The following is a 113059-nucleotide window of genomic DNA, read 5'->3' on the forward strand; positions in this document are numbered from 1 at the left end:
GACGGTGCCCGCCTACCTCTGGCTGCGCCGACGTTCGCTCGCGGCCGGGGCGCTCGCCGTCGCGGTGGTCCTGAGCTCGCCCGTCGTCCATACGGCCTGGGACTCAGACCGATCCGACCGGATGGCCCTCGCCTTCCTGCTCGCGGGGCTCCCGCTGCTCGGGTTCTGGACGACGGGGGTGCGCCGCCTGCTGATGCGCGGCCTCGCCGGGGTGTTCCTCGGGCTGGCCGCGCACGCCGAGCCGACCGCGGCGCCGCTCGTGGTCGGGGCGCTCGTCGCGCTGGCGGCGAGCGCGTACTCGCGGCACACCGGGATACGTCGTGCCCGGGTCCGACGGGTGTCGGTCGAGCTCGTCGCCGTGATCGGCGGACTGGTGCTCACGACGCTGCTGCTCGACGGACGGCCCGACACCCTCGCCCCGGCCTTCGATCAGGTGCGGTACCCGAAGGACGGCCGCCCGTGGTCGCCGTCGGCCACCTCCCTCCTGGTGCCACCCGCCGTCGTGCTCGCGTGGGCGTGGCTCTGCCGTCGGCGCCGGTGGCTGCTGGGGGAGTGGCCGCGACGCGGCGACGCCGTCGTGGTGCTCGGCAGCGGGCTGGGTTACCTCGCGTTCCTCGCGGTCCGGGCCGCCGACGGGTCCACGTCGATGGACGCCTTCGCCCTCTCGCTGCTCTGGGCCGGGACCTGCCTGACGACGGCGCTGCTCCTGTCGACGTTGTCGTCCTCCTGGTGGCCGGTCGCTGCGGTGCTCGGCCTCGGTGCGCTGCAGGTCAGGATCGGCGCACTGCGCTTCGAGCTGCTGCCGGGCGGGCTGGCGCTCGCGCTCGTGGTGGTCGTCGCGGCCGCCGTGATGGGCAGCCCACGCCGACGGTCGATGCCGATGCTGGTCGTGACGATCGGGCTGGCCCTGCTCACGACAGGCTGACCGAGCGGCGTCGTCTCGGGCGGCGGACGCGGTCTACGCGAGCGTCCAGGGACGGTTGTGGCGGAGTGTTCGGGTGGGGTCGAGCCAGTGCGGTGGTCGGAACCAGGGCATGTGGTCGACCATGATCACTTCCCAGCCGCTGTGGTGGACCAGGTCGTGGTGATACCGGCACAGGCACACGAGGTTGTCGGGTTCGGTGTCGCCGTCGTGGGCCCAGTGCTGGATGTGGTGGATCTGGGCGGTGCGGGCGCGGCGGCGGCAGCCGGGGAACGCGCAGTGCCGATCCCGGACGGTGACGGCGCGGCCGGTGGCGGTGGGGATCGATCGGGTCTTGCGGCCGACGTCGAGGACCTCGCCTTTCGAGCCGAGCACGATGGGGATGATGTCGGCGTCGCAGGCCAGGCGCCGGGCGGTGTCGGGGCGGATGAAGGTGGAGTCGCCGAGCAGCGCGAGCGCGGTGCTGGTGTCGGTGAGTTGTTGGCGCAGCGTCTTGTAGTCCAGGGTGACGGTGAGGGTGACCCGTTCCCGCCCGGGCAGGGCCATGCTCGCCGGGTCCGGCGGAGACCACGGCGTGTGTGGGGGTGGTCCGGGCGGCGGAGCGGCTGCCCCGGGGTCTGGTGGTGGCTCCCCGGTGTCGCTGCCGGTGTCGCTGCCGGTGTCGCCGGCCTCGCGGTGGCTGTCGGTCCGGTCGTCGGACTCGTCGGGTGGGCCGGGGCCGAACCGCGGCGGCTCCTCGGTGGCTGAGGCCGTGTCCTCGGCGTCGGCCAGGTCGGCCGTCGGGCCTTCTTCGTCGTGGTCGGCGGGTCCTTCGGGGGTGCCGTTGCCGGGGAGGTCCGCGTCGGTGGCCCAGGGCGCGGCGGTGTCGTCCTCGTTGTCGAGGTCCGGGAGCGGCATGGAGGCGGTAGGGCTACCTGGGGCCTGCTCGTCCTCGGTGTGGTCCAGCCCAGCCCGGTGGGAGGCGGCGAGCAGGTCGAGCAGCCCGCAGGCCTGCCGAGCGGGCTTGGTGTCCCGCGCCTCATCATCCGGGCACTGGCCACGCTCACCGTCCGGGCCGGTCGGGGCCTCACCGGTGTCCGGGTCCGCGACGGCGGCGGAGGCGGGCGGCGGGGTGGCGGCGCGGATCGCGTCGTCGAACAGCGCCACCCCGGCGGGGTCGCGCAGCACCAACTTCGCGTGCAGGTGCCCGTCGCGGCGTTTCGTGTAGTGCAGCTCGTTGCCGGCGGGGTGGTCGTCCTTCGGGGCGGCGCCATCGGGGTCGAGCCGGTCGGCGATCACCTTCGCCGCGGCGTACAGCCGCTTCGGGGAATGCGTCCCCGCCAACCCGGCGAGCTGCTCCTCGGCCACCGCCAGCGTCGACTCATCCAGGACCGGCACACGACGCAACCGGTCCATGACCTTCGCGATGACCTCGACGTGATCAGCATCGACCGTCCCCTCGTCCACCGCGGCTGCGGTCGCAGGCAGCGACGCGGGCGTCGTCGAGCCGGTCGGGGTGACGGTGTCGTGCAACGCCTCGGCGTGTCGGTCGAGTTTGGTCACGGTCGTGCGGTCGAGGCGGACGTGGTCCTCGAGCAGCGGCGACAACTTCCGATAGCCCGACTCGGCCAGCACGTCGCCGGCGCGGACGGCGGTGAACGCCCGGTACACCCGTGCCCCTGCCAGTCGCTGCGCCCGCACGGCGTCGGCCAGCTCGGCGAGCTCGGCCCGCGACCGCGCCGACAAGCCCTCCTCAGGCGGTGCCGCGTCAGACACTCCCGGGACGGCCCAGCCCGGTTCATCGTCCATCGGGCCGTCGGCCGCCGCGTCGAGCTCGGCCCACCACGCCACGGTCTCGTCGTCAGGAAGCTCGAACGCAGGCTCGTCAGGATCCTCGTCCCACGACGGCGGCGCGGGCAGCGGCAACCCCGTGTCGGGGTCCCACCCTGCCTCGATCGCCATGACTCCATGTTCGAACATGTGTTCGACAAGATCAAGCGGCAGATGGAGCAACTTCGAGCCGACCGGACCCGCCGTCGGGAACGGGGGCTACGCCACCCCGAGCCGACGGCGCGTGGCCCGCCGGACGAAGCCCGTCGCCCCGACGACCGCGAGGCCGAGCTCGACACCGCCGAGCACCAGCACGCCCGATCCCGGGCCGCTGATGTTCTCGGAGAGCCGGGGGTGCAGCGCGCCCGCGCCCTGCGCGCCGGCGACGAGGGCGAGCGCGAGCGTCACCTGCATCCCGAGTGCAGCAGGGAAGGCCAGCCACGGCGTGAGGCGTTCGCGGCCGAGGACCAGGTCGACGACGGGGAGCAGCGTGAGGATCCCGAAAGCGATCAGCAGGAGGACGGCGGGTCCCTCGGCCACCGCGAGCGGGGTGATCGCGTCGCCACGGACGTCCCGGGCGATCGGCAGGAACATCCCGACGAGGCCGAGGAGGCACAGTCCGAAAGCGGCCCAGGGTCGGCTGGTCGGACCGCAGGTCACCAGCCACCAGCGGGCGCGCAGCCGGAGCCCGCGGGTGCCGGCGACGACGAACCGGTCGTGCGGGACGCGTTCGAGCGGCACGTGGGGCCGGCGATGGACGTCGTCGTCACTGGCGGACTCGTCGCGGGCGAACTCACCGGCCGGCATGGGACCTCCCGACGTGCACATTCTGGTCGGGCAGCGGCTACCCCGCGTTCTCGAAGATCACGCGGAACACACGCGTGCTCACACACCGAGACGGTCGAGGGCGGCCTGGAGGCGCCGGGCGTAGAGGGCGTGTCCGGCGTCGGTGGGGTGCACCCCGTCGGCGGCGATGAGGGGTCCGCCGTCGTACGCACCCGTGAACCAGTTCTCGGCCATCGGGTCCACGAAGGTCGCCCCCGCGTCGCGCGCGGCACTCGCGAGCGCGTCGCGGACGGCGAACGCCTTCGTCGACGTCCCCGCGTTCCAGAACGGTCCGACGACGACGATCCGGGTCCCGGGCAGCCGGGCGGTCAGTTCGCGGTAGAGCCGGTCGGCGGCGTTCCGGACGTGCTCGGGCGGCAGGCCGATGTCGTTACGCGACCCCTCGACGACGACGAGGCGCGGTCGGGCCGCGACGGCCCGTTCGAGCTGCGCGGCCTGGAACGGAGCGGCCGAGCCGGCGTTCACGTACCCGGTGCCTCCGATGGCCGTGTTCGTCACGAGCCAGTGCTCGGCCGTTTCGACGAGTGCGGTCCAGTTGGTGACACCCCGACCGCCGTACGGCGTGCCGGCGCTGATGCTGTCGCCGATCACCGCCACGGGGATGGAGTCCGTTGCTCCGACCACCTCCGTCGGCGGGGCGGGGAAGGGTGCGACGGCGGGTGCGGGCGCATCGCGGCTCACCGCGACTCCCATGACCGCGGCCACCACGGCGACGGCTGCGGCCACGAGCCACGTCAGGAGGCCCGAGCGCAGGTCAGGGCGAGGCAGGGTTCGACGGGAACGGGAACGACGAGGCACGGCGGGTCTCCCTCCGAATTGATCCGGGCACGGACGACCCGGTCGAGGAGGGGAATCGAGGCGTTCGCAACGGCCGTTACGCCACTCGGACTAGCGTGATGTCTTCGAGATGATCCGGTTCGGCCGCCTCGCACCGAGGGCCGGTGATCGCCCGGGCTCCGGAGGCGTTAGCCCAGGGAAGTGTGATCTGGTCCGGATGGCCTAGCCGTCGGACTTCCGGCCACTCTCCGCTACCTTCTCAGACATGAACGAGCTGGATCGTTCCGCGCGCGTGCTGGTGGCCGGTTCCGGGGGGCTGGTCGGTTCGGCGGTGGTGCGGGCGCTGGGGGCGGCGGGTTTCTCGGATGTGGTCGGGGCGCGGTCGGCGCAGGTGGATCTGCGGGATGCGGACGCCGCGCGGGAATTCGTGACGGCGGCGGCGCCGGCGGTGGTGGTGGACGCGGCCGCCCGGGTGGGCGGGATCGCGGCGAACAACGCGCGGCCGGTGGAGTTCCTGCACGACAACCTGCGGATCCAGGCGAATCTGTTGGACGCGGCGCATGTCGCCGGTGCTGACAGGTTCTTGTTCCTGGGGTCGTCGTGCATCTATCCGAAGTTCGCGGAGCAGCCGATCCGGGAGGATTCGCTGTTGACCGGGGCGTTGGAGCCGACCAACGACGCATATGCGATCGCGAAGATCGCGGGGATCATGGGTGTGCAGTCGTACCGTCGGGAGTACGACCGGCGGTGGATCTCGGCGATGCCGACGAATCTGTACGGGCCGGGCGACAATTTCGATCTCGAGTCGAGTCATGTGCTGCCGGCGTTGATCCGGAAGTTCCACGAGGCCACCGTCGCCGGTGAGCCGACGGTGACGGTCTGGGGGACCGGGACGCCGCGGCGGGAGTTCCTGCACGTCGATGACCTCGCGGCTGCCTGTGTGCACCTGTTGGAGGCCTACGACGATCCGGCGCCGGTGAACGTCGGGACCGGTGAGGACGTGACGATCGCGGAGCTGGCGTCGTTGGTGGCGGCGACCGTGGGGTTCACCGGGGAGATCGTGTACGACACCTCGCGGCCGGACGGGACGCCGCGCAAGGTGCTGGACGTCTCGAAGATCGCGGCGACGGGGTGGAAGCCCCGGATCGGGCTCGCCGAGGGCCTGGCCTCGACCTACCAGTGGTACCTGGACAACTACGTGCACGAGGGAGCTCGATGAAGCGGGCGCTGATCACGGGGATCACCGGTCAGGACGGGTCGTACCTGACCGAGCTGCTGCTGGCCAAGGGCTACGAGGTCCACGGCATCATCCGCCGGTCCAGCACCTTCAACACCGGCCGGATCGAACACCTCTACCAGGACCCGCACGACCCGGACCAGCGACTGGTCCTGCACTACGGCGACCTCACCGACTCCTCGCGTCTGGTGACGCTGATCGAGAAGGTCCGGCCCGACGAGGTGTATCACCTCGCCGCGCAGTCGCACGTGCGTGTGTCGTTCGACGAACCGGAGTACACCGGCAACACCACCGGCGTCGGCACCGCCCGGCTGCTCGAGGCGATCCGGATGGTGGGGATCGAGACCCGCTACTACCAGGCGAGCTCCTCGGAGATGTTCGGGGCGACGCCGCCGCCGCAGTCCGAGGAGACCCCGTTCTACCCGCGCTCCCCTTATGGGGCGGCGAAGGTCTACGGCTATTGGATGGCGCGGAACTACCGTGAGGCGCACGGGATGTTCGCCGTGAACGGGATCCTGTTCAACCACGAGTCCCCGCGGCGCGGGGAGACGTTCGTGACCCGCAAGATCGCCCGCGCCGCCGCCCGCATCGCGCAGGGCAAGGAGCAGTTCGTCTACCTGGGGAACCTGGACGCGGTCCGGGACTGGGGCTACGCCCCCGAGTACGTGGAGGGCATGTGGCGGATGCTGCAGGCCGACTCCGGTGATGACTACGTGCTGGCGACCGGGACGGCGACGACGGTGCGCGAGTGGGTCGAGTACTGCTTCGGGGCGGTGAACCTGGACTGGGAGTCCCATGTCCGGTTCGACGAGACCTACCTGCGCCCGACCGAGGTCGACGCCCTGATCGGTGACGCCACGAAGGCGGAGAAGGAACTGGGCTGGAAGGCGCAGACCATGCCCGACCAGCTCGCCCGCATCATGGTCGAGGCCGAGCTGAAGGACCTCGACGTCGCCCGATGAAGGGCGGACTGGCGCTCTTCCTGGGGCGCGTCGGGGGCGTGGCGGGTGCGCTCGTCCTCGGGCAGGTCGTGCTCGGCCTGACCTTCGTGGTCGGCGCTCGCACGATGACGCCCGCGACGCTCGGGCTCATCGCGACGTGCGCCGCCATCGGTCAGGTCGCGGCGACCGTCGTCGACTTCGGACTGATCAACTACCTCGTCCGGGAGACCGCGTCGGGCCGGGTGACCAGCGCCCACGCCCGGGCCCTGACCGCGGCCAAACGGCCGTGGGCCCTGGCGGCGCTGCTCGTCGTCGGGGGCGCGTCGAGCGTCCTCTTCGCCCCGGACCCGGTCGCCGGGCTGCTGCTGACCTTCGTCGGCGCCGGGGTGTGGGAGGCCCAGAACGCGAACGGCCTGCTGCGGGCGCAGGAGCGGTTCGGGAAGGCCTCGACCGGCCAGATCCTGGGGCGCGTCGGGGGGCTGGTCGCGGTCGTCGTCCTCGCGCTGGTCGGCGCCGGTGACGCGTCGCTCGCGACCGCGATCCCGCTGTCGTTCGTGCTCGAGGCCGTCCTGGACCGGGTGTTCCTCGGCCGCGCCGGCACCCGTCGTCGGGAAGGCCGCGGGGAGATCGTCGCCGCGCACCGGGAGTCCGTCGGCTTCGGACTGGCGACCCTCGCCGTCTCGGCCCAGCAGCTCGACACCCCCTTGGCGACGGCGGGTGGCGGCGCCTACGAGGGTGGCCTCTACGCCGCGGGCGGCCGGTTGATCGGTCCGCTGAACTTCCTCGCGAACTCGGTCGGGCTGGTGGCCGGGCCGTGGCTCGCTCGGGCGGGGACGGACCCCGCGGCGCTGCGGGTCGAGGAGCGGCGGGTCCTGCGGGTGAGCGTGGCGCTGTGCGTCGCGCCGCTGCTCCTCGCCGTCGTCGGGCCGCCGCTGATCCCGCTGCTGCTCGGCGCGGAGTACGAGAGCTCCGGCACGGTGTTCGCCGTCCTGGCCGTCGGCGCGGTCATCGTGACCCTCAACCAACCGTTCGCCGTCATCCTGCAGAACCGGGGGCGGCCGCAGGTGGTCGCGGTGGGGATCGCGATCGGGCTCGGGGTCGGGCTCGTCGCGACCTTCGTCCTGGCGTCGCTGGGCGGCGCGGTGTGGGCGGCCGTGGGGTACGTGATCAGCCAGCTCGTGATCTTCGTGTTCCTCGGGCTCGGCGCGCGGCGGGTCCGCCGTGACGGGGTCATGGCAACGCCGACCGCCGGGGCGGCGAGCGAGGGGCCCGAGCCGAGCTGACCGTTCCCGTCGGCCGGGTCGAGTCGGGTCGGGTCGGGGCGCGAGGGTGACGTGGGGCAGGTCCGGACGGACTGGAACGTGCCTGGCGTGCGTCTCGCGACGGCGGGTGCGGCGGGTCTCGGGGCGAGAGTCACGTCAGGCAGCCTCGGTCGGGCTGGAGCCTGCCTGACGTGCGTCTCGGTGGCGGTGGACCGCTACGCCGACGTCGGGGTCGGGCGCACGGCGCGGCGACGGCGCCGACCGTTGGTGCTGTGGCCGTTGGTGCTGTGGCCGTTGGTGGCGTGCCCGTTGGTGGTGTGCCCGTTCGTGATCGGCTCGGGCTCCGGGGTGGTCTCGGCCATGGGGGTCGGCTCCGACCACGAGGACGTCGCCCGCCGCCGGCCGCGCCGCTTGGGCCCCGAGCCGTTCGTGACGACGGGTGCCTCCGGCTCCGGCTCGGCCGCTCGCGCCGCGGGAACGGACACCGGCTCGGAGCCGGTGCGGGCCGCCGGGACGACGGGGGAGGACGACCCGCGGGCCGGGATGCGCCCGGTGACGACGGTGTCCGCGGGCTCCGGCTCGGCCGCGACGGGCTTCTCGACGACGGGCTTCTCGACGACGGGCTTCTCGACGACGGGCTCGGCCTTCGGCTCAGCTGCCTGCGGCTGCGGCTGCGAATCCGGCTCGGGCTCCGGCGCAATCGGCGCCACGGACCCGGCCCGGGCTGCGGGCTCCGGGGCGGCAGGCTCCGGGGCAGCAGCCTCGGGCTTCGCCGCAGCAGGCTCGGGCTTCGCCGCAGCAGGCTCGGGCTTCGCCGTGGGATCCGGAGCGACGACCGGCGACGGGGCCGCCGACCTCGACCGCCCGGCCGGGAGGGCCCGGCGGGTCTCGACCGGGGAGGCCGGAACGTCGACGGCGAAGGTGAACACCGCGCCGAGGGCCACGGCATCCACCGTCCGGAGTCCGGCGGCCGCGACGTCGAGGTCCTCGGGGCGCGCGGACCCGCGGCGGGCGACCACCACGACGCCGTCGGCCAGGCGGGCCAGGTCCAGCGCGGCGGGGCTGCCGCTCAACGGCGAGGCGTCGAGCAGGACCCACGTGTACGTCGCCCGGAGCGCCGTCAGCACCTTCGCGCCGTCGGCCGACCCCCACACCTCGCCCGGCCGCTCCACGGCCGAGCCGGCGGTGAGGACGTCGAACGAGCCCGGCGCGAACCGCTGCACGCCGACGACCCCGCCCGTGGCCTTCCGCGCCCGCAGCGTGTCCGACAGGCCCGGCTCCTCCGGCAGCCCGAGGACGGTGGCGATCCCGGGGCGCTGCAGGTCGGCGTCCACCAGCACGACCGACTCACCGGCGAGGGCGAGCGCGACGGCGAGGTCGACCGCCACCGTCGTCGTGCCCTGCTCGGTCCGCACCCCGGTGAGCACGAGGCAGCGCCGGTCGCCGGCCCCCGCCACGACCGCGGTCCGCAGCCGCCGCACGGCCGCTGCCCGGTCGCGGGCCTGCGCGGCGGTCCGGCCCCGACGCCCGGCGGCCGGTTCCGCGAGCAGGGCGGGACGTTCCGGACGACGGCCGAGCGCGGGGACCGCGGCCAGCAGCGGGGCGTCGAGCCCTTCGGAGAGCATCTCGGCGGAGTCCACGGCCCGGCGCAGCGCCCGGCGACCGAGCGCGACGCCCGTCCCCAGCACCACCCCGGCGAGCAGACCGGCGGCCAGGAGCATCGTCGTGCCGGGGCCCGCCGGGTAGACCGGCAGCGTGGGCGGGTAGATCAGCTCGGTCGACACCACCGGCCGGTTCACGGCCTGACCGGTCGACTCGATGCTGTTGACCAGGCGGGTGAACGCCGTGGTCACGGCGGTACCGACCAGCTGCGCGTCCTCCGGCGTCGGCCGCGTGATGCCGACGTTGAGCACGACGGTCTCGGCCACGGCGTCCGCGCTCACCGAGTTCTGGATCTCGTCGGCGGTCGGGGTGCCCCCGAGCAGCGCCGAGGCGTCGGCCGCCACGCGCGGGCCGGTGATCAGCTCGGTGTAGGACTTCACGCGCTCGGTGGAGAGCTGCGCGCCCTGGTAGGACTCGGTGGAGCTCGACGCGGTCTGCTGGGCGGCCACGTAGAACACGGCGTTCGAGGTGTAGGTGCGCGGCAGCAGCAGCGCGACGGCCGCCGCGATCGCCACGCACACGACGACGATGCCGCCGATCAGCAGGCGGTCCTCACGCAACACGGTCCAGTACTCGCGGGCGTTCACGATGCGGCTCCACTGGGTTCGCGGATCCCGAGCCGGCGCTGCAGCCGGCGGGGAAGGAGGTGTCCGGGCGCTCGGCGCTCGGCGTCGGTCAGGTCGTCACAGGCCAGCGCCAGCGCGACGAGGATGAACACCCACGTCGAGGCGGCGGCGGGCTGGGAGAGCAGGAGGGTCGCGAACACGACGAACGCGACGGGGGCGGCGCGCCCGCGGGTGCCGGGAGCGGGACGGACGAGCAGCAGGGGCACGAGCAGGGCCGCGGTGACGAGCAGGACGAACGGCAGGCCGTTGACGGCGATGTCGGAGATCAGGTTGATCCCGGCCTGCTTCTCGGTGCCCTGCCCGCCGAAGGGCTTGCTGGTGATCGCCCGGACCCCGGCGGCGGTCGCGTCGGAGCGCTCGTCCAGCGAGGTCTCGTTGGAGGTCTGCTTGGCCTGCAGGCCCAGCACCGGTGCGTAGAGCGCCACCCAGGCCGCCCCGCCGATCGCGCCGAGGCCCCCGATCTGGCGGACGAAGCCGCCGAGCCCTATCCCGCCGCGCGGCATGAGGAACGCCTCGACGGCCAGGACGACGATGAACACGCCGAAGCCCGCCGTGGACAGCGTCCCGACCAGTCCGGCCAGGATCAGGCCCTTGACCAGCCACGACCGGTAGCCCACGGCCTCGGACAGGAACCAGCCGGCGGCGCAGTACATCGCCATCCAGCCGGACTCCCGCCCGATCCCGGTCAGCCGCGGCACGTCGGTGCCGAAGACCGCGGACGTCGAGTAGCTGATGGTGAACGGCAGGTACACCGGCTGCGGGCCGACGGTGCCGACCGGGATCATCCCGAGTTGGCCGGTGCCCACGCCCACCACCGCCCACCACAGCGCCGTGACCAGCCACGACGCCCCGATCAGGCAGAGCACCACCACGAACCCGCGCGCGACGGCGAGCCGGGCGCGCGGGTCGGAGAGCACGAGGACGGCCCCGACCAGCGAGCCGACGGTCAGCACGAAGTCCTGGAACTGGCTGCGGATGCGCAGGAGGTCGTCCACCCACACCGAGTGCAGGACGAGCCACACGTAGGCGGCCACCACCAGCGCGAGGAGCGCCGAGACGGCCCGCGCCGGGCGGGTCGGGGCGTGCTCCCGGCGCAGCATCGCCGCCACGCCCGCGGCGAGCGCCAACCCGCAGCCCGGCAGCGCGGTGTACTCCCCGAAGGTCCCCGGGCGCAGGAACGGGAGCGAGGCGAGCAGCAGCCCGGCGGGTACGGCGGCCGGGACGCGCGGGGTGGTGGCCGTGCCCCGCCGCCCGACGACGGTGGCCCGTGCACCCGAGGAGATGGTCACCCGTCGTCACCTCCCCGCGGCGTTCACGGACCGTCATCTTCCACCGAACAGCCTAACGAACGGGTGAAGGATCGCCTACTGCTGCGGGTGAATGGTCACAACACGTCGCCGAGCAGTCCTCGGATGAAGTCCTCGGTCCCCAGGCGGGCCTGGACGCGCCGAGCGGCGGCGACGCGGCGGGCGTGGGTGGACCGGAGCCGCCGCACCGCCTCCGCGACGCCGGGGGCCGCGTCCGGGCCGCCGACCTCCGCGACCTCCCCGATCCCCGTGCCGGTGACCATGCTCGACGCCCATCCGCGCGCCGGACCGAGCACCGGCACCCCGCGCGCGGCGGCCTCGGCGACGATGCCGCTCGGCGCGTCGTTGTCGTGCAGGACCGCCACCGCGTCGACCCCGGCCACGGCCGCGTCGAACTCCGCCTCGGGCAACAGGCGGTCGTCGACGTGCAGCCGGCCCTGCGCGCCGAGCGGGGACACGGCGAGGGCGGCGGTGACGTCGGCGTCGCACCGACCACCGACGACCAGGTGCACGTCCGGCACCTGCTCGAGGGCGGCCAGGAGCAGCGGCACGTTCTTGCGCGCACTGATCACGCCGAACACCCCGAGCCGGAAGGGTGCGTCGGGGTCGCGGGCCGGCGGCGACCCGGCGTCGGGAACGAGCACGGGGTCGCGCACCGGTTCGATGCCGGGGAAGCCGCGACGACGGACCACCACGCCGAACGCGTCGGTGAGGAAGCGGACCCGCATCCCGGGCAGGCGTGCGAGCACCCACGCCAGCGGGGGCTTGACCGCCATCCCCGGCGTGGTCCGCTCCGACCCGCCGGGCAGCACGGTGCGCATCAGCAGCAGCGACACCGCGGGCGGGGCGCCCACGCGGGCGAGTGCCGCGAGGAGCGGCGCGACGTTCTTGTCCCCGTCGGGCACGACGAGGTGTGCCCCGGCCTGCGCCGCGGCCGCGACGGCGGCCCGCACGGCCGCGAACCGGCCGGTCGGCACCTCGAGCACCTCGGCCGCCACGTCGGCGAGGTGTTCGGCGAACTCCGGCGAGGACCGCACGGCGGGCGGCACGAGCAGCAGCGGCGCCGGTCCGGAGGCACCCGCGGCGACGAGCAGGAGCCGGACGTAGCGGAGGCGGTGGCCGAGCGGGTCGAGCTCGAGCACGGCCACGCGTCGTCGAGACACCGATGACGCTCCGTCCGTTCGGCGCGCTGTCACAGCCACGTGAGCCACATCCTGCTGTCTGCGTCCCTCGGTTGAACCATACTCACCCGTGTGGCGCACACCGTAGGTCACGACGACGGGGACTCGGGCATGAAGATCGCGTGGCTCACGGACGCGCAGGCGCCCTACCGCGAACCGCTGTTCTGCGAGCTCGCGGACCGCTGTGAGTTCCGCGTCCACTTCCTGTTCGCCGAGGAACCCGAGCGCCACTTCCGCTTCCGGCCGCACCCCGGGTACCGCTCGGGGGTGCTCGCGTCGGTGCCGATCCCGCTGCCGCGCCCGGTCGCGCAGCGGCTCGACTCGTACCAGGCCGCGCTGCGGCCCGGCGTGACGCGGCGGGTGCTCGACGCCGCCGACGTCGTGGTGATCCCGACGTGGGCGCAGGTGGCGAGCGCCTGGACGATGCTGCGGGCGCACCGCCGCGGCGTGCCCTACGTGATCTTCTCGGAGTCGACCCTGGACTCCCGGCAGTTCGACCGCGGCCCGGTCGCGTGGCTGCGCCGGCGGCTGTTCACCCGCGCGGGCGCCGTCGTGGTCCCGGGCCCCTCCGCCCGCGACGCCGCGCTGCACACCGGCGTGGCGCGCGACCGCATCGTCGAGTCGGTCAACTCGATCGACCTCGAGGCGTTCGGCTCCCGGCCGCGGGACCTGCGTCGTCAGGCGGGGGAGACGACCGGGCCCGACGCCACGGCGCACCGCTTCGCCGTGGTCGGCCAGCTCATCCCGCGCAAGAACGTCCACACCCTGCTGGACGCCTTCTCCCGGCTCGACGGCGCGCCCACGCTCGACGTCGCCGGAGACGGCGTCGAGCGCGCGGCCCTGGAGGACCAGGCGCGGGCGCTCGGGGTGCTCGACCGGGTGCGCTTCCTCGGGTTCCTCGACGAGCCCGGCGTGGTCGAGGTGCTCGCCCGGGCGCAGACGCTCGTGCTGCCCTCCACCGAGGAGGTCTACGGCTTCACCGCGCTCGAGGCCCAGGTCGCCGGGCTGCAGGTGGTCGTGTCGGCCCGCGCGGGCATCGCGGAGAACCTCGCGGGCGTCGCGGGTGCCTGGGTGGTGGAGCCCGACGCCGAGCACCTGCTCGGTGGCCTGGAGGAGGCCCGACGGGCGTGGACCGGGTGGACCGAGGAGGTCCCGGCGGACGCGGCCTCGCCGAAGCGCAGCGCGGACGACGTGCTCGCCGCCGCGCAACGCGCCCTGCGCTGACCTCCCGGCCGCCCTCGTCCCCGATCTCACACGGTCGAGTTCGACCCCACCGCGACCCGGGTCACGTCGTCGAGGAGCAGGGCGTCGTCCAGGGACGGCCCGGACACGCGGTTGCCGGTGATCGACCCGCCGTCGACGCCGTGGAAGGCGACCGCCTGCACGTCGTCCGAGCAGCGGAACACGTTGCCGGTGACGGTCACGGCCGTCGGCGGCACCACGGGACGACCGCCGGCGGTGCTCCCACGTCCGCCCGCGAGGGCGTTGACCACGGCGATGTCGGAGGTGTTCGGGGTCGCGTCGAAGTCGTTCCCGCGCACCACCACCCGCGTGCAGCCCTGGATGATCTGCACGAAGGCGAACTCGGAGAGCCCGCAGGCGGTCATCCGGTTGCCGGTGACGACGACGTCGGAGGACCAGTCCTCGACGTGCACGGCCTCCATCCGGTAGTTCGTCATCGTGCACCGGCTGACCGTGACGTCGGCGCAGTAGGCGACGCCGACCGCGAAGCCGGGGGAGTCGTTGTCGCGGAACGTGCAGTCCTGCACCCGCACCCCGCGGAACGAGCCGCCCGGGCTGTTGAACTCCAGGTCGGTGTTGGCGTCGAACGCGAATGTGCAGCCCGTGACGTCGACGCCCGTGGTCACCGCGGACGAGTCGTTGGCCTGGTAGAGCCCGTAGGTGAGGCGGTGGAACAGCGAGTCGCGCAGCACCAGGGCGGTCGAGGTGTCCCCGTCGACGCCGAGCTGCACGCCGTGGCAGAACGACTCCCACACGTCCACCGCCCCGGAGAACACCAGCCGGGACAGCGTCAGCCGGTCGAACCGACCCACGCGGAGCAGCACCGTCTCGACGTCGCCCGCGCGGGCCAGCTCGAGGCCGTCGAGCGCGCAGTCGGCGCCCGCCACGTCGATCGCCGCGGTCGCCCGCGGGGTCATGCGCAGCACCGACCGGCCGGGCTCCCCGGCGAACAGCACCCCGGCGGGCAGCGTCAGGGGCTGCGGGAGGACCAGGTGGTAGGTCCCGGCGGGGACGAACACGGTGTCGCCGGCGGCCGCGCCCGCGAGGGCCCGCGCGAACGCGGCCGCGTCGTCGGTGACGCCGTCCCCGGTCGCCCCCGCGGCACGCACGTCGTGCACGGTCCCGCGCTGCAGCGGGGGACCGGACGGGCGGGGCAGGTCGGCGTCGGCCGCGGGTGGGCCGGCCGGCCGGGAGCCGACGAGCGAGGCGCAGGCGGCGGTACCGACGACGGCCGCGCCCGCCGCCGCCGTCGTCGCCAGCACCCGTCGTCGGGACAGCGCCGCGGGAGGACTCACCGCCCCTTGGCGAACAGCACCTCGGAGACGGTCCGCAGCAGCACCTTCGCGTCGAGCCACAGTGACCAGTTCTCGATGTAGTAGTTGTCGAAGCGCGCCCGGTCGGAGATCGGGGTGTCGCCGCGCAGACCCGAGACCTGCGCGAGACCCGTCAGCCCGGCGGGCACCCGGTGGCGCTGACCGTAGCGCGGGTGCTCGGCGGAGAACCGTTCCACGAAGTGCGGACGCTCCGGGCGCGGCCCGACGATCGTCATCTCGCCCCGCAGGATGTTGACCAGTTGGGGGAGCTCGTCGAGCGAGGTCGCCCGCAGGACGCGCCCGACGGGACCGACGCGGTCGTCGTGGGCGATCGACCACTGGGTGTCGCCCTCGGCGGAGGTCGCGGGCCGCATCGACCGGAACTTGAGGCACTCGAAGCGCCGCCCGTCCCGCCCGACGCGTACCTGCCGGAACAGGATCCCCGGCCCGCCCTCGAGCCGGACCGCGAGGGCGCAGGCCAGGAGCACGGGGGAGAGGACGAGCAGGGCGAGGCTCGACGCGATGACGTCGGTGGCGCGCTTGAGCGCCCGTGCCGGCCCGTCGAGGGCGGGGGTGCGGATGCGCATCACGGGCAGCGACCCGATGTGGTCGCTGTTCCCGGTGGCGGTGGCGAACGCGTGCAGCCGGGGGACCACGAGCAGGTCGCACCGGTGGGTGGCGGGGGTCCGCACGCGCTCGAGCAGGTCCTCCTCGCGGAAGACGCCGTCCCCGACCAGCAGCACGTCGACGCCGTGCGCGGCGACCAGGGCGTCGAGGTCGTCCAGGGTGCCCAGCCACGGGACCTGCGCCGAGGCCGGGCCCGGTGCGGTGTCGACGTACCCGGCGACGGCGAGGCCGTAGCGGGCGTAGCGGTCGAGCAGCGTGGCGACCTCACCGGTCAGCTCGCCGCCCCCCACCAGCAGCGTGCGGTGGGCGACGATCCGCCGCCGTCGGGCCGTGAGCACCACGGCGGTCGACACCGCACGCCCGGCCACGACCAGCCCCACCGACGCGAGGGAGCTGAGGACGAACTCCGTGACCCCGACGTTGTCGTGCCGGACGGCGAAGACGGCGGCGACGAGTGCGATGGCGACCAGCAGCCGGCCGAGCAGGCCGGGCAGCTCGTCCAGCACCGACAGGTGCAGCCGCGCCCGGTAGCGCCCGCCGCCGCACACGAGGGCGACGGTGATCACCGAGAGGGCCGCGAAGGCCTTCCAGTAGTGGGCGTTCCAGGCCATCGGCAGCGCGGTCAGCACCGCGTCGAGGGGCAGGACGAGCATCCAGGCCTGCACCGATCCGGACCGGTGGACGCCGAGCAGGGGGCGGACCCGGGGCGCTTCGAGCGGGCGCTCCGGCCCGGCGGCCCGCGGGCCGGGCAGGTCACGCAGCACGACGTCCCGCGAGGTGCTGCTCACGTTGCTCCGTCCGGGTGTGGACCGGAGCAACCTGACGGGCCCCCGGACACCGGCCATGCGCACCGTGCCTCCCCTGCACTGATCACTCACGGCAACTGGCAGCCCCGATCGTGCTCGATTCAATCGACACAGACCCTGGGAACAGTTCCCAGGTCTGCGCCGTCCAGCTCACTCGACTGAGAGGACACTCCTGCGCTGTTCGTCCGTTAGAGTGATGCACGGCTACGCGGTGCGGTCGCTGGATCTTCCTTTCCCGGTCTGATCCAATCGGAGCATCGTTCGATCGGGTGGACGGCAGTACACACAGTGCTGGGAGGGTCCGGGTGTCGACGACGGCGGGCGGGTACGCGGCGTCACCACCCCGGACCGCGGACCGCGCCCCGGTCGGACGAGGGGCGGAGATCGCCCGGCTGCACGAGGTCCTCGACCGGGTGCGCCGCGGGCGCGGGGCGCGGATCCTGCTGACCGGGGAGTCCGGGGTCGGGACGACGACGCTCGCGGACGCGTTCTGCGACCAGGTCGCCTCGGGGCCCGACGGGGCGGTGGTGGTCCGGGTCGTCGCCCCCGAGCCCGTCGGCGCCCCCGTCGCCCACGCCACCGCCGAGCTCCTCGCGCGGGCCCTCGACGACGTGGCCGCGCCCGAGCGGCCCACCTCCGCGCGCTCCGCGCTGGCCCTGCACGACACCCTCGCCGTCGTCCGCGTCGCCCTGGGACCCCGGCGCCCGCTGGTCCTCGCCCTGCACGACCTGCACCTCGTCGACCCCGCCTCGGCGACCGTCCTGGCCGACCTGCTCCGCCGGCTCCACGGGGGCGGCCTGCTGGTCCTCGCCTCCGCGACCGACCCGTCGCGGCTCGCGGTGCGGGGTCGCGCCTGGTGGCCGCGGTTGTTCGCCGACGGCGGACCCGGGACCGGACCGGACGGCACCGCGCTCGCGGGCGTGCCCACCGAGGTGCGCACCGTCGTCGTCGGGGGGCTGGACACGGCCTCGGTCGCCGCCTTCGTCGCGACCCGCCGTCCCGCGGCGCCCACGCCCGGCCCGGCCGTCGCCGCCCAGCTCGCGGCGGCCACCGGCGGGCACCCGGTCCACCTCGCGCTGCTGCTGCGCACGCTGCCCGACGACGTGCTCTCCGGCGCCGACCGGTTCACCGGCCGGCGGAGCCTCGCCGCCCACGTCGGCGACGCGGTCGCGGCGCTGGCCCCCGCCACCCGCGGCCTGGTGACCGCGCTCGCCGTGCTCGGCGGGCCGGCCCCGGTGGCACTGCTCGAGCAGGTGGCGGCGGTCGCCCCGGGCAGCACCCCGCCGGCCGCGGCGGCCGAGGCGGCGGTCGCGGGCCTCGTCACCGTGGACGCGCGGGGGCCGCGGGTGGAGCTGCGCTTCACCCACCGGCTCGTGCGCGACGCCGTGTACCGGGGGCTGTCCCCGGAGACGGCCGCCGCCCTGCACTGCACCGCGGCCGCCGCCACCGGCGGGCGGACCGGGTTCGCGCACGCGGTGGCCAGCGCCGCGGGCTCGCCGGCCCCCGAGATCGCCGACGCCCTGGTGACGGCGGCGCGCGCTGAGAGCGACCACGACGAGGCCGCCACCCTCCTGCTCTGGGCCTCCGAGCTCGCCCCCTCGGGGGTGGAACGCGAGGGGCTCCTGCTCGACGCGGCCGTCCACCTCACCCTCGCCGGCAGCATCGCCCGGCTCCGGGGGATCGAGTCGGCGCTGCGCGACGCCCGGGCCTGCGGCGCGCGCGACCTCGTGCTCGGCACCCTCGCCTTCGAGAGCGGCGACCCCGACGCGCACCTCCCGCTCGCGGCCGCGGTCGCCGACGGGGAGGCGGCCGCGGAGGTGCGCGCCCTCGCGGCCCTGAAGCTCGGGGCGCACCACGTGCTGCACGGCCGGGGCGCCCGCGCGCTCGAGGTGGCGGCACAGGTCGACGACCTGACCGACGATCCCGGCCTGCGGGAGGGCGCCCGCACCCTCGAGGTCGTCGGCAGCGCCCTGCGCTGGGGCCCGGACACCGCGCTGGACGTGCTCGGCGACCGCCTCGACGGCGTCTACGGCCCCGACCTGCTCGTGATCTGCGGACGGCTGCACCTCGCGGCCGGCGACCCGGTGGCCGCGTACACCCGGCTGCACCAGGGCCTGGACCGCATCCGGGCCGGCTCCGGCACCACCATGGGCCGGCTCGTCCACCTCTTCCTCGCCGAGGCCGCGTTCCGCACGGGCCGGTGGGACGAAGCGGAGGCCGAGGCGCGGGTCGGCGCCACCGCGGCCCGGGAGGCGGGCAGCGCGTGGATCGCCCCGGTCTCGCGGGGCATGTGGTCGATGGTCCGGGCGGCCCGGGGTGGGCTCGGGGACGCCGAGGCCGACCTGGACGCGCTCCGCCGCGACCTCCACCGGACGCCGAACGCCCTCGGGGCCTTCACCCGCGATCTCTGCGAGGCCTTCGTCGCCCAGGTCCGTGGGGACGCCGACCGGGCCTACCGGGTGCTGAGCGACCTCGCCGACGGTCCCGTGCCCGCCCTGGAGGCAGCACCCCTGGCCCTGTGGCGGGTCCTGCTCGCCGAGGCCGCGATCGACGCGGACCGGCTCGCGACGGCGGGCGCGGTGCTGCAGGGCTTCCCCGCGGCCGGGACCCCGCTGTGGTTCCAGCTCTCCCGGCACCGGCTGCTCGGGCGACTCGCCGAGCGCAGCGGCAACGTCGCGGCCGCGCGCTCGAGCTTCCGGGACGGTCTCGAGCTCGCCGCGGCCCGCGAGGCGGAGGCCGCCGAGTGCCCGATCGAGGTCGCGGCCCTGCACGCGGCGGCCGGGCGGCTCGCCCGGCGGCAGGGCTGGGCGAACGCGGCCGAGGACCTCGTCGCCGCCCGGCGCGCCTTCGCCGCGCTCGGGGGGTCCCCCTGGGTCACGCGGGTCGACGCCGAGATCGACCTCGGCGTCCCGGGCGTGACCTCGTCGGCGCCTCCTGCCCCGACCGTGCCCGAGCCCACCCCGTCGGGCCCGCAGACACCGACCGGGCCGATCGGGCCGATCGGGACCGGCGTGGCGACCCGGACCCCGCCGGACACGCTGCCGGCCGCGTCGGCGACGGCACCGACCGCGGAGGCGCTGGACGCCGCGTCCGCGGCGTCGCTCACGCCCCGCGAGCGCGAGGTCGTCCGGCTCGTGGCGCAGGGACTGACGAGCCGCGAGGTGGCGGCCGCCCTGTACGTCACGCCGAAGGCGATCAGCTACCACCTGGGCAACGTCTTCGCGAAGCTCGGCGTGACCTCCCGGCGGCAACTGTGGGGACGCACCTTCGACTAAGGCCGTATGGGTGTCGCCCGACCGGGGTAAGGAGATCGTCATGGCAGAGCGTTCCCGACGGCGGCTGTGGTGGCTCGTGGGCGGCGCGGCGGCGCTGGTGGTCGCCGTCGGAGCGGTCGGGGTCGTCGGCGTGCGGGAGGCCACGGCCGACCCCGGCACCGGCATGCTGCGCCTCGCGCACCTGTCCCCGAACACCCCCGCGGTGGACATGTACGCGACCGGACCGGATCTCCCGCTGACCAAGGTCGCGGCCGGCGTCGCCTACCGCGCCGTGAGCCCGTACCTCACCGAGCCCGCGGGCACCTACCGCATCCAGGGGCGCCCGGCCGGCGCCCCCGAGAGCGCACCGCCGCTGTTCGACGTGGCCGTCGACGTCCCGGCGGGGTCGGCGCAGACCGCGACGTTCGTCGACATCGGTCCGAACGGCGCCACCCAGGCCCAGGTGCTCGACGACGAGACCGCCCCGGCGGCCACCGGGACCGGCGCCCTCCGGATCGTGCAGGCCGCCGCCGAGGTCGGCCCCGTCGACGTCACGGGCACCGACCCGACCGGGGACAGCCCGCCGGTGCCGCTGGCGCGCACCCTGTTCTACGGCTCCGCCACCCCCTACGCGACGGTCCCGGCGAAGCCGTGGGAGCTGCGGGTCACCAGCCGTAGCGGGAAGTCCTCGTCGGTCGAGGTCCCCGTGACCAGCACCTCCGTGGCCACCCTCGTCGTCACGCGCGGTGCCGACGGCGGGCTCGCCACCCAGCTCGTCGCCGACGCCGCCTCGGCCGCACCCACCCCCGCCCCGGCGCCGGGCGCCCCCGCCCCCACGCCCAGCACGGCGCCGCGGACCGCCGAGTCGTCGGTGCCGCCGGTCGCCCCCGGGACGCAGGCCCCGCCCCAGCCCTCCACCGCGGAGACCACCACGTCGGCGCCGCCGGCCCCGAAGGCCCCCACCCCGCCCGCGGGCGGGATCGGCGCCGGCCTCGGCGGCCTGAGCCACGCGGGGCTGGCCAGCGGCGGGATCTGGGACACGATCTCCGGCTGGTTCTCCGACGACCCCACCGACGGCGTGCCGGACGCGGTGAAGATGCCGCTGGCCATCGCGACCGCCCCGCCGCCCGGCGGGCCGCACCCGACGTCGTTGTCGATCCCGGCCATCAACCTCGACGTGGACGACCCGGTCGACCTGCGTGTCGACTACCGCGGCGCGCTGCAGGTCCCCACCGACTTCTCGAAGGTCGGCTGGTTCAGCTCCTCGGCCGTGCCCGGCGACCCGGGCTCGTCGGTGATGGTCGGGCACGTCGACACCCGCCGCGGGCCCGCCGTGTTCGGTGCGCTGGACGACCTCAAGCCCGGCGACCTCATCGAGGTGGGGCGCTCCGACGGCGGCACCGCGCGCTTCGGGGTCGACTCGGTGGAGACGTTCGCGAAGGACGGGCTGCCGACCGAGCGCGTGTACGGGCCGACCACCACGCCCACCCTGCGGCTGATGACCTGCGGCGGGCCCTTCGACGACGCGACGCTGAACTACCGCGACAACATCGTCGTCTTCGCGACCCCGCGCTGACCCGGCTGCCGACCCAGCGCCACCGAGGCGACCCGGTGGCGCCGGGACGCGGGGTCGGTCGACGCGGCGGCGATGAGCCGGGACCGCAGCCAGGTCACCGGTTCGCGCACCAGACCCGCCGCGACGTCACGGCGGCGCACCACCCCGCGGTGCTCGCGCCGCAGGGCCCGCAGGAAGGCGTGCTGCGTGGCCGTGTTGGCCCGACGGTGCGAGGAGGTCAGCGAACCGGTGGCCAGGCGGAACCCCGACAGGCTCTCGGGCATCCCGTAGAAGCCGCCCTGCGTGACCAGACGCGCGGCGAGCCCGACGTCGAGCACGTAGGTCTCGGCGGGGAACCCGCCGCAGGCGTCGTAGGCGTCGCGGCGGAAGAGCATGTTCCCCGGGGCGCCGATCGGGTTGCCGCGGTGGCGCACGATCCGGCGCAGCACGGTGGTGGCGTCGCGCGGGCCGATGAGGTCCGGCGAGCCGAGCGCCCGGCCCGTCACGATGACCCGGTCGTCGTCGTCGACGAGGTCGTGCCGGCAGGACACCAGGGCGAGCGCCGGGTCGGCGTCCATGAGGGCGACCTGCTCGGCGAGCAGCGTCGGGGCGAGCAGGTCGTCGGCCATGAGGACCTTGACCAGCGGGGCCCGGGCCAGCCGGACGGCGCGGTCGAAGTTCTCCGGCGCGGGCACGGTCGCGATGTTGCGCTCCAGGCGCACCCGGGGGTCGCGGAAGGAACGGACGACGTCGGCCGAGGCGTCGGTGCAGGCGTTGTCCAGCACGACGAGCTCGAAGTCGGCGAACGTCTGGTCCAGCACGCTCGCGACGGTGCGGCCGATGTAGCGCTCCTTCTGGTAGAGCGGCACCACGACCGACACGCGGGGTGTGTCACCCACCGTCATCCGCAGCGGCGCATTCGTTCGTTCGGGGGACACGTCGTCATCCTCCGTGTCGCGAGTTGCGGGCGTCAACGGGCGAATCGGACACAGCTGCGCCGTTCGGCGGCCTCGTGTGGTCCACCCGGCTAAAACCTGGGATCTGTTCCCAGGGCGGCCGCGGACCGTCCTGTCGACCATCGGGACACGGAGGAGTCCGCCGCGAGAACAGGAGCCGATCCGATGGTGCTGGCCCCGGGCCGACCCGCAGGCGGTGGCGCGGCGGACGGGTGGAATCCGTCCCGCGGGACGCTCGACGTCCGCGTGATCGGGATGCACTACGCCCCGGAGCACACGGGCAACGCGCCCTACACCACCGGCATGGTGGCGGCGCTGCACGCGGCCGGACACCGGGTGCAGGTCGTCACGGGCTATCCCCACTACCCGGCGTGGGAGGTCACCGCGGGCTACACGGGACTGTGGCGCCGCGAGGTCCTCGACGGCGTGCCGGTCACCCGCGTGCGCCACCCGGTCCCCGCCGTGCCCGACGCGCGCCGGCGCATCGTCATGGACGCCGCCTTCACCGCCCACGCGGCCAGCGTCGGCGGGCGCCGCCCCGACGTCGTGATCGCCGTCAGCCCCGTCCTGCTCACCGTGCTCGCCGGCCTGCGCTGGCGCCGGCCGGGCCGGACCGCGCTCGGCGTCGTCACCCAGGACCTCTACTCCCGGGCCCTCACCGAGACCCGGATGACCTCCTCGCGGGTGGCCTCGCTCGGCGCCCGGCTCGAGGGGGCGCTCCTCGGGCGGGCCGACGGCGTCGCGGTGGTCCACCCGTCGTTCACGCCGACCCTCACCGGCCTCGGCGTCGACCCGGCACGGCTCACCACGATCCCGAACTGGTCGCACATCGCCCCGCCGACGCGCGACCGCGCGACCGTCCGTCGCGAGCTGGGCTGGCGCGAGGACGAGGTCATCGCGCTGCACGCCGGGAACATGGGCGTCAAGCAGGGCCTGGAGAACGTCGTCGAGGCCGCCCGCCGGGCCGACCTGGCCGGCTCCAAGGTCCGCTTCGTCCTGCTCGGTGACGGCAACCAGCGCGCGCGGCTGGCCGAGCTCGGCGCGGACGTCGAGCGGCTCACGATCCTCGACCCGCTGCCCGGCGACCGGTTCCCCGACGCCCTCGCCGCGGCCGACGTGCTCGTGGTCAACGAGGCCGAGACGGTCGCCGAGATGAGTGCGCCGTCGAAGCTGACGTCCTACTTCGCGGCCGGCCGGCCCGTGGTCGCCGCCTCGTGGGCCCGCTCGGCGGCGTCCGCGGAGCTCGCCCGCGCCGACGCGGGCCTGCGGCTGGACCCGGGCGACCCGGAGGCGCTGCACGCCGCCGTCCTCGCGACGGCGGGTGACGACGCGGCCGGCGCGCGCGGGCGGGCCTACGCCGCCGACGCGCTCGGCGCGGGCCGGGCGCACGCGGCGTACGTGGCGTGGGTCGAGGGGCTCGCGGCGTCACGTGGTGCAGCGCGGTAGCCCCCGCCCGCCCCGGTCGCCCCGCACGACGTAGACCTCCGAGAGGTAGCCGGTGCGGCCGTCGGGGAAGGACGCGCGGTACCAGAGGTCGGACTGGGCGCGGTCGGGGTTGCGTCCCTGGTCGGGGTCGGCGAGGTCGACGTTCCACATCATCTGGCCGGTCGTCCAGCAGTTCGCCACGATCGCCGCGCCCGACCACATCTCGGTGCCCGGCACCTTGCACGACCGGCTCGGCGAGGCGCAGTAGGCCAGCGCCTCCGTCGAGAGGTAGGCCGGCGTGCGGTCCTCGACGAGCCGGTCGGCGCCCAGGGCGACCTTGTTCTGCACCTCGATCGCCTCCACGGTCTGCGGGACGACGGGCGGTCCGGGCTCGGTCACGCGGCCGAGGAGGAACCCGAGGGCGAGGCCCACGACGGCGACCGTGGCGGCGACGAGCAGGAGGCGCTTCCGGACGGCGGGTCGGGTGGGCTCGGGCGTCAGCGGTGGCACACGGCTGACGTCCGACGTCAGGAGGTCGCCACGCTCGTCGGGCGGCGCGACCGCGGCGGGCGCCGGCTCGGGCGGCTCCTCCTCGGGCGGGGGAGTGCCGGGCATCGTGCGCAGGGCGTCCCAGCGGGCCCGCCAGGGGTCGGGGTCGGCGTCACAGGCGCGGACGTAGTCCTCGACGGTCTCCCAGCGCGGCAGGTGCCGCCCGGCCGAGGCGTCGGCGAGGGCGGTCTTGGAACGGCCGGTGCGCCGGGCCATCGTCGTGAACTTCGGACTCCCGGCCCGTTCGCGCAGCGCGCGCAGGTCGCGGGCGAACTCGACGAGCGGACCGCCGGCGGGGTCGAGCTCGCGCTGCGGTCGGGGCACGTCGTCGCTCCGGTGTCGGCGGTGGTCGTCCCAGGTTCAATCGTCGGGGGACCGGCCTGCCGTTACCCGATCGGGTGACCACTCCCGCCCCGGCCGAACGCTCCGGGGTGCCCCTCGAGACCCCGGACAGGCAGTCCCGACACGAGCGCGGGAGTGGTCACCGCGGCAGCTTCGCGGGCCGGATGATCTCGCCGGAAGGGAAGCGGACAACCCCGGATTCCGCCGGACAACCCCCGGACGACGGCGGACAACTCGCCGCCCGACCGGGAGTGACCTGCACGGACACCTCCCGGCCCCTAGCATCCGGCCCCATGCCGACACCCCCGCTGCCCACCGAGGTCCAGGACCTGCTCGCCCGGCCGAACCCGAGCGTGATCACCTCGCTGCGTCCCGACGGATCTCCGGTCTCGGTGGCCACCTGGTACCTGTGGGACGACGGCCGCGTCCTCGTGAACATGGACAAGGCCCGAACCCGGGTGCGCTACCTCGAGAACGACCCGCGCACGACGATCACCGTGCTCGCCGAGGACGACTGGTACACCCACGTCTCGATGCAGGGCCGCGTCGTCGAGTGGGCCGACGACGAGGGGCTCACCCGGATCGACGAGCTCTCCCGGCACTACACCGGCAAGCCCTACCCGGTGCGCGACCGCGAGCGGGTCACGGCGTGGATCGAGGTCGACCGCTGGCACGGGTGGGGCTCCGCCAAGGCCAGTGACAATCCGGAGAACTGACCGCCGGCCGGCGTCACCGGGAGTATCCCGCCCGCCCGGATGTGTTCTACTCGCCTGACCGTGCCGGATGTATCGACGGCGCGCGAGGTGACGGACGGTCACGTCTGGGGGAGCGGTGGCGGCGATCCGTCTGCTCGGTGAGGTGGCGGTGGCGGGCACGCCCCCGCAACGGAGTTCCGTCCTGCGATCGTTGCTGGCCCAGCTCGCCCTGGAGCCGGGGCGGTCGGTCGCGACAACGACGCTCATCGACGAGCTCTACGGGTCCGCGCTGCCGAAGAACCCGGCGGCGGCCCTGCACATCCAGATCACGCGGCTGCGCAAGTGGGTCGCCCCGGTGACGGTGAGCAGCACCGGCGGGGGCTACGCACTCGAGGTCTCCCGGGCGGACGTGGACCTCACCCGTTTCCTCGACGCCGCCCTCGACGACACCACCACCGCCCTCGGCGCCTACGGCGGCGAACCGTTCCCGGGCTGCCGGATGGGGTCCCGCCTCGACGCCGAGCGGCGGCGGGTGCTGCGCCGCCACCACGAGGTGGTGGAGGTGCACGCCCGGGCGTTGCTCGCGGCGGGCGCGGCGCGGGAGGTCGTCGCGCTCACCGCGGACGTGCTCGAGGTCGCCCCCGACCACGAGGGCATCGTCGCCGTCGCCGGGCTCGCGCTGCACGCCGACGGCCGCACGTCCGAGGCGTTGCGCCTCTTCGCCGCCACCCGTCGTCGGCTCCGCACCGAGCACGGCGTCGACCCCGGGGACGTCCTGCGCGCGGCCGAGCGCTCGGTCCTCGACAGCGGAGCGCAGCAGCGTCGCGACGTGGTCGGCCGCGCCGCGCCGCTCGCCACCATCCGGGAGGCGCTCGACGACACCCGGGCCGGCCGCATCGTCATCGTGGCGGGGGAGGCGGGCATCGGGAAGTCCACGCTGCTCCGGGCGGCCGTCGAGGAGGCCGGGCGCCGCGGGGCGACGGTCGGGGGCGGGCTCTGGGAGCACGACCAGGCGCCGTTCGCGGCCTGGGTGCAGGCGCTGCACGAGGTCGGCGTCGCCCCGCCGTCGCTGCGCGACCCGGCGCCCGGCCGGACGCTGCGCCGCCGGCTGTCCGCCGCGGGCGCCGACGAACTCGTCCTCGTCGTCCTCGACGACGCGCACCGGGCCGACCCCGCGTCGCTCCACGTCCTGCGCGGGCTCGGGGCCGTGGGTCTGCCGGCCGGCGTGGTGGTGCTCGTGGCGGCCCGGGAGCCGGACGCGATCGCCCACCCCGCCTGGAGCGACACCGCGGCCGACCTGACCCTGCTCGACGGCGTCCTCCGGCTCCCGCTGACCGAGCTCGACGAGGCCGGCGCGCGGTCGATGGTCGAGGACACGATGGGCGGCGGGGGCGACCGGCTCGTCGCCACGCTCTGGGCGCGGACGGCGGGCCATCCGCTGCACCTCTCCGCCCTGCTCGCCGAACTGCGCGACCTCCCCGACGACGAGGCCCGCGAGGCCGCGACCCACCGCGTCCCGGCCCGGCTGCGCCCACTGCTCGCCCACCAGCTCGACGGCCTGCCCGACGCGTGCCGGACCGCCCTCGAGGCCATGGCGGTGCTGGGGCCGACGCCCCTGGCCGACCTCGCCGACGCCGTGGGCGCCGACGAGCGCGTCCTGGCGCGCGAGCTCCGACCCGCCGTCGGGATGACCCTCGTGGTGCCGACCGCGGACGGGTTCGTCTTCCGCCACGACCTCACCGCGGCGGCGGTGCTCGACACCGTGCCCGCCGTCGTGCGGGCGCAGCTGCACCGCGCGCGCCTCGCCGGGCTGGGCACGGCCGCCGAGCCGTTCACCGTGCTGCGTCACACCGTCGGGGCGGCGGCGCTGCTGCCCGCGGCGGTCGTCGCCGACGCGCACCTGCCCGCGGCACACGCCGCCTACCAGGACGGGGCGCTCTCCGCGGCCCTGCTGCTGCTCGACACCGCCGAGGCCGCCACCTCGCGCCCGGTGCACGCCCGGATGCTGCGCGGGCTCGTGCTGGAGGGCCTGGGCCGCGTGGACGAGGCCGCGGACGTGTTCGACGCCGTCGTCACCGACCCCGCCGCCGACGTGGCCGACGCCGTCGTCGCCGCCCTCGGCGACGACGCGCAGGGACCCTCGATCGCCGGCCGTCCGCGCCGCCTGGAACGGCTGCGGCGGGTGCACGCGCTGGCCCTGACCGACGTCCAGCGGGCCCGGGTGCTGCGCGGCCTCGTCGTCGAGGAGCAGCAGCTCGACATCGAGGGGTCGGCCGCGCTGCTGGCCGAGCTGATCGCGCTGGGGGAGTCCGCCGCCGAGCCGGTGCTCGCCGCCGAGGTGGCGGTCACGGAGGCCTACCTGCAGCTCGGCCTGTCGGTCCCGTCGGCGGAGCGCGTCGCCACCGCCCGTCGCGCGGCCCGGCTCGCTCGCGCGGCCGACGTCACCGCGTTGCGGTTCGAGGCCGACGAACTGCTGGTCGCGGCCCTGGTCGGCAGCGGGGACCTCGACGAGGCCCTGGAGCTGCACGCGGTCCTGGCGCCCGAGGCCGAGCGCCGGCACCGCCCGCGCACGATGTGGGCGGCGCGCCTGATCGAGGCCTCGGTGATGCTGGCATCGGGCAAGGTCGAGGAGTCCGACCAGGCGGCGCAGGAGGCGTTCCAGCGCGGCGCCGAACTGGGCATCGCCGACGCCCTCGGCGCCTTCGGGTCGCACCTGGCGATCCGCCACCTGCTGACCGGGAGCCTGCCCGTGCTCGGCGGCCTGCCCGCGCGGACCGCGCAGGACTACCCGCACGTGCCCGCGTGGGCGGCCTGCGCGGCGGTCGACGCGGTGCAGGGCGGCGACCCTCCGACGGCCGCCGCCCACCTCGCCGAGTTCCACCGGCGCCGGGAGGGCCGGGAGTCGGGACTGTTCGATCGCGTCGGGCTCTGCCTGGCCGCCTGCGTCGCGTTCGCCCTCGACGACCGCCCCACCGCCGACCTCGTCCTGGCGGCGCTCCCGGACGACCCGGGCGGCACCGTCGTCGTGGGCATCGGTGCGACGTTCCTCGGGCCCGTCGATCTCTACCGTGGCCTCGCGTTCGCGGCCCGCGGCGACCTCGCGGCGGCCCTCCGGCACTTCCGGGCGGCCACCGCCACGGCGACCGCGCTCGGCTGGACGCCCTGGGCGGACGCGGCCGAGGACCTCGCGGAGATGACGGGGAGGACGGCCCCGGGGCAGCCCTCCGACACCCCGGGACCCCCGTTCCCCCTCGGACTCCGCCGGGCGCCCTGAGAGCGTCCCCTCCCGGCATGCATCCACCGTCAGATCGAACCGGGCCGACCTTTCCGGAACCTTTCCGCGACGACGGGTGGGTCCCGACGGCGGGTGCGGTGCGGTCGCGGAGGTCGATCATGGAATGGTCGCCGCAGACGCGCATACAACCGGTCGTGTTCGGGTAATTCGTTCGGCTCCGTCTCCGGTGACAATTCGTCGGGGTCCGGAGAACGTGTGCGTCAATGGTGTTCGTCCTGCTCAGGGCCCTGTCCGACCGATTTCGTGCTTTTCGGCAGAGATCGGCGTCACCCGTCCGTGATCGCTTCGTTATCTGCATCAGGCGACGGTCCGTGACCGTCGTTTCCCGGTTCGGGGGACACCGGGTCCTCCTGCCGTGCGATGTCCAGGGACGAACGAGGAGGACCTCATGGGTGCACACAGCACTCCCCGCCGTCGCGACGGCCGGCTCGCCACCATCGCCGGACGCGGTGCCTTCGCCGCCGTCGCGGCGCTGACGGTCGCCGGTGGCGGCACCGGCGTCGCGCTCGCCGGCGAGCTGCCCGAGCAGTCGACGACCACCACCGAGCACGACGGGCAGCACGACGGCCACGAGTGCGGCTGCGGGCACGGGCACGGCAAGCACAGCGGCAAGCACGGGCACGGCGGGAAGCACCACGGCCACGACGAGCCCGGGCACCACGCTCCCGAGCACCCGGAGCCGCAGGGGCCGGGCAGCATGCTGCCGGGGCTTCCCGACCTGCCGGGGCTGCCCGACCTGCCGGGCACGCCGGGCGACGCGACCGACCCGGGCCCGACGCCCGGCGCGGGTGACACCGACCCGGGGGCTGGCGACACCGATCCGGGGGCTGGCGACACCGACCCGGGGGCTGGCGACACCGACCCGGGGGCTGGCGACACCGACCCGGGGGCTGGCGACACCGACCCGGGGGCTGGCGACACCGACCCGGGGGCCGGTGACACCGATCCGGGGGCTGGAGACACGGACCCGGCTGCTGGCGACACCGACCCGGGGGCCGGCGACACCGACCCTGCGTCCGACGGCCTCCCGTCGCTGCCCGGGGACGAGGACGCCACCCCCGACGGCGGTCAGTCGAGCGACGAGGACCCGGGCGACGCCGGCGGCACGTCGTCCGACCAGGTCCCCGGTGCCGACTCCGGCGCCGGCACCGAGACGATCCTGTCCAGCATCATGTGACCCCCCCGGAGGACCGGGCGGGCCGGCGCGAGGGGGGCGGCCCGCCCCGACGGGTCCGGATTTCAGTGGCATGCGGTGCCCGTACGGGCGCTCCGTGCCACTGAGATCGACGGGCCCGTCCGGGGCCGGACCCGTGTGGCGTCACCGCCCGGGGCAGGGCGACGCCGTACGGGTCCGGTTCCCACCCGCGGGACGGGGCTCAGCCGATCCGCTGCCACACCCCGGGCGTCCGCTCGGTCCAGACGGACGCGGACGTGTCGGTGACGGCATCGGGCACCGGGCTGGAGAGCAGCGTCCCGCGCGCCTCCTCGTCCGGTGCGAGCATCGCGGCTCCGCCCGCCCCCGAGGTCCGCGCCTCGAGGACGCACGCGTCGGCCGGCAGGCCCGGGTACGACGCCGGGCCCGAGCCGAGCGGGGACACCGCCGGGCGGTTCTGGCACAGCACGGCCGAGGGGCCGGTCGTGACCGACGCCGGCAGCGCGGCCAGCGCCACCTGCACCCGCAGGGAGGTGAGCGGGTTCGGCGCCGGGGCGCCCGAGGTGTTCCGCACGACCAGGGGCGCCAGGAGCAGGTGCGAGCCCGCCGTCGAGCCGCGCGCGCTCGCCGCGAACGGGCCGACCCCGAGCGTGTAGGAGTAGCCACCGAGCTGCACCGGCGTCCCGGGGGTCACCCCCTCGCTCGCGAGCACCGGCGGGGGCGGCCCGCCGACCGCCGCCGTGCCCGACCCGGCGTCCGAGTCCGACAGGAACGTCAGCGCCAGCACCACGACCAGCACCGCCGCGAGCACGCCCAGCACCACGAACACCGGGACCCGCCCGCGCCCGCCCCAGGTCGTGCGCTCTCCGGGCCAGTACCCGTCGTCGGGTAGGTCGGACTCCGGGAGCTCACCGAACGGCGACCGAGCCACGTGCTCTCCCTCCCGACGACGGGTCCGGCCGGACAGCCTGCCAGTAACACCACCGTCAGACCCCGTCGCTACTCTCCCGCGCCACAAGGATCACGGCGGCGAGCTGGGGGAATGCGGTGGAATCGGTCGACTGGGGCACGGAGTGGCTCACGAGCCTGGGCTGGATCGCGGGCGTGTGGGTCGCGACGGTCATCGGGTTCGCGATCGTCGCGACGATCATCATGCGGTCCCTGACGTGGGGCCGGCAGTTCTGGCGCCTCGCCGGCCCCTGGATCGATCCCCGGACCAGCCCCGACCGCTACCGCCCGGTGCTCTACGTGCTCGCCCTGCTCGCCCTCGTGGTGCTGCAGGTGCGGCTGACGATCCTCTACACCTACCAGACGAACGACCTGTACACGGCGCTGCAGAACCTCGACGCGGGTGCGTTCTGGCGGTCGCTGGGCATCTTCGCGGTGATCGCGGCTTTGTCGGTCGCCGAGGCCCTGGTGACGTACTACGTCGGGCAGCGCTTCCTCATCCGACTGTGGGAGTACCTCACCGACCGGTTCCTGGGCGACTGGCTCGGCGACCGGGTGTACCACCGGTCGCGGTTCTCCCCGACGCAGGTCGACAACCCCGACCAGCGCATCCAGGAGGACATCGCGTCCTTCGCCCAGACCTCGTACTCGCTGTCGATCGGACCGAGCGGGGCGGTGCAGGCGCTGGTCACGCTGCCCTCGTTCACGATCATCCTGTGGCAGCTCTCCGGGCCGTTCACGCTGCTGGGCGTCGAGATCCCGCGCGCGATGACGTTCATCGCGTTCCTGTACGTCATCGTCGCGACGGTGTTCGCCTTCCGGATCGGCAAGCCGCTGATCCGGCTGAACTTCCTCAACGAGGGCCTCGGCGCCTACTACCGGTACGCGCTCGTGCGGGTCCGTGACAACGCCGAGAACATCGCCTTCTACCGCGGCGAGCCGGTCGAGCGGCGCACCCTCGACGGCCGGTTCTCCGACGTGATCGCCAACTACTGGCAGATCGTGATCCGGACCCTCAAGTTCAACGGCTTCAACCTCGTCGTCACCCAGATCTCGCAGGTGTTCCCGATCATCCTGCAGGCGCCGCGCTTCTTCGCCCAGCAGATCAGCCTCGGGGACATCCAGCAGACCGCGCAGGCGTTCGGCCAGGTCCACGACTCCCTCAGCTTCTTCCGCAACGCCTACGACACGTTCGCGAGCTACCGCGCCGTGCTCGACCGCCTCACCGGGCTGCTCGACGCGGACCAGCAGGCGCGCGACCTCCCGACCGTCACCGCGGGGGACCGGACCGACGGCGTCTCCGTCAGCGACCTCACGGTGCGGACGCCCGACGGCACCGTCCTCGTCGAGGACCTCGACCTCACGCTGGCGCAGGCGGACACCCTGCTCATCACCGGCCGCTCCGGCTACGGGAAGACCACGCTGCTCCGCAGCCTCGCCGACCTCTGGCCCTACGCCGAGGGCACGGTCGAGCGCCCCGGGGGGCCGCGCTCGATGTTCCTGTCGCAGCAGCCCTACCTCCCGCTCGGGTCCCTGCGCACGGCGCTGGCCTACCCCAACCCGCCCGAGACGGTCCCCGACGACGAGGCGTGGCGTGTCCTGCGGGCCGTCGCCCTCGGCCACCTCGCGGACCGGCTCGACGACGACGAGGTCTGGTGGCGCACGCTCTCGCCCGGTGAGCAGCAGCGTCTCGGCTTCGCCCGGCTCGTGCTCGCGCGGCCCGACGTGGTGTTCCTCGACGAGGCGACCGCGGCGCTCGACGAGGGGCTCGAGCACGAGCTCTACACGCTCGTCCGGGCGGAGCTCCCCGCCCTGGTCCTCGTCAGCGTGGGGCACCGGTCGAGCCTGGAGGCCTTCCACGAGCGGCGGCTGGCGCTGCAGGGCGAGGGGCGCTGGGAGGTCGAGGCCATCGCGTCCTCCTGACCGGAGCGACGTCGGGAACTGGCCAACGCGGCGGGATGCCACGATCCTGTCCGGGACCACCGACGACGGGGGAGGGGCATGGGCACGCTGTACCGCGCGATCTGGGGCTCCGACGATCCCGCCGCGGTCGAGCTCGCCGACGACGCCTTCACGCGGTGGGCCGAGCGTGCCGCCGAGCGGGACCACCGCCCGCTCACCGAGTCCGGCCGCATCCGCACCAGCAAGCAGGACCGCTACACGCTGCGTCGCGACGTCCACCGCGACCCGACCGACACGAAGATCACCGCCATCGTCCGCGCGGTGTTCATCGCGAACCGCCGCGACGGCATCCGGTGGACCACGACGCTGCGCACCTGGTCGGGCGGGACCGTCGAGCACGAGGGTGCCCGCGCGTGGGTGTGGGTCGACGTCGACGCCTCCACCCACCATCCCAACGAGCCGATCGTCCCGCGTCCGCCGATCTTCGTCGGCGATCTGCTGACCGCGACCAAGGCCGCGCGACGGGGGGTCCCGCTGCGGGCCGGCCCCATGCGTTTCCGCGGCCGCGACGGCGCCGAGGAGCTCGCGGACCTCGTGACTCTCGCCGACCGGGACGTCCCCGTCGTCGTCCTGGCCGACCTCGGGGACGACGTCGCGGTCGACGACGGGCGGGTCCTCGACGCGGTGGTGCGCCGCACCGTGCGTGACGTCGCGGGGCTCGCGCCGGTGGCGGTGATCGATCCCGACGGCGGGTCGGCACTCGCCGACGCCCTCGGGGAGGCCTCCGCGATCGGCCCGGGCGGGTTGCGCGTGTACCTGCCGGGCTTCGACCCGGCCGAGAGCGACGACGGCGGCGGCACCGACGACCACCGCCTCGACGTCCGCGCCGAGCGCTTCTGGACCAAGCCCGGCCTGGCCGGACGGATCGTCGCGGGTCTCGTCGCGCCGCTGTCCACGGGTCGCCGGCCCCCCGACTCCTACGACCGGGCCCGCGCCCACCTCGACGCGCAGGCCCCCGCCGAGGTCGGCGCGACCCTGGAGAGGGCGACCGCCCGCATCGCCGACCTCGAGCAGGACCTGGCCGCCGAACGCTCGCTGTCCGAGGGCGTGATGGAGGAGTACGGCGACCTGGAGCACGAGGTCGCGAGCCTGCGCGACCAGCTGCGCGCGCTCACCGCCGACCTTGCCCGCCTGCGCGGCGAGCAGGCCGAGGCCGGGGTCGAGGAACTCGACGTCGCACCCGTGCACGCCCGCGACTGCACCGACGCCGCCGCTCTCGCCCGCAAGCACCTCGGCCGCTACCTCGTGTTCCCGACGACGGCCGGGGTCGACCTGGAGCTGCTCGACCGCCAGTCCGCAGGGGCGGCGTGGGGTGAGCAGGCGTGGCGGGCGCTGCGGGCCCTGGCCTGGTACTCCCGCGCCCGGTCCCGCGACGGGGTCGAGGCCGACTTCTTCCAGTGGTGCTGGAACTCCGGGCACCCGATGGCCTGGCCGGCGAGCCCCCGCAAGCTCGCGATGCGGGAGTCGAAGTCGGTGATGGACCGCTGGCCCGACACGCGGACCTTCGACGTCGACGGCGAGCGCCGGGTCGTGGAGTCCCACATCAAGATCTCCTCGGCGGGTCTGGCGCCGCGCATCTACTTCACCTGGGTCGAACGCACCCGCTCGGTGCACGTCGTCTACTTCGGCAGGCACCTGCGCAATACCATGACCTAACGTCGACCCCGACACCGGGATCCCCGGTAACGGGAGGCGACGTGACCCAGCTCGACCGGACCACCCCCGCCGTCGGCAGCATCCCGGAGCCGCGGCGCCCGTCGGAGCCGCTCGCCCCCTGGACCCCGACGCCACCGAGCGGGATCCGCTGGCTCGACGCCGAGCCGCCCGCCGCGCCCGCCCCGGCACGGCGCGGGCGCGGGGTCCGGTGGGTCCGGTGGGTCGTGGCCGCGGTGGTGGCCGTGGTCGCCGTCGTCGGGACGACCGCCGCACTGCTGGACAAGGCGGGCCGGACGATGACGGTGCAGGGGACGGTGGTGGTCGCCGTGTCCGGAGCGACCCTGCCCGGGGCGCCCTGCACGGCACAGCCGGTGTCGGGGTGGACGATGTCGATCTTCGACGCCGACGGGACCGTGGTGGGGTCCGCGGCCGTGCCGCAGACGGGCTACGCGGTGGACCGGTGGGGGTCGAGCACCCCGTTCGCCGACGGCTGCCGGTTCGACGTGCTGTTCACCGCCGTGCCCGCGAACGACTCCGTCTACCGGGTCGGGGTGGGCCGCAGCATCGCCGACAGCACGCCCTTCTCGCGCGACCAGCTCGAGACGACGGGTGCGTCGATCACCTACGGACGGTAGAACCTCGGGGTGTGCGGCGCGAGTGCGGTGATGACCCGGGGCGTCGTCACCGTCTCGCCGGGCACGCCGCTCGGGGACGCCCGCGCGCTGCTGACCGGCAACCGCTTCTCCGCGCTCCCCGTGACCGACGGAGGCGGCCGGCTGCTCGGGATCGTGACGACGCTGGACCTGCTGCGCGCCGAGGTCGAGGGCCGCGCCGGGGCGCGGGTCGCCGAGTTCATGACCCGCGAGCCCATGACGGTCGGCCCGGACACGCTCGTCGGGATCGTCGCGCACCGCATGCGCCGCTACGGCGAGGTGCGGGTGCTGCCGGTGGTGGAGCGGGGCCTGCTGGTCGGGATCGTCACCCGCGGCGACCTGCTGCGCACCCCGGAACGCCGCTCCCTGCTCGACCGGTTGCTCGGCACCCCCGACGTCGACCTGGACGTGCCGCCGCCCGACCGGCCCCGGATCGGCACGGTGGCGGGCGACGTCATGACCCCGATCGACGACTGCTGGGTGGCGGCCGGGTCGACCCCGGTCGCCGACGCGGCCGCGTGGCTCTCCGCGCAGCGGTTGTCGGCGCTGCCGGTGCTCGACGACGACGACCGCCTGCTCGGCGTCGTCAGCGAGGCCGACCTGCTGCCCGACCGGCTCTCCGGTCGCGGCCCCGCGCCGCGCACGTGCGGCGAGGCCATGACGACCGGCGCGACGGCCGTGCGGCACGACGTGCCGCTGCCCAAGGTCGCGAAGGCGATGGTGCGCCGCCGGTTCCGGTCGCTGCCGGTGCTGGGTGCCGACGACCGCGTGGTGGGGATGGTCAGCCGTGGCGACCTGCTCCGCGCGCAGGCGCCGGGCTGAGCCGTGCGCCGGGGTCAGCGGTGGCCCACCGCTGACGTCGGACGACAGGAGGGCGCCACGCTCGCGGAATCGGCCTCCCCGGGGTGCTCGACCGTGCGACCGGACGAACGGCATACTCCGCCGCACGTTCGACCGGGTGCGTCGACCGGAAGGACCGGAAGGACCGGGAGGAGGCGGAGTGGCCGATCCACGTGGCGACACGCCACCGACCGGTGAGCCGCTCACGGTCCGGATGCCGCCGACCGGCCCCGTGGCCGCCGCCGACCCGGCCGGACCCGTGACCACGGCCGGCCCCACGGCCGAACCCACGCCCCCCCTCGTGACCCGCCCACACCCGCCGTCGGGAGGTCCCGGTGGCCGGCCCTCGCGCTGGCCGGCCTGCTCCTGCTGGCGCTCGGGGCGGCGGGCGGCTGGCTGGCCCGGGGGGCCCTGACCCCGGCCGCCACGACCGCCACCGCACCCACCGTGACGACGACGGCCGCGGCGACGACCACGACGAGCACCGCGGCGCCGCTGCCGGTCGCGGGCCCGCCGATCGTCCCGACGACGAGCACGCGCAGCCAGGACGGTCCGCCGCTCGGCCGCTCCCGGGGATCGCAGCGCGGCTACGGCGCGGTGCAGCCCGCCGAGATCGACGGCGGCAGCGACCGCGGGCTCGTCACCGGCATCACCTGGGAGGACTGGGGCGAGGACCGCGCCACGGGCCGCGGCACCGCGCTCTACCGGCCGGGCGACGAGCCGGACGCCCCGGGCGTGCAGGACCGCGCCACCGTCGTCGCGTTCGACCTCGGGGACTGCGACGGCGACGAGGCCTACCGCCGCGTGACCTGGTACTTCCCGCAGCACGGTGAGTCGTTCCGGGAGTCACGGGCGCAGGAGTTGTGCGACTGAGCGTGACCGGCTGACCCGCGTCCGGGCTGATTCGTTGCGTTCCGTCACACCGTGGACTGGCTCCTCGGCCCGCAGGGAATCTCCTGGGACATGGGGACGGTGCACGCGCTCGGTCGGGTCCGGACGGCGCTGTTCCCGCGCCCGAGTGCGCTGCGACGGCGGTCGGACCGGATCGAGACGGCGGTGCTGCGGTTCGCCGTCGTCCTCGTGCTCCTCGTGCTCCCGTGCACGTTCGTGCTCGGCCAGCGCGGGGCGGAGGACGCCCGGGAGGCGGCCGCCGTCACCCGCTCGACCGCCCACCCCGTCGACGCCGTCGTGCTCGAGGCGCCCACCGCGACCAGCCCCGCCGTCGGCTACACGGGCGGGCTCTCCGACGTCGACGTCGCGTGGGTCGACCCCGACCTCGCCCGCCACGTCGCGGCCGTCCCCGCCGCGCCGTCACTCGAGCCGGGGGACCACCTGCAGCTGTGGGTCGGCGCCGACGACCGGCCCGTGATCCCACCCGCCAGCGCCACCGACGCGACCGTCGAGGGAGTCGTCGACGGGGTCGGGGCGCTGGTCGGGGCGATCCTGGTGCTCGGCTCGGTGGTGCTCGCGGTGCGGTTGACCCTCGACCGCGGCCGCATGCGGGCCTGGGACGCGGACTGGTGGGCCCTCGTCCACCGCCGCGACCGCGGCACCACCGGGTAGCACGCCGCTAGAGCAGACCCGACGTCAGGAAGTCGTCGCAGGTGATCGGCAACGACCGCACCCGCACGCCCGTCGCGTGGTACGCGGCGTTGGCGATCGCGGCGGACACCCCGACGATCCCGATCTCCCCGATGCCCTTCGCGCCCATCGGGTTGATGTAGGGGTCGTCCTCGTCGATCCACTCGGCCTCGACGACGCGCACGTCCGCGTTCGACGCGACGTGGTAGCCGGCGAAGTCGTGGTTGATCACCTCGCCGAAGCGGGGGTCGACCACGCTCTCCTCGTGCAGGGCCATCGACAGCCCCCACACCATCCCGCCCTGCAGCTGCGACCGGCCGAGGGTCGGGTTGAGGATGCGACCGACGCCGAACATGCCGAGCAGGCGCGGGACGCGGATCTCGCCGGTGTCGGCGTGCACCGCCACCTCGGCGAACTGCGCGCAGTAGGCCGCCATCGCGTACTCCCCGGCCCAGGGGTTGTCCGGGGTGGCGGCGTCGGCGTGGTCGCCGTCGTCCGGGTTCTCCCCGTACTTGTCGCGGAACCGGTCGGCCGCCTCGACCACCGTCGAGCCCCACGACGCCGTGCCCGCCGACCCACCGGCGATCGACCCGACCGGCACCTGCGTCGACCCGATCTCCACCGTGATCGACCCGACGTCGACGCCCAGTGCGTCCGCGGCGATCTGGGTGAGCACGGTGCGCGCACCCTGCCCGATGTCGGCCGCCCCGATCGCCACGACGTAGCGGCCGCCCGTGAAGGTGATCTCGGCCGCGGATCCCGGGAAGCGGAGGGTCGGGAAGGTCCCGCAGCCGACGCCGACGCCGTGCCACCAGCCGTCGACCAGCCGGCGCCGTGGCGTGCGGTCCCAGCTCGACCAGCCGAACCGCTCGGCCCCGGCGTGCAGGCACTCGACCAGACCGCGCGAGGAGAACGGCAGCCCGTTCTCCGGGTGCACCTCGGGCTCGTTGCGCACCCGCAGGTCGATCGGGTCGAGGTCGAGCGCGACCGCCAGCTCGTCCATCGCGCACTCCAGCCCGAAGCTGCCCGGGGCCTCGCCCGGACCGCGCATGTACGTGGGCCCGTCGAGGTCGAGCGGGACCGCCCGGTGCGAGGTCCGGCGGTGCGGGGCCGCGTACATCGACCGGGTCGACCCGCCGGCCGGCTCCACGAACTCCTTGTAGCGCGCGGTCGCGCCGACGACGTCGTGGGTGACGACCTCCAGCCGCCCGTCCCGCGAGGCACCCAGCGCCATGTGCTGGACGGTCGCCGGGCGGTAGCCGACGGTCTCGAACATCTGCCGGCGGCCCAGTGCGAACCGCACCGGCCGGCCCGGCACCGTCCGCGCGGCGAGCACCGCGAGCACCGTGCCGGCGTGCAGGCCCTTCGACCCGAACCCGCCGCCGACGTGCGAGGCGTGCACCACGACCTCGGCGTCGAACAACGTCGCCAGCGTCTGCCGGGAGGACTCCACGCCCTGGGTCGCCTCGAACACCTCGATCCGCCCGTCGACCCACGTCGCCGTGGTCGTGTGCGGCTCCATCGGGTTGTGGTGCTCCATCGGCGTCGCGTACGAGGCCCGCACGACGACGGGTGCCGCGGCCAGGGCCGCGTCCGGATCGCCCACGCCGGAGTCGGGCGGCTGCCCGTTGGCCAGCGCCGACGGGGTGTAGGCCTGGGCGTCCGGGTCGAAGCCGGTCGTCGACGGGTTCTCGTCCACGGTCACGACGACGAGCCGCGCCGCCTCGGCCGCGACCTCCGCGTGCTCGGCGAGGACCGCGGCGACGTACTGGCCGCGGTGGTGGATCGTCGTGCCCTGCAGGACCCGGTGCTCGGGGTCGCCGGTGTCGCCGAGCGTCGGCGCGTCGCGGTGGGTGAGCACCGCGACGACCCCGGGCAGGGCCTGCGCCGCCGCGGTGTCGATCGCCGTGATCTCGCCGCGCGCCACGCCCGCCTGCACCGGGTGGAGCACGAGCGTCCCGTCGGCCACGGAGTCACCCGCGTACGTCGCGGTGCCGGTGACCTTGTCCGGGCCCTCGATCCGACGGACCGAGGTGCCCATGCTGCGGGCGTCCATCGTCGTCATGCCGTACCTCCGGCCAGGCCTCGCAGGGTGCTGACGACCGTGCCGGTCACCAGCGGGAGCTTGAACGTGTTGCCGCCGAGCGGGCTCCGGACCGGCTCCGCCGCGTCGAGCTCCGCCGCGATCGCAGCGCGGAACTCGTCGTCGGTGGCCGGGCGCCCGCGCAGGGCCGCCTCGGCGACGGTGGCCCGCCACGGCTTGTGGGCGACCCCGCCGAGAGCGATCCGCACGTCGGCGACCGTGCCGTCGCGCACCTCCAGCGCCACCGCGGCGCTCACGAGGGCGAACGCGTACGACGCCCGGTCGCGCACCTTCCGGTAGGTCGAGTTCCGGACGGCGGGTGTGGGGGCGGGGAGGTCGACCGCGGTGATCAGGTCACCGTGGGCGAGGACGGTGTCGCGCGTCGGGTCGTCACCGGGCAGCCGGTGGAGCTCGCCGATCGGGATCGTGCGCGCTCCGTCGGGACCGAGCACCTGCACCTGCGCGTCGACGGCGACGAGGGCGACCGCCAGGTCGGACGGGTGGGTCGCGATGCAGCCGTCGGCCGCGGTGCCCAGGATCGCGTGGTAGCGGGCCCAGCCCTCGCGGGCCGAGCAGCCCTGGGAGAGGTCGCGCTTGGTGCACGGCGTCGTCGGGTCGGCGAAGTAGACGCACCGGGTGCGCTGCAGCAGGTTCCCGCCGGTCGAGGCCATGTTGCGCAGCTGCCCCGACGCACCCGCGAGGATCGCCGCGGCGACCGCCGGGTAGCGCTCCCGGACCCGCGGGTCGGCCGCGAGGTCGGAGTTGGGGACGCCCGCACCGATGCGCAGGCCCCCGTCGGGGAGGTCCTCGATCGCCGTGCTCGTGACGCGGTTGACGTCGACGAGCTGCGACGGCTCGACGACGCCGAGCTTGAGGTGGTCGAGCAGGTTGGTGCCGCCGGCGAGGAAGCGGGCGTCGGGGTCGGCCGCGAGCGCGGCGACGGCCTCGGACGCCTCGGACGGCCGGGCGTAGGTGAACGGCTTCATGCGCGGGACGCCTCCTCGACCGCCGACACGATGTTCACGTAGGCCGCGCACCGGCAGAGGTTGCCGCTCATGCGCTCGGCGATCTCCGTGCGGTCCAGCGTGACCTCGCCGGTGAGGTCGGAGGTCACCGCGCTCGGCATGCCCTGCCGGGCCTCGTCGATCGCCCCGACCGCCGAGCAGATCTGGCCCGGGGTGCAGTAGCCGCACTGGTAGGCGTCGTTCGCGAGGAACGCCTCGGTCACGGGGTGCAGCTCGCCGTCGGTGGCGAGGCCGTTGGCCGTGACGACGTCCGCGCCGTCCTTCGCGACGGCGAGCGTCAGGCACGCCAGCACGCGCCGGCCGTCGAGCAGCACGGTGCACGCGCCGCACTGGCCGTGGTCGCAGCCCTTCTTCGTGCTCGTGACGCCGAGCCGGTCACGCAGGGCGTCCAGGAGGGTCGTACGGGGGTCGACGTCGAGGTCTCGTGGCTCGCCGTCGACCGTGATGGTCAGGGGAATGGTGGTGGACATACCCGCCTCTGGTTCACGGGACCGATCCGGTCCGTCACCCACCGTCGCACGTCCCCGCCCGCTCAGCCTGGCCGTGACAGTCCCAGGCTGAGCGGAAACACGATCTTCTCCGGGCCGCGACGCGCGCGTCCGGTCGCGGGGAATCGCCCGTCCCTCCGCGCCTTGTCGCGCTGAATCACTGCGACGAGGCCGGCACGGGCTGTCGGAAGGCCGCGACAGGACGGCGGAGCGGCCGTGCCCTACTGCTCCCGCGTGATGTCGATCGACGCCTCGGCGCCGTTCACCGCCGTCACGGTCGCGCGGAAGCGGGCGGCCTGCCCGTCGAGCGTGCCGTCGCACGTGGAGGTGCCGGCGACCTGGGCGGGCAGGTACCCGGGGCAGATGACGTCGGAGGCGCCGGTGCGCGTGCCCACCTCGGCGGCGAGCGCGTCGGACGGCAGCTCGGGGCCGTAGTCGCCGTCGGCGACCGCCACGGTGCCCGGCCCGACCGGTCCGGTGACCGCGGGTGTCGGGCCGGCGGGGGAGGGATCGGCGGGGGAGGGATCGGCGGGGGACGGATCGGCGGGGGCCGAGGCGGCGGGCAGGTCCGGCGCCGTCGTCGGGACGGAGCGCAGGACCTGCCCGGCGAGGACGGTGACGTACACCGTCGCCGCGATCCCGAGCAGGAGGAAGACGACCGAGAGCACGAGCCCCGTCGTCGCCAACCCGCGGCCCGGCTGCCCGGTGCGCGCGGTCTGCCGTCGCCCGACGACGCCGAACACGATGCCGAGCGGCGCGAACAGGAACGCGAAGACGATCGCGAGGACCGCCATGACGTTCGTGCCGCGCGAGGGCGGGGGAGACCTGGGGGGCGGCCCGGGAGGCCCGGGTGGCATCGGCGCGCCGTAGCCGACCGGCGCCCCGGTGCGCGGCGGCACCGGGGGTCCGTAGCCGCCGGGCTGCGGCGCGGAGTACGGGTACTGCGGCTGGCTCATCGCGGCGTCCTCACCGGGGCAGGAGCGGGTGTGGCCGGACGCTAGTGCGGGGCGGATCCCCCGGGGCAGCGCTTCCGGCGAGGTGCCGTAGTGCCGCCCGGCGAATGCCGTAGTCCCGGGACGGACGAGCGCTCAGCGCACCGCACCCGCCGCGCGTAGCGCCGCGATGCGGTCGTCGGCGTACCCGAGCGCGCGCAGCACCTCCCCGGTGTGTTCGCCGACCGCCGCCGCCGGCGCTCCCGCCGTCGTCGGCGTCCGGGAGAAGCGCGGGGCCGGCGCCGGCTGCACGACCCCGCCCACGGCGGCGAACGTCCCGCGGGCGGCGAGGTGTGGGTGCGAGGGGGCCTCGCTCATCTCCAGCACCGGCGCGACACACGCGTCGGTGCCCTCGAACAGGGCCGCCCACTCGTCCCGGGTCCGGGTGGCGAACACCTCGGCGAGACGGGCGCTCGAGGCGGGCCAGGTCGACGGGTCCCACTGGTCGGGGAGGTCGTCCAGCCCGAGCCGCTCGGTCAGGGCCGCGTAGAACCGCGGTTCCATCGCCGCGACGGAGACGAACCGACCGTCGGCGCACGCGTAGACGTCGTAGAAGTGCGCCCCGCCGTCGTTCGCGTTCGACTGCCGCGCCTCGGTCCAGGCACCCCGCCCGAGCAGCTCGTACATCATCGTCATGAGGTACGCGGCGCCGTCGACCATCGCCGCGTCGACCACCTGGCCGACCCCGCTGCGCCGCGCGTCCACGAGCGCCGCCGCGATGCCGAGGGCCAGCACGAGCCCGCCGCCGGCGAAGTCGCCGAGCACGTTGAGGGGCGGTGCCGGCGGGGCGCCCGCTCGTCCGAGCGGAGCCAGGGCGCCCGCCACGGCGATGTAGTTGAGGTCGTGCCCCACGGCCTGCGCGAGCGGCCCGTCCTGCCCCCACCCGGTGAGCCGGCCGTACACCAGGGCCGGGTTCCGGCCGAGGACGACGTCGGGGCCGAGCCCCAGCCGTTCCATGACGCCGGGCCGGAAGCCCTCGACGAGCGCGTCGGCGGAGTCGAGCAGGGCGAGCGCGACGGCGAGCCCGTCCGGGTGCTTGAGGTCCACGGCGACCGATCGGCGGCCGCGGCCCATGATGCCGTCGGTCAGGGCGTCGACCCCACCGCCGGACGGCCCCGCGCTCGCGCGGTCGAGGCGCACGACCTCGGCCCCGAGGTCGGCGAGCACCATCGCGCAGAAGGGCGCGGGGCCGATGCCCGCGACCTCCACGACACGCACCCCGGCCAGCGGCCCTTTCGAGTTCCCGAAGCTCGACCCCGACATGTCGAAGGACCCTAGACCGCGCCGGGACCCGCGGCCTACAGTCCGGGGGCGAGCTTCGAGATATCGAAGACGACGACGGGATTCCGAAGGCGGCGGCCAATGGCGGGCACCACAGCGGCACGGGGCGAGCAGCGACGGGTCGCCGCCGCCTGCATCATCGGCAACGTCCTCGAGTACTTCGACTTCGCGCTCTACGGCTTCTTCGCCGTCGTCGTCGGGAAGCAGTTCTTCCCCGAGGCGAGCCCGAGCTCGCAGCTGCTGTCCTCGCTCGCCGTCTTCGGGGTCGCGTTCCTCATGCGCCCGCTCGGCGGACTGGTCTTCGGCATCATCGGCGACCGCGCCGGGCGCCGGCTCTCGCTGTCGATCAGCGTCGCCGTGATGGGAGTGGCCACCGCGCTGATCGGCGTGCTGCCCACGTACGCGACGATCGGGGTCGCGGCGCCGGTGCTCCTCGTGCTGCTGCGCTGCGTCCAGGGTGTGTCGGTCGGCGGCGAGTGGGGCGCGAGCTCGGCCTACCTGATCGAGACCGCCCCGCCGGGCCGGCGCGGCATCCGGGGCAGCTTCCCCTCGATGGCGGCGGCGTTCGGCCTGGTCGGTGGCAGCCTGCTCGCGCTCGTGCTCAGCCTGCTCCTGTCCACCGAGCAGCTCGGCAGCTGGGGCTGGCGCATCCCGTTCCTCGTCGCCGCGCCGCTCGGCCTGTTCGGCGTGTGGATCCGGCGCCGGCTCGAGGACACCCCGGTCTTCCAGGAGCTGGAGCGGCGCGCCGACCTGCCGCGGGCCCGGGTGCGCGACGCGTTCCGGCGCGACCAGGCCCGGGCGATCCTCGTGACGTTCTGCTTCTCCTGGATCTGCGGCGTCGGCCTCTACTTCCTCGGCTCCTACGTCATCAACTTCCTGACGGCGACGGTGAAGGTCCCGCAGCTCACCGCGGTCCTGCTGACCGGTGCCGGCCTGCTCGTCTACGCGGCCCTGTGCCCGATCGCCGGCCGGCTCTCCGACCGCTTCGGTCGTCGCCGCACCGTGCTGTTCGGCTGTCTCGGGCACACTGTCCTCGGGATCCCGATGTTCCTGCTCATGAGCACCGGTGACCCGGTCGCGATCATCGTCGCCCTGCTCGTGTTCGGCGTGATCCAGGCGCCGATCAACGCGAACACCTCGCTGATCCTCATCGAGCTGTTCCCGGCCGCGACCCGGCTGACCAGCGGCTCGGTCGGCTTCAACCTCGGCGTCGGCGCCCCGTCGGGCTTCGGGCCACTCGTGGCCGCGGCCCTCGTCGTCGGGACCGGGCTGACCTGGGCGCCCGGCATCTTCCTGGCCGCCGTCGCCGCGATCTGCGGGCTGGTGCTCGTCGCGCTGCTGCCCGAGACGGCAGGACGGGACCTGATGGCCGAGCACGACGCGACGAAGACCGCCGCCGTCGTCGGGGAGTCCCGCGGATGACCGCCGCCACGCTCCCGTCCCTGGTGGCCGAGCTCGCCGCCCGCACCCCGGATGCGCCGGCCCTGGTCGCGGGGGAGCGGCGGCTCAGCTTCGGTGAGCTCGACGAGGCGGCCCGCCGCGCGGCGACGGTGCTGGCGGACGCGGGGGAGAGCGTCGGCCTCCTGGCACCCAACCGGGCCGACTGGCTCGTCGTCGCCCTCGGGGCGATGCGCGCGGGCGCCCGGGTCGACGCGTTCAACACCTGGTCCAAGGCCTGGGACCTCGAGCACCTGCTCGCCGCCTCCGCGTGCCGCGTGCTCGTGACGGTCGAGCGCGCCCGCTCCACCGACACCCTCGGCGAACTGCGCCGCCTGGTGCCGGAGGTGCTCGACGGCGGTCGCTCGGAGCGGTTCCCGGCGCTCGAGCGCGTCATCGTGCTCGGCGAGCAGTGGGACGGCCTGCTGGCGACCGCCGGGCCGACCGACGCCGATCACAGCACGCCCGACGACGTCGCCTTCGTCCTCTACACGTCCGGCTCCACCAGCCGCCCGAAGGCCGTACCGCTGTGTCAGGGCGACATGCTGGCCAACGGCGCCTCGATCGGCGACCGCATGGGGCTCTCGGCCGCGGACCGGGTGTGGCTGGGCTCCCCGCTGTTCTGGAGCTTCGGGTCGGCGAACGCCCTGCCCGCCACGTGGACGCACGGGGCGTGCCTCGTGGTGCAGGAGCACTTCGCCCCCGCGGAGGCGGCCGACCTGCTCGCCGCCGAGCGCTGCACCGCGGCCTACCTGCTGCCGACCATGGTCGACGCCCTGATCCCGCAGGCCGGGCGCGTGCGCGCGGTGACGAGCCTGCGCACGGGGCTGACGATCGGACGGCCCGAGGAGGTCGAGCGCGCGGTCCGCGAGCTCGACGTCCCGGAGCTGTGCAACGTCTACGGCTCCACCGAGGTCTACGGCAACTGCTGCGTCACCCCGCACGACGCACCGCTGGAGCTGCGCCTGGTCAGCCAGGGCCCGCCGCTCGACGGGGTCGAGGTGCGGGCCGTCGATCCCGACGGCCGGGTGCTCCCGACCGGTGAGGCCGGCGAGCTGCAGGTCCGCGGGCACGTGATGCCCGGCTACCTCGGCGCCCCCGAGGCGACGGCGGCGGTGATGACGGCCGACGGCTGGTTCCGCACCGGGGACCGCCTGCTCGTGCGCGACGACGGGTACGTCGAGTTCGGCGCCCGCCTCACCGACATGATCAAGACGTCGGGCATCAACGTCGCCCCGGCCGAGGTGGAGAGCTACCTCGCGGGCCACCCGGCGGTCGCCGAGGTCGCGGTCGTCGGCGCCCCGCACCCGAGCCGGGGAGAGGTCGTGATCGCGTTCGTCACCGTGACCGAGGGGGTCGACGGGGAGACGCTGCAGGCGTGGTGCCGGGAGGGCATCGCCGGTTACAAGGTGCCGTTCCGGGTCGTGGTGCTGCCCGAGCTGCCGCGCACCGTGACCGGGAAGCTCACCCGGTCGACGCTCGTCGAGCTCGCCGTCGAGGAGGCCCGATGACCAACTGGGGACGCTGGGGTGCCGACGACCAGGCGGGCGCCCTGAACCTCGTCGACGCGCGGGCGACGCTGGCCGCCGCCGGCCTGGTGACCGAGGGCCGCACCATCTCGTTGGCCCAGCCCGTCGGACCCGGCGCCGGGGTGCCGCCGCACCGGCGCTCGCCGCAGCGGTTCATGGACCGCGACGCCGGCGACTACGCGGCCGGGGCGCGCTCGCCCGACGGCTTCCGGTTCGCCGAGGACACCGTCCAGTTCGGCACCCACTCCGGGACCCACCTCGACGCCCTGGCCCACACGTGGAGCGGCGACGAGCTCTACAACGGCCACCCCGCGGCCTCGACGCGCTCGACGAAGGGCGCGAGCCGCTGCGGCGCCGAGCACCTGCGTCCGGTCGCGGCCCGCGGCGTCCTCGTCGACCTCGGGGTGCTGCCCGCCCGGCACGCCGTGGGCCGCGCGGAGCTCGAGGCGGCCTACCCGGGCGGCGTGCCGCAGCCGGGCGACGTGGTGCTGATCCGCACCGGGTGGTGGGAGTCGCGCGGCGGACGGGCCGACTACTTCGACGACGAGCCCGGCCCCGACGACGAGGCGGCGCGCTGGCTCGCCGCGCACGACGTCGCGACGGTCGGCGCCGACAACTACGCCGTCGAGGTGCAGCCGTCGGCCGCGGGCACGTTCCCGGTGCACCTGGAGCTGATGCACCGCCACGGGGTGCCGCTGCTGGAGAACCTCGACCTGTCCGTGCTCGCCACCACCGGCCGCACCACGTTCCTCGTCGTGGTCGCGCCGATCCCGCTCGCCGGCTCGACGGCGGGCCCGGTCGCCCCGGTGGCGATCCTGTGAGGCTCTCGTCCGGTCTCCAGGCGGGTGACCTCGTCGTCGCCGGGCAGGGCGTGGGGGAGCCGACCCCGCTGCTGCGGGCCCTGCTCGACGACCCGGCACCGGTGGATCTGTTCGTCGGGCTGTCCCACTCCGACGTGCTGCGCGGACCGGTCCCGGCCCCGGTGCGGCTCGTGTCGTTCGGGGCACTCGGACCGCTGCGCGACCACGACGTCGAGGTCCTGCCGGTGCACTTCCTCGACCTCCCGCGCCAGCTGCGCCACCGCCCGCGGAACCGGCTCGTCCTGCTCGTGCAGGTCTCGCCCCCCGACGCCGACGGGCGGCACCGCTTCTCGGCCGCCGTCGACCACACCGCGGAGCTCGTCGACGACGCCGACGTGATCGTCGCCGAGGTCAACGACGCCCTCCCCACCACGATCGGCCCGACCCTGGACCCCGCGCGGATCGACGAGGCGGTCGCGACGTCGCGGCCCCTGCCGACCGTGCCGCGCGCCGAGCCGACCGACGTCGCCCGGGCGATCGCCGCGCACGCGGCGGCGCTGGTCGGCGACGGCGCCGCGCTGCAGCTCGGGCTCGGCGCCGTCCCGCAGCTGATGGGGGAGGCGCTCGCCGACCGGACGGGGCTGCGGGTGCGCTCCACGCTCGTCGGCGACTGGCTGCTCGCCCTCGACCCGGCGGAGACGGTGCTCAGCGAGGCCGCCGGCTCCCCGGAGCTCTACGCCCACGTCGCCGCGCACGCCCGCATGGTCGGCGTGCCCGAGGTCAACACCCCGGTCGACGGCCTGGTCGCCGTGAACTCCGCCCTCGAGGTCGACCTGAGCGGCGCGGTCAACGCCGAGGCCACCGCGCGCGGGTACGTCGGCGGGATCGGCGGCCAGGCCGACTTCCTGCGCGCCGCACAACGCAGCCCCGGCGGGCTCGCCGTCGTCATCCTCCCCGCGACCGCCGAGCGTGGCCGCCGCTCCCGCATCGTCCCGACCCTGCACGCGGGCACCGTGACCACCCCGCGCTCGTGCGTCGACGTCGTCGTCACCGAGCACGGCGTCGCCGACCTGCGCGGGCGCGGGCTGCGCGAGCGGGCCCGGGCGCTCGCCGCGATCGCCGCGCCCCACCACCGCGACACCCTCGGACAGGAGGCCGCGTGACCCCGCTCGCCGCGCTCGAGGCGTTCCTGCACGCCCCGGGCCGGGTGGTCGACGTCCGGCGCACCGGCGTCGGGCGCTCCCGCCAGAACTGGCTGTTCGACCTCCGGCACGACGACGGGTCGCGCGAGCCGCTGATCCTGCGCTCCGATCCCGACGGCGGGTTGGTCGAGACCGACCGTGCGCTCGAGTTCGCGCTGCTGGGCGCGCTCGTCGACGCCGACCTGCCGACCCCGCCCCCGCACTCCCTCGACGCCGACGGGACGGCGTTCGGCAGCCCGTCGCTGATGATGGGCCGGCTGCCCGGGACCTGCGACTACCGGGTGCTCACCGGGGACCGGCCCGAGGCGGAGCGGGTGGCGATCGCGGTGGCCCTGTGCGAGCTGCTCGCCCGTGTGCACGCCACGGACTGGAAGGCCCTCGGCCTCGGCGAGCTGTTCACCGACCCCGGCGAGCAGGCGGCGCGCCACGAGCTGGACCGGTGGGAGGGCATCCTGCGCCGCGACCGGCTCGCCGCCCACCCGGAGCTCGAGCTCGCCCTCGTCGCCCTGCGCGAGCGCGCCCCGCGCTCCCGGCGCACCGTGCTCGTGCACGCCGACTTCAAGCCCGGCAACGTGCTGCTCCGTGGCGTCGAGATCACCGCCCTGCTCGACTGGGAGCTCGCGCACCTCGGGGATCCGCTCGAGGATCTCGGGTGGGTCACGCAACCGCTGCGCGCCGGCGAGCACGCCATCCCCGGGCGCTGGGAGGCCGCCGACCTGATCGGCCACTACGAGGAGGTCACCGGCGAGCCGGTCGACCGCGAGGCGCTGCGCTGGTGGGTCACGTTCTCGACGTTCAAGACCGCCGTGATGCAGGTCAGCGGGCTGCGCGCGTTCCTCGAGGGCCGCAGCGACGAGCCCTACCGCCCGCACCGTCGCGTGCTCGGGTCCCTGCTCGACGACGTGAACCGGGGGTTCTGATGCGCCCGACCATCGACGACCAGCTCGGCGGCGCCGACCGGCTGCTGGACCTCGTCGCCGCCGACCCCGGTCTCGGCGACGGCTCGCGGGAGCTCCTCGTCAACGCCCGTCGGCTGCTGCGCACGGTGCGCCGCTCGTGGGACCGGGTCGTGCCGTTCGCGGTGGCCGACAACGCCCGGATGGCGGAGCTGTTGGGCGAGGCCGCCCCACCCGACGTCGGGAAGGGGCCGCTGGAGCGGCAGGAGGAACTGCGCGCGGCGCTCGCCGCCGCGATCCCGGATCTCGACGACGGGGCCCGGGCCGAGATCGGCCGCTACCTGCGCGAGCGCGTGGAGGAGGACCCGGCATGACCCAGGCAGGACCCGACGCGTGGTTCGACGAGCAGTTCCCGCTCTCGCCCGCCGACGACCACATGATCCACCAGACCCCGGACCCGGTCCGGGTGGTGTGGACCGGCGACCCGCGGGCCTACGAGCGGTACTGGGTGATCTGCCACGACCCGGCCGGCGAGGTGCTCGTCGCGACCGGCGGCAGCTTCTACCCGAACCTCGACCGCGCCGAGGCGTACGCCGTCGTCAACCACGGCGGGCGGCACACCGCGGTCCGCAGCTTCCGGCGGATCGGGGCGGACCGCACCGACCTGCGGGTGGGCCCGATCGCCCCGCGCATCGTGCGCGGGCTGCGGGAGTGGCGCTTCGTGCTGGAGCCCAACGCGTGGGGGATCAGCTGGGACCTCCGCTTCGTCGACACCACCCGGCAGGTGTTCCGGGAGCCGCTCTCGAACTCCGCGCACGGCACCCCGCCGGGGCGACGGGGCGACGTGACGGCGGGCTTCGAGGGGTTCGGCGCCGTGACCGGCTGGGTGGAGGTCGACGGCCGGCGCCTCGAGATGCCCGAGGGGTCGGTCGGGACGCGCGACCGGCACTGGGGGACCGGGCGCGGGGTCGGCGGGCCCACGATGTCGCTGGGCGGGCGCCTGCACGTGGGCACCAACGGCAACGCCTTCGTCTCCTTCGGCGACTGGACGCTGTGGGGCGACCGCGTCTTCTACCCCTTCGGCTCGTCGACCCCGGGCGCGACGAAGGTGCTCAAGCCGTCGCGGCGACTGCGCTTCGAGCCGGACACCCAGGTGTTCGCCGAGGGGATCGTCGACTACCGCTTCGCCGACGGCTCCACCCGGCAGCTGCACTACGAACGGATCGGGCAGCAGACCGCGTACCTGCGGTGCGGGATGTACGGCGGCACCCCCGACGGGGACATCCACCAGGGCTCCTACGACGGGCCGGACCACACCGAGGGCGAGACCTACGACGTGAACGACCCGGCGACCCGGGTGTTCGTCCGCGGGCTCGACGAGCACCTGTGCCGGGTGACCACCGACGACGGACGGTCCGCGATCGGCGTCTACCAGGCGATCGACCCGGCGGCGTTCGAGCAGTGCACGGCCGGGCGGCCCGGCTGGGCCTTCCTGTGATGATGTCGCACCGTGGCGGGTGTTGAGCAGAACCGGGATCGCTACGCGCGGACGTTCGACGTCCTCGAGCTGCTCGCCGGCCACCCCGAGGGCCTGACCGTCACGGAGATCGCGACGCGCCTCGAGCTCCCGGTGTCGTCGAGCCACAACCTCCTGGGGCGGATGGCGGCCAGCGAGGTCGTCTCGGTCTCCGACGGGCCGCGCTACTCGCTCGGCCCACGGGCGGTGCGGCTCGGCATCCGCATCGCCGACGGCCTCGAGGTGCGCGCCCTCGCCCGGCGGCACCTGCAGGACCTCGCCCGGACGACGGGTGAGGACGTCTACCTCGCGATGCGCCTGGGGCGCCGGATCACCTACGTCGAGCGGGTCGCCGGGTCGCGGCCGGTCACCGTCGAGATCCGGTTGGGCCAGGACCTCTACCTGCACGCGACGGCGGTCGGGAAGCTCTTCGCCGCAGCCGACGACGGGTTGCGCCGCCGGCTCTGGTCCCGGGAACGCCCGCGGCTCACCGAGCACACCCTGGTCGGCACGGAGGAGCTCACCGCGGAGCTCGACGCCATCCGCGAGGCCGGGGTGGCCGTCAGCCGCGAGGAGGCGATCATCGGCGTCGTCGGCATCGCGGTCGGGGTGCACGACGCGCACGGCGAGCTCGTCGCCGCCGTGCACGTGTCCGCCCTGCGACCCGCGCTGCCGCCGGACGCCGAGACGTCGCTGACCACCGCCGCGCGCGGCTGCGCCGTGGCGATCGAGCGGGACCTCGGCCGGAGCCATCCCGTCACCCGATAGCACTACTGTTCGTAACACCGGAGCAACGGGCTCCGACATCCGCGGCATCAGGCGTCGGAGTCGGGGAGCGGGCAGCGTGGGCACGGTGGAGAAGGTCTGGTCGGGGATCGGCGCGGCGGTGTTCGGTCTCGTCGCCGTCAGCGCGTTGACCCCCACGTCGAGCGCCACCGCCGCCCTCGCCGCGGACGCCTCCACCGAGAGCCCCAGCCTGAGCACCGTCACCGTGACCGACGTGCTCGACGGCGACACCGTCATGGCCGGTCCCCAGGTGATCCACGTGCTCGGCATCGACTCCTGCCCGGTGTCGACCCCCGGCGGGGCGGCGGCGAAGCAGATGGCCGAGTCGATGCTGGGCAGGCGGCAGATCACGCTGCGCACCGAGCCGGGCGTCGACCGGGACGCCTCCGGGCGCCTGCTGCGCCGCATCGACCTGGCCGACGGCGGCGACTACGGCTCGTTCATGGTGCCGTTCGCGCACACCGGGGCGGACGCCTCCAACGGGGTGAGCCGGCAGTACCTGGCGAGCCTGCGCGAGAACGACGGCAACGGCCGCTCCTGCGGCTGAGCCGGTTCCATCGGGATCGCCGAAGGTTGCATTCGGGAGACGTCGTCGGTGGTGCCGGTCCGGCGCTGGAAAGCGCCCGCATCGCGTGACACGCTCGTATGCATGGATATCGGACGCGTCCAGCGTCGCTTCACCGCAGAACCCGTCGAGAGCCCCGTCCCCGCCGCCCCCGAGGCGCCCGTGGAACACGTGGAGCACCTCGAGGCCGAGACCGTCACGGCCGACGCACGCCCGTGACCGCCCCGCACCGCGTGACGGCGGTGCCGGACGTCCCGGCCGCCGTCCTCGGCTGGCGCACGTGGCGCGTCGGCCGGCGGGCGCAGCAGCGTCACGCGCTCTTCTCTCCCCTCACCGGGACCCCGTGGCCGGCCGCCCGCCCGATGGTCGCCGCCTGCGCGAGCCCGCGACACACCCCGCCCGGGGACACCTGCCCGTGCGGGCTGTACGCGGTCGCCGACACGACCACGCTCGGGTGGAGCCCGTCCGACCACGAGGTCCTCGGCGTCGTCGCGCTGTGGGGCGACGTCGTCGAGGGGCAGTACGGCTGGCGGGCCTCCCACGCCTACCCCCGCTTCCTCGTGGCGGGACCGGGCATCTCGACCGAGCAGCGGGCCGCCCTGTCCCGCCGCTACGGCGTTCCGGTGCACCTCGTCGGGTCGGGGCCACGCGAACTCGCGCGCCGGCTCGAGCGGTCCGACGCCGACGCCCTGCGCCACGCCGACCCGGCCGACGTGACCGACCTGCTGGCGGCGGCCTGCCGTCGTCCGGACGTCCCGGCCCCGCGCCGGCGGACCTGGCGGTCCTGGCTCACGTCGTGAGGCGCAGCAGCGTCCCCACGACGTGGGCCCCGAGGTGGCGCCCGAGCTGGCGGTAGACCTCGACCTGGTCGTCGTCGAGCGTGGTCGTCTCGTCCGGGAAGCGCGGGTGCCCCGCCGCGTAGGAGATGACCGCGTCCGGGGCGTCGGCGGTCAGCCGTGGCATCGCGAGCACGAGCCGGCCGCGCCGCCCGGACGGGTAGGTGATCCGCCCGGCGACGACGGCGGTGCCCGCCAGCCGGGTGCGGAACGGGCCCGCCGCCTCGCCCGCGAACCCGGTGCCGGGCTCGAGGTCGGACACGTCCTCGATCTCGATCCCGCGGGGGAGGGCGGGCGGGCCGCCGTCGGCGTCGATCACCACGGTCGTCCCGCACTCCTGGCGCAGCGCCGCCGCGACGCCCACGTGCTCGTCGACGTAGCAGAGGTAGCCGTCGGGCCGGACCCAGCCGGTCGCCCGCAACACCTGCAACGCCCCGAGGCTGACCGCGGCCGCCCGGGCGCCGCCGGCCGCGGCACAGATGCCGACGGTGCCCGCGCCCTGCTCGTCCCGACGCCGGGTGGGGCGGCGTCCGAGGGTGCGTACCGCCATGGCGTCCTCCGGTGCTCGAGGGAGTGGTCCGAGGATCGCGCGCCGGGCTTTCCGGCACCTTTCCCCGCGCCGCGCGGGTGTGACCCCGCCGCCGACGGGCCACCCTGCGGCCCATGAGCACGCCCGCCACACCCGCCCCGTCCTTCGCCGTCACCGGTGCCACCGGCCACCTGGGCCGGCTCGCCGTCGACGCCCTGCTCCGCCGCGGGATCCCCGCCGGGAACGTCTTCGCGCTGGTCCGCGACCCGGACCGCGCGGGGGAGCTGGCCGACCTCGGGGTCGGCGTCCGCGTCGCCGACTACGACCGGCCCGAGACCCTCGGCCCGGCCCTCGAGGGCATCGAACGGCTCCTGCTCGTGTCCAGCCCCGACCCGGGCGACCGGGTGCGGCAGCACTCCGCGGTGATCGATGCCGCGAAGGCCGCCGACGTCGAGTTCGTCGTCTACACGAGCGTGCTGCGCGCCGACGAGACCGAGCTGATCCTGGCGCCCGAGCACGCCGCCACCGAGGACGTGCTGCAGGGCTCGGGGCTGCTGTTCGCCGTGGCCCGGAACGGCTGGTACATCGAGAACTACACCGCCCGGCTGCCGGAGTACCTCGGCAGCGGCGAGTTCATCGGGGCCGCGGGGGAGGGTCGGGTGTCCGCCGCGACCCGGGCGGACTACGCGGAGGCCGCGGTGAGCCTGCTGACCGGCGACGTCGTCGACCAGCAGGGCTACTGGGAGCTCGGCGGGCCCGCCTTCTCCATGTCCGACCTCGCCGCCACGATCACCGAGGTCACGGGGACCACGGTCGTCTACCGCGACCTCAGCCCCGAGGCGTTCGTCGAGTCGATGGTCGACGTCGGGGTCGACCGGGGCACCGCCGAGTTCGTCGCGGCGCTCGAGACGTCGATCGCGCGCGGCGAGCTGGAGACCGACAGCCCGGCGCTGGAGAACCTCCTCGGGCGGGCCCCGACCTCGCTGGCCGACGCCGTGCGGGCCGCGCAGCTCTGAGTCCCCGGCCGCCGCCGGACGCCGCTGACCGCCGCCGCCGCACCGTTCGCCGGGTGGCGGCGGTCCGTACGGCTCGCGACCACCCGTCCGAGGTAGTACCCCCGTGTCGCCGCACCCCAGGGGGTCTCATGGAGGGTCCGCTCGCCCACGCCACCCGGACCCGGGTGGAACGGGCGTTCATCGACAACCTCTCCGACCACGCCCGGGTGGCCCGGGACCGGGCGAGCGGCTCGCGCCCGGAGCGGATGTCGAAGCGCCTGCTCGTCGACGTCTCGCACGCCGTGGAGAAGGCGGTGATGGCGGGGACCGTGGAGCCCCCGACCGTCGTGGTCGCCCTGTTCCAGCAGCTGTCCTACTTCGACCGGGAGCGGGCGGTCTACGAGGCGATGGCGGCGGCGGGCGTGACCGCCGTCGTCGGGTTCGTGGCCGGGCAGGCCCACGAGGCGCCGGTCGGGGTCCCCGTCGTCGAGCTCGACCCGGCGGAGGCGCTCGCCGACGAGTGGACGGTGGTGGCCCTCGGGCCACGGGCCGGCGCCTTCCTGGTGGCGACCGACCAGCACGCCTTCGACCCGGCGGAGTCGGCCGTCGAGCCGAGCCGGGTCTTCGACGGCCGGTGGGGCTTCTCGCGCGCCCAGGCGGCCAACGAGCTGGCCCGCCTGCGCTTCGCCCTCGGCACCCGGCTCGATCCGGAGGTCCTGCGCACGATCGACGACCTGCTGGCGCGCACCATGCCCGCGGGCGGCGACGCGGCCGGGTCCGCCGGCAGCCCCGGCGAGATGTGGGCGACCACGTCGCTCTACCACATGATCGACCGCATGCGGGACGCGCACGCGGGCACCCGCGAGCTGCGCGAGCAGATCGCCGACGCGCACGCCGCGGCCGGGGCGCGCGCCGCGGCCGGCACGGACGCCGCGAGCGGCCTGCCCGACGCGGGTTTCCTCGAGCGCTGGACCCCGCGCGGTGGCCCGGGCGCGCTGCAGGTGGGCGTGGCGCTGTTCGACATCCCGGCGTTCGAGGACGAGGCGCTCACCGCGGGCCGGGCCGCCTACCACGCGGCGCACCGGGTCGCGGCCGCGCTGACCGAGCCGCTCGGGCCGGTCGACGTGGCGGTACGGCTCGACGCCCGCACGTTCGTCGTCCTCGTGCCCGGGGCGTCGGCGGTGCACCTGAACGACCTCGCCGACCGCATCGGCGAGGGCCTCGCGCTGGCGTCCGAGGGGCATCCCGGCGTCTCGTTGACGGCGCGGGTGGCGACGACGACCACCCGCGGGCGCCCGCTGCCGATCGACGACCTGCGGGCCGCGCTGGCCCACGCGGACACCACCGGCGAGCCGGTCGACGCCGGCCGCACGCCGTCGGGCGGGCGCATCATGGTGGTCGCGACGACGGGGGAGGAGCCGGTCCCGGACGACCCCCTCGAGTCCGAGGCCGCCTTCGAGGCCGCCTTCGAGGCCGCCTCCGAGCCCGCCCCGGAGCCGGAGCCCGACCACGCCGGTCGGCACGTGCGGCTCGTGGCGGACGTGCCCGACGACGACGCGCGGACGCCGCGGCCCAGCCCGCTCGGGTCGGCGTTCGCGCGCCCGCCCCGGCCGTCGCCCCCGACCTTCGACGGCCTCGACGCCCCGACCGGCTGGTTCGGCGAGGGGCGCTGAGGCCCTACGCCCCGGCGAAGGGCGGGCCGGGGTGCAGCGGGACGACCGCGACCAGGACGTCGTCCAGGTCCTCGCGGCCGAGCTCCTCCCGCCGGCGGCAGGCCTCGGCGAGCGCGTGGCCGTAGGTGTACGGCCCATAGGAGTCGATCTCGCCCGTGACCGGGTCGAGCACGAGCACGATGAAGAGCGACGCCTCCTCGCCGGGGCGTCGGGTCTGCTCCGACCCGGGCACGATCGGGAACCTACAGACCGGTCGGTTCCGGATCTCGGTCGGGCGCGCCCACCTCACCCGTCCGCGTGAACGCACACGCGGTGTGTTCGGGGCGGGTGCGCCGCGGATACGGCGTCAGGTCACGTCGGCGACGAACACGTCGACCGGGTGGCCCGGTGCACGCACCGCGACCGCCGAGCGGACCTGCTCGACGAGCCGGCCGACCGGGGCGCCGTCGCACATCGAGACGGACACGGCGATGCGTGCCGACCCGGGCCCGTCGTCGGACACCCGGATGCCCGCTACCCGGCGCCCGGTCAGCGGCGTCCCGGAGGGGTCGGGATCACCGGCCACGAGGTCCGCGACGAGCGGGCAGGCCCGGACCGCGGCGGCGACCCGGTCGACGTCCACCCCGGCCACCCCGGCCGGGGCGGCGTCACCGGGACGCACCGGGTGGGTCACCGGACGCGGGCGGGAGCCGGGGCCGGAGCCGGGGCGTCGTCCTCCTCGTCGGGGAGGTGCAGGTCGACGACGTCGACGTTGACCTCGGTGACCTCGAGGCCGGTCATCTGCTCGACGGCGCCGATGACGTTGCGGCGGATCGCCCGCGACAGCTCGGCGATCGCGACGCCGTACTCGACGACGATGGTGAGGTCGACCGCGGCCTGGCGCTCGCCGACCTCGACGGCGACGCCCTGGGTGGCCGAGGAGCGGCTGCCGGGGATGCGCTCGGTGATCGCCCCGAAGGCGCGGGCGGCCGAGCCGCCGAACCCGTGCACGCCGCGCACCTCGCGGGCGGCGAGGCCCGCGATCTTGGCCACGACACCGTCGGCGACGGTGGTCTTGCCCTGCGTGCTCTCCAGCGCCGACCCGGTCGGGGTGACGGGGCTCGGCGTCGTCGTCCTCGGCGCGGTGGGAGTGGGGGTGCTCATGGGTGAACCTCCTTCGTCGGTGGTTCGCGAGCTCCGCCCCCGGTGGGCGGAACGTGCCGTCGAACTCGTCCCGTAGGACGCGATCGGGTCGCGGATCCTCACGGGCGGGTCCCGGTGGCACCCGTCACACGGCCGCGGTCAGCGCGGCTCGAGGAGTCGGACCGCCAGCCGTTGCAACCGGGCGACCGTCCGCTCGCGGTCGGTGTCCGGAGCCGTGAGGTGGCTCAGGGCGGCGCGGACGATGAGGTCCGCGGTGTCGTCGAGGATCGGCCGGGGGAGCCGCGGGTGGTGACCGCGCAGCCAGGTGGACAGCATGAGCCGGGCGCGGGCGATGATCCTGGCGCTGCCGGTGACGAACTGCGGGAGCAGGCTCGTGTCGTCGTGCGCCGTGGTCAGCACGGTGTCGAGGAGCGGGTGGGTGTCCCGCGCCGACACGGTGGTCCGCAGCCCGGCCGTGAGGCCCGACCGCCAGTCGGGGGCGTCGATGAGGGCCTGGCCGACCTCGGCGATCACCCGGTCCGACTCGTGGGCGACCAGCGCGTCCGCGACGGCCTCCTTGTCACCGAACTCGCGGTGGATCGCCGATCGGGACACGCCCGAGCGTCGGGCCAGGTCGCTCATGCGGACCTGGTTCCAGCCCTGCTCGGTCGCGGCGGCGGACGCGGTCTCCAGGACGCGCTCGCGCAGGGTCTCGCGGAACTGTTCCCGCAGGCCCCGCGGTGCCGGGTGCGGCCGGGCGGGGGCGGCGGGACGGGTGTCGGACCGGGTCACGACGCGTTCGCCCGCCCCTCGTGCTGCGCCCCGTGCAGGGGGCACAGCGGGTTGACGAACGCGCTGCCGTCGTCCGTCGGGTCGTTGAGCAGGAACGAGCAGTGGCAGCCCTGGGCCTGGGCCTCGGGGCTCCCCGGGGGTAGTGGTGTCCGGGCCGTCGTCTCGGCCGGTACGTCGGTCATTCGGGCCTCCCGTCGGGGTCGACGTCGGGCAGGGGCACTCCGGGACTATCGACCCGGACCCCGCGGGCGTTACCCCGGCGTGACAAAGAGGTGTGGACCACCGGTCCCCGTGCTGGTCAGAGGCGTCGACGGGTCCACTCGAGAGCGGCGTCACAGCGGCGCAGGATCGAGATGTGCCCGTCGACGGGCGAGACCCACTTCTCCGCCTGCGGCATCGCGGTCCCGAGGGCTCGGGCGTGCGTGGCGGGCACGAAGGTGTCGGCCTCGCCGTGGAGCAGGACGGTCGGGCACCGGGCGTCGGCGGGATCGAAGCGCCAGGGCGTCACGAGCGCGATGTGGTCGTCGGTGCGGGCCTCGACGGCGGCGGGGCCGACGGTGCCCTGGTCGGGGAACCAGCCGTGGTCGAGCGCCTCGAGGTCGACCGGGGGGAAGAGCCAGCGCAGATCCGGGTGGGCCCGCTCGAAGTCCAGCTTGTGCTCCCGGCCCTGCGTGGCCGCGCGCAGCGACAGGGTGGCGGCCGGGTCGAGGTGGGCGTACCAGTCCAGGTCCGCCGTGTCGCAGGGCGCGAAGGTACCGATCGCGACCGCGGCGAGGACCCGTTCGGGGAGCAGCGCCGCGCACGCCAGTGCGTGCGGCGCGCCGGCCGAGTGGCCGACGACGGCGAACCGGTCGATGCCGAGGTGGTCGGCGACGACGGCGATGTCGGCCGCGACCGAGGCGACCGAGCGGCCCGGTCGGCTCGACGACCGGCCGTGCCCGGGGCGGGCGACGCTGACCCACCGCAGCCCGAGCCGGGCCGCGGCGGCCACGAAGGGCCGGGGTGGGGCGCCGTCGCGCAGGGTGCCGTGGTGCCAGAAGACGGTGCCGCGGTCGGACCCGTGCGACAGCGACAGCCGGGCGGCCAGCTGCCGTCCGTCCGCCGTCCGCACGTCGACCGCGTCGAGTTCCAGGAAGATCCCCCCTGCGCATCGTGACACGACTCAGGGCGGTGCGGTCGGGCGCCCCGGCTCCGCTCGCCCCTCCGTGACGCTGGCCTCCGCGGCCGCGCTGCGGACGTGCGCGTCGAGGGGGGACCGCGCACGCAGGATCGCGTCGGTGAGGCTGCCGACGCGGTCCTGCACGTGGACGTTGAGCGCCTCGTAGATCTCGGGCCGCCCGCAGACCGCGAGCATCTCGATGACCCGCCGCCGCGCGTCGTCGTCCAGCTCGTCGCCCTCGCGCAGCGCGTCCGCGGCGCGGCGGGTGCGTTCGGCCTGTCGGGCGAGGGCGGCGCGGAGTCGGGGGTTCGGCGTGCGGGCCACCGGGCCAGGTTCGCACACCAGTTCGAATCAGTGCATCCCGAGCAGGTTGGTGCGGACGTCGACGAGGTGGGCCCGCATGTGGTCGCGGGCGCCGTCGGCGTCCCGCTCGGCGAGCGCGTCGACGATCTCGCCGTGTGTGCACTCGTACCCGCGGCGCCGCTCGGGGGTGGCGGAGCGGCGCTTCAGGCTGCCCCACACCGGCAGGTCGCGCGCGGCGTTCATGGTGTCGAAGAGCCGCAGGAGCAGGCCGTTGTGCGCGGCGGTCGCGATCGCACGGTGCAGGGCGGAGTCCCAGGCCTCGAACTCCTCGTAGGTGGTCGTCGCGTTGCCGCGCGCCAGGCAGTGACGGACGTGCTCGAGGTCCGACGGGGTGGCGTGCCGCGCTGCGAGCGCCGCGATCTCGGGCTCGAGCACGAGGCGGGTCGCCATGATCTCGGCCGGGCTGGTCTGCAGTGTGCCGCGAGCGGGCACGGGCAGGTCCGGGCCGCCCTCGAGCTCGGCGAGGAAGGTGCCGCGGCCGACGTGGCGGGTGATCCGGCCCTCGCGTTCGAGCTCGGCGAGCGCGGAGCGCACCGCGGTGCGCGAGACCTGCAGGGTGTCGCAGAGCGCCCGCTCGGTCGGGATCTTCGCGCCGGTCCCGAGGGTGCCGGCCGCGACGGCGTCGTCGAGCAGGGACCGCAGACGGGCCGCGACGGGGCCGCCGGTCGGTGGTGCGGACATCGTGGACTCCTCGTGAGCTCGACCAATATTAGACCAATGCCGAGGGCCTGAGCGTCTTGGCAGGCCTGTCGGCGGGTCGTACCGTCCCTCGTACCGCGGACATGCCGCACCGATCGACCATATTGGTCTTGATTGGTCGCCGCCGCGCGAACGAGGGAGAGTGGCTGTGAAGCTGGTGACGTACACCGACGGCGGGCACGAGGCCGTCGGCCTGGTCGAGGCCGACGGGACGACGGTGCTCGACCTCGGGCCCGTCGTCGGGAACCGGACCCTGGTCGAGGTCGTCGAGGACTGGGCGGCGCTGGCGCCCGCGATCGCGGCGGCCGCGGACCTGCGCCGCATCGAGGGGCCCCGCCTGCTCGCGCCGTTCCCGCGGCCGCGCCGCGACCTGTTCGCGGTGGGGAAGAACTACCGGGAGCACGTGGCCGAGTTCGGGCGGTCCGGGTACGACACCCCGCAGCGCTCCGAGGACCTGCCGGAGAAGCCGATCGTCTTCTCGAAGGCGACCACGGCCGTCACCGGTCCCCACGACGACGTCGAGGCCCACCCCGGGATCACGAGCGAGCTGGACTACGAGGCCGAGCTGGCCGTCATCATCGGGCGCGGCGGGCGCGGCATCTCCCGCGAGCAGGCGCTCGAGCACGTGTGGGGCTACACGATCGTCAACGACGTCACGGCCCGGGACGTGCAGCGCGACCACAAGCAGTGGCTGCTCGGCAAGTCGCTGGACACCCACGCCCCGATGGGGCCGTGGGCGGTCTCCGCCGACGAGGTCGGCGACGTCACCGCGCTCGTCGTCTCCTCGACGGTCAACGGGGAGCCGCGGCAGAAGGCGCCCGTGGCCGACCTGATCTTCGACGTCCCGGAACTGATCCGGGTCATCTCGGCGGGGATCACCCTGCTGCCGGGGGACGTCATCGCCACCGGCACCCCGGCCGGCGTCGGGATCGGCTTCGACCCGCCGCGCTTCCTCGAGCCCGGTGACGTCGTCGAGTGCTCGATCACCGGTCTCGGCTCGCTCCGCAACACCATCCGCTGACACCCGGGCAGACGCCCGAAGGAGGACGACCACGTGCAGGTGAACGGCAAGGAACTGGCGGTCGAGATCACGGGGGACGGGCCCGTGGTGCTGCTCGTCCACGGGCTCGGCGGGACGTCCAACTTCTACCAGCCGCAGGTGGCCGCCCTCGCCGAGCGGTTCACGGTCGTCCGGCCCGACATGGAGGGCTCCGGGCGCTCGCCGGTCGCCGGCACGGTCTCCATCCAGAGCTTCGCAGGCGACCTCGCCGACCTGCTGGCCCGGCTCGACGCGGGGCCCGCCCGCGTCGTCGGGCACTCGATGGCCACCATCACCGCGCGCCTGCTCGCCGCGACCCGGCCCGAGGCGGTGTCCCACCTCGCCCTGCTCGGCGCCGTGCCCGCCCCGCTGCCCGAGGCCGGGCAGCAGGCGCAGCACGACCGGGCCGCGAAGGCCCGGGCCGGCGAGATGCCCGCGATCGCGGACGCGGTCATGGCGAACGCCACCGCCGAGACCACCCGCCGGGACTCCCCGGCCACCGCCGCCCTCGTCCGGGAACTCGTCCTGCGCCAGGACCCCGAGGGCTACGCCCGCTCGTGCGAGGCCCTCGCCGGCGCACCCGACCCGGGCCCGATCGACCCGCAGCTGCCGCTGCTGCTGCTCACCGGCGCCGACGACGGCGTCGGTCGGCCCGCGATCAGCGAGGCGCTCGCCGAGGCCCACGGCGCGGCGACGCTCGACGTCCTGCCCGGCTGCGGTCACTGGACCGCCCTCGAGCGGCCGAACGACGTGACCGAGCACCTCCTCAAGTTCTTCTGACCCCCACTGCCCGACCCTCGACGCCGAGGAGCCCCCATGAGCAAGGTCCTGTTCCGCAACGTCTCGATCCTCGACTCCACCGGGGCCCTGCCCTACCCCGGTGACGTGCTCGTCGAGGACGACCGCATCGCCGCGGTGGGCACCGTCGACGCCTCGCGCGCCGACGGCGCGCAGGTGGTGGAGGGGCGCGGACGCACCCTCATGTCCGGGCTGTGCGACGCCCACACGCACTTCTCGTGGAACAACTCCGCCGACCTCGACGGGCTCGGCCTGATGCCGGTCGAGGAACACCTGCTCTTCTCGATGGAGTCGGCGAAGAAGTACATCGACTCCGGCTACACGATGTGCCTGGGCGCCGCGTCGGCCAAGGAGCGCCTCGACGTCGTCTGCCGCGACGCCATCGCCGCCGGCCGCATCCCCGGCCCGCGCTACCTCGCCAACGGCCCGGAGATCGCCGTGACCGGCGGCGCGCTCATCAAGTCGATCACGAAGTTCGCGGACGGCCCCGAGGGCATGCGGAAGGCGGTCCGTGAGCTGATCGACCTCGGCGTCGACCAGATCAAGCTGTCGATGACCGGCGAGGAGATCACCGGTACCCAGCGCGCCGAGGACACCTACTTCTCCGACGAGGAGGTCGCCGCCGCCGTCGCCGAGGCCCACCGCCGCGGCAAGCGCGTGTGCGCCCACGCCCGCTCCGCGGAGAGCGTGAAGATGTGCCTGCGGAACAAGGTCGACATCATCTACCACGCCTCCTTCACCGACGCCGAGGGCATGGACATGCTCGAGGCCAACAAGGACTGGGTGTTCGTCGCCCCCGGCATCAACTGGCTCGTCGCGACCCTCTACGAGGCCGAGGCGTTCGGGTTCCCCCAGGAGGCGGCCGAGGCCGTCGGCTACAAGAAGGAACTCGAGGTGGCCACCGAGGGGCTGCGCGAGATGCACCGGCGCGGCATCAAGCTGCTGCCCGGCGGCGACTACGGGTTCGCGTGGACCCCGCACGGCACCTACGCCCGCGACCTCGAGCACTTCGTCGAACGGCTCGGCTTCACGCCGATGGAGGCGATCATCTCCGCCACTGCGTGGGGCGGCGAGATCATGCTGCAGCCCGACGAGCTCGGGAAGGTCCAGCCCGGCTACCTCGCGGACCTCATCCTCGTCGACGGCGACCCGCTCGAGGACATCACGGTGCTGCAGGACCACGACCGGCTGCACGCGATCATGAAGGACGGGCGCTTCCACAAGGAGGACGCACCGCTCGTGACGCACAGCGGGCTCGACGACCCGGCGGGCCCGGTCAGCCCGGCGACCCGCGAGTACGTCGAGGCCCGGCCCTGACGTGCCGCTGCTCGTCTGCCGGACCTGCCCGCGCGACCGCGCGGACACCGGCTCCTTCGGTGCCGCGCTCGACCCGCTCCTGACGGGGGCGGCCGGGCGCGGCGTCCGCGTGCGGCACGTGCCGTGCCTCGGCGGCTGCCCGAACGACGGGAACGTGGCCGTCGACGGGCCGGGCAAGCCACGGGTGCGGTTCTCCCGGATCGCCGCCGAGGACGCCGCCTCGCTCGTCGAGGCGGGGGTGGCGTTCGACGCCAGCGAGAGCGGTCTCCCCGACGTCGGGTGGGAGGTCCCGGACGCACTGCGGGGCCGGCTCACCGCGGTCACCCCGAAGCGGGTGGAGTGACCGGCTGGCCGTCCCCGCCGCGACCGACGATCATGCGTCCGTGACCCTCGGCGAAGCGGCGATCATCGCGGTCGCGGGCGTGTGGGCCGGCATGATCAACACGATCGTCGGGTCCGGCACGCTCGTCACCTTCCCGGTCCTGCTGGCGCTCGGGTTCCCGCCGCTGACGGCCAACGTCTCGAACGGCCTGGGGTTGGTACCGGGCTCGGTGACCGGGGCGATCGGCTACCGGCGCGAGCTCCGCGGCCTGGCCGGACGGACGGTCCGGCTGGCGATCCCGACGGCGGTCGGGGGCCTGGCCGGCGCGCTGCTGCTCTTCGCGCTGCCGTCGTCGGTGTTCGACGCCGTCGTGCCGGTGCTCGTCGCGCTCGCGGTCGTGCTCGTGGTGGTCCAGCCCGCCGTCGCACGTCGGATCGCCGCCCGCCGCCCGTCGGGCGAGCCGCGCACGGCGGTGCGGCCCGGGCTCGTGGCGTCGGTGTTCGGGACCGGGCTCTACGGCGGGTACTTCGGCGCCGCGCAGGGGGTGCTCCTGCTGGGGGTGCTCGGCATCCTGATCGACGACGACCTGCAGCGCCACAACGCCGTCAAGAACATCCTGGCCGCGATCGCGAACCTGGTGTCCGGGATCGTGTTCGCCCTGGTCGCGCCGGTGTCCTGGCCGGTCGTCGGGTTGATCGCGGGCGGCTCGATCGTCGGGGGTCTGATCGGCGCGCTCATCGGCCGACGGCTCCCGCCGCTCGTCCTGCGCGGGGTGATCGTGGTGGTCGGCCTCGCGGCGCTGGTGCAGCTCCTGCTCCGCTAGTCCCGCCGCTCCGCTAGTCCCGCCGCGAGGTTCACGTCAGGTATGCCGGCGGGCCCGTGACCCTGCCTGATGTACACCTCGCGGCAGCGGCGCACAGCCCCGCGGTGTCGCTCAGCCCTTCAGCGGGGCGATCACCTGCTCGGCGAAGCGCAGGACCGGCTCCGTGGAGCGCGGGTGCCCGAAGTCCATGACGACGTGGTCGACCCCGAGGTCGCGGTGTCCCGCGAGCTCCTCCACGAGCTTCGCGGCGTCGTCGTCGCTCTCGGGCAGCGCGCGCTCGAGCGTCACCGTGACCTCGATCGTGTCGGGGTCCCGCCCCGCCTGCTCGGCCGCGCTGCGCACGATGTCCCAACGACGGGTGAAGCCGTCGCCCGCCGGCCCGTTCCACGAGTCCGCGAGCCGCCCGACCATCGGGAGCCCGACCTTCTCGCCCGCCGCGCCGATGCACACCCGCGGCGGCGTCTCGGGCAGCGGCGGCGCGGAGGCCTCGGTGATCGTCGTGAACCGGCCCTCGTAGGAGGGGTACTCCTGCGTCCACATCCGGCGGCAGATCTCGATGGTCTCCTCGAGCTGCGCGAACCGCACCGACGGCTTCGGGAACTCGTAGCCGTACGCCTCGTACTCCTTCTCCCGCCAGCCCGCGCCGATCCCGAGCACGAACCGTCCGCCCGAGAGGTACTGCAGCGTCGCCGCCATCTTGGCCAGCAACGGCGGGTGCCGGTAGCCGACCCCGAGCACGTGGTGGCAGAGCTCCACGGACTCGTGCCGCGCCGCGAGCCATGTCAGCGTCGTCCACGCCTCGAGGAACGGGTCGGTCTTCTCGTCGAACCCGTAGAAGTGGTCGGCGATCCACAACGAGTCGAAGTGCGGCAACGCCGTCGGCAGGATCTCCGTGTCCTGGTACGCGGCGATCGGCACCTGGTCCGACCACCGGTTGCCGATCACGGGGGAGAGCCATCCGAACCGCAGGGCCTGAGTCACGGCGCGATCATCGCACTCAGAGGATGACGAGGTGGCGGTCCTCGGCAGCCGGCACGGCGTCCCGTCCGACTCGACGGTCGACGGTGACGAAGCGACCGTCGTAGCGGGCTGCCAGCGCGAGGAGGTAGGCGTCCGTGAGCCGGCGGGGGCCATGGATGCGTTCCGTCGTGAGCACGTCCTCGTCGAGGGAGCTCACGTCGCAGGGCCAGAACTCGTGGTCCGAGCCGTCCCGCGACGTCCGGAGCAGATCGACGGCCCGGTGGGGGCTGACCGGGCTCGGGTATCTCGGCTGGCTGATGATCCGCACGAAGCCGTTCTCGGTGATCGCGCACGAGGCCCAGCCATGGGACAACTCCGTGTCCGCCCACTCCCAGGCGCGCTCGTGGTCCAGGTGGTCGGCGTCGAGTCCCTCGGTGCCTCGACACTCACCGCTCGCTGTCGAGCTGCGCCATCGCCGCCGCGGGGTAGCGGTCGCCGGAGACCGACCCGGCCGGGATCAGCTCGTCGATCCGGGCGAGGTCGTCCGCGGTGAGCTCGACGTCGGCCAGCGACGACGTCACCTGGTCGACCCGCCGCGCCCCGATCACCGGCACGATGTCCGGCCCCTGCGCGCTCACCCACGCGATCGCCAGCTGCGCGACCGACACGTCCTTCGCGGCGGCCATCTCGTGCAGACGGGCGACGAGCGCCTGGTTGTGCTCGAGGTGCTCGCCCTGCCAGCGCGGGGTCATCGCTCGGCCGCCGGTCACCGCCCCGCTCCCGCCGATCAGTCCGCGCCCGAGCACGCCGTAGGCGGTGATCCCGACGCCGAGCTCCCGGCAGGTCGGCAGGATGTCGGCCTCGATCTCGCGGCTGAGCACGGAGTACTCGATCTGCAGGTCGCAGACGGGGGTGACCGCGGCGGCGCGGCGGATCGTCGCCGACGAGACCTCGCTCAGCCCGACGTGGCGCACGTAGCCCTGCTCGACGAGCTCGGCGATCGCGCCCACGGTGTCCTCGATCGGCACGGCCGGGTCGAGGCGCGCGGGCCGGTAGACGTCGACGTGGTCGACGCCGAGCCGCTGCAACGAGTAGGTGAGGAAGTTGCGCAGGGAGGCGGGGCGCGCGTCGACCCCGCCGATCCCGCCGTCGGGACCCCGCATCGCCCCGAACTTGACCGAGAGGACGACGTCGTCGCGGGACCGGTCGGCCAGCGCGCGGCGGATGAGCATCTCGTTGTGGCCGGAGCCGTAGAAGTCGCCGGTGTCGAGGAGGGTGCCGCCGGCGTCGAGGTAGGCGTGGATCACGCGGACGCCCTCGTCCTCGTCGACGGCGCCGTAGACGCCGGACAGGCCCATGCACCCGAGGGCGGGGGAGGAGACGACGGGACCGGTGGAGCCGAGCTGTCGGTGCTGCATGGCGTCCACCCTGCGCCCCTCGACGGGGAGGTGGCAGGCCCGGGCCAACCAGGGACCGGCCGACCCTGGCTCGCTTCCCGACGACGGTTGATGCTGGGGCGGTGATCGACCGCGCGGGCCTCGGGGACTTCCTCCGGCGACGACGGGAGCTGCTGCGACCGACCGAGGTCGGTCTCGTGCCGGGCCCCCGACGACGGACCCCGGGGTTGCGCCGCGAGGAGGTCGCGCAGCTGGCCGGGCTCTCGGTCGACTACTACACGCGCCTCGAGCAGGCCCGCGGCCCGCACCCGAGCGAACCCGTCGTGACGAGCCTGGCGCGGGCGCTGCGCTGCGACCTCGACGAGCGCGACCACCTCTTCCATCTCGCCGGCTTGGTCCCACCGGCGCGGCGGGCCGGCCGGCACGTGTCGCCGGGTCTGATGGCGCTGGTCGACCACCTCACCGACGTCCCCGCCCGCATCCACACCGATCTGCACGACGTGCTGTGGCAGAACCCGCTCGCCGACGCCCTGTTCGGCACCAGCACGGTCAATCCGGTGCGGCAGTGGTTCACCGATCCAGCGTTCCGCTCGTTGACCCCGGACGAGGACCGGGCCGCGTTGTCCGCCGGACACGTCCGCGACCTGCGCGCCACCGCGGCCCGGCGGGCGGGCGACGCGGACGTGACCGAGCTGGTCGACGACCTGCTCGCCCGCAGCACCGAGTTCCGGGAGCTCTGGGAGCGCCACGAGGTCGGGGTCCGGCGGGTCGACCGGAAGCGGTTCCGGCACCCGGAGGTCGGGCTCGTGCACGTCACCTGCGAGGTCCTGCTCAGCCCCGAGACCGACCGGGTCCTGCTCGTCTACTTCCCCACGGAGGGGACCGACGCCCGGGAGAAGCTCGACCTGCTGCGGGTGATCGGCACGCAGTCGATGGTCGAGCTCCGCTCCGCTTCGTCTCCCGAGGACCTGCACCCGTCGTCGTGATCAGTCCGGTCGGCCCGCCCGGTCCATGGCCGCGGTGAGCCGGTCGAGGAAGGCACGCACGACGACGGTCTCCTCCGGGGAGAGCGACCGGCCGACCTCGTCGATCAGCCGCAGACCGGGGAGCCACACGCGCAGTGCGTGGGCCTGCGCGTCGGCTGTGGCGGCGAGGGTGACGCGGCGGCGGTCGGTGGGGTGCGGGGTGCGCTCGACGTGCCCGGCGGCCTCGAGGCGGTCGATCAGCACGGTGGCCGACGCCGAGCGGATGCCGAGCCGCTCGGCCAGTTCGGCGGCGCCCATCGGGCCGTGCTCGCCGAGCAGGTGGATCGCGGTCATGTCGGTGACGTTCATCCGCATCGCCTTCGCCATGCGCACGACGAGGTCCTGTGAGGCGCCGATCAGGTCGCGCACCGCGAACGTGGTCGCGTCGAAGTGCGCGATCTCGGTCTCCGGCTCCATCCGTGGCACCTCCTCAGGTAGTTAGAGAATCTAGCGACAGGGTATCCGGATCCCATGACACGCCACGCACTCATCTCCGGCGCGAGCGTCGGCGGCCCGGCCCTCGCCCACGAGCTCAACACCCGGGGGTGGCGCACCACCATCGTCGAGCGCTACCCGCGCCTGCGTGACGAGGGGCAGAACATCGACGTGCGCGGGGCGGGTCGGATCGTCCTGCGACGGATGGGGCTCGAGGCCGAGGCGCTCGCCACGAGCACGACGGAGGTGGGGACGCGGTTCGTCGACGACCGCGGCGGGACGGTCGGGGAGTTCCCCGCGGGGGAGGACGACCTCCACGGCCCCACCGCGGAGCTCGAGATCCTGCGCGGCGAGATGGCCCGCATCCTCTACGAGCACACGGCCGACGACACCGACTACCGCTTCGGCGAGCAGATCGCCGACCTCACCGACGCCGACGACCACGTCACCGCCACCCTGGCGAGCGGGGAGCGGATCGACGCCGACCTCGTCGTGGTCGCCGAGGGCACCCGCTCGCGGACCCGGACGCTCGTCGTGCCGGACGCGCAGCTCTCCGAGCTGGGCCTCGTCATCGCGAACATCACGATCCCGCGGACCGCCGACGACGACCGCTGGTGGCGCTGGATGCACACCACGCGCACCCGCGGCGTCAGCCTGCGGCCGGACAACGTGGGCACCACGCGGGCCATGCTGAGCTTCCTCACCGACGTGCGCGGCCTGGAGCAGCTCGACCACGACGACCAGGTCATGATCCTGCGGAAGACCTTCGCCGACGTCGGCTGGGAGGCGCCGCGCGTGCTCGCGGCGCTCGACGACGCGCCGATGTACGTCGACGCCGTCGCCCAGGTGCGCCTCGACCGCTGGAGTTCCGGACGGCGGGTGCTGCTCGGCGACGCCGCCTGGGCCACCGGTCCGTTCGGCACCGGGACGACCCTCGCGCTGACCGGCGCGCACGTCCTCGCGGGCGAGCTCGACCGGAACGCCGATCACCGGGTGGCCCTGCAGCGCTACGAGGAGGTCATGCGGCCGTTCGTCGCCGAAGCGCAGAACGTCAACCCGCGGATGATCCGGGCCGTCAATCCCGGCTCGCGCGCGGCACTGGTCGCCCAGCAGTCCGTGCTCCGCACCGTGGCCACGCTGCAGCGCTGGACCGGGCTCGCCGACCGCCTCTTCAGCCCGCCCGCCGACCAGGTGGAGCTGCCGGACTACCCGGTGCCGGCGGCCAGTCGCGCGAGTGTCGGATAGTCGGTGTGGCTCGCGCGTCCCCGCGGCAGGACGTCGAGGCGTCGGCCGCGGCGAGGCGCGATGTCGAGCCGACGCCGCACTTGTCGCGACCAGATCGGCGAAGTGCACCTTGTTTCACGGGGCGGCGGACGCGCGCAGCCCGAGCAGCGACGGAGCGAAGTCCACGTCGAAGAACAGCGCCCCCCGCTGCCACCCGACCACCAGTCGTCGTGCCGTGGCCGCGGACCGGCCCGTCGCCGCCGCCAGATCGCGCCACCGGGCGCGGCCGTCGCGGGCGAGCGCGTCGAGGAGCAACCGGTTGTCCTCGGCGCACGGCCTATGACGAGCAGCTCCGCCCCGCCGACGTGTGCTGCCCCCACGACGTCTCCGGCAGCCGCGCGATCGCGTGCGCGAGCCCATCTGCGGCGTCCGGCGCGCAGCCGACCCGCACCAGCCACTGCCGCTCGCCGACCGCCTCCGGTCACGTGCTCGCGGTACTGGCGTTCCAGGTGCGTCGGACACGCCGAGCGTCTCGGCGACGAGGGCGAACCCCCCCCGGCCGTCGAGCTGCAGCGCCTGCAGGAGTCCGCGTCCGATCTCGTCGGCGAGGGGTGCCACGGGTCCAGCTCAGGACACGATTCGCGGTCGTTGACGAGGACCGGTGCGGGGTAGCCGACGGCATGGGAGCACTGGACGGGACGGTCGCGGCGGTGACGGGCGCGTCGAGCGGCATCGGGGAGGCGACGGCGCGGGCGCTCGCGGCCCAGGGGGCGACCCTCGCGCTGCTCGCGCGGCGGGCGGACCGGCTCGAGGCGCTCGCCGCGGACCTCGGCGGGCACACCAGCGTGCACGCCGTCGACCTGGCCGACACCGACGCGGCCGTCGCCGCGATCGGGGAGGTCGTGGCGCGGCACGGTCGGCTGGACGTGCTGGTGAACAACGCCGGGTACGGCTCGCTCGCGCCGGCCCGCGGGTCGGACCTCGCCGACTGGCGCGCCACGACCGCGATCAACCTCGACGGCCTGCTGGCGGCCAGCCACGCCGCCCTCGAACCGCTCGTCGCCGCGGCCGGCGGCCCGCGTGGCGTCGCGGACCTGGTCAACGTCAGCTCCGACGCGGGACGGCGCGTGCTGCCGGTGGGGGCGGTCTACAGCGCGACGAAGCACGCGGTCGGCGCCTTCTCCGAGTCGCTGCGCCAGGAGCTCGCGCCGGTGCACGTGCGGGTCGGGGTGGTGGAGCCGGGCATCACCCGCACCGAGCTCCCGGACAAGGGCGAGGGCGACACGCCCGACCTCGACTCCCTCGGCGAGCTCGGCGTCCTCGAGGCGGCCGACATCGCCGACGCCGTCGTCTGGATGGTGACCCGCCCCGCCCGGGTCGCGGTCAACGAGATCCTCGTCCGCCCCGCGGAGCAGACCTGACCCGTCGTGTAACCCGCGCCGGAGATCCCGCGATGGGCCCTCGACGCCGCCGGCACACCGGCCGGCGGCCACCGTCGGGGGGACACCGTGACCGAGACCGCCGGGGCGACCTGCCCCACCTGCGCCACCGCACTGCCCGCTGCGGGCGCCTCGTGCCCGCGCTGCACGCCCTGGTCGGCCACCGCGCAGCCCGCCGCTCCCCGTCCGATGCCCACGGCCCACCCGTCGTTCCCGCCCGTGCCGGCGCCTCCCGGATACGCCCCGCAGGGATACGCCCCGCAGGGATACGCCCCGCAGCCCTACGCCCCGCAGCCCTACGCGCCGCTGCCGCCGTACGGCCCGTCGCCCCATGCCCCGCAGTCGTTCATGCCGCAGCCGTACGGTGCGCCGTACCCGCCCGCGGCGGCCCGGCCGGTGAAGTCGGCCGGGGTCGCGGTGCTGCTCTCGCTGCTCTGGATCGGCGCCGGACACCTGTACCTCGACCGCCTCGGCACCGGGCTGGTGCTGATGGGCGCGCACCTGTTCCTCGGGCTGCTGCTGATCTTCATCTTCCCGATCAGCTTCTTCCTCTGGCTCGCCGCCTTCATCACCTGCGCCGTGGTCTGCTCGAACCTCGCGAACCAGATCAACACCGGGACGGTGCCGCCGCGCAGCACCTGGTGAGTGCCGGCCGACGTGTCCGCCCCGTGGAGCAGCACCGTCAGGAGTCCCAGATCGGGCCGTAGGCGGGGATGCCCTGCCGACGGAGCTCGCCGACCACCCGGAGCGTGGTGCGGCGGTTCGAGATGCAGACGACGGCCTCGGCGCCGGTCTCGGCGACGGCCCGGGCGGCGAGGGCGACCAGGTCGGGCTTGCCGGCGGCGTCGGTGTCCCAGAAGACCGCCGTCGGGTCGGCCGTGCGGATGTCGGCGACGAGCGCGGGCCCGTAGGTGCGCTCGGGGTTGCGGGTGACCCAGACCAGGTGCGCGGGGGTGTCCTCGCCGAGCAGGTGCGGCAGCACCGGGGCGATGCCGCTGCCGGTCGCGATCCAGACGACCCGGGTGAACACCCGCGAGACGCTGCCGACACCCGTCGTCGGGACCCCGCGGACCCAGAGGGCGTCGGGTCGGTCGTCGATGAGGTCGGCGGTCCAGTTCCCGGCGCGGGAGACCGCGAGGCGGAAGTCGGTGCGGTCGGGGCGGGCGACGGTGGCGAAGGCGTGCCACTGGCCGAGCGGGTGGCGGGCGATGCGGGTGGCCGACCCGATGCGCACCGGTCGGCCCCGGTCGGCCGTGACGAGGGCGACGTGGTCCGACGGGGTCTCGATCGTGACCGGCAGGCGGCGCAGCTGCAGCCACGGGATCACCGCGGCGACCGCGACGGCGAGCAGGATCCAGGTGCCGGGCGAGGTGGCGAGGGCGACCGGGAACGAGGTCGGGGCGTCGGCCGCGAGGACGATCGTCAGGGCCGTGAACAGGGCGAGCGCGGCCCAGCCGCCCCAGCGGTGCGAGTGCTCGAAGCGGTCGTGGTGCCGCTCGCGGGCGCTGGGCCGGGCGAGCACGGCCATGGTGACCAGCACCGCGAGGATGCCGGTCGCGATCGCGAGCACCGCCGGGCGCAGGGGCGTGGCCGGGGCGAGCGCGGTCAGCGCAGTGAAGGCGACGAACCAGCCCACCGCGGAGATCGCGGCGCCGACGTGGACGCCGGCCCCGACCTGGTGCACCTGGGCGATCGCGGCCCGCAGACGCAGCGGCCAGCTCCGCGGCGTGCGGGTGGCGAGCGCGAACAGCCCGTTGACCACGTCCTGCTGCCGGATCAGCGCGGCGAGCCCGACGTCGACGCTCGCGATCGTGCCCGCAGCGGCGGCCGCAGCGGCGAACGACGTCGCGGTGAGCAGGAGGACCGCGGCGACGACGACGTTGGCCGCGAGGACCGCCAGCAACCAGCAGCGCATCGGCCGGGTGGCCAGCCGGGCGGGGTCGACGACCCGCGGCACGGCGGGGGAGAGCGCGGCCGGAACCGCGGGGACGGGCAGGGTGGCGACGCTCATGACGTGCCCCTCTCGGGCGTTGACCGGGGGTGTCCCGGCGACCCGGGAAGCGTCGGACGGCGGCGCCCGTCGTCCTGTCGGCCCATCGGCCCGGGTTCGGGCCACACGGGCCGTCCCCTCGTCGGGGGACACCGCTGTCGTCCCCCGGTGTGGCTCCTCGGGGGACGGGACGGCCCCGGTCGCGGCGGCAGAGTTCTCCTCGTCAGCACGGAGAGCGCCCCGACCGGGACGGTCCCCGCACCGCGTCCCTCACCCTCGGGAGCTCGTCATGCGCCTCACCCGGATCGCCGCCACCACCCTGATCGCCGGCTCGCTCGCCCTCGCCGGCACCGGCGTCGCCCTGGCCGACACCGTCACCCCGGTCGCGAGCTCGTCGGCCGTCTCCGCGGTCTCCGCAGCTTCCGAGCCCGGTGACCTCATGCTGTCGTCGACGACGGTGAAGCCGGGCGCGCACCTCACCTTCTCCGGCTCGGTGGCCACGCCGACCAGCGGCGACGGCCCGGTCACCGTCACCTCGTCGGCGTTCGCCGGATCGGCCACGATGACCCGCACCGACCCGACGGCCTTCGCCGGGTCGGCCACGATCGGCACCGACGTCACGGCGGGCACCTACACGGTCACCGCGTCGTCCTCGGCCGGGACGGTGTCCAGCCGCATCACCGTCACCGGCACCGCTCCGACGCCCGCCCACCACGGCAGCAGCGGCACCCGTGCGGGACACGGCTCGTCGTCGGGCACCGGGAGCACCGACGCCGACAGCACCGCGATCACCGACCCCGGCTCCGACGTCCTGCCCTGGGCCCTGGGCGGCGCGGGTGCCGTGGCGCTGATCGGCGGCGGCGCCTACGCGATCGGCCGCGGGCGTCGCGCCGATCGGGACCGGGCCGCGCAGGCGCGGCAGGACTACCGCGAGCCGCGCACCGAGGTCATGACCCGGCGCTGAGCACGGTCGAGACGTCACCCATCGGGCCGGCGGGGTGGGTCGAGCCGGATCAGTGACGTCTCGTGCAGCCGGAGCCGCAGGAGTGGTCATCACCCGACGCCGAACACCGCGAGACGTCAGTCGTCGGCCGGGCAGGGTCGGTCGAGCCCGATGAGTGACGTCTCGAGCCGACCCAGAGCGGCTCTGACACGGAGCCGGCCGGAGGTCACACCTCGGGGCCACCCCGCGCACCGACCGACGTCTCGTCCCGGGAGCCGGACCCGTCGTCGCGCCGGAACACCCGCCAGACGACGACGCCGACCGTCACCAGAGCGATCACCCCGAGGACCACGAGGTCCGGGATCCCGGCCCCGACCGACACCGCCCCGTTCTCCGCCGCGGCCGCCGTCGCGGGGTCGGCGCCGATCAGCCCCGCCGTCCCGTCGAACACGATGAACAGCACGCCGATCACGATGAACAGCAGCCCCGAGATCACCGACGTCGTGTGCAGCCGCAGCCGGCCCAGCGAGAACTCCCGCCCGCGCAGCCACGAGCGGCGACCCAGGTCGAGGCGTTGCCAGAGCAGGGCGAGCACGAACAGCGGGAGCGCCATCCCGACGGCGTAGACCGCGAGCAGCGCCGCCCCGCGGACCGCCTGCCCGCTCGCGGCGGCGACCGTGAGCACCGCGCCGAGGATCGGGCCGGAGCAGAAGCCGGCCAGGCCGTAGGCGGCGCCGAGCCCGAGGGTCGCGAGCCACGTCCCGCGCCGCGCCATCCGCGACTGGAACCGCGCCGCCGCGCCGAACGCCCACCCGCCGCCGAGCAGCGTCACGACGCCGAGCACCACGATCACCGCACCGGCGACCGTCACCACCACCGACCGGTACTGCGTCAGCACACCCGCGAGCGCGCCCGAACCGGCCCCGAGCGGTACCAGGACCGCCGCGAGGCCGAGGAGGAACACGCCCGTCCGCGCGACGAGTTCGGTGCGGCCGCTGAACGCGTAGGCGAAGAACGAGGGCAGCAGCAGCGCGCTGCACGGACTGAGCAGCGCGAGGACCCCGCCGAGCAGGGCGGCCGCGTAGCCGAGGTCGGGCACGGTCAGCGAGACCGCGCGAGGGCGGCGTCGAGGGCCTGCTGGAACGTCGACAGGGGCTGGGCGCCGAAGATCAGCTGGTCGCCGATGACGAAGCTGGGCACACCGCCGACGCCGAGGCGTGAGCCCAACTGCTGGTCGGCGGCCACGTCGGAGGCGATCTGCGGGTCGGCGAAGTCGGCCTGGAAGCGGGGCACGTCGAGCCCGAGCCGTTCGGCCAGCGCCGTCAGCGACGCCTCGGTGACCTCGCCGCGGTTCTCCGGCGCCTGGTCGGCGTAGAGGGCCGCGTGGAACGGCCAGAACTGGCCCTGGCGTCCGGCGGCCCGGGCGGCGCGGGCCTCGAGGACGGACTCGGGGCCGAGGTAGGCGAAGTCGTGCCACTCGATGCGGACCTGCCCGGAGTCGACGTACTGCCGCATGAGGGCCGGCTCGGTCGACGTCGCGTACAGGCGGCAGAACGGGCACTGGAAGTCGCCCCACTCGGCGAGCACCACCGGCGCGTCCACCCGGCCCAGCGCCAGGGGGTCCCCGGCCTGACGACGGGGCACGTCCAGCCGGGCCTGCGCCACCGGGTCCGCGGAGGTCGTTCCCGTCGCACCCGTCGGGGCGGGGGAGCGGCCCGTCACGGCCACGATCGCGAGGGCCACCAGGACGACCAGGACGATCCCGGCGCCGACCAGCAGCCGGGTGCGGGTCGGACGACGCTCTTCGGTGTCGGTCACGACGGCGGGGTACCCCGACCCGCCGTCGTGACCCGGATCCACGGCGAACGGAGAGGAGGACCGGACCTGACCGCCTCCCCCGACAGGCTCCGCTCATGGCGATCAGCACGGTCACGCACCTCAACTTCACGGGCAACGCGCGGGCGGCGCTCGAGTACTACCACGCGATCTTCGGCGGACAGCTCGTGATCGGGACCTACGGCGAGGGTGGCGTGCCGCAGGACTCGGCCGACTCCGACCGGGTCACCTTCGCCCCGGTCCCGGCGGACTCCCCGAACGCCGACCTGGTCGGGTTCGGCCTGGTCGCGGCGGAGAACGGGTTCCGCATCGCCGCCTACGACGTGTTCGACGCGCGGGGCGGGGTGCTCGCCGGGGCCGACGGTCCGGGGCGCGCCGACGCCCTGGTGCACACCGAGTCGCTGTTCGTGCTGCTGAACGGGGACTCGCTCGAGGAGGTCGCCGGGTACTGGACGGGGCTCGCCGACGGCGGACGTGTGATCCAGTCGCTCGCGCCGACGCCCTGGGGTACGCCGTACGGGATGGTGACCGACCGTTTCGGCGTCACCTGGATCGTCGGGGTGAACCCGGGCTGACCGGGTGCGGTGCCGGTCCCGACCGACCGCCGCACGTCCGGTCGAACCCGGCCAGGTGGGCGGCGAGCGCGTCGGGCTGCTCCTCGGGCACGAGGTGGCCGCAGCCCGGGACCGCCACGTGCGTGACGTCGTCGGCGATCCCGTCCAGCTGGCGCCCGACCGCGTCCCCGACCACCCCGCCCGCGACGGCGAGGGCCGGTACCGTCAGGCGTCCGGCCGCCGCGAGCTGCTCGGCGTGCACGTCCATCGCGCGGTAGTAGGCGAACCCGCAGCGCAGGGAGACCGGGTCGGCGTAGGCGGCGACGAAGGCGTCCCGGGCCTCGGGGGCGATGCCGACCCCGTCCGCCGTCCCGGCGCGGTAGAACCAGTCGAGGTACTCCGCCTCGTGCCCCGCGAGCACGGTCTCGGCGAGCCCTGGGACTCCGTGGAAGCCGAACCACCACGGCGGCGGGAAGTCCTCGGCGCCGGGGAGGCGTCCGAGCAGGCCCTCGGTCACCGCGAGGCCGCGTACCCGGTCCGGGTGGCGCAGCGCCGTCATCGCGGCGATCGGGGCACCGAGGTCGATCCCGACGACGAGGGCGTCCGCGACCCCCAGCGCGTCCATCGTCGCGACGACGTCGTCGGCGCCGGTGTGCAGGTCGTAGCCCTCGGCGGTGCGGCGGCTCGCGCCGAGTCCGCGGAGGTCGGGGGCGATCACGCGGTGGGTCGTGCGCAGGCGGGCGATGACGTGGCGCCACAGGAACCACGTGTGCGGCCAGCCGTGCAGCAGCACGACGGCAGGTCCGGTCCCGCTGCTCACGACGTGCCGCCCGTCGACGTCGTGGTGGTCCATGCGAGCTCCTCGATGCCGGTAACCTGTGGTGACCAGGTCATCGTCGGGAACCGGACGGTGGCCCACAAGGACGCACGTCGAGGTGAGGAGGTGAGCCCGAGGTGACCGCCTCCCGCCGTGGGGACCTCCTCGACCCGGCATGTCCGACGCGCCAGATGCTCGACCGGATCGGCTCGAAGTGGGTGTCGATGCTGTTCCTCGCCCTCGGGTCCGAGGACGAGGTGCGCTTCGCCGAGCTCCGCCGCCGCGCGCCCGGCATCTCCTCCAAGGTCCTCGCGGACACGCTGCGCGTCCTCGAGCGCGACGGGTTCGTCGTCCGCCGGGTCGAACCGACGGTCCCGCCGGCCGTGCACTACGGCCTCACGCCGCTCGGGCGCTCGCTCACCGGCCCGCTCGCGGTGCTGCGCGACTGGGCCGAGACGCACATGGCCGCCGTCGACGACGCGCGGTCGGCCTACGACAGCCGGGCTCCCGTCGGGACGCCGAAGTCGATGTTGTAGGAACATCCCCGGTGCGATCCCTCCTCGCCGCGTCCGCGGTCCTGCTCGCGGTCGTGACGACGACCGCCGGGTGTTCCGCCGCGCCCACGCCCCTGTGCGACGCGGCCGCCACGCAGCTGGCGGCCGGTCGGGTCGGGGCGGCCACGGAGCTGTCGGCGCGGGCGGTCGCGGCACAGGAGGGCGACTGCGCGACGTCGGGTCTCACGGCGGCGAGCGAGCGCTACGCGGCCGCGTACTCCGAGGTCGCGGCCGGATCGGAGGCGGAGACCGCCGGCGACCCCACCGGCGCGACCGGGCACTACCGGGCGGCGCAGCGGCTCGACGTCGGGAACCCGGTGGCGATCGAGGGGCTGACGCGGCTCGGGGTGCAGGCGGCCACCGTCGACACGCCGGTGACCGTGACGCCCGCGCCGGTCGTCGAGCAGCGGGGCGTCGGCCGGCCGTGGATCGTCGCGGGCGCACTGGTGCTCCTGGCCCTGCTCGCGGCGCTCGCCTATGCGGGGTGGGAGAGCCGACGGCGGCTGACGGCCCGGATCGAGGAGCTCGACCGCCGGGTCGACGCGGGCGAGGGGATCGGGGCCCGGGTCGAGGCGCTGGCGGGCGACCACGACCGCGCACTCGACGAGGTCCGCGGCTACGTCGACGACCTGGAGACCGACCAGCTCCGGCTGCTCGGCCTCGTCCTCGACCGCACGAGGACCGGGGAGATCCTTGCGGACGTCGGGTCGCTGACGCTGCTGCACTGGCCCGACCGGTCCCGGGCCTACGACGTCTCCGAGGGGGAGGACCCGCCGCCCGACCGGCTCGACCTCGCCGTCGTCAGCACCCGGACGACGGCGGCGGCGGACGGGCCGCGGCTGGTCGTGCACCAGTACCGGGTGGAGGCCGAGCGGCTCGACCTCGCCGCCCTTCTCACGGCCGACGACGCGTTCCGGGCGCTGACCGACCTGGCCGACGACCCCGACGACACCGACCGGCTCGCCGCCCTCGAGGCGAAGGCCGAGGACGTCCGGCGGTGGCGGACGGTGGAGGCGACGCCCGGCGGGTCGCTGCCGGCACCCGTCGCGGAGCAGCAGTTCTGGACCGACCTCCACGCGACGGTGGTGCTGACCTGGTCGCGGAGCACCGGCACCCGGCGTCGGGAACGGGACGTGTGCACGCTGTCCCACCCGGCGGCGGCCGCGGCGCTGGTGGACGTGCCGACGATCGTGGACGGCCTCGCGAAGCCGCGCGGGGAGGACCTGGCCGACCTGGTCCGACCCGCCCTGGAGCGGGCGCTCGTGCACGCGGTCTGCGGGGAGGACCCGCCGCGGGTGGAGCCGCCGGAGGCGGGGTCGCTCGTCGTCGTGACCCCGGACGGGCTGGCGCCGCGGCCGATCGCGGAGGCGCTGGGGGGCGCGGACCCGGCGGTCTGAGGGACGTCGCGTCGCCGGCTGCTCGGCCGCTCTCCGCGGGCCACGCCGCGGAACCGGTGCGAGCGGTCCCGGTTCCAGGGCACGGCCCGGGAACCCGCGTCACGCTCCGTGTCGGTCGATCACGAGACGTCCTGGATGCGGCGTGCGGGGGACGGTCGGCCCCGATCGGGTGGCACCGGTGACGCGTCGATAACGATGTCGTCGGGCACCCCGAACCACCGGTCGACGGATCGAGGGTCGGGGGACCACATGGGGCGGCACCACCAGCAGGGCACGGCACGCCGGGCGCACGTCTCGCTCGGCGCCGCGACCCTGGCCGGCCTGCTCTGCTCGGCGACGTACGCGCTGGCCGCGCCGGCCGTGGCTCCCGCGGCTCCCGTGGCCGCGCCGGCCGCGCCGCTCGCCGTCACGACGACCTGCGACCTCTCCGGTCCGCCGGTGTTCGGCGACCCGGCGCACCCGGACGAGATCACCAACCGCGCCTGCGGCTGGACGGACGCGCAGGGCCGGGAGCGTTCCGGCGACGCCTGGATCGACGACCAGCTCCGCGCCGCCGGACGCTGACCCGCTACTTCGCTCCCTGCCCCGCGTCGACGCGCAGGACGTGGCCGGTGATCTGGTCGGCGTTGTCCGAGGCGAGGAAGAGCACGGCGTCGGTGATGTCGGAGACCTCGGTCCGCCACTTCGGGCCGGGCATGTTGCCGGCGGCGGAGAACATCTCGTAGGCGTCGTCGGGCGTCATCCCGACCTCGCCCGCCAGGCCCAGCACCATGCCCGAACCCTGCTCTTCGCCCGGCTTGATCGTCGCCGGCGCGATGGCGTTCACGTTGATGTCGAACTCCGCGAGCTCGAACGCCCACGCCGAGGTCAGGCCCTGGATCGCGTGCTTGGCGGCGACGTAGTGCGAGAGCTGCGCGTGGCCGGAGCCGGTGACGCCGGACGAGATGTTGATGATCTTGCCGCTGCGGTGGCCGATCATGCTGGGGACGACGTACTTCGCCACGTACATGTGGCCCTTGACGATCGTGTCGATCACGGCGTCCATGACGTGGGAGCGCATGCCCTGGATCGAGTCCAGCGCGGCGACCCCGGCGTTGTTCACCACGATGTCGATGCGGTGGTCGAAGTACCCCAGGGCCTTCGCGACGGCGGCCTCGACCTGCGACTCGTCGCGCAGGTCGCACGGCAGCGGCAGGCACCGGCGCCCCTTGGCCTCGACGGCGGCGACGGTCGCCTCGAGCATGTCGGCGGTGGCCAGCGGATAGATGTCGTCGATCGGGTCGGTGATGTCCAGGGCGGCGACGTCCGCGCCCGCGTCCGCGAACGCCAGGGCGTGGCTCAGGCCCTGGCCCTTCGCGGCGCCGGTGATCAGGACGGTCTTGCCTTCGAGTCCACGCAGCATCGCGGGCATCGGGTTCTCCTCGGTGGATCGGGCGGGGGTGGAAGGGGTCAGGACAGGGCCCCGGCCAGGCGCGCACGCCATTCACCGAGGTCGACGTAGTCGCGGAAGGCGGTGATGCGGTCGGCCGCGGGATCGAGTTCCACGACGGCGGTGCAGGCGACCGCGTACTCGCGGCCGTCGATGACGAAGCGGTCGACCCGCTCCAGGAAGCACCGGCGGGTGTCGACGGCCGCGGTGACGATCTCCCACCGCACGTGTTCCGAGCGCTCGAGGATCGGCGCGAGCAGGTCGCGGACCCCGGAGGGCCCGACGACGGGCGGGTGCGGCACGTTCGCGTAGGGCGCGCCGTCGGCGAAGCAGGCGCCGGCGGTCTCGGGGTCCCGTGCCTCGACCGCCGTCAGGAAGCGGGCCAACGCCGGCGGCAGGTCCATCAGGAGAAGAGCACGGGGTAGGACGCGAAGTGGTCCCGCGCGGAGTGCGGGTCGCGCCGGGCCGGGTGCTCGGGGTCGGGGCGGGCCCCGGCGCCCAGCAGTGCCTCGAGCATCAGCGTGACGGTGCCGAGGACCTGCTGACCGTCCTCGGCGGCCGCCATCGGCACCCCGCCCGCGAGCTCGGTCCCGATGCACGCGTGCATCCCGCCGCCGAAGGCGTGCCCCCAGCGCGGGACCTCGGCGGGCACGGCGCGGGTGGGGTCGTACTCCCCGGGCCGGTCGAACACGGTCGCGTCCCGGTTCGCCGCGGCGATGTCGAGCACGACGACGGCGCCCTCCGGGACCTCCGTGCCGTTCCGCAGGGCGATGGGGGACTCGGCCCGGCGTCGGGCGACCGGGCTCGCGGGGTGCAGCCGCAACGTCTCGTACACGCAGGCCTGCAGCAGCGCCGGGTCGGTGCGGGCCCGGTCGGCGGCCTCGGGATCCCGGGCCGACCAGGCGAACCAGTCGTCGGCGGCGTGGCTGAACGCGTCGGCCGTGCTGTGCGAGCCGGCCTGCAGGTAGAAGGCGCACTCGCGGCGGATCGCGTCGTCGGAGACGCCGAGTTCGTCGCGGTGGCGCAGCAGGGCGGTCAGCACGTCGCGGGGGAGTGCGGACTCCTCGATCTCCCCGGCCGTGAACTGCTCGAGCAACGCCGTCCGGCGGGCGATCGAGGGCTGCAGGAAGACCCGGTCGAACTCGTCGAGAGCCGCCGCCACCTCGGCGCGGACCTCGTCGGGGTCGCGGGTCGTGTGCACGAGGGTGGCGCCCTCGGAGAACTTCTTGGCCAGCCGGTAGAGCACGTCGGTCTCGGCGTCGGAACCGGTGGGCCGGTCGACCCCGGCCACCATCGCCGTCAGGGTCATGATCGTCCGGTAGCCGAGCTCGATGAGGTCGGCCCGACCCGTCGTCGTGAAGGGGCGCAGCGTGTCGACGACGACGTCGCGGAGGAACTCCCGCTCCCAGTGGCGGAAGGTGCCCCGGCGGAACAGCCGGTTCTCGACCCGGCGGCGCACCCGGTGCTCCGCGCCGTGCAGCACGAGCAGGCAGTCGGCCATGACCACTCCGCCCGCGTCGTAGAGCGCCTGGGCGAGTTCGTGCCGGCGGAACGCGTCGCGGACGTCGGCGTAGCGGTCGAGGGTGATGGTCGACATGACAACTCCGTCGCTGCGTCGCTTCCGGCTGGCTCGGCGTTGCGACATTAACGACGGCGGGGTCGGTCGGGAAGGGATGCGGGCGCATTGCGGCGTCAGTTCGCTGACGACTACCGTCGCGGCACCGTCACCGAGGAGGCGCGATGACCGTCACCGTCGACACCTTCGCCGACGCCAAGGACGTCTACCGCTCCCGCGACCTGCGCCAGTCCCTCTACGACGAGGGCGAGGTGGTGATGGCCGACGTCCTGGTGAACCTGCACGGGACCGAGCACCGCGACCGCCGCCGCGTCGAGAACCGGCTGTTCCGGCGGGACGTGTTCGAGCGCTACGAGCGCGAGCTGTTCCCGGGCATCGTCGAGCGGACCCTGGCCCCGCACGTCGCCGCGGGCGGGGCCGACCTGGTGCACCTGGGTCACGAGCTGATGCTCAACCTCGCCGCGCTCACCGCCGGGGTGGACCGGCCCGAGGGCACCGCGGCGGAGACCGACCGCCTGCACGCCTACATGCTCCGGTTCATCCAGGGCGCCACGCTCGCGCACGGGACGGGGGACCGGGAGGCCACCGTCGCGGCGGTCGCCCGTGCCCTCGCCGACTGGGACGAGGAGTTCCTGGCGCCGTCGGTCGAGCGTCGTCGGGCGTTGCTCGCCGCCGAGGCCGCGGGGGAGCCCGTCGAGGTGCCCGCCGACGTCCTGACGACGCTGCTGCGCCACGGCGACGAGCTCGGCCTGCCCCGGCACGTCGTGCGCCGCGAGGTCGCGTTCTTCCTGCTCGCGGGCGGGCACACGAGCGCGACCGCGTTCGTGCGGACCGTCGACCACCTGCTCACCTGGTTCGACCGGCACCCCGAGCAGGCCGACCGGTGGGACGACCCGCTCTTCGTCCAGCGGTGCGTGCACGAGACGGTGCGGCTCAACCCCTCGAGCCCGGTCGGCCGCCGCCGGGCGCTCGCCCCGGTCCGGCTGCGCTCGGGTGTCGAGATCGGTGTCGGCGACACGGTGGTGATCGACCTCCATGCCGTCAACCGGGGCGAGTCCGTGTTCGGGCCCGACGCGGGGGAGTTCGACCCCGACCGCGCCACGCCGCCGGGGGTCGGTCCCTTCGGGCTCAGCTTCGCCGCCGGGATGCACGTGTGCATCGGGCAGGACCTGGCCGCCGGGGTGGTGGCGCGCCCGGACACCGACCCGTCGTCGCACCTGACCGGGCTGGTCACCGGCGCGGTCCGGCAGCTGTTCGCGGCCGGCGTCGCCCGCGACCCCGCCCGTCCACCGGAGCCCGACACCGCCACCGCCCGCCCGTACTGGGGGACCTATCCCGTGCTGCTGGGGGTCGGCCGATGAGCTGCCGGGTCGTGGTCGACGCCGACGTCTGCATCAGCTCGGGCCGCTGCGTCGCGGAGCGTCCCGACGTCCTGCGCTTCGACGACGACGAGCTCGCCGAGGTCGTGCCCGGGGCGCCCGAGCTCCCGGACGACGCCGGGCGGACGCTGGCCCGAGGATGTCCCTCCGGCGCGATCGGACTGGTCGACGCCGAGACCGGTGCGGAGATCGACGTCGACTGAGGAGGCGGGCATGGACCTGGGGCTGCGGGGACGACGGGTGGCGGTGGCGGCCGGGACGGGAGGGCTGGGTCGCGCGTGCGCGGCCGCGCTGCGGGCGGAGGAGGCGCGGGTCCTGCTCTGCGGCTCCGATGCCGGGCGCGCCCGGGCGGCGGCGGAGGAGCTCGGGGCCGACTGGACCGTCGCCGACCTCACCGATCCCGACGCCGCGGCGGGGTTCGTCACGGAGGCGACCGACCGCCTCGGCGGGCTCGACGTCCTCGTCGTCAACGGGCCGGGCCCGAAGCCCGGCCGCGTCGCGGACACGGTCCTCGACGACTACCGCGCCGCGCTGGACCGCAGCCTGCTCGCCGTCGTCGGGATGTGCCAGGCGGCGGTCCCGACGATGACCGCGCAGGGCTGGGGCCGCATCGTTGCGATCACCTCGCTCGGGGTCCGGCAGCCCTATCCGAACCTCGCCCTGTCGAACACCGCCCGCGCCGGCGCCACCGGGTTCCTGCGGACCCTCGCCCGGGAGGTCGCGGCGCACGGCGTCACCGTCAACTCGGTGCTGCCGGGTCTGCACGACACCGACCGCGTGCGCGGCGTCTACACCGACCCGGAGGCGCTGTCGTCCGCGCTCGCGGGGGTCCCGGCCGGTCGGCTCGGGACGCCGCAGGAGTGCGCGGCCCTCGTCGCCTTCCTCTGCTCGGAGCTCGCCGGCTTCGTGACGGGGGCGGCGATCCCGGTCGACGGGGGCGCCTACGCGGGCCTGCTGTAGCCGCCACACGCGTTCTTGACGCGGGCGTCGTCAGCTTCCTAACGTCTACGGTGCGGCGAGGCTCCCTCCCGCGTGACGACGTCGTCCCGGGAGGCCCCGTGTCCGCTCTCCACCCCACGCCGCCGGACACCGCGACCGCCGACGATCCGGAGGCCCGGCGGGCGCTCCGGCGCCTGCTGCTCGGCGGGGTGATCGGTTCGCTCGTCGAGTTCTACGAGTTCTCCGTGTACGCGGTGCTGGCGACGACGCTCGCGGCGGTCTTCTTCCCCTCGGTCGACCCGACGACGGGGCTGCTCTCGGCCCTCGCCGTCTTCGCGGTCGCGTTCTTCGCGCGGCCGCTCGGCGGGTTCGTGTGGGGTGCCGTGGGTGACCGCATCGGCCGCCGCGGCACCCTCGCGCTGACGGTGCTGCTGATGTCGGTCACGACCACGCTGATGGGCCTGCTGCCGGGCTACGCCGCGATCGGGGTCGCCGCGCCGGTCCTGCTCGTCGCGCTCCGCTTCGTGCAGGGCGTCTCCGCGGGCGGGGAGATCTCCGGCGCGGTGTCGTTCGTCGCCGAGCACGCGCCGACCCACCGGCGTGGCCTCTTCGTCGGGATGATCTCGGTGGGCTCGGTGGTCGGCACGCTGCTCGGCAGTCTCCTGCCCGGCATCCTGCTGCTCACCCTCTCCACCGAGGCGATGCAGTCCTGGGGCTGGCGCATCCCGCTGCTCGCCGCGCTCCCGCTCGGGCTGATCGGGCTGTTCATCCGCCGTCGCCTCGACGAGACGCCGTTCTTCCTCGCGCTGCGCGAGGAGTCCGGCCGCGCCGCGAACCCGGTGCGGGCCGCGCTCAGCGGTCGCCCGGCGCGGCGCCTGCTCGTCGTCGCGTTCTGCCTGGTCGCGGTGAACGCGTCGTCGTTCTACATGATCGTCGGCTACCTCCCGAGCTTCGCGACGAAGAGCCTCAAGCTCACCGGTTTCGAGGCCTTCGCGCCGTCGCTGATCGCGCTCGCGGCGTGCCTGGTCGCCGAGGTCGCCGGCGCCTGGATCTCCGACCGCGTCGGCCGCAAGCCGGTGCTGCTGACCAGCGGACTCGGCCTGCTCCTCCTGGCCTACCCGAGCTTCCTGCTCATCACCTCGGGCACGTTCGGCCTCATCACCTGCGGACTCGTGCTGTTCGGACTGCTCGCCGGTGCCTACGCCGCGGTGATCAACGCGGCGCTCACCGAGCAGTTCCCGACCCGCGTCCGCGTCAGCGGCCACGGCATCACCTACAACCTCTCCGTCGCGCTGTTCGGCGGATCGGCGCCCTACCTGCTCACGTGGCTGGGCGGCGTCACCGGCAGCACGATGGTCGGCGCCTTCTACGTCATCCTGCTGGCCCTCGTCTCGTTGCCCGCCGTGCTGGCGCTGCGCGAGACGGCGGGTGCTCCGCTGCGTTCCTGACGACGGGTCGGCACGGCTCCGCCCCTCGAGGTCTACACCAGGCAGGTCGGCGGGCCTCCGGAGCTGCGCCACGTCACTCTCGCGGCCCGCTGGGGGCGCCGGGCCGCGGCGATCCGACCCCAAGATCCCAACCAGCCGCGCGAAGTGTTCGCTGAGCGAGCACTTCGCGCGGCACGTGTGGATCTTGGCGACTGGCCGACCCGTTCGGCCGGTCCGGCGCGGCCGACCGCGTGCAGCGACACGCCCGGAACCCGCGTGCGCGACGCAACGCCGGGCCGCCGGGGGAGACACCCCCCCGCGAGGTCTCCATCAGGCAGGTCCGCCGACCTCCGGAGCTGCGCCATGTGAACCTCGCGCCCGGGCTCGGGGCAGGCCCCAGCTCGAGGTTCACATCAGGCAGGGCGACGGGCCGGAGGAGCTGCGCCATGTGAACCTCGCCGAGGGCGGGTCGGGCGGTACCGCCGGCCTCCGGGACTGCGTCACGTGAACCTCGGCGCCGGCACGCCAGGCAGGCCCCGCGACGGCGGGACCTGCCTGACGCACCCGGAGACGGCGGGCAAGGGGCCCCGCCGTCAGGACAGTCGGAGCAGGCGCTCCGCGTTGGTGGTGAGCTGGTCGGCCCAGGGCCCCGACGGGGTGTCGTCGGCGTCGGAGTCCCAGCCCGCGAAGTTGGTGCCGAAGACCAGGTGCGCCGGGTCGGCCCGGGCGCACAGCAGTTCGACGGAGCCCTCGTCGTGCACGTGCACGTCGAACCACAGCCGCCGGAAGAAGTGGTCGAACCCCTGCTCCCGCAGCGCCGTCGACGCCCACGGGCGCTTCCCGGCCGCCCGGGCGAACCGCCCGGCCAGGAACGCGGCCGCACCGCCACCGTGCGAGAGGCAGACGTCCAACGACGGGTGCCGCTCGAGTACGCCGCCGAAGACCAGCGCCGCCACCGCGAGCGTCTCGTCGTAGGCGAACCCGCACTGCAGGTCGAGGTCGAAGCGCCGCAGTCGGGGGTCGGCGGGCGGACCGCCCGGACCGATCGGCGACGGGTGCACGAACAGCGGGACGTCCAGTGCGACGACCGCCTCGTACAACGGGTCGAGCGCGGGGTCGTCGAGCGTGCGCCCGGCCGGGTCGGTGTCCAGGTACACGGCCACCATCCCCAGGTCCCGCACCGCGCGCCGGGCCTCCGCGATCGCCGCGTCCACGTCCTGCGCCGGCACCTGCGCGGCCGCCAGCAGCCGGGAGGGATGCGCGTCCACCACCGTCGCGAGCCCGTCGTTGTACTGCTGGGCGAAGGCGACGGCGTCGGCCACGGGCAGGTCGCCGAAGTAGGTGAGCGGGTTCGGGGAGAGCAGTTGCCGCGCGATCCCGGCGCGGTCCATCGCCGCCAGCCGGACGTCGACGTCCATGAACGGGCTGCCCGCGTAGCGCACGCCGCGCAGGACGTAGTCGCCCACGCGGTAGAACGGCGTGCCGTCGTCGAGCGTCCCCAGCTCGGGCCCCGCCGCCCCCGCCGCGCCCTCGGACGCAGCCAGGACCGCGTGGGCGTGGACGTCGAGGACGTCAGACATGCGACAACCGCTCCAGGTCGTCCTCGGTGAGGGCGAGCGACCGGGTCAGCGGGCAGGCGGCGAGGAAGCGGACCTGGTCGGACGCGCGCTGCCTGCGCTCGGGGATCGGGGTCGTGATGTCGACGCGGCGCCCGTCCTTGATCACCTCGACGATCCGCTCGCGGTCCTGGAGGACCCGGACGTCGCGCAGCGGGTCGCCGTCGACGACGAGCACGTCGGCGATCCGGCCGACCTCGAGCGTCCCGAGCTCGCCCTCGGCGCGCATCGCGAAGGCGCCGTTGCGGGTGGCCGCGACGATGGCCTCCATCGGCGTCATGCCCATGTACTCGACGAACATCTCGAGCTCACGCGCGTGCCACTCGCCGACCGGGGTCACGGCGAAGCCCGTCTCCGAGCCCGCCAGGAACGGGACGCCCGCCGCGTGCGCCTTCGCCAACTGGCGGGCCGTCACCTCGATCTCGGCCCGGAACACGTCGAGCAGCTCGGGAGCGGTGCCGATCTTCGCGCCGTAGTCGGCGAGGTTGCCCAGCAGCGTGAAGGTGGGGCAGAGCGCGCTGCCCGCCTCGACGACGGCCTCGAGCGCCTCGTCGTCGACGTAGGAGGCGTGGTAGATCAGGTCGACGCCGGCGCGGGCGGCGTCACGGGTGGAGTCGGAGTTGCGGCAGTGCGCGACGACCTTGGTGTTGAGCTCGTGGGCGGTGTCGCAGACGGTGCGCAGCTCGTCGATGTTCCAGACCTTGACCTCGGGGCCCTTCATGGACGGGATCAGCCCGGTGACCATGATCTTGATCCAGTCGACCCCGTACTTGATCTGCCGGCGGATCTCGTTGACCATCACGTCCCGCCCGGTGACCACCGTGGCGTAGCCGGTGCGGCCCTCGTCGGCGATCATCCGGCCCGCCGTGCCGCCCAGCATCGTCATGAGCGCCTGGCCGCCCGCGCGCATCCGCGGGCCCTCGACGATGCCGGACTCGATCGCGTCGCGGAGCTCCACGCCGATGTTCCACAGGCAGTCGGCGTCGAGCACGCTCGTGACGCCGGCGCGGAGGACCTTCCGGGCGTTGTAGGCCGAGAGCATCGAGCTGTAGGCCTCGGTGCGGTGGTTGAACAGCTCGTCGTTGCCGGTCGGCTCGCCGAAGGTGAGGTGGGTGTGCGCGTCGATCAGCCCCGGCATCACGGTGCGGCCGGCTGCCTCGACGATCTCGGTGTCGGGATCGGTCGATGCCGCCGCCTCGGACCCGAGCACGGCGACACGACCGTCGCGCAGCAGCACGTCCTCGCCCGGACGCGCCGCCGACCCGGTCCCGTCGATCAGGGTGCCGCCCCGGATGAGGATGCTCGTCATCGTGCCTCCCGCGTCGTGCTGTGACTGACGACTACCGCCAGGACGTGCGTCTCCCTGCACCATAGACGGGAGCATCGTCGCTCACTAGCGTCGTTACCCCGACCACTACGCTTCCAGGGCACGACGACGAGAGGGGCAGCCGTGACGAGGTGGGCCGTGATCACCGGCGCGGGCAGCGGGATCGGCGCGGTGCTCGCGCGGCACGCGGCCAAGGAGGGCTACCGGGTCGCGGCCTGGGACGTCGACGAGGAGGCGGTCTCCTCCGTCGCCGCGGCGATCGGCGAGGCCTGCGTCCCGTCGCGCGTCGACGTCACCGACGACGGGGCCGTCGTCGCCGCGATCGCGGACCTGCCCGAGGCGCCCGCCCTCGTCGTGAACAACGCCGGGGTCGTGCGGTTCGGACCGCTGCTGGAGCTCGCGGCGCAGGACTGGCGCACCGCCCTCGACGTGAACCTCACCGGCACGTTCCTCGTCGCCCGCGCCGCCGCCGCCCGCATGATCGCCGAGGGCCTCGGGGGAGCGATCGTCAACATCTCCTCCATCAACGGGCTGGCGGCCGCGCCGGGGGCGGGCGCCTACACCGCGTCCAAGGCCGGCGTGGTGATGCTGACCGAGCACATGGCGCTGGAGTGGGGCGCCCACGGGATCCGGGTGAACACCGTCGCGCCCGGCCTCATCGACGCCGGCATGTCGGACGCGATCTACGCCGACCCCGAGGTGCGTCGTCTGCGCTCGGGCCGCGTCCCGCTCGGCCGGCTGGGCACGGCGCAGGACGTGGCCGACACGGTCCTGTTCCTCGCCTCCGACCGCGCGGCGTACGTCACCGGGCAGATGCTGGCGGTCGACGGGGGCATCACCCGCGCCGCGCTGAACGCCATGCCGCGGGCGCGGTCCCAGATCGACGGGTAACGACCTGGGACGATGGGAGCCATGTCGCAGCAGAGCGTCATCGACGAGCTGGGCCGCCTCGGCATGTCGGGGTACGAGGCGAAGGCCTACGTCGCGCTGGTCGCCGCCGGGACACCCCTGAACGGCTACGAGGTGGCCAAGCGCTCGGGGGTCCCGCGCAGCACCGTCTACGAGACGCTCGGCAAGCTGGTGGCGCGCGGCGCCGCCTACGAGGTGCGGGCCGGGGAAGCGAGCGTCGGCTACCTGTCGTTGCCGCCCTCGGCGCTGCTCGACCGGATGCGCCGCGAGTTCGACGCCTCCATCGACGTCCTCTCCGACGCGCTGCCGCAGATCGCCGCGCCGACCGAGGTGCGCATCGTCCACAACCTCACCGACCGGGAGTCGCTGCTCGCCCGCGCCGAGGACGTCGTCGCCGCGGCCCGCGACGACCTCTTCGTCTCCGGCTGGCCCGGCGAGATCGCACCGCTCAAGGCGTCGGCCCGCCGCGCCGAGTCCGAGGGCGTCGACGTGTCGGTGGTGAGCTTCGGCGAGGACGAGGAGCCGGTCGGGCGCACCACGGTGCACCGCTACTCCAGCCCCGAGGTCGTGCTCGAGAACCTCGGGTGCCGCCTGCTCGTCGTCGCGGCGGACCGCGAGCAGGCCGTGATCGGCGGCGTGGTCGGCGACGACGCGTGGGGCGTCTACACCGACGACCCGGCCGTCGTCCTCGTCGCCGTCGAGTACGTCCGCCACGACATCGCCCTGCACCTCGTCGCCGAGAAGCTCGCCCCCGACGACTTCGAGCACTTCTGGGAGAACGAGCCCGCCCTGCGCCGGCTGCGCGACGACCACGGCATCCCGGCGGCGCTGCTCCAGCTGGGTACCGCGCGGCCGCAGAGACGACGGAGGCGGTAGGCCTCAGGCCTGCGTCACCCCGAGCCCGAGGCCGCCGTCGACGGTGAGCACGTTCCCGGTGACCCACTCGGCGGTGAGCAGGTACTCCACGGCCTCGGCCACCTCCTCGACGGTGCCGGGCCGCCCGAGCGCGTGCGCCGGGCCGAGCGACTCCATCCGCTCGGCGGCCGTCGCGTCGTCGAAGAGGCCGGCGCGCTGGTTGATCTCGGTGAGCACCCCGCCGGGACGCACGCAGCTGACCCGGACGCCCTGCGGTCCCAGTTCCGCCGCGAGCACCCCCGTCAGGGTCTCCAGGGCGCCCTTCGTCGCGGCGTAGGGGGAGGCCCCGGGGAAGGCCCGCTGCGTGTGGACCGAACCGAAGAACACGACGGCGCCCCGTGCCTCGACGAGCGGGGGGAGGGCGAGCCCGGTGAGCAGCATCGGGGCGATGGTGTTCGAGGCGAACACGTCGTGCAGGCCCTCCGCGGTCAGCTCCGCCAGCGGCCCGCGGTACATGTTCCCCGCGGCGTGCACCACGGCCCCGAGCCCGCCGCCGTGCTCCACCGCGGCGTCGACCATCGCGTGGCGGTCGGCCTCGACGGTCACGTCCCCGACGACGCCGCGGGCTCCCGTCCTCGCCGCCACGGCCTCCACGCGTTCCCGACGACGGCCGGTGAGGGTCACGTGGGCCCCGAGCGCCGACAGCCTCGCCACCACGCCCTCGCCGATCCCCGAGCCACCGCCCGTGACCAGCACGGACATTCCCTCGATCGCGCGTCCCACCGTCAGCTCCTCCCGTCCAGCACGCCCTGCGCCGCCGCCCGCAGCGCCCCGGCCCGTTCCCGCGGCGCCGTGTCCAGCAGCTCGTCCGACTGCACCTCGACCGCGAGCGGGAGGTCGGCCGGCAGTGCGCCCAGGAAGCGGGCGAGGTCGAGTCCGCCCTGGCCCGGCGGCAGTCGCAGATGCCGTGCCTCGAACGCCGGATCCGGCTCGGACGGCCGGTCGGGGGCATCGGTGAGCTGCGCGTAGCCGACGACGTCGGGGTCGGCCGGTGCGCCCAGGTCGTCGCCCGCGCGGTGCAGGTGCAGCGGGTCGAGCAGCACCTGCGCGCCGGCGGCCCGGGCCACGCGCTCGGCGTCGGCCCGCCGGCGCAGGCCGGTGAACACCATCGACTCCAGGGCGACCCGCGTGCCCGACCCGCGCAGGTGGTCGACCAGCGCCGCGACCTGGTCGACGGCGAGGGCCTCGTCGTCGTGGTCGGCGACCGTGAGGAGGAAGCGCGCGCCGAGCGTGGCGGCCGCGTCCGCGAGCGCCCGGTGGTCGTCGGTCCGGGGGCCGGCCGCGAGGCGCACGACCTCGACGTCGAGCAGGCCGAGCCCGGTCCGCGCGAGGGCCGTCCCGACGCCGGGTGCCTCGCGCCGCGGGTCGGCGAGCCGGACCCCGGCCCAGGCGAAGCCGGCCGCGGCCGCGCACTCCACGACGTCGGACGGCGCCAGGTCGAGCACGCTCCCGGCGCTCAGCGACAGATCACGCACGGCCGGCCCACCGGATCGCGCGACGCACGATCCCGGCGTGCTCCGGGACGGCGTACGACGCCGGGTGGTGGCCGAGCGCGTCGTAGACCACCCGGGCGGCGCCGTGCTCCCGGGCCCAGAGCAGCGGCATGACCCGGCGCCTCTCGTCGGGCTGGGCGGCCTGCAGCAGCGGGTCGACGGCGGCGGTGAACTCCAGGTCGCCGTAGACCTCGTCGACGATCGTGAACCCCTCGACCCCGGCGACGATCTCGTGCTGCCCGCACACGGCCACCTCGACGGGCGGTCCGAGCGGCGGGTGCTGCGAGTGCCCCCACACCCAGCGGGCGCCGAGCGCGTCGGCCCACTCGGGCCAGTCGTCGAAGCAGATCGGCGCGGTGTGCATCGCGAGCAGACCACCGCCGCCCGCGAGGTGGGCGTCGAAGGCGGCACGCTCTCCCGACGACGGGCTCGCCCCCTCGACGGCGGCCTGCACGCGGTAACGTTCGGGGACCTCCGGGGCGGTCATCGTCCAGCGCAGCGCGTTCACGACCAGGAGTGCGGCGCCCGGGAGAGCGCCCAGGGCGGCGTCGACGTCGGTGTGCACCTCGGAGGTCAGGCCGACCGCGTCGAGTTCGGCGACCAGGCAGGCGGTCGTCGCCGGGAAGTCGTGCGTCAGCCCACCGGAGAGCACGACCGCGTGCATGGACCACTCCCGTCGTCAGGAAGCTGACGACTACGGAGGTTACCCGGCTCCGGCCACCGTGCCGAGCGAGCGGCCGTGACCTACCGCCGCGCCAGCCGCGCCAACGCCGGGGCGACCAGCAGCATCAGGATCACCCGGACGACCTGCACCGCCACGACGAAGGTGACGTCCCCGCCGGCGGAGATCGCGGTGGCGAGCACGGCGTAGATGCCGCCGGGGTTGGTGGCGAGGTAGCCCTCGAGCGGGGTGACGCCGGTGATCGCGGAGAGCAGCAGCCCGAGCGCCGCGCACACGACCATGATCAGCAGGATCAGCCCGGTCGCGAGCGGGAGCACCCGCAGCACCGTCCGGACCGCCTCGCGGGTGAACCGCACCCCGGCCTGCCAGCCGATCACGGCGTAGGCGAGGTCGACGAGCAGGTCGGGGGCCGAGCCGCCGAAGGTCAGCCCGGTCACCGACAGCACGATCGCGACGGCCATCGGCCCGAGCAGCGCCCCCGCCGGCACCTTCAGCTTCTCGGCCGGCCACGCCGCGAGGGCGCACACCGCGACCAGGGCGAGCCCCACGTACCAGGGCGCCGTGCCCTCCGCGGAGCCGCCCGCCCCCGCGTGGGAGGCCCCGAACACCGCCGCCGCGACCACCGGCATCGTCGCCGTGACCAGCCCGACCCGCAGGTACTGGATCACCGACACGATCCGCTCGTCGCCGCCGATGTCGCGCGCGATCGCGGTGAGGCCGGAGGCGCCGCCGGCGGTCAGCGCGAGCATCCCGGTCAGCGGCGACACCCCGCGCTGCACCCCGAGCAGCAGGCCCGCGCCCATGCTCGCCGCGAGCGTCCCGAGGCTGACCAGCAGCACCGGCAGCCACTGCGACGCCACGGCCGTCAGCGTGTCCGGCCGGGCCAGCAGCCCGATGACCACCCCGATCACGGCCTGCGCCCCGCCCACGGCGGGGCGGGCGACGGTGCGCGGTCCGAGCCCGAGCAGCGCCAGCACGGTCGCGACCCCGAGCCCGGCGAACAGCGCGGCCGACGGCACGCCCACCGCCTGCAGGGCGACGGTGGCCACCAGCGTCAGGGCCGCCAGGACCGCCCACCGCTGCCACGTCCTCATCGCCGTCGACCCTTCCGCAGCCACGGCGGGCCGTCGAGCGGATGTGGTGCGGGGGACTACTCCTCGGAGTCGGCCGTGGTCGTCGTCGTGCGCGGCGCCTTCGTCCTGGTCGGCGCCGAGGTCGTGGTGGTCGGCCGCGTGGTGGTCCGTGGTGCGCTCGTCCGGGCGGCGGACGGGGCCGGGCCCGCCACGGCCGGGGCGTCGAGCAACGCGACCGGACCCGCCGTCGTGCCGAGGGCACCGGGCTCGCGCCCCGGCGACGGTGAGGTCAGCGTGGAGCCGAGGACCATCAGCCCGACCACGGCGAGCGCGGTCGCGATCGCGGTCAGCGCGGTGGTGCGCCGTTGCCGTGGTGATGACGGTGCGCTGTGAGCCGCCATGGTGCGGTCGCCTCCCCGGAGGTGTCGGCCGTCGTCGGCCGTCACCACGGGGCAACGAGCGTGGCGCGTCCCGGACCACGCCTGTCGTCCGGATCGCCCGGATCGGGCGAGGCCTTTTCCGGACGACGGGTCAGGCGGTCGCGTAGGTGAACACGGCGCCGTCGGGGTGGCGGGCGACGAGGCCGGCGCTCGTCTCCTCGAGGACGGACCCGCCCGCGGCGACGACCGCGGTCGCGGCCACCCGCAGGTCGTCGACGACGAGGGTGACGCCCTCGCGCGCGCCCCGGGGGACCAGCACGAAGGTGCCGACGTCGACGGACCCGTCGTCGCGACGCACCGGCTCGGCCCCGGTGAGCGCGCGGTAGAGGGGCAGGGCGGCGACGACGTCGTCGACGGCGACCCGCACCCGCGACCCGCTGACCACGGGGCCCGTGCGTGGCACGAGGAGCACCGGGGATCCCGCGGCCGCCGAGCCCCGCAGGGCCGTCACCAGGGCCGAGCCGACCGGGACGCCGAGCCCGGTGCACGCGTCCCAGCCCGGCCCGGCGGAGTAGGCGCCGTTGGTCCCGGCGGTGATGTCACGGAAGCCCGGGGCGACCGCCCCCGCCGTCGTGGACCCGTAGAGCCGCGGCTGGAGCAGGCCCAGCGGCGTGCCGAGGGCCTGCGTCAGGCGGGTGGCGAGCGCGGCCCAGAGCGGCGCGACCGCGCTGGTGCCGCCGATGACGGCGTCCTTCCCGTCGACGCGGACCTGGTAGCCCGTGGTCGGGTCGGCGACCGCGGCGACGTCCGGGACGCCGCGACCGGCCTTCCCGCTCCCGCTCGCCGTCGGGACCCCGATGCCCGCCTGCCACGACGGCACCGGGAAGGCGTCGGAGACGCCGCCGCCGGTGGCGCCCTTCCCGACGCCGTTGTTCCACACGGTCTCGCTCGTCACCGTTCCCGACGACGGGTCCGCGACCAGGTTGGTCCCGCCGCAGGCCAGGGCGTGCGGGCTGGAGGCCGGGAAGTCGGCGTGGACGCCCTGGTCGGTCGCGCGGTCGGTGCTGCCGTCGTCGCCCGCGGCGGCGGTGACGACGACGCCGAGCGTGGCCGCGTCGGCCATCGCCTGGTCGAGCGCCGTGCGGGCCTGCTCGCTCCACTCGTCCTCGCTCTGGCCCCAGCTGATGCTGATCGCCGCGGGCGTGGGGGAGGCGTGCGCGGCCTGGGAGACGGCGTCGAGGAATCCCGCGTCGGTGTTCGGCGCGAAGTAGACGACCACGGCCGCCTTCGGGGCGAGGGCGCCGGCGACCTCGATGTCGAGCAGCACCTCGCCGTCGGCGCCGTCCGGATCCTTCCCCGGGACGTTGGCCGCCCCGTCGACGCCGACCGCGGTGACGGTCGGGCCGGTGATGCCGAGGCCGGAGAAGTAGGCGTCGAGGTCGTCCTGGCCGAACCCGCCGCCGAGCTCGACGATCGCGATCGTGCGGCCGGTGCCGTCCGTGCCGGCGGGGAAGTCGTAGACCTTCGCGAGGTCGAGCGGGGAGTAGCTGGTCGACACCGCGCGCGGGTCGGCGGTGCTCGTGCGGGTGCGGGCCTGGGGCCGGTCGTCGAGGCCGAGCACGGCGGTGACCACGTCGCCGAGCGCCGCGGGCACCGCGAGGTCGCCGCGGCGCACCCGGAACCCGGTCGCCGGGTCGACGGCGAGGTCGGCGCCGAAGACCGACGCGAGGACGTCCGCCCGCCCGGCGACCCGCACGAGCCGGGCGGCGGGCTGCACCCAGAGCACCTGCACGCCGAGCCCGACGAGGGTGGAGGTCACGAGCGCGACGTCGTCGGGCGCCGCGCCGTGGGCGGCGGCGAAGTCGGCGGCGGGCAGCACGGCGGTCGGGTCGGGCGCGGCACCCGGGCGGCGCAGCACGACCGTCGCCTCGATCCGGGTGTCCGGCGCCAGGGCGGTGGTGGCGGCGGGCGCGGTGCCGGCGACCGCGCTCCCCGCGAGAGCCGACAGGGTCAGGCCGTTGTGCATGCTCACGACAGCCTGTACCCGGCCTTCACGCCGGACCCACCGCCGCCACCACGACACGGCCGCAGAGTCCCACGAACGGCCGCAGGTCAGCCGTCGGTTCACGCGCGCGGCCGTACCGTGGGGCCATGACGGCGTTCGGCGGGGTGTTCCGGTCTCCGAAGCTCGAGGGTGTCGAGGAGGGCGAGGACTCCGGGCAGCGCGCCCGGGTGGTCGGACTGGACCTGGAGAGCGGCGTCGTCCGGGTGCAGGCGTCGCGGCCGACCCCCGAGCCGGCCGAGCCCGTCGAGGAGGACCTCCCGGAGACCTGAGCGGTCGCGGGTTCGAGGGCCGGGCGTCCGAATCCGCTACCTCTGACGGGAGCCGAGCCGGCGTTGCACCAGCGGGTGGTGCCACACCACCCGGGCCAGGTCCCGCGCGACGTGCTTGGCCGGACGCCGCGGGATCCGCACCAGGAGTTCTCCCCGCTCGTGGGCGTCGAGTGCGGCGCGGGCGACCTCCTCGGGGGTGTTCCACACCGTCACGTCGCTGACGTCCTGCCCGGAGCGGGCGTGGAAGTCCGTGCCGGTCGAGTCGGGGCGGACGGTGGTCACGACGACGCCGCTCCCACGGACCTCGGCGCGCAGGCTGCGGTCGAGGCTCTCCAGGAACGCCTTCGACGCCCCGTAGGCGGCCGCACCGGCCTTCGGCCCGACGGCCGCCGGGCTCGACACGGTGACGATCCCGCCGCGCCCGGCCGCGAGCATGCCCGGCAGGACCGCTCGTGCCAGCGACGACGCGGCGACGACGTTCACGGCGAGGACCGCCTCGAGGTCCTCGACGGGCATCGTCGCGAACGGGCCGAAGGCCCCGCCCAGCGCGGCGTTGTTCACCAGGAGCCCGACGCCCTCGGCCGCCTCGACGACGGCTGCACGGCCGGCCGCCGTCGCCAGGTCCGCGACGACCGTGCGGGCGCCGAGGTCCTCGCCGAGGACCGCGAGCGCGGGCGCCGACCGCCCCGTCAGGACGAGCGACCAGCCCCGGGCGGCCAGCTCGTGGGCGAACGCGGCGCCGATACCCGACGTGGCGCCGGTGACGAGGGCGAGGTCCACGGCGGGAGTCTGACATGCAGCCGGGTAGGAGCCACCCGTCGTCGGGAAACCTGTCGCTGCCCGGACCCGTTCCGTGCTCGACTGCCGAGGTGGATTCCCGTCTCGTCGCCTTCCTCGCCGCGGCCGCGCTGGTCATCGTGATCCCGGGCCCGAGCGTGGTCTTCGCGATCAGCCGGGCGCTGGCGGTGGGGCGGCGGAGCGCGCTCGCCTCCGTCGTCGGGAACGCGCTCGGGGTGCTGCTGCAGGTCGCGGGGCTGGCGATCGGGCTCGGGGAGCTGATCGAGCGGTCGGTCGTCGCGTTCACGGTGATCAAGCTCGTCGGCGCGGCCTACCTGGTCTGGCTCGGCGTGCAGGCGATCCGGCACCGCCACGATGCGTCCGAACAGCTGGCTGTGGCGGCGCCGGAGGCCGCGACCGGGCTCGTCCGCAGCGTCCTGCGCGGGGTGCCGGTCGGGCTGTTCAACCCGAAGACCGTGGTGTTCTTCGCGGCCTTCCTGCCGTTGTTCGTCGACCCAGCTCGCAGCGTTCCGCGACAGCTCCTCGTGCTCGGAGCGCTCTTCGCGGGCATCGCGGTGGTGCTGGACAGCATCTGGGCGATGACCGCGGCCTCGGCCCGCGCCTGGTTCAGCCGGTCACCGCGGCGCCTGGCCGGACTCGGGGCCGTCGGCGGGGTGGCGATGATCGGGCTCGGCGCAGGCGTGGCGACGGCGCAGCGGGCCACGTAGCGGGGTCACGGCCCGCCGCGGTACCCCAGGGCCCTCGACGCCGAGCGCGCCGCGTCGAACAGCACGCGGAGCTGGTCCGGCCGCTCCTCGGACGGCAGGTGCGCGCTGAGCCCCGAGAGGCTCAGCGCGGCCACGACCGAGCCGGTGTGGTCGCGCACCGCGGCGCTGAGGGCGGACACCCCGGTCTCCACGTCGTCCTCGCTGAACGCGTAGCCGTCCTCGAGGATGCGGTCGACCTGGGCGCGGAGGGCGTCCTCGCGCAGCCCCGGGACGACCCGGCGGGCGAAGGGGCCCGCGAAGTACGCCTCGCGCTGCTCCGCGGGCAACGACGCGAGGAGCAGCCGCGGACCGGCACCGAGGTGCAGCGGCAGCACCCCGCCGACGCGCAGCGTGTGGGTGGCGGCGTAGCGCCCGTCGAGGCGCTCCACGCACACCGCCTCGTCCCCGTGCGGGACGAGCAGGAAGACCGTCTCGCCGGTGGCCCGGTACAGGTCCTGCATCGCGGGGAGGGCCCGTTCGCGGACCCCCATCCGCCGGGCCATGGCACTGCCGATGCGGAACGCCCCGACCCCGAGCCGGTAGGTCCCGGCCGAGGGTCGTTCGACGAAGTCCTCGGAGGCCAGGGTGCTCAGGATGCGGTGGCAGGTGCTCTTGTTGAGATCGAGGCGCGCGGCGATGTCGCCCAGGGACATCTGCTCGTTCGACTCGGCCAGCAGGTCGAGCACGGCCATCGCCTTGACGAGGACGCGCACGGGCTCGCCACCCGCGGTCCGGTCCGTCATCCGTCGCCCCCTGCGCGCCCGCCGCCCGTCCCGCCTCTACCGCCCCTGCCGTCGCCCATCCTCACACCGGGACCCCGCGACCCCCGTGCTCGGCCAGGAACGCGAGCGTCGTGTCGAGGTCGGCGATGCCGGCGTCCGACCCGAGACCGCCCGCCACGAGCGCCGCGGTCGCCGTGCCCAGCCGCGCCGCGCCCGGCGGCGCGAGGCCGCGGTCGAGCCCCACGAGGAAGCCCGCGCAGAACGCGTCGCCGCATCCCGTCGTGTCCACCACGTCCACGGCCAGGGCCGGGACCCGCTCGACGGCGCCGTCGACCAGCAGGGCGCCGTCGGCGCCGCACGTGACCACCACGCCCCCGACCCCGGCCGCCCGCAGTTCCCCGGCCGCGTCCTCGAGGTCGTGCCGGCCGGTGAGGGCCCGCAGCTGGTCGTCGTTCGGCAGGAACCAGTCCACGTGCTCCCACAGCGCGCCGAGCTCGTCGAGCAGCCCGGCCCGCCCGACGCTGAGCAGGTCCATCGAGACGGTCGTGCCGTGCGCGACGGCGTGGCGCAGGATGCCGGGCAGGTCCGCCGTCGCGAACCCGCCCAGGACGTCGGGCCCGCCGACGTGCAGCACGTCGGCGCGGGCGACGAGGTCCGGGTCGACGTCGTCGGCGGTCAGCGTCGCCATCACCCCCGGTGCGTGCAGGGCGGGCCGGGAGCCGTCCGGGCGGATCGGCAGGATCGTCGACGGCGTCGCCCCGCCCGGCCGCACGACGAGCCGGGAGGCGTCGACGCCGTGGTCGGTCAGCAGGGAGCGCAGCATCCGGCCCGCACCGTCGTCGCCGACCGCTCCGATGCCGACCACCTCCGCGCCGAGCTTGGCCAGGTCGACCGCGGTGCCGCCGGCGGTCCCGGCCGCGGTCAACCGGATCTCGTCGAGGACCCGGCGCCCCTGGCCGGCGGGGATGTCGGTGACGGGCCGCCCGAGGACGTCGAGGATGTGGGCGCCCAGGCAGACCACCCTCACGGCCGCGACCTCCGGGCGACGACGGCGTCGAGCTCGTCGGCGTGCAGCACCCGGGGCTGACCGAGCCGGGCGGCCGTGGTGTGCAGCTCGCACAGCCACTCCACGAGCCGTGCGCGGTCGTAGGCCTCCTCCAGGTCGGAGCCGTAGGCGACCGCGCCGTGGTTCTGCATGAGCGCCGCCGTCCGGTCCGCCAACGCCGCCTGCACCGACGCCGCCAGCTCGGGGGTGCCGTAGGTGGCGTAGGGCGCGACCCGCGGGGGGCCGCCGAGCCGGACCACGTAGTAGTGCAGGGCGGGCAGCTCGTCGTGCACCACCGAGACGGCGGTGCTGTGCATGCCGTGGTGGTGCACCACCGCGCCCGCGTCGGTGCTCGCGTAGACGGCCAGGTGCAGCGGCGTCTCCGACGACGGGCGGTGGGGCCCCTCGACGACGGCGCCGTCGAGGTCGACCACGCACACGTCCGCTCCGGTGACCGCGGCGTACGGCATGCCTGACGGCGACACGGCGACCAGGTCGCCGACCCGCACGCTCACGTTGCCGGCCGTGCCGGTGACGAGACCGTCGGCGAGCATCGCCCGGCCCGCGTCGGCGACCGCCTCCCGGGCGGCCTCGAGCTCGGCCGCCGTCATGCCCCGACCCCGACGCCGGCCCCGACGCCGACCCCGCTGCCGGATCCGACGCCCGCCCCGACCCGCTCCGCGGCGGTCTCGGGCACGAGCACCCCGGCCGCGGCCGGCCACGAGACCTCGACGCGGTCGCCGCGCGTGGTCGTCGCCGCGTCCCCGGCGTCGCGGACGAGGCCGGTGGACCCGTCGTCGAACCGGACCAGGATGCGGCGGAACGCCCCCTGGTACACGACGTCGCTGACGGTCGCGGACAGGCGGTTGGCGCCGTCGGCGGGCGCAGCACCGATCCGGAGCCGTTCGGGGCGCACGACCAGGCAGCCCGGCCCGTCGGGGCCGTCGCAGTGCAGCTGCGCGGACCCGGTGTCGAGCAGGCCCCCGTGGACCGTGCCGGTGAAGACGTTCGAGTCGCCGAGGAAGGTGGCGACGAAGCGGGACGCCGGCGTCTCGTAGAGCTCCGTCGGGGTGCCCACCTGCTCGATGCGGCCGTCGCGGAAGACCGCGATGCGGTCGGAGAGCGCGAGGGCCTCCTCCTGGTCGTGGGTCACGAAGACGAAGGTGATGCCGAGCTCCGAGTGCAGCCGCGAGATCTCGAGCTGCAGGGACTCCCGCAGCTTCTTGTCCAGCGCACCCAGGGGCTCGTCGAGCAGCAGCGCGCGCGGGGAGAAGACGACGGCGCGCGCGAGGGCGACGCGTTGCTGCTGCCCGCCCGAGAGCTGGGAGGGCAGGCGGTCGCCGTGGCCGCCGAGGTGGACGAGTTCGAGCGCCTCGGCGACCCGGCGGGCCGTCTCCGCCTTCCCGACCTTGCGCTGGCGCAACGGGAACGCGACGTTCTGCGCCGCGGTCATGTGGGGGAACAGCGCGTAGCTCTGGAACACCATGCCGAGGTTGCGGCGGTGGGCGGGCAGGCGGGCGATGTCGTCGTCGTCGAGCAGGATGCGCCCGGAGGTGACCTCCTCGAAGCCCGCGATCATGTTGAGCGTCGTCGTCTTGCCCGACCCGCTCGGGCCGAGCAGCGTCATGAACTCCCCGGCCGCCACGTGCAGGTCGACGGCGTCGACCGCGGGAGCGGACGCGCCCGGGAAGCGTTTGGTCAGGGCCTCGGCGCGGATGGTGGCGCCTGCGCGGTCGGTCATGGGGTGGACTTCCTCCGGGTCAGCGCGACGAGCCCGAGCAGGGCGGTGGAGACGACGAGGACGACGGTCGACGCCGCGGCGATGGTGGGGTCGACCTCGTTGGTGACCGAGGTGAACATCCGCACCGGCAGGGTCTGCAGCTGCGGGGACTGGACGAACAGGGAGACGACGACCTCGTCGAACGAGGTGACGAACGCGAAGAGCGCCCCCGCCAGCACGCCCGGCCGGATGATCGGCAGGGTGACCTGGCGGAACGTCGCCCAGCCCGAGGCGCCGAGCCCCGCGGCCGCGCGCCCGAGCACCGGGTCGACGTTCTGCAGCGCGGCGGCCACGTTCACCACCACGAACGGCAGGGCGAGCACGGTGTGCGCGACGACGAACCCGAGCGGTGTCCCGATCAGCCCCCACCCGAGGAACGCGGCGTAGAGCGCCACCGCCACGACGATGCCGGGGATGATCAGCGGCGCCATGAACAGCCCGTCGAGCGCGCCCCGGCCGCGGAACGAGGTGCGGTCGAGGGCCAGGGCGGCCGCCGTGCCGAGCAGCGTGGCGACCACCGTGACGATGAGCGCGATCTGCAGCGACACCAGCAGCGAGGTCAGCCAGCTCGACTCGGTGAAGAACGTGGCGTAGTGCTCGAGGCCCCAGCTGCTCGGCGGGAACGCGAAGCTGTCCTCGCCCGAGAAGCTGATGGGGACGACGACGAGGGTCGGCACCACCAGCCAGACGCCGACGAGGATCCCGATCCCGACGAGGACGCGGCGCAGCGTCGGCCCGCCGGTCACGTGAGCCCCCCGGCGATCCCGCTGCCGGTCGCGCCTCGGGTGCGGGTCAGCATCCGGACCCCGCCGAGCAGCAGCAGCGTCACGACGAGCAGCGTCACCGCGAGCGCACCGGCCGCGCCGAAGTCCACGAGCTGGTTGACCTGCACCGAGATGAACTGCGCGAGCATCGACTGCTGCGGCGAGCCCACGAGCGAGGGCGTCACGTAGAAGCCGAGCGAGAGGACCATGACCAGCGTCGCGCCGGCGGCCACCCCCGGCAGCGAGAGCGGCAGGTAGACCCGGGTGAAGGCGGTGACCGGCCGCGCGCCGAGGGAGAGCGCCGCGTCGACCAGGCGCCGGTCGATGCCGCGCATGGCCGTGTACACCGGCAGCACGACGAAGGGCAGCATGACCTGGGCCATCGCGAGCGTGACCCCCGCCGTCGTGCCGAGCAGCCGCACCGGGCCGAGGCCGACCGCCCCGAGCACCTGGTTGACCACGCCGTTGTCCTGCAGGAGCACCACCCAGGCGAACGTGCGGGCCATGAGCGAGGTCCAGAAGGGGACGAGCACGACCGCGAGGAGCACCCCGCGCCACCGTCCCGACACGATCGTCATCAGGTACGCGTAGGGATAGGCGACGAGCACGCAGACGACGGTGACGACGGCGGCCATGAGCAGGGTCCGCAGGACGATCGTCGTGGTGACGTCGTCGGCGACCAGCGCGGTGTAGTTGCCGAAGCCCGGTTCCGGCGTGGTCACGGAGAGCCAGAGCAGGCGCAGCGCCGGGACCACGAAGAACACCAGCAGGACCAGCAGGGCGGGGACCGCGAGCAGCAGCGACACCCGTCGGGCGAGGCGCCGTCCCGGGGGCGGGTCGGGGGCGCGGGGCGGGGCGGGCGCGGCCGCTCCCGCCACGGGCGACGTCACGGTCATCGACGGGCCTCCAGAGCTCGCAGCAGCCGATATGCGTTTCACGAAGTGGAATGACGGTGTCGGGTCGCCGTGGTCGCTGTCAAGCCTGGATGCTGGTGTTTCGCGGGCGAAACTCGGACGTAACGCCCTGAGTGGGCCATCTGCCACCGCCTTGACAGTGCGAACTCGACATGGCCATTCTTTTCTAGATGCGAACACCGTTTCGCAATACGAAATCTACGACAGAGGGAGGCCCCGTGCGCACCAGGAGGAGCACGCTCGTCGCCGCCGCGTTCGCCGGCGTCGTCGCGATGACCACCGCCGGCTGTTTCGGCCCGGCCGGCAGCCAGGGTGCGGGCGGAGCGACGGTGGTGTTCGCCAACACCGGGGGAGCGCTCGCGGAGGTGTTCAAGGCCAACGCCTACGCCGACCTGTCGGCCCAGGGCGTCACCGTGGCCGACGAGTCGCCCAACAACGAGGCCAAGCTGACCGCGATGGTGCAGGGCGGCAACCCGACGTGGGACGTCTTCTACTCGACGCCGTACACCGCGATGGGCAAGTGCGGCACCCTCTTCGAGCCGATCGACTGGAACCGCGTCGACCGTTCCGGGCTCGACCCCGCGCAGACCTCGGAGTGCGGCGTCCCGGTCATCAACTCGTCGTTCCTGCTCGTCTACAACAAGGACAGGTACGGCGCGAACCCGCCGACGAGCTGGGCCGACTTCTACGACACGGCCCGCTTCCCCGGCACCCGCGGGATCATGAACTACGCCAAGGACGCCGGGATGGAGACCGCGCTGCTCGCCGACGGCGTGCCGGGCGACCAGCTCTACCCGCTCGACTACGACCGCGCGTTCCGCAAGCTCGACACCATCCGCGCGTCGACCCGCTTCTACGACACGGGCGCGCAGCAGACGCAGGCGCTGCAGTCCGGCGAGGTCGACATGATGCTCGCCTGGCCCGGCCGCGCCTACGACGCGGTGAAGAGCGGCGCGCCCCTGGGTGTCGCCTGGAACCAGCCCCTGAGCTACTTCGACACGCTGACCGTGGTCAAGGGCGCCCCGCACCGTGACCAGGCCTACCAGCTGATCAACGCGCTCATCGGCCAGAAGAACCAGAAGGCCATCACCGACCGCATGCCCTACCTGCCCACCAACACCGCGGCCGCGCCGAGTGCCGACCCGACCATCCGCGAGTTCATCGACGGCCCGCAGTCGAACGGCACCACCGTGGTCCGGGACAACGCCTGGTGGGCGCAGAACCTCGACCAGGCCACGCAGCGCTGGACCTCGTGGGTCAACCGGTGAGGCTGCTCGGCTACGCCGACCGCCTCTCGGTACCCGCGGGCGGGCAGGTCGCGGTGCACGTGTCGAGCGAGCACGCCGAGGTCGCGGTGTCGCTGGTGCGGCTGCGCCGCGGTGGGTCGCCCCGCCACCACGTGGACCTCGTCGAGGAGCCGGTCGGCTCGGACCTGCCGCCGCGCATCGCCGGCCGCGTGCAGCGGACGTGTTCGGGCTCGTTCGCCGCGGCGGAGGTGCGGGCGGACCTTCCCGACGTCGGGTGCGCGCTCTGGTTCCGCCCGACCGCGCCCACCACCGAGCCGCGCCCGCTGCTCGTCGTCGGGACGCTCGGTCTCTGGTGCTCGGCCGAGGCCCTGGAGCTCCGCGACGGTGGTTCGGTCCTCGCCCGCCTCGACGTCGACGCGGTGCGCGGGCGGTGGGCGTTCGCGGCGGCGACGGTCGACGGGCAGGGACGGGTGCGGCTCACGCTGCACCGCCCCGGCCTTCCCGACGAGGCCGTCGGGACCACCGCCGTCGTCGCCCCGGTGTCGGGGCGACTGCTGCTCGGCTCCGACGGGACCGTGCGGCCCGGGCTCGGCGCGACGTTCAACGGCGGCGTCGCCCGCCCCGTGGTCTCGCGGGCCTGGACCGCCGAGGTGACCGACGCGCTGCGCGCCGGCGCCGACCCGCTCACCCTGCTCGACGCGGCGCACACGAGCGTCCTCGACCTCGCGGCCGACCCGGGCGGGGTCCGGGTGCCCGACCGCGGCGGCCTCACCGGGGGCGCGGCCGTGCACCACCTGCCCGCGCGCGGCGTCCCCGGCCCGTTCTGGTCCGGCGCCGAGCGCGACTTCCGGGCCGCGCCGGCCGAGTTCGACGCGCTGCACCTGCACGACGACGACCTCGCCGACGCCGGCTGGGACGTCGACGCCACGTGGACCGTGCCGGCGGACCTGCCGAGCGGGGTGTACGCCGTGCGCCTGGCCGCGGGCGACGACGTGGACCGCGTGCCCGTCGTCGTCACCCCCGCCCGGCACACCGCCCGCGTGCTGCTCGTGCTGCCGACCTGGACCTACCTGGCCTACGCGAACTGGCGGACCTACGCGGAGTACGAGACCGAGCGCCTCGGGCTCTACGGCGAGGACCGCGGGATCGACGACCGCGACCGCTGGCTCGCGGCACACCCGGAGTTCGGGCGCTCGCTCTACGACGTGCACTCCGACGGCAGCGGAGTCTGCTACTCGACCCGTCGGCGGCCGATCCTCAACCTCCGGCCCGACTACTACACGCCCACCACCCGCGGGTTCCGGCACTACGCCCAGGACCTGCTGCTGCTCGACTGGCTCGAGCGGCGCGGCGAGGACCACGCCGTGGTCACCGACGACGAGGTCGAGCAGCAGGGCACGGCGCTGCTCGACCGCTACCGGGTGGTGCTCACCGGCGGCCACCCGGAGTACTGCTCGGCCGGGATGCTCGACGCCTACGCCGCGTACACCGCGACCGGCGGGCGGCTGATGTACCTGGGCGGCAACGGCTTCTACCAGGTCACGGCCCGCCACCCGGGCCGTCCGGACGCCCTGGAGATCCGTCGCGGGCACGCCGGCGTCGCCACCTGGGTGTCCGACCCGGGGGAGGAGCACCTGTCCGCGACCGGGGAGCCCGGGGGGCTGTGGCGCATGCGCGGACGGGCGCCGAACCGGCTCGTCGGGGTCGGGTTCACCGCCCAGGGATTCGACCGCGGGCACGGGTACCGGCGCAGCGCCCGGAGCGCCGAGCCGGACGTGTCGTGGGTGTTCGACGGGGTGAAGGCGGGGATCGGCGAGGTCGTCGGCGCCGAGGGCCCGGGGCTCGGGGGAGCGGCGGCCGACGAGTTCGACCGGGCCGACGTCGGGCTCGGCACCCCGCCCACCGCGGCGGTGCTCGGCTCGTCGGTCGGGCACTCGCACAAGATCGGGCTCGCGCCCGAGGAGATCGACCACGGCTACGCCGCCCCGCCGCCCGGGGTGCACCCGAACGTCCGCGCCGACCTCGTGCTGTTCGGCCTGCCCGGCGGCGGCGCCGTCTTCTCCGTCGGCTCGATCGGCTGGTCGACCGCGATGAGCCACGACGGCGGCGACAACGACACCGCCCGTATCACCGGCACCGTGCTCGACCGCTTCCGCGACCACGAGGGGCCGGTGGCCCCGTGAGCACCTCCCGAGGAGGACCGATGGACCTCGCCGACCGCGCCCGCTTCGTGCGCACCGAGACCGTGCGCCTCACCCGGATCGCCGGCGCCGGGCACTACAGCGCCGTATTCTCGTGCGCCGAGATCCTCGCGGCGCTGTACTACGGCGAACTGCGGCTCGACCCGGCCCGGCCCGACTGGCCGGACCGCGACCGCTTCGTCATGAGCAAGGGCCACGCCGCGATCGGGCTCTACCCGGTGCTCGCCGACCTCGGCTTCTACGACCCGTCCGAGCTCGACACCTACACCCGGCTCGGCAGCGCCTTCGGCGACCATCCCGACGCCAAGCGCATCCCCGGCGTCGACTTCTCCTCCGGTTCGCTCGGGCACGGCCTGTCGATCTGCGTCGGCATGGCGTGGGCAGGCCGGCTGCGGGGGAGCGACCACCGCACGTGGTGCCTGCTCGGTGACGGCGAGCTCGCCGAAGGTCAGGTGTGGGAGGCCGCGATGGCGGCCGCGCACTACGGGCTGGGGAACCTCGTCGCGGTCGTGGACGCCAACCAGCTCGGCATCGACGGGTTCGTCGCCGACGTCATGGCCGCGGAGCCGATCGAGGACCGCTTCGCCGCGTTCGGCTGGGACACCCACCGCGTCGACGGGCACGACCTCGACGCCCTGCTCGCGACCTTCGACGCGCTGCCCGCCCGGGGCGGCGACCGGCCGCAGGTGATCGTCGCCGACACCGTCAAGGGCAAGGGCGTCGCGCGCATGGAGCTGAGCCCGGACTGGCACGTCGGCAACCTCGTCGGCGCCGACTACGACGACGTGATGGCGGAGCTGACCGCATGACCACCACCCAGGACCAGACACAGGACCAGGCGGCCATCTTCAACGGCACCGCCACCTTCAAGGACTCCCGGTCGGTCGACGGGACCGACACCCGCGCGATGCCGGCGTTCGTGCTCGGCGAGGAGCTGGCCGAGCTCGCCGAGGTCGACCCGCGCATCGTCGTGCTGACCGCCGACCTCGGGCGGTCCAACCGCACCACCGACTTCGCCGCGCGGCACCCCGACCGGTTCGTCAACGCCGGGATCGCCGAGAAGAACATGATCACTATGGCCGCGGGGATGGCGGCGAGCGGGCTCGTGCCGTTCGCCGCGACCTTCGGGTCGTTCGCGGCGCTGCTGTGCGCCGAGCAGATCCGCACCGACTGCGCCTACCCCGACCTGCCCGTGCGCGTCGTCGGACACCACTCGGGGATGTCGATGGGGTTCTACGGGACGAGCCACCACAGCCTCGAGGACCTGGCGATGATGCGGTCGATCGCCGATCTCACGGTGGTGTCCGCGACGGACGCGAACCACCTGCGGGCGCTGCTCCGCCTCTCGCTCGACCACCCGCACGCGATGTACCTGCGGCTCGGCCGGGGGCGCGACCCGGAGGTGTACGCGGAGGTGCCCGAGCTCGTCGTCGGGAAGGCCCTGACCCTGCGGGAGGGCACCGACCTGACGATCGTCACGACCGGTTCCGAGGTCGCGCCGGCGATGCAGGCCGCGGACGACCTCGCGGCGGCGGGGGTCGAGGCGCGGGTCGTCGACATGTGGACGATCTCGCCGCTCGACCGCGACGCCGTGCTCGCCGCGGCGCGCGAGACCGGTGCCGTGCTGACCGTCGAGGAGGCCAACGGGACCGGCGGGCTCGGCTCGGCGGTCGCGGAGTGCCTGCTCGACGCCGGGCTCGCGCCCCGGTTCCGCCGCCACGGGGTGCCCGACCAGCACGTGCCCGTCGGCCCGCCCGCCGCGCTGTACGCCCACTACCGGCTCGACGGTGCGGGGATCGCCGCCGTCGCGCGGGAGCTCCTGGAGGGGAATTGACGATGACCACACTCGAGATCGGACTGGGCGAGCAGGAGCTGGCGCTGCGGGAGCGCGCGGGCCGGGTGATCCCGGGCGGGATGTACGGGCACATGTCGGTGTCGGCGTTCTCCACCGCGCACCCGCAGTTCGTGGTGTCGGGGGAGGGCGCACGGGTGTGGGACGCCGACGGGCGCGAGTACCTCGACCTGATGTGCAGCTGGGGCCCGATGATCCTCGGGCACCGCCACCCCGCGGTGACGGCGGCGATCGTCGACCAGCTCGGGCGCGGCGACTGCCTCGACGGCATCAGCCCGACCGCGGTGGAGTACGCGGAGCTGCTCGTCGACACCGTGGCCGCCGCGGACTGGGCGCTGTTCTGCAAGAACGGCACCGACGCGATGACCACCGCCATGACGACGGCCCGCGCGGCGACCGGGCGCCGCAAGGTGCTCGTCGCACGCGGTGCCTACCACGGCGCGGTGCCGGGCTTCGCCGTGCGCGGCGGCGGCGTCACCCCGGAGGACCAGGCCCACCTGATCCGCTACGAGTACAACGACCTCGCCTCCGTGCGAGCCGCGGCGGACGAGGCGGGCTCCGACCTCGCCGCCATCCTCGTCACGCCGTTCCGGCACGACATCAAGCGCGACCAGGAGCTGGTCGACCCGGCCTTCGCGCGCGGGCTCCGGGACCTGGCCGACCGGACCGGCGCGGTGCTCGTCCTTGACGACGTGCGCGCCACCCACCGGCTCGACCTCGCCGGCTCGTGGGAGTCCCTCGGCGTGCGCCCTGACCTGTCGGCGTGGTCGAAGCCGTTGGCCAACGGGCAGCCCCTCGGCGCCGTGACCGGCATCGACGCGCTGCGCGAGGCGGTCGGCACGATCTACGTGACGGGGTCGTTCTGGACGGGTGCGGTGCCGCTGGCGGCGGGGTTGGCGACGCTGACCGAGCTGCGTCGCGGCGAGGCCCTCCCGGCGATGGAGCGGGCGGGGACGCGGTTGCGCTCCGGCCTCGCGGCCCAGGCCGCCGCGCACGGGGTGACGATCCGGCAGACCGGGCCGGTGCAGATGCCGATGCTGTCGTTCGACGACGACCCGGACTTCCGGCGCGTCACGGCGTGGGCGGAGGCCGCCGTGCAGCGCGGGGTGTACCTGCACCCCTGGCACAACTGGTTCCTGTCCTCGGCCCACACCGACGAGGTGATCGACGCGATCCTCGAGCGCACCGACGGGGCGTTCGCGGCGGTCGCGTAGGAAACCGCGCGCGGCACGTGGGCATCACGATGCATGATCTGTGCATCGTGATGCAGCTGGCGTATCGTTCGGTGCATGCGCACAACGATCACGATCGACGACGGTCTGCTCGACCAGGTGCGCCGACGGGCGGCCGAGCTCGGCCGGACGGTCAGTCAGGTGATCGAGGACGGCGTCCGCGAATCGCTCCTGCGCCGGGAGGAGGGCCCGGCTTCCGCCTTCCGCGTCCGCCCCTTCCACGGCGGGCGGGTGCGGGCCGGGGTCGACCTCGACGACAACGCGGCGCTGCTCGACGCGATGGACGACCGGTGATCGCCTGCGACGTGAACGTCCTCGTCCACGCCTTCAACGCCGACGACGAGCAGCATGAGCCGTACCGCCACTGGTTGGAGGCGGCCGCCGGCGGGCACGAGCCGTTCGGGCTGTCGGCCGTGGTGGCGAGCGGGTTCATCCGGGTGGTGACCCACCCGAAGGTGCTCGACGAGCCGCTGGCCGTATCGGCGGCACTGGACCTGCTGGCCGCTCTCCGGTCGGCTCCGGCGGTCGTACCCCTCGAACCGGGCCCGCGGCACTGGGTCCTGTTCGACGACCTGTGTCGGCGCGCGGGCGCGCGAGGCAACGCCGTCCCGGACGCCTTCCTGGCGGCCCTCGCGATCGAACACGGCTGCACGTGGGTGACCGCCGATCGCGGATTCGCGCGCTATCCCGGTCTCCGGGTGCGGCACCCGCTGGAGTCGTGACGCCTCTCGGTTCCGCCCGGAGGTGCTCGGGCCATGAGTAGTATCCCTAGTCACACCTAGAACATCGAGGTGGTGGCGATGGCGGCGACGGGCACGGCCGGGGCGGACCCGCAGCTCGAACGCGCGGTGCGGGCGGTGGCGGCCCTCGACGTCGTCGACATGGCGTTCGCCGCGTCGATGCCCTCCCCGCGGACCTTCCGCCTCGGGTACATGCGGGGTCACCGCGTCGGCTCGATGGACGGTCTCGAGACGTCCGTCGGGGCCGGACTCGGGGGGAAGGTGCTGGCGCTGGACCGGCCGCTGGCCGTGGCCGACTACGCGCGGGACCCCGGCATCACCCACCAGTTCGACCAGGCCGTGGCCGCCGAGGGGCTGCACGCCGTGTTCGCCCTGCCCGTCCGGGTGGGGACCGACCTGCGCGGCGCGGTGTACGGCGCCGTGCGCCGACCGCTGGACCTCGGGGAGCGGTTCCTGCGGGGCGCGGTCCGGGCCGTGCGGGCCGCGACGCGGGTGACCGCACCGCACCCGGCCGGCGTGGTCCTCGGCGCGGACGAGGTCGCTGAGCTGCTGGCGATCCTGGCGGCGACGCGGCCCGCCGTCCCCGACGCCGACGTCCGCGACCGGCTGGACCGGCTCACGACGCGCCTGGACCGGCCGTCCCACGAGGCCACCGCCCGCGCCGCGCTCTCCGCCCGCGAGCTCGAGGTGCTCGGCGTCGTCGCGCTCGGGTGTGGCAACGCCGAGGTCGCCCGGCGGCTCTTCCTCAGCGTCGAGACGGTCAAGTCGTACCTGAAGTCGGCGATGGCCAAGCTCGACAGCCACACCCGCAGCGAGGCGGTCCACCGGGCGCGTGCCGCAGGACTGCTCCCGTGACGGACGCACCGGCCCCGCCGAGTCGGATCGAGCGCAAGCGCGCGCAGCGGGTGGCCGAGCTGGAACGGGCCGCGGCGCGACTGTTCGCGCAGCGCGGGTACGACCGCACGAACTTCGAGGACGTCGCGGCCGAGCTGGACCTGCGCGGACCCAGCCTCTACCACTACTTCTCCTCCAAGGAGGACCTGCTCCGCCGCTGCCTGCAGAGCTCCTCCGAGGAGGTCCTCGGACGCCTGCGGGCGATCGTGGACGCCTCGGGTCCTCCCTCCGCGGTGCTGCGCTCCCTGTTCCGCGAGCAGGTGCTCATCGAGGTCCGCGACTTCCCGGAGTTCGCGCCGCTCTTCCTGACGATGCCGGTGTCGGTCCCCGAGATCCGCGCGATCGTCCTCGAGGTGCGGCGCGCGCACGCGGCGATCTTCGAGGAGGTCGCCGAGCGGGTCGTCGACGCTCCGGGCCCCGAGACGATGCGGGTCCGGATGTCGGTGGTCTTCGGCGCCCTGGCCTACATCCCGGAGTGGTACGACCCGGCGGGGCGGCTCGCTCCGGACGCCCTCGCCGACGAGATGGCCGACACGCTCCTCGCGCTCTTCACCGCACGCGGCTGACCCGCCCACCCCTCGATCGTGGGTATCGGGGGTGTGACCCGGGCCATAGCGTCGGGCGCCCAACGGCCAGCGCCGGCCGCGCCCGACGACGAGGAGCCCCGCCCGTGGACGTCCCGAGCCTCATGCGCCAGTCCATGACCCTCTACCGCGACCGGACCGCCCTGGTCACCGAGACCGCGACCTTCACCTTCGCGCAGGCCTGGGAGCGCGGGGTCCGGCTCGCCAACGGGCTGCGGGCGCTGGGAGTCCGGCCGGGCGACCGCGTCGCCGGGCTCGAGGACAACAACCTGGGCGCCGCGGACCTGTTCCTCGGCGCCGCCATCGCGGGCGCGGTCCGGGTGCCGCTCTACGCCCGCAACGCGCGGCAGTCCCACCGCCACATGATCGAGCAGACCCAGACGCGGGTCGTGCTCGTCGACGCCGTGCACGCCGCCGAGGTCGAGGGCCTCGACGCCGAGATCGAGGGACTGTCGCGCATCTTCGTGCGCGACGACGGCTACGAGTCCTGGCTCGCCGGGCAGTCCGACGTCGATCCGGAACTGGAGGTCGACGGCGACGACTGGTACATCATCCGCCACTCGGCCGGGACCACGGGACGTCCGAAGGGCATCGGCTACACCCAGCACGACTGGCTGGTCAACTGCCGGAACTGGTACTACCGGCTCCCGAACCTGCAGACCCACAGCGTGGTCGGCCACGCCGGACCCATCTCCCACGCCTCGGGCTACCTGTTCCTCCCCGCCTGGCTGCACGGCAGCGTCAACCTGCTCTTCGGGGCGTTCGACGCGGCGAAGGTGCTCGCGATGATGGAGCGCCACGGGGTGACGCACATGTTCGCGCCGCCGTCGATGGTCCAGATGCTCACCGCGGAGCCGTCACGTACCGAGCGCGACGTGTCCGCGCTGGAGTGCCTCCTCGTGGGCGGTGCCCCGATCACCGACGCCACCGCGCTGGCCGGCCGCGCCGCGTTCGGGGACGTGCTCCACCAGGTGTTCGGGCAGACCGAGGCCGTGCCGCTC

General features: G+C 74.8%; 114 protein-coding genes (2 of these 114 only partly in view). 62 read left to right on the plus strand and 52 right to left on the minus strand.

Features of this window, described 5'->3' with window-relative positions:
- Positions 1-925: the 3' portion of a hypothetical protein gene (locus QSK00_RS05715; protein WP_285588482.1), read on the plus strand. 188 nt of this gene lie to the left of the window's left edge; only the last 925 of its 1113 coding nucleotides appear in the window; its start codon lies off the left edge, out of view; its stop codon occupies positions 923-925.
- Between the two features lie 33 nt (positions 926-958).
- Here QSK00_RS05715 and QSK00_RS05720 read toward each other — a convergent pair whose 3' ends face one another.
- From QSK00_RS05720 to QSK00_RS05730, 3 genes are all read right to left on the minus strand, one after another.
- Positions 959-2863 (minus strand): HNH endonuclease signature motif containing protein, encoded by a 1905-nt coding sequence (locus QSK00_RS05720; RefSeq protein WP_285588485.1) that lies wholly within the window; start codon positions 2861-2863, stop codon positions 959-961.
- 87 nt (positions 2864-2950) lie between these two features.
- On the minus strand, positions 2951-3538 hold the full coding sequence (locus QSK00_RS05725) for a hypothetical protein (protein ID WP_285588487.1): 588 nt from the start codon (positions 3536-3538) through the stop codon (positions 2951-2953).
- A gap of 78 nt (positions 3539-3616) precedes the next feature.
- The gene (locus QSK00_RS05730; RefSeq protein WP_285588489.1) at positions 3617-4303 is read right to left on the minus strand and encodes an SGNH/GDSL hydrolase family protein; all 687 of its coding nucleotides are present in this window, start codon (positions 4301-4303) and stop codon (positions 3617-3619) included.
- Between the two features lie 316 nt (positions 4304-4619).
- Between QSK00_RS05730 and QSK00_RS05735 the strand changes: the two genes are divergently transcribed.
- The 3 genes from QSK00_RS05735 to QSK00_RS05745 are packed head-to-tail and all read left to right on the plus strand — an operon-like array spanning position 4620 to position 7815.
- Positions 4620-5573, plus strand: coding sequence for a GDP-L-fucose synthase family protein (locus QSK00_RS05735; protein WP_285588491.1), 954 nt, complete (start codon positions 4620-4622; stop codon positions 5571-5573).
- Positions 5570-6553 (plus strand): GDP-mannose 4,6-dehydratase, encoded by a 984-nt coding sequence (gene gmd / locus QSK00_RS05740; protein WP_285588493.1) that lies wholly within the window; start codon positions 5570-5572, stop codon positions 6551-6553. Before QSK00_RS05735 ends, gmd begins: the two co-directional genes overlap by 4 nt.
- A complete protein-coding gene (locus QSK00_RS05745; protein ID WP_285588495.1) occupies positions 6550-7815 on the plus strand; it encodes a lipopolysaccharide biosynthesis protein in 1266 nt (421 codons plus the stop codon). The genes gmd and QSK00_RS05745 overlap by 4 nt, the downstream gene beginning before the upstream one ends.
- Positions 7816-8009: 194 nt before the next feature.
- On the opposite strand, the gene QSK00_RS05750 is transcribed toward QSK00_RS05745, so the two are convergent.
- The 3 genes from QSK00_RS05750 to QSK00_RS05760 form a co-directional block, all read right to left on the minus strand.
- Positions 8010-10043, minus strand: coding sequence for a Wzz/FepE/Etk N-terminal domain-containing protein (locus QSK00_RS05750; protein ID WP_285588497.1), 2034 nt, complete (start codon positions 10041-10043; stop codon positions 8010-8012).
- Positions 10040-11371: a hypothetical protein gene (locus QSK00_RS05755; protein ID WP_285588499.1), complete on the minus strand. Its 1332-nt coding sequence runs from the start codon at positions 11369-11371 to the stop codon at positions 10040-10042. Before QSK00_RS05755 ends, QSK00_RS05750 begins: the two co-directional genes overlap by 4 nt.
- Positions 11372-11466: 95 nt before the next feature.
- The gene (locus QSK00_RS05760; RefSeq protein ID WP_285588500.1) at positions 11467-12552 is read right to left on the minus strand and encodes a glycosyltransferase family protein; all 1086 of its coding nucleotides are present in this window, start codon (positions 12550-12552) and stop codon (positions 11467-11469) included.
- A gap of 90 nt (positions 12553-12642) precedes the next feature.
- On the opposite strand from QSK00_RS05760, the gene QSK00_RS05765 reads away from it, so the two are divergent.
- On the plus strand, positions 12643-13794 hold the full coding sequence (locus QSK00_RS05765; protein WP_285588501.1) for a glycosyltransferase: 1152 nt from the start codon (positions 12643-12645) through the stop codon (positions 13792-13794).
- Between the two features lie 26 nt (positions 13795-13820).
- On the opposite strand, the gene QSK00_RS05770 is transcribed toward QSK00_RS05765, so the two are convergent.
- Positions 13821-15107, minus strand: coding sequence for a right-handed parallel beta-helix repeat-containing protein (locus QSK00_RS05770; RefSeq protein WP_285588504.1), 1287 nt, complete (start codon positions 15105-15107; stop codon positions 13821-13823).
- Positions 15104-16540, minus strand: coding sequence for a sugar transferase (locus QSK00_RS05775; RefSeq protein ID WP_285588506.1), 1437 nt, complete (start codon positions 16538-16540; stop codon positions 15104-15106). Before QSK00_RS05775 ends, QSK00_RS05770 begins: the two co-directional genes overlap by 4 nt.
- A gap of 323 nt (positions 16541-16863) precedes the next feature.
- On the opposite strand from QSK00_RS05775, the gene QSK00_RS05780 reads away from it, so the two are divergent.
- Both QSK00_RS05780 and QSK00_RS05785 read left to right on the plus strand, forming a co-directional pair.
- On the plus strand, positions 16864-19833 hold the full coding sequence (locus QSK00_RS05780) for a helix-turn-helix transcriptional regulator (RefSeq protein ID WP_285588508.1): 2970 nt from the start codon (positions 16864-16866) through the stop codon (positions 19831-19833).
- A 40-nt stretch (positions 19834-19873) separates the two neighbouring features.
- On the plus strand, positions 19874-21388 hold the full coding sequence (locus tag QSK00_RS05785) for a DUF4397 domain-containing protein (RefSeq protein ID WP_285588510.1): 1515 nt from the start codon (positions 19874-19876) through the stop codon (positions 21386-21388).
- Here QSK00_RS05785 and QSK00_RS05790 read toward each other — a convergent pair.
- Positions 21349-22305, minus strand: coding sequence for a glycosyltransferase family 2 protein (locus tag QSK00_RS05790; RefSeq protein ID WP_285588512.1), 957 nt, complete (start codon positions 22303-22305; stop codon positions 21349-21351). The two genes, QSK00_RS05785 and QSK00_RS05790, sit on opposite strands and share 40 nt — an antisense overlap.
- Positions 22306-22488: 183 nt before the next feature.
- Between QSK00_RS05790 and QSK00_RS05795 the strand changes: the two genes are divergently transcribed.
- Positions 22489-23769, plus strand: coding sequence for a glycosyltransferase family 4 protein (locus QSK00_RS05795; RefSeq protein ID WP_285588514.1), 1281 nt, complete (start codon positions 22489-22491; stop codon positions 23767-23769).
- Here QSK00_RS05795 and QSK00_RS05800 read toward each other — a convergent pair.
- Positions 23749-24621, minus strand: a complete 873-nt coding sequence (locus QSK00_RS05800) for a helix-turn-helix domain-containing protein (RefSeq protein ID WP_285588517.1) — start codon at positions 24619-24621, stop codon at positions 23749-23751. The genes QSK00_RS05795 and QSK00_RS05800 overlap by 21 nt on opposite strands.
- A 311-nt stretch (positions 24622-24932) precedes the next feature.
- Here QSK00_RS05800 and QSK00_RS05805 point away from each other — a divergent pair, with 311 nt between their 5' ends.
- From QSK00_RS05805 to QSK00_RS05815, 3 genes are all read left to right on the plus strand, one after another.
- Complete coding sequence (locus QSK00_RS05805) at positions 24933-25355, plus strand: PPOX class F420-dependent oxidoreductase (RefSeq protein WP_285588519.1); 423 nt, start codon at positions 24933-24935, stop codon at positions 25353-25355.
- Between the two features lie 115 nt (positions 25356-25470).
- A complete protein-coding gene (locus QSK00_RS05810; protein WP_285588520.1) occupies positions 25471-28608 on the plus strand; it encodes an ATP-binding protein in 3138 nt (1045 codons plus the stop codon).
- A gap of 409 nt (positions 28609-29017) precedes the next feature.
- Positions 29018-29806 carry a hypothetical protein gene (locus QSK00_RS05815; protein WP_285588522.1) on the plus strand — a complete coding sequence of 263 codons (789 nt, stop codon included), beginning with the start codon at positions 29018-29020 and terminating at the stop codon, positions 29804-29806.
- 199 nt (positions 29807-30005) lie between these two features.
- On the opposite strand, the gene QSK00_RS05820 is transcribed toward QSK00_RS05815, so the two are convergent.
- Positions 30006-30713, minus strand: a complete 708-nt coding sequence (locus tag QSK00_RS05820) for a hypothetical protein (RefSeq protein WP_285588525.1) — start codon at positions 30711-30713, stop codon at positions 30006-30008.
- 116 nt (positions 30714-30829) lie between these two features.
- Between QSK00_RS05820 and QSK00_RS05825 the strand changes: the two genes are divergently transcribed.
- From QSK00_RS05825 to QSK00_RS05850, 6 genes are all read left to right on the plus strand, one after another.
- A complete protein-coding gene (locus QSK00_RS05825; protein ID WP_285588527.1) occupies positions 30830-32653 on the plus strand; it encodes an ABC transporter ATP-binding protein/permease in 1824 nt (607 codons plus the stop codon).
- Positions 32654-32731: 78 nt separating this feature from the next.
- Positions 32732-34348 (plus strand): hypothetical protein, encoded by a 1617-nt coding sequence (locus tag QSK00_RS05830; protein ID WP_285588528.1) that lies wholly within the window; start codon positions 32732-32734, stop codon positions 34346-34348.
- A 41-nt stretch (positions 34349-34389) separates the two neighbouring features.
- Complete coding sequence (locus tag QSK00_RS05835) at positions 34390-34983, plus strand: hypothetical protein (RefSeq protein WP_285588531.1); 594 nt, start codon at positions 34390-34392, stop codon at positions 34981-34983.
- A 30-nt stretch (positions 34984-35013) separates the two neighbouring features.
- Entirely contained in the window at positions 35014-35823 is an 810-nt protein-coding gene (locus QSK00_RS05840; protein WP_285588533.1) for a CBS domain-containing protein, read from the plus strand.
- 465 nt (positions 35824-36288) lie between these two features.
- On the plus strand, positions 36289-36714 hold the full coding sequence (locus QSK00_RS05845; RefSeq protein ID WP_285588536.1) for a hypothetical protein: 426 nt from the start codon (positions 36289-36291) through the stop codon (positions 36712-36714).
- Positions 36715-36765: 51 nt separating this feature from the next.
- Positions 36766-37404 (plus strand): Rv1733c family protein, encoded by a 639-nt coding sequence (locus tag QSK00_RS05850; RefSeq protein ID WP_285588538.1) that lies wholly within the window; start codon positions 36766-36768, stop codon positions 37402-37404.
- Between the two features lie 7 nt (positions 37405-37411).
- Here QSK00_RS05850 and QSK00_RS05855 read toward each other — a convergent pair whose 3' ends face one another.
- From QSK00_RS05855 to QSK00_RS05875, 5 genes are all read right to left on the minus strand, one after another.
- Positions 37412-39487 carry a xanthine dehydrogenase family protein molybdopterin-binding subunit gene (locus QSK00_RS05855; RefSeq protein WP_285588540.1) on the minus strand — a complete coding sequence of 692 codons (2076 nt, stop codon included), beginning with the start codon at positions 39485-39487 and terminating at the stop codon, positions 37412-37414.
- Positions 39484-40491 (minus strand): FAD binding domain-containing protein, encoded by a 1008-nt coding sequence (locus QSK00_RS05860; protein ID WP_285588541.1) that lies wholly within the window; start codon positions 40489-40491, stop codon positions 39484-39486. The genes QSK00_RS05855 and QSK00_RS05860 overlap by 4 nt, the downstream gene beginning before the upstream one ends.
- Positions 40488-41000, minus strand: coding sequence for a 2Fe-2S iron-sulfur cluster-binding protein (locus QSK00_RS05865; protein WP_285588543.1), 513 nt, complete (start codon positions 40998-41000; stop codon positions 40488-40490). The genes QSK00_RS05860 and QSK00_RS05865 overlap by 4 nt, the downstream gene beginning before the upstream one ends.
- Positions 41001-41239: 239 nt before the next feature.
- Positions 41240-41974, minus strand: a complete 735-nt coding sequence (locus QSK00_RS05870) for a DUF4190 domain-containing protein (protein WP_285588545.1) — start codon at positions 41972-41974, stop codon at positions 41240-41242.
- A gap of 132 nt (positions 41975-42106) precedes the next feature.
- Entirely contained in the window at positions 42107-43273 is a 1167-nt protein-coding gene (locus tag QSK00_RS05875; RefSeq protein WP_285588547.1) for a CaiB/BaiF CoA transferase family protein, read from the minus strand.
- A gap of 99 nt (positions 43274-43372) precedes the next feature.
- Between QSK00_RS05875 and QSK00_RS05880 the strand changes: the two genes are divergently transcribed.
- From QSK00_RS05880 to QSK00_RS05930, 11 genes are all read left to right on the plus strand, one after another.
- Positions 43373-44713: an MFS transporter gene (locus QSK00_RS05880; protein WP_285588549.1), complete on the plus strand. Its 1341-nt coding sequence runs from the start codon at positions 43373-43375 to the stop codon at positions 44711-44713.
- On the plus strand, positions 44710-46239 hold the full coding sequence (locus QSK00_RS05885; protein ID WP_285588552.1) for a class I adenylate-forming enzyme family protein: 1530 nt from the start codon (positions 44710-44712) through the stop codon (positions 46237-46239). The genes QSK00_RS05880 and QSK00_RS05885 overlap by 4 nt, the downstream gene beginning before the upstream one ends.
- Positions 46236-47078 carry a cyclase family protein gene (locus QSK00_RS05890; protein WP_285588553.1) on the plus strand — a complete coding sequence of 281 codons (843 nt, stop codon included), beginning with the start codon at positions 46236-46238 and terminating at the stop codon, positions 47076-47078. The genes QSK00_RS05885 and QSK00_RS05890 overlap by 4 nt, the downstream gene beginning before the upstream one ends.
- Positions 47075-48220 (plus strand): acetyl-CoA hydrolase/transferase C-terminal domain-containing protein, encoded by a 1146-nt coding sequence (locus QSK00_RS05895; RefSeq protein ID WP_285588555.1) that lies wholly within the window; start codon positions 47075-47077, stop codon positions 48218-48220. The genes QSK00_RS05890 and QSK00_RS05895 overlap by 4 nt, the downstream gene beginning before the upstream one ends.
- Positions 48217-49179 carry a phosphotransferase family protein gene (locus QSK00_RS05900; RefSeq protein WP_285588557.1) on the plus strand — a complete coding sequence of 321 codons (963 nt, stop codon included), beginning with the start codon at positions 48217-48219 and terminating at the stop codon, positions 49177-49179. Before QSK00_RS05895 ends, QSK00_RS05900 begins: the two co-directional genes overlap by 4 nt.
- Positions 49179-49529 (plus strand): hypothetical protein, encoded by a 351-nt coding sequence (locus tag QSK00_RS05905; protein WP_285588559.1) that lies wholly within the window; start codon positions 49179-49181, stop codon positions 49527-49529. Before QSK00_RS05900 ends, QSK00_RS05905 begins: the two co-directional genes overlap by 1 nt.
- Positions 49526-50653: an Rv3169 family protein gene (locus tag QSK00_RS05910; RefSeq protein ID WP_285588561.1), complete on the plus strand. Its 1128-nt coding sequence runs from the start codon at positions 49526-49528 to the stop codon at positions 50651-50653. Before QSK00_RS05905 ends, QSK00_RS05910 begins: the two co-directional genes overlap by 4 nt.
- Positions 50654-50665: 12 nt before the next feature.
- The gene (locus QSK00_RS05915) at positions 50666-51439 is read left to right on the plus strand and encodes an IclR family transcriptional regulator (RefSeq protein WP_285588563.1); all 774 of its coding nucleotides are present in this window, start codon (positions 50666-50668) and stop codon (positions 51437-51439) included.
- A 76-nt stretch (positions 51440-51515) separates the two neighbouring features.
- Positions 51516-52004 carry a thermonuclease family protein gene (locus QSK00_RS05920; RefSeq protein WP_285588565.1) on the plus strand — a complete coding sequence of 163 codons (489 nt, stop codon included), beginning with the start codon at positions 51516-51518 and terminating at the stop codon, positions 52002-52004.
- 102 nt (positions 52005-52106) lie between these two features.
- Positions 52107-52241 (plus strand): hypothetical protein, encoded by a 135-nt coding sequence (locus QSK00_RS05925; protein WP_285588567.1) that lies wholly within the window; start codon positions 52107-52109, stop codon positions 52239-52241.
- Positions 52238-52822, plus strand: a complete 585-nt coding sequence (locus tag QSK00_RS05930) for a hypothetical protein (RefSeq protein ID WP_285588569.1) — start codon at positions 52238-52240, stop codon at positions 52820-52822. The genes QSK00_RS05925 and QSK00_RS05930 overlap by 4 nt, the downstream gene beginning before the upstream one ends.
- On the opposite strand, the gene QSK00_RS05935 is transcribed toward QSK00_RS05930, so the two are convergent.
- Entirely contained in the window at positions 52812-53408 is a 597-nt protein-coding gene (locus QSK00_RS05935) for a hypothetical protein (protein ID WP_285588571.1), read from the minus strand. The two genes, QSK00_RS05930 and QSK00_RS05935, sit on opposite strands and share 11 nt — an antisense overlap.
- Before the next feature lie 113 nt (positions 53409-53521).
- Here QSK00_RS05935 and QSK00_RS05940 point away from each other — a divergent pair, with 113 nt between their 5' ends.
- Together QSK00_RS05940 and QSK00_RS05945 are read left to right on the plus strand one after the other, a co-directional pair.
- On the plus strand, positions 53522-54403 hold the full coding sequence (locus QSK00_RS05940) for an SDR family oxidoreductase (RefSeq protein ID WP_285588573.1): 882 nt from the start codon (positions 53522-53524) through the stop codon (positions 54401-54403).
- A gap of 128 nt (positions 54404-54531) precedes the next feature.
- Positions 54532-56055: a DICT sensory domain-containing protein gene (locus QSK00_RS05945; protein WP_285588575.1), complete on the plus strand. Its 1524-nt coding sequence runs from the start codon at positions 54532-54534 to the stop codon at positions 56053-56055.
- Between the two features lie 4 nt (positions 56056-56059).
- On the opposite strand, the gene QSK00_RS05950 is transcribed toward QSK00_RS05945, so the two are convergent.
- The 8 genes from QSK00_RS05950 to QSK00_RS05985 form a co-directional block, all read right to left on the minus strand.
- A complete protein-coding gene (locus QSK00_RS05950; RefSeq protein ID WP_285588577.1) occupies positions 56060-56287 on the minus strand; it encodes a hypothetical protein in 228 nt (75 codons plus the stop codon).
- Between the two features lie 114 nt (positions 56288-56401).
- Complete coding sequence (locus QSK00_RS05955; RefSeq protein ID WP_285588579.1) at positions 56402-56716, minus strand: Asp23/Gls24 family envelope stress response protein; 315 nt, start codon at positions 56714-56716, stop codon at positions 56402-56404.
- Positions 56717-56724: 8 nt separating this feature from the next.
- Positions 56725-57198 (minus strand): Asp23/Gls24 family envelope stress response protein, encoded by a 474-nt coding sequence (locus tag QSK00_RS05960; RefSeq protein ID WP_285588581.1) that lies wholly within the window; start codon positions 57196-57198, stop codon positions 56725-56727.
- Positions 57199-57336: 138 nt separating this feature from the next.
- Positions 57337-57969 carry a TetR/AcrR family transcriptional regulator gene (locus QSK00_RS05965; protein ID WP_285588583.1) on the minus strand — a complete coding sequence of 211 codons (633 nt, stop codon included), beginning with the start codon at positions 57967-57969 and terminating at the stop codon, positions 57337-57339.
- Positions 57966-58151 carry a hypothetical protein gene (locus QSK00_RS05970; RefSeq protein WP_285588587.1) on the minus strand — a complete coding sequence of 62 codons (186 nt, stop codon included), beginning with the start codon at positions 58149-58151 and terminating at the stop codon, positions 57966-57968. The genes QSK00_RS05965 and QSK00_RS05970 overlap by 4 nt, the downstream gene beginning before the upstream one ends.
- Before the next feature lie 116 nt (positions 58152-58267).
- A complete protein-coding gene (locus QSK00_RS05975) occupies positions 58268-59128 on the minus strand; it encodes an alpha/beta fold hydrolase (RefSeq protein ID WP_285588588.1) in 861 nt (286 codons plus the stop codon).
- A 3-nt stretch (positions 59129-59131) separates the two neighbouring features.
- Entirely contained in the window at positions 59132-59452 is a 321-nt protein-coding gene (locus QSK00_RS05980; protein ID WP_285588589.1) for a hypothetical protein, read from the minus strand.
- A 27-nt stretch (positions 59453-59479) separates the two neighbouring features.
- Positions 59480-60172, minus strand: coding sequence for a FadR/GntR family transcriptional regulator (locus tag QSK00_RS05985; RefSeq protein ID WP_179792378.1), 693 nt, complete (start codon positions 60170-60172; stop codon positions 59480-59482).
- A 166-nt stretch (positions 60173-60338) separates the two neighbouring features.
- On the opposite strand from QSK00_RS05985, the gene QSK00_RS05990 reads away from it, so the two are divergent.
- Genes QSK00_RS05990 through QSK00_RS06010 form a run of 5 tightly spaced genes read left to right on the plus strand, consistent with a single transcriptional unit; the run spans position 60339 to position 64489 of the window.
- Positions 60339-61211 (plus strand): fumarylacetoacetate hydrolase family protein, encoded by an 873-nt coding sequence (locus tag QSK00_RS05990; protein WP_285588592.1) that lies wholly within the window; start codon positions 60339-60341, stop codon positions 61209-61211.
- 33 nt (positions 61212-61244) lie between these two features.
- On the plus strand, positions 61245-62009 hold the full coding sequence (locus tag QSK00_RS05995) for an alpha/beta fold hydrolase (protein WP_285588593.1): 765 nt from the start codon (positions 61245-61247) through the stop codon (positions 62007-62009).
- A 36-nt stretch (positions 62010-62045) separates the two neighbouring features.
- Positions 62046-63344 (plus strand): metal-dependent hydrolase family protein, encoded by a 1299-nt coding sequence (locus QSK00_RS06000; RefSeq protein ID WP_285588595.1) that lies wholly within the window; start codon positions 62046-62048, stop codon positions 63342-63344.
- Position 63345: 1 nt separating this feature from the next.
- Positions 63346-63687 carry a DUF1636 family protein gene (locus QSK00_RS06005; RefSeq protein ID WP_285588597.1) on the plus strand — a complete coding sequence of 114 codons (342 nt, stop codon included), beginning with the start codon at positions 63346-63348 and terminating at the stop codon, positions 63685-63687.
- Positions 63688-63727: 40 nt separating this feature from the next.
- Positions 63728-64489: a sulfite exporter TauE/SafE family protein gene (locus QSK00_RS06010; protein WP_285588598.1), complete on the plus strand. Its 762-nt coding sequence runs from the start codon at positions 63728-63730 to the stop codon at positions 64487-64489.
- 111 nt (positions 64490-64600) lie between these two features.
- On the opposite strand, the gene QSK00_RS06015 is transcribed toward QSK00_RS06010, so the two are convergent.
- Genes QSK00_RS06015 through QSK00_RS06025 form a run of 3 tightly spaced genes read right to left on the minus strand, consistent with a single transcriptional unit; the run spans position 64601 to position 66867 of the window.
- Positions 64601-65470, minus strand: a complete 870-nt coding sequence (locus tag QSK00_RS06015; protein ID WP_285588600.1) for an LLM class flavin-dependent oxidoreductase — start codon at positions 65468-65470, stop codon at positions 64601-64603.
- Between the two features lie 16 nt (positions 65471-65486).
- Positions 65487-65861, minus strand: a complete 375-nt coding sequence (locus QSK00_RS06020) for a TA system VapC family ribonuclease toxin (RefSeq protein ID WP_285589508.1) — start codon at positions 65859-65861, stop codon at positions 65487-65489.
- A 34-nt stretch (positions 65862-65895) separates the two neighbouring features.
- Positions 65896-66867: an aldo/keto reductase gene (locus QSK00_RS06025; protein ID WP_285588602.1), complete on the minus strand. Its 972-nt coding sequence runs from the start codon at positions 66865-66867 to the stop codon at positions 65896-65898.
- A 101-nt stretch (positions 66868-66968) separates the two neighbouring features.
- Here QSK00_RS06025 and QSK00_RS06030 point away from each other — a divergent pair, with 101 nt between their 5' ends.
- Positions 66969-67832 (plus strand): helix-turn-helix transcriptional regulator, encoded by an 864-nt coding sequence (locus QSK00_RS06030; protein WP_285588603.1) that lies wholly within the window; start codon positions 66969-66971, stop codon positions 67830-67832.
- On the opposite strand, the gene QSK00_RS06035 is transcribed toward QSK00_RS06030, so the two are convergent.
- Positions 67833-68288 (minus strand): MarR family winged helix-turn-helix transcriptional regulator, encoded by a 456-nt coding sequence (locus QSK00_RS06035; RefSeq protein WP_285588605.1) that lies wholly within the window; start codon positions 68286-68288, stop codon positions 67833-67835. It lies immediately after the preceding gene.
- Between the two features lie 54 nt (positions 68289-68342).
- On the opposite strand from QSK00_RS06035, the gene QSK00_RS06040 reads away from it, so the two are divergent.
- Positions 68343-69551 carry an FAD-dependent monooxygenase gene (locus QSK00_RS06040; RefSeq protein WP_285588607.1) on the plus strand — a complete coding sequence of 403 codons (1209 nt, stop codon included), beginning with the start codon at positions 68343-68345 and terminating at the stop codon, positions 69549-69551.
- Positions 69552-69665: 114 nt separating this feature from the next.
- On the opposite strand, the gene QSK00_RS06045 is transcribed toward QSK00_RS06040, so the two are convergent.
- A complete protein-coding gene (locus tag QSK00_RS06045) occupies positions 69666-69845 on the minus strand; it encodes an Lrp/AsnC family transcriptional regulator (RefSeq protein WP_285588609.1) in 180 nt (59 codons plus the stop codon).
- A 365-nt stretch (positions 69846-70210) separates the two neighbouring features.
- Between QSK00_RS06045 and QSK00_RS06050 the strand changes: the two genes are divergently transcribed.
- Complete coding sequence (locus QSK00_RS06050; RefSeq protein ID WP_285588610.1) at positions 70211-70951, plus strand: SDR family oxidoreductase; 741 nt, start codon at positions 70211-70213, stop codon at positions 70949-70951.
- An 87-nt stretch (positions 70952-71038) separates the two neighbouring features.
- A complete protein-coding gene (locus QSK00_RS06055) occupies positions 71039-71614 on the plus strand; it encodes a hypothetical protein (protein WP_285588612.1) in 576 nt (191 codons plus the stop codon).
- A 37-nt stretch (positions 71615-71651) separates the two neighbouring features.
- Here the strand turns inward: QSK00_RS06055 and QSK00_RS06060 are convergent, their stop codons facing one another.
- A complete protein-coding gene (locus tag QSK00_RS06060; protein ID WP_285588616.1) occupies positions 71652-72980 on the minus strand; it encodes an FNR domain-containing protein in 1329 nt (442 codons plus the stop codon).
- A 268-nt stretch (positions 72981-73248) separates the two neighbouring features.
- On the opposite strand from QSK00_RS06060, the gene QSK00_RS06065 reads away from it, so the two are divergent.
- Positions 73249-73923 carry a hypothetical protein gene (locus QSK00_RS06065; protein WP_285588617.1) on the plus strand — a complete coding sequence of 225 codons (675 nt, stop codon included), beginning with the start codon at positions 73249-73251 and terminating at the stop codon, positions 73921-73923.
- 205 nt (positions 73924-74128) lie between these two features.
- On the opposite strand, the gene QSK00_RS06070 is transcribed toward QSK00_RS06065, so the two are convergent.
- Positions 74129-75001, minus strand: a complete 873-nt coding sequence (locus QSK00_RS06070) for a cytochrome c biogenesis CcdA family protein (RefSeq protein ID WP_285588618.1) — start codon at positions 74999-75001, stop codon at positions 74129-74131.
- Positions 75002-75003: 2 nt separating this feature from the next.
- Positions 75004-75720, minus strand: coding sequence for a DsbA family protein (locus QSK00_RS06075; protein WP_285588621.1), 717 nt, complete (start codon positions 75718-75720; stop codon positions 75004-75006).
- Positions 75721-75815: 95 nt separating this feature from the next.
- Between QSK00_RS06075 and QSK00_RS06080 the strand changes: the two genes are divergently transcribed.
- Complete coding sequence (locus tag QSK00_RS06080; RefSeq protein ID WP_285588624.1) at positions 75816-76313, plus strand: VOC family protein; 498 nt, start codon at positions 75816-75818, stop codon at positions 76311-76313.
- On the opposite strand, the gene QSK00_RS06085 is transcribed toward QSK00_RS06080, so the two are convergent.
- Positions 76282-77145 carry an alpha/beta fold hydrolase gene (locus QSK00_RS06085; RefSeq protein WP_285588626.1) on the minus strand — a complete coding sequence of 288 codons (864 nt, stop codon included), beginning with the start codon at positions 77143-77145 and terminating at the stop codon, positions 76282-76284. The two genes, QSK00_RS06080 and QSK00_RS06085, sit on opposite strands and share 32 nt — an antisense overlap.
- A 101-nt stretch (positions 77146-77246) precedes the next feature.
- Between QSK00_RS06085 and QSK00_RS06090 the strand changes: the two genes are divergently transcribed.
- The 3 genes from QSK00_RS06090 (at position 77247) to QSK00_RS06100 (ending at position 79624) form a co-directional block, all read left to right on the plus strand.
- On the plus strand, positions 77247-77645 hold the full coding sequence (locus QSK00_RS06090) for a winged helix-turn-helix transcriptional regulator (RefSeq protein ID WP_285588628.1): 399 nt from the start codon (positions 77247-77249) through the stop codon (positions 77643-77645).
- Positions 77646-77656: 11 nt separating this feature from the next.
- Complete coding sequence (locus tag QSK00_RS06095) at positions 77657-79060, plus strand: hypothetical protein (RefSeq protein WP_285588631.1); 1404 nt, start codon at positions 77657-77659, stop codon at positions 79058-79060.
- Between the two features lie 249 nt (positions 79061-79309).
- Positions 79310-79624 carry a hypothetical protein gene (locus tag QSK00_RS06100; RefSeq protein ID WP_285588633.1) on the plus strand — a complete coding sequence of 105 codons (315 nt, stop codon included), beginning with the start codon at positions 79310-79312 and terminating at the stop codon, positions 79622-79624.
- Between the two features lie 4 nt (positions 79625-79628).
- On the opposite strand, the gene QSK00_RS06105 is transcribed toward QSK00_RS06100, so the two are convergent.
- From QSK00_RS06105 to QSK00_RS06115, 3 genes are read right to left on the minus strand one after another with little or no spacing between them, the layout of a single operon-like run.
- The gene (locus tag QSK00_RS06105; RefSeq protein ID WP_285588634.1) at positions 79629-80471 is read right to left on the minus strand and encodes an SDR family NAD(P)-dependent oxidoreductase; all 843 of its coding nucleotides are present in this window, start codon (positions 80469-80471) and stop codon (positions 79629-79631) included.
- A gap of 38 nt (positions 80472-80509) precedes the next feature.
- Positions 80510-80893, minus strand: a complete 384-nt coding sequence (locus tag QSK00_RS06110) for a nuclear transport factor 2 family protein (RefSeq protein WP_285588636.1) — start codon at positions 80891-80893, stop codon at positions 80510-80512.
- Positions 80893-82086 carry a cytochrome P450 gene (locus QSK00_RS06115; protein ID WP_285588638.1) on the minus strand — a complete coding sequence of 398 codons (1194 nt, stop codon included), beginning with the start codon at positions 82084-82086 and terminating at the stop codon, positions 80893-80895. The genes QSK00_RS06110 and QSK00_RS06115 overlap by 1 nt, the downstream gene beginning before the upstream one ends.
- Positions 82087-82229: 143 nt before the next feature.
- Between QSK00_RS06115 and QSK00_RS06120 the strand changes: the two genes are divergently transcribed.
- The 4 genes from QSK00_RS06120 to QSK00_RS06135 all read left to right on the plus strand — a co-directional run bounded on the left by QSK00_RS06120 (position 82230) and on the right by QSK00_RS06135 (position 85831).
- On the plus strand, positions 82230-83426 hold the full coding sequence (locus tag QSK00_RS06120; protein ID WP_285588640.1) for a cytochrome P450: 1197 nt from the start codon (positions 82230-82232) through the stop codon (positions 83424-83426).
- On the plus strand, positions 83423-83647 hold the full coding sequence (locus QSK00_RS06125; protein WP_285588642.1) for a ferredoxin: 225 nt from the start codon (positions 83423-83425) through the stop codon (positions 83645-83647). Before QSK00_RS06120 ends, QSK00_RS06125 begins: the two co-directional genes overlap by 4 nt.
- A gap of 10 nt (positions 83648-83657) precedes the next feature.
- Positions 83658-84404, plus strand: a complete 747-nt coding sequence (locus QSK00_RS06130) for an SDR family oxidoreductase (protein ID WP_285588644.1) — start codon at positions 83658-83660, stop codon at positions 84402-84404.
- A 98-nt stretch (positions 84405-84502) separates the two neighbouring features.
- Positions 84503-85831, plus strand: coding sequence for an MFS transporter (locus QSK00_RS06135; protein WP_285588646.1), 1329 nt, complete (start codon positions 84503-84505; stop codon positions 85829-85831).
- Positions 85832-86403: 572 nt separating this feature from the next.
- Here the strand turns inward: QSK00_RS06135 and QSK00_RS06140 are convergent.
- Both QSK00_RS06140 and QSK00_RS06145 read right to left on the minus strand, forming a co-directional pair.
- A complete protein-coding gene (locus QSK00_RS06140; protein WP_285588648.1) occupies positions 86404-87390 on the minus strand; it encodes an amidohydrolase family protein in 987 nt (328 codons plus the stop codon).
- Entirely contained in the window at positions 87383-88735 is a 1353-nt protein-coding gene (locus tag QSK00_RS06145) for a metal-dependent hydrolase family protein (RefSeq protein ID WP_285588650.1), read from the minus strand. Before QSK00_RS06145 ends, QSK00_RS06140 begins: the two co-directional genes overlap by 8 nt.
- 141 nt (positions 88736-88876) lie before the next feature.
- Here QSK00_RS06145 and QSK00_RS06150 point away from each other — a divergent pair, with 141 nt between their 5' ends.
- Together QSK00_RS06150 and QSK00_RS06155 are read left to right on the plus strand one after the other, a co-directional pair.
- Positions 88877-89644, plus strand: a complete 768-nt coding sequence (locus QSK00_RS06150; RefSeq protein WP_285588652.1) for an SDR family NAD(P)-dependent oxidoreductase — start codon at positions 88877-88879, stop codon at positions 89642-89644.
- Between the two features lie 21 nt (positions 89645-89665).
- Positions 89666-90538, plus strand: coding sequence for a TrmB family transcriptional regulator (locus QSK00_RS06155; RefSeq protein WP_285588653.1), 873 nt, complete (start codon positions 89666-89668; stop codon positions 90536-90538).
- Between the two features lie 3 nt (positions 90539-90541).
- Here QSK00_RS06155 and QSK00_RS06160 read toward each other — a convergent pair whose 3' ends face one another.
- The 6 genes from QSK00_RS06160 to QSK00_RS06185 form a co-directional block, all read right to left on the minus strand.
- Positions 90542-91300 (minus strand): SDR family NAD(P)-dependent oxidoreductase, encoded by a 759-nt coding sequence (locus QSK00_RS06160; RefSeq protein WP_285588654.1) that lies wholly within the window; start codon positions 91298-91300, stop codon positions 90542-90544.
- A 2-nt stretch (positions 91301-91302) separates the two neighbouring features.
- Positions 91303-92052, minus strand: coding sequence for a sugar phosphate isomerase/epimerase family protein (locus tag QSK00_RS06165; protein WP_285588656.1), 750 nt, complete (start codon positions 92050-92052; stop codon positions 91303-91305).
- A complete protein-coding gene (locus QSK00_RS06170) occupies positions 92045-92734 on the minus strand; it encodes a ThuA domain-containing protein (RefSeq protein ID WP_285588658.1) in 690 nt (229 codons plus the stop codon). The genes QSK00_RS06165 and QSK00_RS06170 overlap by 8 nt, the downstream gene beginning before the upstream one ends.
- Positions 92735-92814: 80 nt before the next feature.
- Positions 92815-93846 (minus strand): AbrB family transcriptional regulator, encoded by a 1032-nt coding sequence (locus QSK00_RS06175; RefSeq protein ID WP_285588660.1) that lies wholly within the window; start codon positions 93844-93846, stop codon positions 92815-92817.
- Between the two features lie 56 nt (positions 93847-93902).
- Positions 93903-94226 carry a hypothetical protein gene (locus QSK00_RS06180; RefSeq protein WP_285588662.1) on the minus strand — a complete coding sequence of 108 codons (324 nt, stop codon included), beginning with the start codon at positions 94224-94226 and terminating at the stop codon, positions 93903-93905.
- A 130-nt stretch (positions 94227-94356) separates the two neighbouring features.
- Complete coding sequence (locus QSK00_RS06185) at positions 94357-96231, minus strand: S53 family peptidase (RefSeq protein WP_285589510.1); 1875 nt, start codon at positions 96229-96231, stop codon at positions 94357-94359.
- Positions 96232-96356: 125 nt separating this feature from the next.
- On the opposite strand from QSK00_RS06185, the gene QSK00_RS06190 reads away from it, so the two are divergent.
- Positions 96357-96539, plus strand: coding sequence for a hypothetical protein (locus tag QSK00_RS06190; protein ID WP_285588664.1), 183 nt, complete (start codon positions 96357-96359; stop codon positions 96537-96539).
- Between the two features lie 36 nt (positions 96540-96575).
- On the opposite strand, the gene QSK00_RS06195 is transcribed toward QSK00_RS06190, so the two are convergent.
- On the minus strand, positions 96576-97319 hold the full coding sequence (locus QSK00_RS06195; protein ID WP_285588666.1) for an SDR family NAD(P)-dependent oxidoreductase: 744 nt from the start codon (positions 97317-97319) through the stop codon (positions 96576-96578).
- An 89-nt stretch (positions 97320-97408) separates the two neighbouring features.
- On the opposite strand from QSK00_RS06195, the gene QSK00_RS06200 reads away from it, so the two are divergent.
- Positions 97409-98044, plus strand: coding sequence for a LysE family translocator (locus QSK00_RS06200; RefSeq protein ID WP_285588668.1), 636 nt, complete (start codon positions 97409-97411; stop codon positions 98042-98044).
- Between the two features lie 5 nt (positions 98045-98049).
- On the opposite strand, the gene QSK00_RS06205 is transcribed toward QSK00_RS06200, so the two are convergent.
- From QSK00_RS06205 to QSK00_RS06230, 6 genes are all read right to left on the minus strand, one after another.
- On the minus strand, positions 98050-98826 hold the full coding sequence (locus tag QSK00_RS06205) for an IclR family transcriptional regulator (protein WP_285588670.1): 777 nt from the start codon (positions 98824-98826) through the stop codon (positions 98050-98052).
- A gap of 61 nt (positions 98827-98887) precedes the next feature.
- Positions 98888-99832 (minus strand): carbohydrate kinase family protein, encoded by a 945-nt coding sequence (locus QSK00_RS06210; protein ID WP_285588672.1) that lies wholly within the window; start codon positions 99830-99832, stop codon positions 98888-98890.
- Positions 99829-100461: a class II aldolase/adducin family protein gene (locus QSK00_RS06215; RefSeq protein ID WP_285588675.1), complete on the minus strand. Its 633-nt coding sequence runs from the start codon at positions 100459-100461 to the stop codon at positions 99829-99831. The genes QSK00_RS06210 and QSK00_RS06215 overlap by 4 nt, the downstream gene beginning before the upstream one ends.
- The gene (locus tag QSK00_RS06220) at positions 100458-101591 is read right to left on the minus strand and encodes an ABC transporter ATP-binding protein (RefSeq protein ID WP_285588677.1); all 1134 of its coding nucleotides are present in this window, start codon (positions 101589-101591) and stop codon (positions 100458-100460) included. Before QSK00_RS06220 ends, QSK00_RS06215 begins: the two co-directional genes overlap by 4 nt.
- The gene (locus QSK00_RS06225) at positions 101588-102376 is read right to left on the minus strand and encodes an ABC transporter permease (protein ID WP_285588678.1); all 789 of its coding nucleotides are present in this window, start codon (positions 102374-102376) and stop codon (positions 101588-101590) included. The genes QSK00_RS06220 and QSK00_RS06225 overlap by 4 nt, the downstream gene beginning before the upstream one ends.
- Positions 102373-103290 (minus strand): ABC transporter permease, encoded by a 918-nt coding sequence (locus QSK00_RS06230; protein WP_285588680.1) that lies wholly within the window; start codon positions 103288-103290, stop codon positions 102373-102375. The genes QSK00_RS06225 and QSK00_RS06230 overlap by 4 nt, the downstream gene beginning before the upstream one ends.
- Positions 103291-103526: 236 nt before the next feature.
- On the opposite strand from QSK00_RS06230, the gene QSK00_RS06235 reads away from it, so the two are divergent.
- From QSK00_RS06235 to QSK00_RS06280, 10 genes are all read left to right on the plus strand, one after another.
- Positions 103527-104576, plus strand: a complete 1050-nt coding sequence (locus tag QSK00_RS06235; protein ID WP_285588682.1) for an ABC transporter substrate-binding protein — start codon at positions 103527-103529, stop codon at positions 104574-104576.
- Positions 104573-106738, plus strand: coding sequence for a N,N-dimethylformamidase beta subunit family domain-containing protein (locus QSK00_RS06240; RefSeq protein ID WP_285588684.1), 2166 nt, complete (start codon positions 104573-104575; stop codon positions 106736-106738). Before QSK00_RS06235 ends, QSK00_RS06240 begins: the two co-directional genes overlap by 4 nt.
- Before the next feature lie 20 nt (positions 106739-106758).
- On the plus strand, positions 106759-107565 hold the full coding sequence (locus QSK00_RS06245; protein WP_285588686.1) for a transketolase: 807 nt from the start codon (positions 106759-106761) through the stop codon (positions 107563-107565).
- On the plus strand, positions 107562-108590 hold the full coding sequence (locus tag QSK00_RS06250) for a transketolase family protein (protein WP_285588688.1): 1029 nt from the start codon (positions 107562-107564) through the stop codon (positions 108588-108590). Before QSK00_RS06245 ends, QSK00_RS06250 begins: the two co-directional genes overlap by 4 nt.
- A gap of 2 nt (positions 108591-108592) precedes the next feature.
- Complete coding sequence (locus QSK00_RS06255) at positions 108593-109822, plus strand: aminotransferase class III-fold pyridoxal phosphate-dependent enzyme (RefSeq protein WP_285588690.1); 1230 nt, start codon at positions 108593-108595, stop codon at positions 109820-109822.
- A 75-nt stretch (positions 109823-109897) separates the two neighbouring features.
- Complete coding sequence (locus QSK00_RS06260) at positions 109898-110134, plus strand: ribbon-helix-helix protein, CopG family (RefSeq protein WP_285588692.1); 237 nt, start codon at positions 109898-109900, stop codon at positions 110132-110134.
- Positions 110131-110562: a type II toxin-antitoxin system VapC family toxin gene (locus QSK00_RS06265; protein WP_285588694.1), complete on the plus strand. Its 432-nt coding sequence runs from the start codon at positions 110131-110133 to the stop codon at positions 110560-110562. The genes QSK00_RS06260 and QSK00_RS06265 overlap by 4 nt, the downstream gene beginning before the upstream one ends.
- A gap of 78 nt (positions 110563-110640) precedes the next feature.
- Positions 110641-111435 (plus strand): response regulator transcription factor, encoded by a 795-nt coding sequence (locus QSK00_RS06270; protein WP_285588696.1) that lies wholly within the window; start codon positions 110641-110643, stop codon positions 111433-111435.
- Complete coding sequence (locus QSK00_RS06275; RefSeq protein ID WP_285588697.1) at positions 111432-112040, plus strand: TetR/AcrR family transcriptional regulator; 609 nt, start codon at positions 111432-111434, stop codon at positions 112038-112040. The genes QSK00_RS06270 and QSK00_RS06275 overlap by 4 nt, the downstream gene beginning before the upstream one ends.
- A 104-nt stretch (positions 112041-112144) precedes the next feature.
- Positions 112145-113059, plus strand: the 5' portion of a protein-coding gene (locus tag QSK00_RS06280) for a class I adenylate-forming enzyme family protein (RefSeq protein WP_285588698.1). The gene runs 624 nt beyond the window's last position; the window shows 915 of its 1539 coding nt (coding positions 1-915); its start codon is at positions 112145-112147; the stop codon falls past the right edge of the window.

Origin of the sequence: Actinomycetospora sp. NBRC 106378 (genome assembly GCF_030269685.1) — a bacterium.
Taxonomy (GTDB): domain Bacteria; phylum Actinomycetota; class Actinomycetes; order Mycobacteriales; family Pseudonocardiaceae; genus Actinomycetospora.

Bases quoted from the DNA above. Each gene is read 5' to 3' on its own strand.
- QSK00_RS05720 (WP_285588485.1), bottom strand. From the start codon at position 2,863: ATGGCGATCGAGGCAGGGTGGGACCCCGACACGGGGTTGCCGCTGCCC.
- QSK00_RS05725 (WP_285588487.1), bottom strand. From the start codon at position 3,538: ATGCCGGCCGGTGAGTTCGCCCGCGACGAGTCCGCCAGTGACGACGAC.
- QSK00_RS05735 (WP_285588491.1), top strand. From the start codon at position 4,620: ATGAACGAGCTGGATCGTTCCGCGCGCGTGCTGGTGGCCGGTTCCGGG.
- gmd (WP_285588493.1), top strand. From the start codon at position 5,570: ATGAAGCGGGCGCTGATCACGGGGATCACCGGTCAGGACGGGTCGTAC.
- QSK00_RS05745 (WP_285588495.1), top strand. From the start codon at position 6,550: ATGAAGGGCGGACTGGCGCTCTTCCTGGGGCGCGTCGGGGGCGTGGCG.
- QSK00_RS05785 (WP_285588510.1), top strand. From the start codon at position 19,874: ATGGCAGAGCGTTCCCGACGGCGGCTGTGGTGGCTCGTGGGCGGCGCG.
- QSK00_RS05795 (WP_285588514.1), top strand. From the start codon at position 22,489: ATGGTGCTGGCCCCGGGCCGACCCGCAGGCGGTGGCGCGGCGGACGGG.
- QSK00_RS05805 (WP_285588519.1), top strand. From the start codon at position 24,933: ATGCCGACACCCCCGCTGCCCACCGAGGTCCAGGACCTGCTCGCCCGG.
- QSK00_RS05815 (WP_285588522.1), top strand. From the start codon at position 29,018: ATGGGTGCACACAGCACTCCCCGCCGTCGCGACGGCCGGCTCGCCACC.
- QSK00_RS05830 (WP_285588528.1), top strand. From the start codon at position 32,732: ATGGGCACGCTGTACCGCGCGATCTGGGGCTCCGACGATCCCGCCGCG.
- QSK00_RS05840 (WP_285588533.1), top strand. From the start codon at position 35,014: ATGACCCGGGGCGTCGTCACCGTCTCGCCGGGCACGCCGCTCGGGGAC.
- QSK00_RS05855 (WP_285588540.1), bottom strand. From the start codon at position 39,487: ATGACGACGATGGACGCCCGCAGCATGGGCACCTCGGTCCGTCGGATC.
- QSK00_RS05860 (WP_285588541.1), bottom strand. From the start codon at position 40,491: ATGAAGCCGTTCACCTACGCCCGGCCGTCCGAGGCGTCCGAGGCCGTC.
- QSK00_RS05865 (WP_285588543.1), bottom strand. From the start codon at position 41,000: ATGTCCACCACCATTCCCCTGACCATCACGGTCGACGGCGAGCCACGA.
- QSK00_RS05870 (WP_285588545.1), bottom strand. From the start codon at position 41,974: ATGAGCCAGCCGCAGTACCCGTACTCCGCGCCGCAGCCCGGCGGCTAC.
- QSK00_RS05875 (WP_285588547.1), bottom strand. From the start codon at position 43,273: ATGTCGGGGTCGAGCTTCGGGAACTCGAAAGGGCCGCTGGCCGGGGTG.
- QSK00_RS05880 (WP_285588549.1), top strand. From the start codon at position 43,373: ATGGCGGGCACCACAGCGGCACGGGGCGAGCAGCGACGGGTCGCCGCC.
- QSK00_RS05885 (WP_285588552.1), top strand. From the start codon at position 44,710: ATGACCGCCGCCACGCTCCCGTCCCTGGTGGCCGAGCTCGCCGCCCGC.
- QSK00_RS05890 (WP_285588553.1), top strand. From the start codon at position 46,236: ATGACCAACTGGGGACGCTGGGGTGCCGACGACCAGGCGGGCGCCCTG.
- QSK00_RS05905 (WP_285588559.1), top strand. From the start codon at position 49,179: ATGCGCCCGACCATCGACGACCAGCTCGGCGGCGCCGACCGGCTGCTG.
- QSK00_RS05910 (WP_285588561.1), top strand. From the start codon at position 49,526: ATGACCCAGGCAGGACCCGACGCGTGGTTCGACGAGCAGTTCCCGCTC.
- QSK00_RS05925 (WP_285588567.1), top strand. From the start codon at position 52,107: ATGGATATCGGACGCGTCCAGCGTCGCTTCACCGCAGAACCCGTCGAG.
- QSK00_RS05935 (WP_285588571.1), bottom strand. From the start codon at position 53,408: ATGGCGGTACGCACCCTCGGACGCCGCCCCACCCGGCGTCGGGACGAG.
- QSK00_RS05940 (WP_285588573.1), top strand. From the start codon at position 53,522: ATGAGCACGCCCGCCACACCCGCCCCGTCCTTCGCCGTCACCGGTGCC.
- QSK00_RS05945 (WP_285588575.1), top strand. From the start codon at position 54,532: ATGGAGGGTCCGCTCGCCCACGCCACCCGGACCCGGGTGGAACGGGCG.
- QSK00_RS05960 (WP_285588581.1), bottom strand. From the start codon at position 57,198: ATGAGCACCCCCACTCCCACCGCGCCGAGGACGACGACGCCGAGCCCC.
- QSK00_RS05970 (WP_285588587.1), bottom strand. From the start codon at position 58,151: ATGACCGACGTACCGGCCGAGACGACGGCCCGGACACCACTACCCCCG.
- QSK00_RS05985 (WP_179792378.1), bottom strand. From the start codon at position 60,172: ATGTCCGCACCACCGACCGGCGGCCCCGTCGCGGCCCGTCTGCGGTCC.
- QSK00_RS06000 (WP_285588595.1), top strand. From the start codon at position 62,046: ATGAGCAAGGTCCTGTTCCGCAACGTCTCGATCCTCGACTCCACCGGG.
- QSK00_RS06025 (WP_285588602.1), bottom strand. From the start codon at position 66,867: ATGCAGCACCGACAGCTCGGCTCCACCGGTCCCGTCGTCTCCTCCCCC.
- QSK00_RS06035 (WP_285588605.1), bottom strand. From the start codon at position 68,288: ATGGAGCCGGAGACCGAGATCGCGCACTTCGACGCGACCACGTTCGCG.
- QSK00_RS06040 (WP_285588607.1), top strand. From the start codon at position 68,343: ATGACACGCCACGCACTCATCTCCGGCGCGAGCGTCGGCGGCCCGGCC.
- QSK00_RS06050 (WP_285588610.1), top strand. From the start codon at position 70,211: ATGGGAGCACTGGACGGGACGGTCGCGGCGGTGACGGGCGCGTCGAGC.
- QSK00_RS06060 (WP_285588616.1), bottom strand. From the start codon at position 72,980: ATGAGCGTCGCCACCCTGCCCGTCCCCGCGGTTCCGGCCGCGCTCTCC.
- QSK00_RS06065 (WP_285588617.1), top strand. From the start codon at position 73,249: ATGCGCCTCACCCGGATCGCCGCCACCACCCTGATCGCCGGCTCGCTC.
- QSK00_RS06080 (WP_285588624.1), top strand. From the start codon at position 75,816: ATGGCGATCAGCACGGTCACGCACCTCAACTTCACGGGCAACGCGCGG.
- QSK00_RS06085 (WP_285588626.1), bottom strand. From the start codon at position 77,145: ATGGACCACCACGACGTCGACGGGCGGCACGTCGTGAGCAGCGGGACC.
- QSK00_RS06100 (WP_285588633.1), top strand. From the start codon at position 79,310: ATGGGGCGGCACCACCAGCAGGGCACGGCACGCCGGGCGCACGTCTCG.
- QSK00_RS06105 (WP_285588634.1), bottom strand. From the start codon at position 80,471: ATGCCCGCGATGCTGCGTGGACTCGAAGGCAAGACCGTCCTGATCACC.
- QSK00_RS06110 (WP_285588636.1), bottom strand. From the start codon at position 80,893: ATGGACCTGCCGCCGGCGTTGGCCCGCTTCCTGACGGCGGTCGAGGCA.
- QSK00_RS06115 (WP_285588638.1), bottom strand. From the start codon at position 82,086: ATGTCGACCATCACCCTCGACCGCTACGCCGACGTCCGCGACGCGTTC.
- QSK00_RS06120 (WP_285588640.1), top strand. From the start codon at position 82,230: ATGACCGTCACCGTCGACACCTTCGCCGACGCCAAGGACGTCTACCGC.
- QSK00_RS06125 (WP_285588642.1), top strand. From the start codon at position 83,423: ATGAGCTGCCGGGTCGTGGTCGACGCCGACGTCTGCATCAGCTCGGGC.
- QSK00_RS06130 (WP_285588644.1), top strand. From the start codon at position 83,658: ATGGACCTGGGGCTGCGGGGACGACGGGTGGCGGTGGCGGCCGGGACG.
- QSK00_RS06140 (WP_285588648.1), bottom strand. From the start codon at position 87,390: ATGTCTGACGTCCTCGACGTCCACGCCCACGCGGTCCTGGCTGCGTCC.
- QSK00_RS06145 (WP_285588650.1), bottom strand. From the start codon at position 88,735: ATGACGAGCATCCTCATCCGGGGCGGCACCCTGATCGACGGGACCGGG.
- QSK00_RS06155 (WP_285588653.1), top strand. From the start codon at position 89,666: ATGTCGCAGCAGAGCGTCATCGACGAGCTGGGCCGCCTCGGCATGTCG.
- QSK00_RS06170 (WP_285588658.1), bottom strand. From the start codon at position 92,734: ATGCACGCGGTCGTGCTCTCCGGTGGGCTGACGCACGACTTCCCGGCG.
- QSK00_RS06175 (WP_285588660.1), bottom strand. From the start codon at position 93,846: ATGAGGACGTGGCAGCGGTGGGCGGTCCTGGCGGCCCTGACGCTGGTG.
- QSK00_RS06180 (WP_285588662.1), bottom strand. From the start codon at position 94,226: ATGGCGGCTCACAGCGCACCGTCATCACCACGGCAACGGCGCACCACC.
- QSK00_RS06185 (WP_285589510.1), bottom strand. From the start codon at position 96,231: ATGCACAACGGCCTGACCCTGTCGGCTCTCGCGGGGAGCGCGGTCGCC.
- QSK00_RS06190 (WP_285588664.1), top strand. From the start codon at position 96,357: ATGACGGCGTTCGGCGGGGTGTTCCGGTCTCCGAAGCTCGAGGGTGTC.
- QSK00_RS06205 (WP_285588670.1), bottom strand. From the start codon at position 98,826: ATGACGGACCGGACCGCGGGTGGCGAGCCCGTGCGCGTCCTCGTCAAG.
- QSK00_RS06215 (WP_285588675.1), bottom strand. From the start codon at position 100,461: ATGACGGCGGCCGAGCTCGAGGCCGCCCGGGAGGCGGTCGCCGACGCG.
- QSK00_RS06220 (WP_285588677.1), bottom strand. From the start codon at position 101,591: ATGACCGACCGCGCAGGCGCCACCATCCGCGCCGAGGCCCTGACCAAA.
- QSK00_RS06230 (WP_285588680.1), bottom strand. From the start codon at position 103,290: ATGACCGTGACGTCGCCCGTGGCGGGAGCGGCCGCGCCCGCCCCGCCC.
- QSK00_RS06245 (WP_285588686.1), top strand. From the start codon at position 106,759: ATGGACCTCGCCGACCGCGCCCGCTTCGTGCGCACCGAGACCGTGCGC.
- QSK00_RS06250 (WP_285588688.1), top strand. From the start codon at position 107,562: ATGACCACCACCCAGGACCAGACACAGGACCAGGCGGCCATCTTCAAC.
- QSK00_RS06255 (WP_285588690.1), top strand. From the start codon at position 108,593: ATGACCACACTCGAGATCGGACTGGGCGAGCAGGAGCTGGCGCTGCGG.
- QSK00_RS06260 (WP_285588692.1), top strand. From the start codon at position 109,898: ATGCGCACAACGATCACGATCGACGACGGTCTGCTCGACCAGGTGCGC.
- QSK00_RS06270 (WP_285588696.1), top strand. From the start codon at position 110,641: ATGGCGGCGACGGGCACGGCCGGGGCGGACCCGCAGCTCGAACGCGCG.